Source organism: Vibrio mediterranei (assembly GCF_900088415.1).
Lineage (GTDB): Bacteria > Pseudomonadota > Gammaproteobacteria > Enterobacterales > Vibrionaceae > Vibrio > Vibrio mediterranei.
This window is the reverse complement of the sequence record NZ_FLLQ01000013.1, coordinates 1-115,343: the sequence shown is the minus strand read 5'-3', so window position 1 is coordinate 115,343 and position 115,343 is coordinate 1. Positions and strand designations below refer to the sequence as shown.

At 45.7% G+C, this 115,343-nt stretch carries 104 protein-coding genes, 7 tRNA genes, 1 rRNA gene and 1 riboswitch (1 of these 113 running past the window's edge); of the genes, 46 read left to right on the top strand and 66 right to left on the bottom strand.

Translation table 11 applies throughout. From position 1 onward, the window contains the following. On the bottom strand, positions 1-549 hold the 5' end (the start) of the coding sequence (locus VME0621_RS24365) for a TonB-dependent receptor domain-containing protein (protein ID WP_062463738.1). 1,302 nt of this gene lie to the left of the window's left edge; only the first 549 of its 1,851 coding nucleotides appear in the window; it begins with the start codon at positions 547-549; its stop codon lies beyond the left edge, outside the window. A gap of 55 nt (positions 550-604) precedes the next feature. After that, positions 605-814, bottom strand: a riboswitch (cobalamin riboswitch). Positions 815-968: 154 nt separating this feature from the next. Between VME0621_RS24365 and trmA the strand changes: the two genes are divergently transcribed. Next, positions 969-2,078 (top strand): tRNA (uridine(54)-C5)-methyltransferase TrmA, encoded by a 1,110-nt coding sequence (gene trmA / locus VME0621_RS24360; protein WP_031493059.1) that lies wholly within the window; start codon positions 969-971, stop codon positions 2,076-2,078. 71 nt (positions 2,079-2,149) lie between these two features. Here the strand turns inward: trmA and VME0621_RS24355 are convergent, their stop codons facing one another. Beyond that, positions 2,150-2,521 (bottom strand): YijD family membrane protein, encoded by a 372-nt coding sequence (locus VME0621_RS24355; RefSeq protein WP_006075523.1) that lies wholly within the window; start codon positions 2,519-2,521, stop codon positions 2,150-2,152. Beyond that, positions 2,521-3,162: an HTH-type transcriptional repressor FabR gene (fabR, locus tag VME0621_RS24350; protein WP_006075522.1), complete on the bottom strand. Its 642-nt coding sequence runs from the start codon at positions 3,160-3,162 to the stop codon at positions 2,521-2,523. Before fabR ends, VME0621_RS24355 begins: the two co-directional genes overlap by 1 nt. Positions 3,163-3,557: 395 nt before the next feature. On the opposite strand from fabR, the gene sthA reads away from it, so the two are divergent. Then, positions 3,558-4,958, top strand: coding sequence for a Si-specific NAD(P)(+) transhydrogenase (gene sthA / locus VME0621_RS24345; protein WP_038228742.1), 1,401 nt, complete (start codon positions 3,558-3,560; stop codon positions 4,956-4,958). A gap of 44 nt (positions 4,959-5,002) precedes the next feature. On the opposite strand, the gene dinF is transcribed toward sthA, so the two are convergent. The 3 genes from dinF to VME0621_RS24330 all read right to left on the bottom strand — a co-directional run bounded on the left by dinF (position 5,003) and on the right by VME0621_RS24330 (position 8,627). Beyond that, entirely contained in the window at positions 5,003-6,349 is a 1,347-nt protein-coding gene (gene dinF, locus VME0621_RS24340; RefSeq protein WP_062463740.1) for an MATE family efflux transporter DinF, read from the bottom strand. Between the two features lie 95 nt (positions 6,350-6,444). Continuing rightward, positions 6,445-7,257 carry a class I SAM-dependent methyltransferase gene (locus VME0621_RS24335; RefSeq protein ID WP_038228738.1) on the bottom strand — a complete coding sequence of 271 codons (813 nt, stop codon included), beginning with the start codon at positions 7,255-7,257 and terminating at the stop codon, positions 6,445-6,447. Between the two features lie 752 nt (positions 7,258-8,009). Next, complete coding sequence (locus tag VME0621_RS24330) at positions 8,010-8,627, bottom strand: c-type cytochrome (RefSeq protein ID WP_031493056.1); 618 nt, start codon at positions 8,625-8,627, stop codon at positions 8,010-8,012. 195 nt (positions 8,628-8,822) lie between these two features. Here VME0621_RS24330 and yihA point away from each other — a divergent pair, with 195 nt between their 5' ends. Further along, positions 8,823-9,482: a ribosome biogenesis GTP-binding protein YihA/YsxC gene (gene yihA / locus VME0621_RS24325; protein ID WP_031493055.1), complete on the top strand. Its 660-nt coding sequence runs from the start codon at positions 8,823-8,825 to the stop codon at positions 9,480-9,482. A gap of 401 nt (positions 9,483-9,883) precedes the next feature. Here the strand turns inward: yihA and spfP are convergent, their stop codons facing one another. From spfP to hemB, 4 genes are all read right to left on the bottom strand, one after another. Next, the gene (gene spfP / locus VME0621_RS27105) at positions 9,884-9,931 is read right to left on the bottom strand and encodes a small protein SpfP (RefSeq protein ID WP_438356636.1); all 48 of its coding nucleotides are present in this window, start codon (positions 9,929-9,931) and stop codon (positions 9,884-9,886) included. Positions 9,932-10,124: 193 nt separating this feature from the next. Then, positions 10,125-12,923, bottom strand: a complete 2,799-nt coding sequence (gene polA / locus VME0621_RS24320; protein WP_062463742.1) for a DNA polymerase I — start codon at positions 12,921-12,923, stop codon at positions 10,125-10,127. A gap of 651 nt (positions 12,924-13,574) precedes the next feature. Then, positions 13,575-14,003 (bottom strand): GNAT family N-acetyltransferase, encoded by a 429-nt coding sequence (locus VME0621_RS24315; protein WP_062463744.1) that lies wholly within the window; start codon positions 14,001-14,003, stop codon positions 13,575-13,577. 92 nt (positions 14,004-14,095) lie between these two features. After that, positions 14,096-15,133 (bottom strand): porphobilinogen synthase, encoded by a 1,038-nt coding sequence (hemB, locus tag VME0621_RS24310; protein ID WP_006072195.1) that lies wholly within the window; start codon positions 15,131-15,133, stop codon positions 14,096-14,098. A 142-nt stretch (positions 15,134-15,275) separates the two neighbouring features. Here hemB and VME0621_RS24305 point away from each other — a divergent pair, with 142 nt between their 5' ends. Further along, on the top strand, positions 15,276-16,037 hold the full coding sequence (locus VME0621_RS24305) for a TatD family hydrolase (protein WP_062463746.1): 762 nt from the start codon (positions 15,276-15,278) through the stop codon (positions 16,035-16,037). Between the two features lie 318 nt (positions 16,038-16,355). Here the strand turns inward: VME0621_RS24305 and tatC are convergent, their stop codons facing one another. The 15 genes from tatC to VME0621_RS24230 form a co-directional block, all read right to left on the bottom strand. After that, on the bottom strand, positions 16,356-17,111 hold the full coding sequence (gene tatC / locus VME0621_RS24300; protein ID WP_038228730.1) for a twin-arginine translocase subunit TatC: 756 nt from the start codon (positions 17,109-17,111) through the stop codon (positions 16,356-16,358). 82 nt (positions 17,112-17,193) lie between these two features. After that, entirely contained in the window at positions 17,194-17,595 is a 402-nt protein-coding gene (gene tatB, locus VME0621_RS24295) for a Sec-independent protein translocase protein TatB (RefSeq protein WP_062462574.1), read from the bottom strand. 3 nt (positions 17,596-17,598) lie between these two features. Continuing rightward, positions 17,599-17,853 (bottom strand): Sec-independent protein translocase subunit TatA, encoded by a 255-nt coding sequence (gene tatA / locus VME0621_RS24290; RefSeq protein WP_006072188.1) that lies wholly within the window; start codon positions 17,851-17,853, stop codon positions 17,599-17,601. A 54-nt stretch (positions 17,854-17,907) separates the two neighbouring features. Beyond that, positions 17,908-19,542 carry a ubiquinone biosynthesis regulatory protein kinase UbiB gene (gene ubiB / locus VME0621_RS24285; RefSeq protein WP_062462577.1) on the bottom strand — a complete coding sequence of 545 codons (1,635 nt, stop codon included), beginning with the start codon at positions 19,540-19,542 and terminating at the stop codon, positions 17,908-17,910. Beyond that, the gene (locus tag VME0621_RS24280; RefSeq protein WP_006072185.1) at positions 19,539-20,183 is read right to left on the bottom strand and encodes a ubiquinone biosynthesis accessory factor UbiJ; all 645 of its coding nucleotides are present in this window, start codon (positions 20,181-20,183) and stop codon (positions 19,539-19,541) included. Before VME0621_RS24280 ends, ubiB begins: the two co-directional genes overlap by 4 nt. 10 nt (positions 20,184-20,193) lie before the next feature. Beyond that, positions 20,194-20,976: a bifunctional demethylmenaquinone methyltransferase/2-methoxy-6-polyprenyl-1,4-benzoquinol methylase UbiE gene (ubiE, locus tag VME0621_RS24275; protein ID WP_062462580.1), complete on the bottom strand. Its 783-nt coding sequence runs from the start codon at positions 20,974-20,976 to the stop codon at positions 20,194-20,196. Between the two features lie 45 nt (positions 20,977-21,021). Beyond that, on the bottom strand, positions 21,022-22,431 hold the full coding sequence (gene rmuC, locus VME0621_RS24270; protein WP_006072182.1) for a DNA recombination protein RmuC: 1,410 nt from the start codon (positions 22,429-22,431) through the stop codon (positions 21,022-21,024). Between the two features lie 172 nt (positions 22,432-22,603). Next, positions 22,604-23,035: a flagellar export protein FliJ gene (fliJ, locus tag VME0621_RS24265; RefSeq protein WP_062462583.1), complete on the bottom strand. Its 432-nt coding sequence runs from the start codon at positions 23,033-23,035 to the stop codon at positions 22,604-22,606. A gap of 28 nt (positions 23,036-23,063) precedes the next feature. Next, positions 23,064-24,410 carry a flagellar protein export ATPase FliI gene (gene fliI, locus VME0621_RS24260; RefSeq protein WP_062462585.1) on the bottom strand — a complete coding sequence of 449 codons (1,347 nt, stop codon included), beginning with the start codon at positions 24,408-24,410 and terminating at the stop codon, positions 23,064-23,066. Next, entirely contained in the window at positions 24,403-25,152 is a 750-nt protein-coding gene (fliH, locus tag VME0621_RS24255) for a flagellar assembly protein FliH (protein WP_006072177.1), read from the bottom strand. Before fliH ends, fliI begins: the two co-directional genes overlap by 8 nt. 3 nt (positions 25,153-25,155) lie before the next feature. Continuing rightward, on the bottom strand, positions 25,156-26,172 hold the full coding sequence (locus VME0621_RS24250; RefSeq protein WP_006072174.1) for a flagellar motor switch protein FliG: 1,017 nt from the start codon (positions 26,170-26,172) through the stop codon (positions 25,156-25,158). Then, positions 26,138-27,886 carry a flagellar basal-body MS-ring/collar protein FliF gene (fliF, locus tag VME0621_RS24245; protein WP_062462589.1) on the bottom strand — a complete coding sequence of 583 codons (1,749 nt, stop codon included), beginning with the start codon at positions 27,884-27,886 and terminating at the stop codon, positions 26,138-26,140. The genes VME0621_RS24250 and fliF overlap by 35 nt, the downstream gene beginning before the upstream one ends. 3 nt (positions 27,887-27,889) lie before the next feature. After that, entirely contained in the window at positions 27,890-28,246 is a 357-nt protein-coding gene (gene fliE / locus VME0621_RS24240) for a flagellar hook-basal body complex protein FliE (RefSeq protein ID WP_006072170.1), read from the bottom strand. 12 nt (positions 28,247-28,258) lie between these two features. Further along, positions 28,259-29,587, bottom strand: coding sequence for a sigma-54 dependent transcriptional regulator (locus tag VME0621_RS24235; RefSeq protein WP_062462594.1), 1,329 nt, complete (start codon positions 29,585-29,587; stop codon positions 28,259-28,261). Further along, on the bottom strand, positions 29,588-30,457 hold the full coding sequence (locus tag VME0621_RS24230) for a MotY family protein (protein ID WP_157769586.1): 870 nt from the start codon (positions 30,455-30,457) through the stop codon (positions 29,588-29,590). Between the two features lie 519 nt (positions 30,458-30,976). On the opposite strand from VME0621_RS24230, the gene VME0621_RS24225 reads away from it, so the two are divergent. The 18 genes from VME0621_RS24225 to VME0621_RS24140 all read left to right on the top strand — a co-directional run bounded on the left by VME0621_RS24225 (position 30,977) and on the right by VME0621_RS24140 (position 46,217). Beyond that, entirely contained in the window at positions 30,977-31,795 is an 819-nt protein-coding gene (locus VME0621_RS24225) for a FliM/FliN family flagellar motor switch protein (protein WP_038228713.1), read from the top strand. After that, complete coding sequence (fliN, locus tag VME0621_RS24220; RefSeq protein WP_038228711.1) at positions 31,792-32,160, top strand: flagellar motor switch protein FliN; 369 nt, start codon at positions 31,792-31,794, stop codon at positions 32,158-32,160. Before VME0621_RS24225 ends, fliN begins: the two co-directional genes overlap by 4 nt. Before the next feature lie 75 nt (positions 32,161-32,235). After that, positions 32,236-32,949 (top strand): flagellar type III secretion system pore protein FliP, encoded by a 714-nt coding sequence (gene fliP / locus VME0621_RS24215; protein ID WP_050798619.1) that lies wholly within the window; start codon positions 32,236-32,238, stop codon positions 32,947-32,949. An 11-nt stretch (positions 32,950-32,960) separates the two neighbouring features. After that, positions 32,961-33,230: a flagellar biosynthesis protein FliQ gene (gene fliQ / locus VME0621_RS24210; RefSeq protein ID WP_006072158.1), complete on the top strand. Its 270-nt coding sequence runs from the start codon at positions 32,961-32,963 to the stop codon at positions 33,228-33,230. Beyond that, positions 33,230-34,006, top strand: coding sequence for a flagellar biosynthetic protein FliR (fliR, locus tag VME0621_RS24205; RefSeq protein WP_006072156.1), 777 nt, complete (start codon positions 33,230-33,232; stop codon positions 34,004-34,006). The genes fliQ and fliR overlap by 1 nt, the downstream gene beginning before the upstream one ends. Then, complete coding sequence (flhB, locus tag VME0621_RS24200) at positions 34,003-35,130, top strand: flagellar biosynthesis protein FlhB (protein WP_031493095.1); 1,128 nt, start codon at positions 34,003-34,005, stop codon at positions 35,128-35,130. The genes fliR and flhB overlap by 4 nt, the downstream gene beginning before the upstream one ends. Positions 35,131-35,163: 33 nt before the next feature. Then, positions 35,164-37,257, top strand: coding sequence for a flagellar biosynthesis protein FlhA (gene flhA / locus VME0621_RS24195; protein WP_006072152.1), 2,094 nt, complete (start codon positions 35,164-35,166; stop codon positions 37,255-37,257). Then, on the top strand, positions 37,250-38,062 hold the full coding sequence (locus VME0621_RS24190) for an EAL domain-containing protein (RefSeq protein ID WP_062462597.1): 813 nt from the start codon (positions 37,250-37,252) through the stop codon (positions 38,060-38,062). The genes flhA and VME0621_RS24190 overlap by 8 nt, the downstream gene beginning before the upstream one ends. A 238-nt stretch (positions 38,063-38,300) precedes the next feature. Next, on the top strand, positions 38,301-39,167 hold the full coding sequence (gene lafA, locus VME0621_RS24185; RefSeq protein ID WP_062462601.1) for a lateral flagellin LafA: 867 nt from the start codon (positions 38,301-38,303) through the stop codon (positions 39,165-39,167). A 457-nt stretch (positions 39,168-39,624) separates the two neighbouring features. Next, a complete protein-coding gene (gene fliD / locus VME0621_RS24180; protein WP_038228700.1) occupies positions 39,625-40,962 on the top strand; it encodes a flagellar filament capping protein FliD in 1,338 nt (445 codons plus the stop codon). Positions 40,963-40,980: 18 nt separating this feature from the next. Next, positions 40,981-41,367, top strand: coding sequence for a flagellar export chaperone FliS (gene fliS, locus VME0621_RS24175; RefSeq protein ID WP_006072145.1), 387 nt, complete (start codon positions 40,981-40,983; stop codon positions 41,365-41,367). After that, entirely contained in the window at positions 41,351-41,662 is a 312-nt protein-coding gene (locus VME0621_RS24170) for a hypothetical protein (protein ID WP_006072143.1), read from the top strand. Before fliS ends, VME0621_RS24170 begins: the two co-directional genes overlap by 17 nt. Before the next feature lie 4 nt (positions 41,663-41,666). After that, on the top strand, positions 41,667-42,716 hold the full coding sequence (locus VME0621_RS24165) for a flagellar hook-length control protein FliK (RefSeq protein WP_062462603.1): 1,050 nt from the start codon (positions 41,667-41,669) through the stop codon (positions 42,714-42,716). Between the two features lie 34 nt (positions 42,717-42,750). Beyond that, the gene (locus tag VME0621_RS24160) at positions 42,751-43,239 is read left to right on the top strand and encodes a flagellar basal body-associated FliL family protein (RefSeq protein WP_006072139.1); all 489 of its coding nucleotides are present in this window, start codon (positions 42,751-42,753) and stop codon (positions 43,237-43,239) included. Between the two features lie 9 nt (positions 43,240-43,248). Continuing rightward, positions 43,249-43,977, top strand: a complete 729-nt coding sequence (locus VME0621_RS24155; protein ID WP_006072137.1) for a FliA/WhiG family RNA polymerase sigma factor — start codon at positions 43,249-43,251, stop codon at positions 43,975-43,977. Positions 43,978-43,986: 9 nt separating this feature from the next. Continuing rightward, positions 43,987-44,844, top strand: a complete 858-nt coding sequence (gene motA / locus VME0621_RS24150) for a flagellar motor stator protein MotA (RefSeq protein ID WP_006072135.1) — start codon at positions 43,987-43,989, stop codon at positions 44,842-44,844. Further along, positions 44,844-45,833 carry a flagellar motor protein MotB gene (locus VME0621_RS24145; protein WP_006072134.1) on the top strand — a complete coding sequence of 330 codons (990 nt, stop codon included), beginning with the start codon at positions 44,844-44,846 and terminating at the stop codon, positions 45,831-45,833. The genes motA and VME0621_RS24145 overlap by 1 nt, the downstream gene beginning before the upstream one ends. 90 nt (positions 45,834-45,923) lie before the next feature. After that, the gene (locus VME0621_RS24140; protein ID WP_006072133.1) at positions 45,924-46,217 is read left to right on the top strand and encodes a hypothetical protein; all 294 of its coding nucleotides are present in this window, start codon (positions 45,924-45,926) and stop codon (positions 46,215-46,217) included. Between the two features lie 294 nt (positions 46,218-46,511). Here the strand turns inward: VME0621_RS24140 and VME0621_RS24135 are convergent, their stop codons facing one another. Genes VME0621_RS24135 through flgB form a run of 12 tightly spaced genes read right to left on the bottom strand, consistent with a single transcriptional unit; the run spans position 46,512 to position 56,548 of the window. Next, positions 46,512-47,549 (bottom strand): hypothetical protein, encoded by a 1,038-nt coding sequence (locus VME0621_RS24135; RefSeq protein ID WP_062462606.1) that lies wholly within the window; start codon positions 47,547-47,549, stop codon positions 46,512-46,514. A gap of 31 nt (positions 47,550-47,580) precedes the next feature. Next, complete coding sequence (gene flgL / locus VME0621_RS24130) at positions 47,581-48,480, bottom strand: flagellar hook-associated protein FlgL (protein WP_006072129.1); 900 nt, start codon at positions 48,478-48,480, stop codon at positions 47,581-47,583. A 9-nt stretch (positions 48,481-48,489) separates the two neighbouring features. Beyond that, positions 48,490-49,863 carry a flagellar hook-associated protein FlgK gene (gene flgK, locus VME0621_RS24125; RefSeq protein ID WP_006072127.1) on the bottom strand — a complete coding sequence of 458 codons (1,374 nt, stop codon included), beginning with the start codon at positions 49,861-49,863 and terminating at the stop codon, positions 48,490-48,492. 2 nt (positions 49,864-49,865) lie between these two features. After that, positions 49,866-50,420, bottom strand: coding sequence for a rod-binding protein (locus VME0621_RS24120; RefSeq protein WP_062462608.1), 555 nt, complete (start codon positions 50,418-50,420; stop codon positions 49,866-49,868). 9 nt (positions 50,421-50,429) lie between these two features. Continuing rightward, on the bottom strand, positions 50,430-51,551 hold the full coding sequence (locus VME0621_RS24115) for a flagellar basal body P-ring protein FlgI (protein WP_006072123.1): 1,122 nt from the start codon (positions 51,549-51,551) through the stop codon (positions 50,430-50,432). Next, complete coding sequence (flgH, locus tag VME0621_RS24110; RefSeq protein WP_006072121.1) at positions 51,551-52,225, bottom strand: flagellar basal body L-ring protein FlgH; 675 nt, start codon at positions 52,223-52,225, stop codon at positions 51,551-51,553. The genes VME0621_RS24115 and flgH overlap by 1 nt, the downstream gene beginning before the upstream one ends. A gap of 40 nt (positions 52,226-52,265) precedes the next feature. Then, complete coding sequence (gene flgG, locus VME0621_RS24105; RefSeq protein ID WP_006072118.1) at positions 52,266-53,051, bottom strand: flagellar basal-body rod protein FlgG; 786 nt, start codon at positions 53,049-53,051, stop codon at positions 52,266-52,268. Positions 53,052-53,074: 23 nt separating this feature from the next. Then, the gene (locus tag VME0621_RS24100; RefSeq protein ID WP_006072116.1) at positions 53,075-53,806 is read right to left on the bottom strand and encodes a flagellar basal body rod protein FlgF; all 732 of its coding nucleotides are present in this window, start codon (positions 53,804-53,806) and stop codon (positions 53,075-53,077) included. 10 nt (positions 53,807-53,816) lie between these two features. Then, complete coding sequence (gene flgE, locus VME0621_RS24095; protein ID WP_062462610.1) at positions 53,817-55,013, bottom strand: flagellar hook protein FlgE; 1,197 nt, start codon at positions 55,011-55,013, stop codon at positions 53,817-53,819. Between the two features lie 58 nt (positions 55,014-55,071). Further along, complete coding sequence (gene flgD / locus VME0621_RS24090) at positions 55,072-55,749, bottom strand: flagellar hook assembly protein FlgD (RefSeq protein ID WP_006072112.1); 678 nt, start codon at positions 55,747-55,749, stop codon at positions 55,072-55,074. Further along, positions 55,749-56,183: a flagellar basal body rod protein FlgC gene (gene flgC, locus VME0621_RS24085; RefSeq protein ID WP_006072110.1), complete on the bottom strand. Its 435-nt coding sequence runs from the start codon at positions 56,181-56,183 to the stop codon at positions 55,749-55,751. Before flgC ends, flgD begins: the two co-directional genes overlap by 1 nt. Positions 56,184-56,185: 2 nt before the next feature. Continuing rightward, the gene (gene flgB, locus VME0621_RS24080; RefSeq protein WP_006072109.1) at positions 56,186-56,548 is read right to left on the bottom strand and encodes a flagellar basal body rod protein FlgB; all 363 of its coding nucleotides are present in this window, start codon (positions 56,546-56,548) and stop codon (positions 56,186-56,188) included. Positions 56,549-56,624: 76 nt separating this feature from the next. Between flgB and flgA the strand changes: the two genes are divergently transcribed. The 7 genes from flgA to VME0621_RS24045 all read left to right on the top strand — a co-directional run bounded on the left by flgA (position 56,625) and on the right by VME0621_RS24045 (position 66,868). Further along, on the top strand, positions 56,625-57,404 hold the full coding sequence (gene flgA / locus VME0621_RS24075) for a flagellar basal body P-ring formation chaperone FlgA (protein WP_065311749.1): 780 nt from the start codon (positions 56,625-56,627) through the stop codon (positions 57,402-57,404). Between the two features lie 173 nt (positions 57,405-57,577). After that, positions 57,578-62,725: a polysaccharide lyase family 8 super-sandwich domain-containing protein gene (locus VME0621_RS24070; RefSeq protein WP_062462615.1), complete on the top strand. Its 5,148-nt coding sequence runs from the start codon at positions 57,578-57,580 to the stop codon at positions 62,723-62,725. Between the two features lie 92 nt (positions 62,726-62,817). Beyond that, complete coding sequence (gene flgM, locus VME0621_RS24065) at positions 62,818-63,102, top strand: flagellar biosynthesis anti-sigma factor FlgM (protein WP_062462618.1); 285 nt, start codon at positions 62,818-62,820, stop codon at positions 63,100-63,102. Positions 63,103-63,143: 41 nt separating this feature from the next. Next, positions 63,144-63,581, top strand: coding sequence for a flagellar export chaperone FlgN (gene flgN / locus VME0621_RS24060; protein ID WP_038228680.1), 438 nt, complete (start codon positions 63,144-63,146; stop codon positions 63,579-63,581). Further along, a complete protein-coding gene (locus VME0621_RS24055) occupies positions 63,571-64,293 on the top strand; it encodes a lytic transglycosylase domain-containing protein (protein ID WP_051868217.1) in 723 nt (240 codons plus the stop codon). The genes flgN and VME0621_RS24055 overlap by 11 nt, the downstream gene beginning before the upstream one ends. A gap of 91 nt (positions 64,294-64,384) precedes the next feature. Further along, positions 64,385-65,269 (top strand): DMT family transporter, encoded by an 885-nt coding sequence (locus tag VME0621_RS24050; RefSeq protein WP_006072101.1) that lies wholly within the window; start codon positions 64,385-64,387, stop codon positions 65,267-65,269. Positions 65,270-65,596: 327 nt separating this feature from the next. Further along, positions 65,597-66,868 (top strand): NRAMP family divalent metal transporter, encoded by a 1,272-nt coding sequence (locus VME0621_RS24045; RefSeq protein WP_038228678.1) that lies wholly within the window; start codon positions 65,597-65,599, stop codon positions 66,866-66,868. A 63-nt stretch (positions 66,869-66,931) separates the two neighbouring features. On the opposite strand, the gene VME0621_RS24040 is transcribed toward VME0621_RS24045, so the two are convergent. From VME0621_RS24040 to ftnA, 5 genes are all read right to left on the bottom strand, one after another. After that, positions 66,932-68,254 carry an SLC5/6 family protein gene (locus VME0621_RS24040; protein ID WP_062462621.1) on the bottom strand — a complete coding sequence of 441 codons (1,323 nt, stop codon included), beginning with the start codon at positions 68,252-68,254 and terminating at the stop codon, positions 66,932-66,934. A gap of 695 nt (positions 68,255-68,949) precedes the next feature. Beyond that, on the bottom strand, positions 68,950-70,236 hold the full coding sequence (locus VME0621_RS24035) for an L-cysteine desulfidase family protein (protein ID WP_006072096.1): 1,287 nt from the start codon (positions 70,234-70,236) through the stop codon (positions 68,950-68,952). Positions 70,237-70,563: 327 nt separating this feature from the next. Next, positions 70,564-71,751, bottom strand: coding sequence for a BaiN/RdsA family NAD(P)/FAD-dependent oxidoreductase (locus VME0621_RS24030; RefSeq protein ID WP_062462625.1), 1,188 nt, complete (start codon positions 71,749-71,751; stop codon positions 70,564-70,566). Positions 71,752-71,943: 192 nt separating this feature from the next. Next, a complete protein-coding gene (uspB, locus tag VME0621_RS24025; protein WP_006072092.1) occupies positions 71,944-72,267 on the bottom strand; it encodes a universal stress protein UspB in 324 nt (107 codons plus the stop codon). Between the two features lie 69 nt (positions 72,268-72,336). Then, a complete protein-coding gene (ftnA, locus tag VME0621_RS24020) occupies positions 72,337-72,864 on the bottom strand; it encodes a non-heme ferritin (protein WP_006072091.1) in 528 nt (175 codons plus the stop codon). A 365-nt stretch (positions 72,865-73,229) separates the two neighbouring features. Between ftnA and uspA the strand changes: the two genes are divergently transcribed. Next, complete coding sequence (gene uspA, locus VME0621_RS24015; protein WP_038228670.1) at positions 73,230-73,655, top strand: universal stress protein UspA; 426 nt, start codon at positions 73,230-73,232, stop codon at positions 73,653-73,655. Positions 73,656-73,760: 105 nt separating this feature from the next. Further along, complete coding sequence (locus VME0621_RS24010; RefSeq protein WP_038228668.1) at positions 73,761-74,639, top strand: carboxylate/amino acid/amine transporter; 879 nt, start codon at positions 73,761-73,763, stop codon at positions 74,637-74,639. A gap of 19 nt (positions 74,640-74,658) precedes the next feature. On the opposite strand, the gene VME0621_RS24005 is transcribed toward VME0621_RS24010, so the two are convergent. Further along, positions 74,659-75,174 carry a hypothetical protein gene (locus VME0621_RS24005; protein ID WP_062462628.1) on the bottom strand — a complete coding sequence of 172 codons (516 nt, stop codon included), beginning with the start codon at positions 75,172-75,174 and terminating at the stop codon, positions 74,659-74,661. Between the two features lie 131 nt (positions 75,175-75,305). Further along, the gene (locus tag VME0621_RS24000; protein ID WP_062462631.1) at positions 75,306-76,085 is read right to left on the bottom strand and encodes a class I SAM-dependent methyltransferase; all 780 of its coding nucleotides are present in this window, start codon (positions 76,083-76,085) and stop codon (positions 75,306-75,308) included. 148 nt (positions 76,086-76,233) lie between these two features. Here VME0621_RS24000 and asnC point away from each other — a divergent pair, with 148 nt between their 5' ends. Then, positions 76,234-76,695, top strand: a complete 462-nt coding sequence (gene asnC, locus VME0621_RS23995; RefSeq protein WP_006072083.1) for a transcriptional regulator AsnC — start codon at positions 76,234-76,236, stop codon at positions 76,693-76,695. Between the two features lie 172 nt (positions 76,696-76,867). Here the strand turns inward: asnC and VME0621_RS23990 are convergent, their stop codons facing one another. Both VME0621_RS23990 and prlC read right to left on the bottom strand, forming a co-directional pair. Next, positions 76,868-79,621 carry a cation-translocating P-type ATPase gene (locus tag VME0621_RS23990; RefSeq protein WP_062462634.1) on the bottom strand — a complete coding sequence of 918 codons (2,754 nt, stop codon included), beginning with the start codon at positions 79,619-79,621 and terminating at the stop codon, positions 76,868-76,870. A 549-nt stretch (positions 79,622-80,170) separates the two neighbouring features. Beyond that, a complete protein-coding gene (prlC, locus tag VME0621_RS23985) occupies positions 80,171-82,213 on the bottom strand; it encodes an oligopeptidase A (RefSeq protein ID WP_062462637.1) in 2,043 nt (680 codons plus the stop codon). A gap of 199 nt (positions 82,214-82,412) precedes the next feature. Here prlC and VME0621_RS23980 point away from each other — a divergent pair, with 199 nt between their 5' ends. From VME0621_RS23980 to VME0621_RS23960, 5 genes are all read left to right on the top strand, one after another. Continuing rightward, positions 82,413-83,252 carry a 23S rRNA (adenine(2030)-N(6))-methyltransferase RlmJ gene (locus VME0621_RS23980; protein WP_006072078.1) on the top strand — a complete coding sequence of 280 codons (840 nt, stop codon included), beginning with the start codon at positions 82,413-82,415 and terminating at the stop codon, positions 83,250-83,252. A 218-nt stretch (positions 83,253-83,470) separates the two neighbouring features. After that, on the top strand, positions 83,471-84,169 hold the full coding sequence (locus tag VME0621_RS23975; RefSeq protein ID WP_038228662.1) for a glutathione S-transferase family protein: 699 nt from the start codon (positions 83,471-83,473) through the stop codon (positions 84,167-84,169). A gap of 220 nt (positions 84,170-84,389) precedes the next feature. Then, entirely contained in the window at positions 84,390-85,745 is a 1,356-nt protein-coding gene (gene gorA, locus VME0621_RS23970; protein WP_006072074.1) for a glutathione-disulfide reductase, read from the top strand. 267 nt (positions 85,746-86,012) lie between these two features. Then, complete coding sequence (locus VME0621_RS23965; protein ID WP_062462640.1) at positions 86,013-87,512, top strand: chitinase; 1,500 nt, start codon at positions 86,013-86,015, stop codon at positions 87,510-87,512. A gap of 115 nt (positions 87,513-87,627) precedes the next feature. Next, positions 87,628-88,644, top strand: a complete 1,017-nt coding sequence (locus VME0621_RS23960) for an acyltransferase (RefSeq protein ID WP_062462643.1) — start codon at positions 87,628-87,630, stop codon at positions 88,642-88,644. A gap of 3 nt (positions 88,645-88,647) precedes the next feature. Here the strand turns inward: VME0621_RS23960 and VME0621_RS23955 are convergent, their stop codons facing one another. The 10 genes from VME0621_RS23955 to VME0621_RS23910 form a co-directional block, all read right to left on the bottom strand. Further along, positions 88,648-89,583: an SPOR domain-containing protein gene (locus VME0621_RS23955; RefSeq protein WP_065311748.1), complete on the bottom strand. Its 936-nt coding sequence runs from the start codon at positions 89,581-89,583 to the stop codon at positions 88,648-88,650. 115 nt (positions 89,584-89,698) lie between these two features. Next, entirely contained in the window at positions 89,699-90,643 is a 945-nt protein-coding gene (locus VME0621_RS23950) for an ABC transporter permease (RefSeq protein ID WP_038228653.1), read from the bottom strand. A gap of 2 nt (positions 90,644-90,645) precedes the next feature. Then, the gene (locus VME0621_RS23945) at positions 90,646-91,623 is read right to left on the bottom strand and encodes an ABC transporter permease (RefSeq protein WP_038228651.1); all 978 of its coding nucleotides are present in this window, start codon (positions 91,621-91,623) and stop codon (positions 90,646-90,648) included. Between the two features lie 144 nt (positions 91,624-91,767). Further along, complete coding sequence (locus VME0621_RS23940; protein ID WP_006072063.1) at positions 91,768-93,321, bottom strand: ABC transporter substrate-binding protein; 1,554 nt, start codon at positions 93,319-93,321, stop codon at positions 91,768-91,770. Positions 93,322-93,406: 85 nt separating this feature from the next. Then, positions 93,407-95,125 carry a dipeptide ABC transporter ATP-binding protein gene (locus tag VME0621_RS23935; RefSeq protein ID WP_038228647.1) on the bottom strand — a complete coding sequence of 573 codons (1,719 nt, stop codon included), beginning with the start codon at positions 95,123-95,125 and terminating at the stop codon, positions 93,407-93,409. A 662-nt stretch (positions 95,126-95,787) separates the two neighbouring features. After that, complete coding sequence (locus VME0621_RS23930; protein ID WP_062462648.1) at positions 95,788-96,306, bottom strand: hypothetical protein; 519 nt, start codon at positions 96,304-96,306, stop codon at positions 95,788-95,790. Between the two features lie 60 nt (positions 96,307-96,366). Continuing rightward, on the bottom strand, positions 96,367-97,392 hold the full coding sequence (locus VME0621_RS23925; protein ID WP_062462650.1) for a dimethylarginine dimethylaminohydrolase family protein: 1,026 nt from the start codon (positions 97,390-97,392) through the stop codon (positions 96,367-96,369). Positions 97,393-97,542: 150 nt separating this feature from the next. Next, positions 97,543-97,998 (bottom strand): hypothetical protein, encoded by a 456-nt coding sequence (locus VME0621_RS23920; protein WP_062462653.1) that lies wholly within the window; start codon positions 97,996-97,998, stop codon positions 97,543-97,545. Positions 97,999-98,015: 17 nt separating this feature from the next. Further along, positions 98,016-98,843: a LysR family transcriptional regulator gene (locus VME0621_RS23915; RefSeq protein WP_062462656.1), complete on the bottom strand. Its 828-nt coding sequence runs from the start codon at positions 98,841-98,843 to the stop codon at positions 98,016-98,018. Further along, a complete protein-coding gene (locus tag VME0621_RS23910) occupies positions 98,833-99,723 on the bottom strand; it encodes a LysR family transcriptional regulator (RefSeq protein WP_062462659.1) in 891 nt (296 codons plus the stop codon). The genes VME0621_RS23915 and VME0621_RS23910 overlap by 11 nt, the downstream gene beginning before the upstream one ends. Before the next feature lie 159 nt (positions 99,724-99,882). Here VME0621_RS23910 and VME0621_RS23905 point away from each other — a divergent pair, with 159 nt between their 5' ends. Together VME0621_RS23905 and VME0621_RS23900 are read left to right on the top strand one after the other, a co-directional pair. After that, complete coding sequence (locus VME0621_RS23905) at positions 99,883-100,737, top strand: LysR family transcriptional regulator (protein WP_051868215.1); 855 nt, start codon at positions 99,883-99,885, stop codon at positions 100,735-100,737. Positions 100,738-100,855: 118 nt separating this feature from the next. Next, entirely contained in the window at positions 100,856-101,419 is a 564-nt protein-coding gene (locus tag VME0621_RS23900; protein WP_006072048.1) for a porin family protein, read from the top strand. A 276-nt stretch (positions 101,420-101,695) separates the two neighbouring features. Here the strand turns inward: VME0621_RS23900 and VME0621_RS23895 are convergent. The 5 genes from VME0621_RS23895 to VME0621_RS23875 form a co-directional block, all read right to left on the bottom strand. Continuing rightward, a tRNA-Pro gene (locus tag VME0621_RS23895) sits at positions 101,696-101,772 on the bottom strand. A 55-nt stretch (positions 101,773-101,827) separates the two neighbouring features. Then, a tRNA-His gene (locus VME0621_RS23890) sits at positions 101,828-101,903 on the bottom strand. A 44-nt stretch (positions 101,904-101,947) separates the two neighbouring features. After that, positions 101,948-102,024, bottom strand: a tRNA-Pro gene (locus VME0621_RS23885). A 68-nt stretch (positions 102,025-102,092) separates the two neighbouring features. After that, positions 102,093-102,168, bottom strand: a tRNA-His gene (locus VME0621_RS23880). Between the two features lie 29 nt (positions 102,169-102,197). Further along, positions 102,198-102,274: transfer RNA gene (locus VME0621_RS23875), tRNA-Arg, on the bottom strand. A gap of 295 nt (positions 102,275-102,569) precedes the next feature. Between VME0621_RS23875 and VME0621_RS23870 the strand changes: the two genes are divergently transcribed. Then, a complete protein-coding gene (locus VME0621_RS23870; protein WP_031493886.1) occupies positions 102,570-102,983 on the top strand; it encodes a c-type cytochrome in 414 nt (137 codons plus the stop codon). 53 nt (positions 102,984-103,036) lie between these two features. Here the strand turns inward: VME0621_RS23870 and rep are convergent, their stop codons facing one another. Continuing rightward, positions 103,037-105,055, bottom strand: a complete 2,019-nt coding sequence (gene rep, locus VME0621_RS23865) for a DNA helicase Rep (protein WP_038228634.1) — start codon at positions 105,053-105,055, stop codon at positions 103,037-103,039. A gap of 177 nt (positions 105,056-105,232) precedes the next feature. Between rep and VME0621_RS23860 the strand changes: the two genes are divergently transcribed. From VME0621_RS23860 to ubiK, 4 genes are all read left to right on the top strand, one after another. Beyond that, the gene (locus VME0621_RS23860; RefSeq protein ID WP_198558546.1) at positions 105,233-105,814 is read left to right on the top strand and encodes a TetR/AcrR family transcriptional regulator; all 582 of its coding nucleotides are present in this window, start codon (positions 105,233-105,235) and stop codon (positions 105,812-105,814) included. Between the two features lie 18 nt (positions 105,815-105,832). Next, a complete protein-coding gene (locus VME0621_RS23855; protein ID WP_062462662.1) occupies positions 105,833-106,939 on the top strand; it encodes an efflux RND transporter periplasmic adaptor subunit in 1,107 nt (368 codons plus the stop codon). A gap of 11 nt (positions 106,940-106,950) precedes the next feature. Next, positions 106,951-110,067 (top strand): multidrug efflux RND transporter permease subunit, encoded by a 3,117-nt coding sequence (locus VME0621_RS23850; RefSeq protein WP_062462665.1) that lies wholly within the window; start codon positions 106,951-106,953, stop codon positions 110,065-110,067. Between the two features lie 113 nt (positions 110,068-110,180). After that, on the top strand, positions 110,181-110,432 hold the full coding sequence (gene ubiK, locus VME0621_RS23845; RefSeq protein ID WP_006075379.1) for a ubiquinone biosynthesis accessory factor UbiK: 252 nt from the start codon (positions 110,181-110,183) through the stop codon (positions 110,430-110,432). A gap of 123 nt (positions 110,433-110,555) precedes the next feature. On the opposite strand, the gene ilvC is transcribed toward ubiK, so the two are convergent. Next, complete coding sequence (gene ilvC / locus VME0621_RS23840) at positions 110,556-112,040, bottom strand: ketol-acid reductoisomerase (RefSeq protein WP_006075378.1); 1,485 nt, start codon at positions 112,038-112,040, stop codon at positions 110,556-110,558. A 144-nt stretch (positions 112,041-112,184) separates the two neighbouring features. Between ilvC and ilvY the strand changes: the two genes are divergently transcribed. Next, entirely contained in the window at positions 112,185-113,075 is an 891-nt protein-coding gene (gene ilvY, locus VME0621_RS23835; RefSeq protein ID WP_062462674.1) for an HTH-type transcriptional activator IlvY, read from the top strand. Positions 113,076-113,252: 177 nt separating this feature from the next. Continuing rightward, complete coding sequence (locus VME0621_RS23830; RefSeq protein WP_231893002.1) at positions 113,253-114,719, top strand: phospholipase D family protein; 1,467 nt, start codon at positions 113,253-113,255, stop codon at positions 114,717-114,719. A 185-nt stretch (positions 114,720-114,904) separates the two neighbouring features. Here the strand turns inward: VME0621_RS23830 and VME0621_RS23825 are convergent. The 3 genes from VME0621_RS23825 to rrf all read right to left on the bottom strand — a co-directional run bounded on the left by VME0621_RS23825 (position 114,905) and on the right by rrf (position 115,322). Continuing rightward, positions 114,905-114,981: transfer RNA gene (locus tag VME0621_RS23825), tRNA-Trp, on the bottom strand. 92 nt (positions 114,982-115,073) lie between these two features. Continuing rightward, a tRNA-Asp gene (locus VME0621_RS23820) sits at positions 115,074-115,150 on the bottom strand. Between the two features lie 56 nt (positions 115,151-115,206). Further along, positions 115,207-115,322: ribosomal RNA gene (gene rrf / locus VME0621_RS23815) — 5S ribosomal RNA — on the bottom strand. Positions 115,323-115,343: the final 21 nt, after the last annotated feature.

The following is a 115,343-nucleotide window of genomic DNA, read 5'->3' as shown; positions in this document are numbered from 1 at the left end:
AAGGTTGTAACTTCCAAAGCTTCCCGCTCCAGCTTTAACTCTACTTGGAGAGCCATTTTTATTAGTGGTGATAATATTAACCACACCACTTACCGCATCAGAACCATATACCGCAGCACGGGCACCACGGATAATTTCGATACGTTGCACACCATCAAGAGGAATGGCCGACAGATTCGCAGCACCTGTTGTTGCACTCCCAATTCGAACACCGTTGATTAATACCAAAGTGTTCTTACTAGAGCGACCTCGAATGTACAGTTCGGCATTTTGACCAATGCCACCTTGGTTTGCGATCTGTACGCCTGGTAAACGTCGTAATATCTCAGAAACTGATTTGGCTTGAATAGCGTCAATTTGCTCACGATCAACAACTTCAATTGGAGCAAGAACATCTTTAAGTTGCTGTTCAACACGGTTCGCTGTCACGACCATGGTTTCATTTGCGAGTTTGCTTTGTTCACTTGGGTTCGTTGCTTCTGCCAGTGAAAAAGAAGCATAAGAAGAGAGCGATGCAGCCACTGCTATCGCCAAAAATGATTTGTTCATTTGTTATGTTGTCCTAAATCGCGTAAGTCCTACCAAGCTAGCGTTGTTGTTGGTTAACGAAGCTTGGCTGCTGGCAGGTATTCGGACTCAAGAGCGTAAGGATCACAGTGAACCTAAACCTACTGCCTCGACTTCCCGCAACTCGTACAGTGTCATTTGAGGGGTCGTTCTCTTTTACCGCTGCGCGTCAGTTCTGGATTTACACCAGATTCCCTTTTCAGTGAGATTCCTTTGTCATTCTCACACCAGCTAGGCGGAATGGTATTAACAACATGGTAATTTGTCTATAACAGATTGAACTAAGCTATAGATATCCAGCCATATTGAGAGACAATTCCGGGAAAAACTGGACAACGACGGGAGATTGAATAAAATCTGCCCTCCTTTTAAAAACTCATTACCGACGATAGGCAACCACAATGGCAAATCTCGACTTCACACCAGAAGGCTACCAAATTCAGCTCGACGAAAAATCTCAACGATTGATCGATATGATGGCGCCTTATTCTGCTCCTGAACTCGAAGTATTTACTTCTCCAGAGAAGCACTATCGCATGCGTGCAGAATTCCGCGTTTGGCACGAAGGAGAGGACATGTATTACATCATGTTCAATCAAGAAACGCGTGAAAAGTACCGCGTGGACCAATTTCCAGCAGCAAGCCGCCTCATCAACGATTTGATGCCATTGCTTATGGATGCAATGAAAGGTAATGACGTTCTGCGTAAGAAGCTATTCCAAGTTGACTTTCTTTCTACACTCAGCGGTGAAATTTTGGTTTCGTTGCTGTATCACCGTCAATTAGATGATGCTTGGAAAGCAGAAGCAAAAGCCCTTAAGCAACGCCTTAATGATGAAGGGTTCAAACTCAACCTCATTGGCCGTGCTCGTAAAATGAAAATCGTCTTAGACCAAGACTATGTACTAGAAACCTTGCACGTAAATGGTCAGCCTTATCACTACCAACAAGTAGAGAATAGCTTCACCCAGCCAAATGGTCCCGTGGCTCAGAAAATGCTGGAATGGGCGGTGGACTGTACCCAAGAAAGCAAAGGTGACTTGCTGGAGCTTTACTGCGGTAATGGCAACTTTTCACTTGCATTGGCGCAAAACTTTGAACGCGTTCTCGCGACAGAGTTAGCCAAGCCTTCAGTTGACTCGGCACAATTCAATATCGCTGAAAACAAGATTGATAATGTACAAATTATTCGTATGTCTGCTGAAGAATTCACTGAAGCGATGGAAGGAAAGCGTGAATTTCGCCGTCTACAGCAACAGAATGTCGATTTGAAAAGCTATAACTGCAACACGATTTTTGTCGACCCACCGCGCGCAGGTATGGATATTGATACATGTAAAATGGTGCAAGGTTACCAACGTATTCTGTATATTTCGTGCAACCCAGAAACACTGAAAGACAATTTAGATGTATTGAGTGAAACTCACACTATTACTCGATTTGCGCTGTTCGACCAGTTCCCGTTTACTCATCACATCGAAGCCGGTGTGTTGTTAGAACGTAAAGCGTAATCCGCCACAGCGTAAACAAAAAAACGAGCCCAAGCGGCTCGTTTTTTATTCGCGGACATTAATAATGCCTATTAGGCTTCTTTCATAATGTAGCCAAGTTTCTTACCAATCCAAAACAGTAGAACCAATACAACGATGATCGCGAAGAAGTTGGAGCCGGCATCTGGATACTGGGCCTTAGTGAAAGCCGAATGACCAAATGCGCCAACAAAAAACGCAGCCAAACCTACCATCGGGAAGTCTTCTGGAATTGGGTTCTTTAGGTACTCTTGATATAGAGCTTGAACAGATAGAACAAGAGCTATCAGAGGAAAAATAGAGAATGCAACTTCGCTAACAGTTAGCCAAGACAACATTGCATTACCACACATACCAGCAATCAGCGCTAGCACTAGAGTTTTCTTACCGCTATTACGGCTTTCGGAGGATACTTCATTGGACATTAGTTCAACCCTTCTTTTTGACGGTTTCTTTCACGTTCTTTGCGATACCAGTGTGCGCCTTTGGCAACTATCCTAAGTTGGACAATTAACCTTTCTGCCAGTTCATATCTTTCTTTCTTATTAAGATCGAGTGCTTCAGCACCAGAACTGAATACCAAGATAACCGAAGCTTCAGCTTGAGCGATCGCTTCATCACGGTCCATGCCCGTGCTCACAAGGTATTCGGTTAATTCTGCTGAAAAATGCTGGATCTCACGAGCGACTGCGGCTCGAAAGTCAAATGATGTACCCGAACGCTCTCGCAACAATAAGCGAAAAACGTTAGGACTACTTTCAATGAACTCCATAAAGGTTTCAACCGAAGTACGAATCACACTGCCTTCTTTGACAATACGTTGGCGCGCTTGTCGCATCAATTGTCTCAGCAACAAGCCTCCTTCATCTACCATGGTGAGTCCCAATTCATCCATGTCTTTGAAGTGACGATAAAAGGACGTTGGTGCAATACCAGCCTCTCGTGCCACTTCGCGTAAACTCAAATTTGAAAAGCTGCGATCAGCACTTAACTGGCTAAAAGCAGCATCGATCAATGAACGACGCGTTTTCTCTTTTTGTTGTGCACGGATACCCATTGATTTCATGTTTTACCTAGGTTTACTTGTTGACTACCATTCATACGGTAATTGAGGGAGTGCTGGTAATATAGCGCGAATAGCCTGTTTGTATAAGCCTATGCAAAAGGATTTTTAATAAAACACTTTGTAAGTCTCACTTCACTTTGCAACTCAACATATTCTATAAAATTGGCGGCATACAAAGGCTAAACCACGTAAGGTATCGCAACTTAAGACAAATCTCGTGATCTTTCACACCCTATCACGGCAACTTGGTTTACCAAGGTTAATAATCCGTTAGAATCTCGCTAACAAGAATTTAAGCAATGTTAACGCCGCAATGCCTGCTGTTGTGCCTAAATAGGCAAGCCTAACTGGAGGTCTTTTGCGTGATGCAGTTAGGTACAACGAGGATATACACTATGAGTCGCTCCAAACATTTTGATGCCATCGTGATAGGAAGTGGACCCGGTGGTGAAGGTGCTGCTATGGGACTGACTAAAGCAGGGCTGAACGTTGCCATCATAGAAAAAGAAAGCAGCGTTGGTGGTGGATGTACTCACTGGGGTACTATCCCATCAAAGGCGCTCAGACATGCGGTCAGCCGTATTATCGAGTTCAACAGCAACCCACTGTTCTGTGGCAATAACACCAGCCTCCACTCTACCTTCTCTAATATTCTTGGTCATGCCAAAACCGTGATAGATAAGCAAACTCGACTGCGCCAAGGGTTCTATGACCGAAATGAGTGTACGTTACTGTTTGGCACGGCTCGCTTCGTCGATTCAAATACTCTGGAAGTCACGAAAACCGACGGCACCGTCGATACCTACACGGCCGATAAATTTGTTATCGCGACAGGCTCTAGACCTTATCGACCAGACGATGTTGACTTTACCCATCCTCGTATCTACGACAGCGACTCTATTTTGTCACTAGAACATGACCCAAGACACATCATTATTTACGGTGCGGGGGTTATTGGTTGCGAATACGCCTCGATCTTCCGTGGCTTAGATGTCAAAACAGACCTTATCAATACTCGCGAGCGTCTGCTGGCATTTTTAGATAATGAAATGTCTGACTCACTGTCGTACCACTTCTGGAACAGCGGCATGATGATTCGTAATGATGAAACCTACGCCAAAATAGAAGGGACCGAAGACGGCGTCATTATTCATCTGAACTCAGGGAAGAAAATGCGCGCTGACTGCCTACTGTATGCGAATGGCCGAACGGGTAATACTGACGCGTTGAACTTATCTGCAGTAGGCCTAAGTGCTGATTCTCGTGGGCAACTGAAAGTCGATAGTAACTATCAAACCGACGTTGACCACGTGTATGCCGTGGGTGATGTGATTGGTTACCCTAGCTTGGCAAGTGCAGCTTATGACCAAGGCCGTTTCGTCGCCCAAGCCATCACGCAAGGTGAAGCAGACGGTAAACTGATTGAAGACATTCCAACAGGTATCTACACCATTCCAGAAATCAGTTCAGTAGGTAAAACAGAGCAAGAACTTACCGAAGCAAAAGTCCCTTACGAAGTAGGGCGTTCATCGTTTAAACATCTTGCTCGAGCTCAGATTGCTGGCAAAGACGTAGGAAGCTTGAAGATTTTGTTCCATCGCGAAACCAAAGAAATCTTAGGTATCCACTGTTTCGGTGAGCGTGCTGCGGAAATCATCCACATCGGCCAAGCGATAATGGAGCAAAAAGGCGAAGCAAATACCATCGAGTACTTTGTTAACACTACCTTTAACTATCCAACCATGGCTGAAGCCTACCGCGTAGCGGCGCTTAATGGTTTGAATCGCTTATTCTAGTGTTTAACGAAAGTATAAAAAAGGCGGCTTGATAGCCGCCCTTTTTATGCTTCGAGGAAGGTTTTGCTGCGCCATTGATGCAAAAAGATCATAGCTAACCCAAAGCCCCTCATTCCCATAAAACTCAGCATGGCTAACCAAAGTGCATGGTTACCCATTCCACTTGTTATGTAGAAAATGGCAAAGAAGCTACAGGTCGCAACAAACATACTGTTTCTCATATCTCGACCTTTGGTGGCCCCAATAAAGATGCCATCAAACAAGAAACACCACATAGACACCAAAGGCATAGCAATCAACCAAGGTAAGAACAGCATCGCTTGTTGCTGGACATCGGGAATACTGGTAATTAAACCAATCAAACTACTGCCCCACACCATAAAGACCACTGTCAGACCACTACAAATAATCAAGCTCCAGAAGAAGGTAGCAAGCAGCGACTCGGTCAGTGCCGTTCGACTCTTTGCACCGATCGCCTTACCGACCATGGCTTCCATCGCATAAGCAAAACCATCCATGCCATAAGAGATGATCATTAAAAAGCTCATCAACACAGCGTTAGCAGCCACAATGTCATCACCAAAAGCCGCACCTTGGAAGGTCATAAAGCTAAACGTCGCTTGTAGGCAAAGAGAGCGTAAGAAAATATCTCGGTTCAGTTTTACAAAACGACCAATATCATTTGCGACACCGGACAGCAATGAGCGTATAGCAGGCAACTGACGATGACTCCAAGTGCGCCATACGCACCAAAGTCCGAAAGCACAACCCGAGTAATCGGCGATCACGGATGCTAACGCCGCCCCTTCGACTTTCCAGCCTAAGCCGATGACAAATAGAACATCAAGCACAATATTGACAACATTGGTGATGATTACCATCCACATCGGTGCTTTGGCATTTTGTGTGCCTAGTAACCAACCCAGTAGTACAAAGTTGAGTAGTGACGCAGGCGCACTCCAAGCACGAATCGAAAAATACTGGTGACCATAATATTTCACATCCTCACTAGCACTACTCAATGAGAAGACAAGGTCGGCGATGACGCTATGCAGCAATAAAAATACCAACGCAAAGCCCAACGCCATCAGTGTTCCCTGCAGAAATACTAAGGCGAGCTGCCGATTATCCTGAGCACCATAAGATTGAGCTGTCAGCCCAGTTGTCGACATTCGAAGAAAGCCGAGTAACCAAAAGGTCACACTGATCATCGTGCTACCGAGTGCCACGCCACCGAGATACCAAGAATGCTCTAAATGACCAATAACTGCGGCATCCACTAACCCCAGAAGCGGCACGGTAATATTCGAAATCACCATGGGAATGGCTAATAGCAAGACACGGCGATGAAGTTCAATATTAGACAGAATAGAGAAATATTGTCGAAACACACTGACCCCAAAAACAACACCACCATAGAAACTATGGTGGTGGTTAAAAAATAGTTGGGGCTATAGTAGCGTTAATTGACCCTAGGTTCCTACTCCTACCATTCAACATTGATCACGTTCGGTGTTAATCGATGCTTATAGAGTGGCAGCTTGGCGATAATACGTTGCCACTTAGACCAGCGCTGACAATGTTGGTCGATGGGTGAAAGGAGTGACACTTTATGAATCCACGGCAACCAATTCAGCAATTTCTGAGTTGGGCGGCGCAGACCATGTTGATAACGCTCGCCTCCCATTCTTTTCCCCAAACGAGAAGTCGTCAAATCACCAGCCAACACCACACACGCCTGAGCATGTTGAAAATAGCAACCGATCGATTGGATAAAGTGTGCAATGCGATTTTCTCTTCTTTCAAGTAGTGCTTGCTCACAAACCACCAGTACAGGTCTGTCATTTGGAACCGATAAAGATTGTAGCCAGCTCATATCATCAATAGATCCGCACCTTAATTGATAACGTTCACTCTTATGGAACAATCGTTGTCGCCAAACAAGATGTTCATTGGTATCCACTTCAACCCAATGACAACGGCCGTTATCAAGGCGATAGAATCGGGTATCGAGCCGAGCTCCAACGTTGATAACCCAGCCATCAGGGTTGGTTTCGAGAAAGCGTTTTACTTGAAGATCACAAATTTGTGTCAGAGTGGCATGGAGAAGCTGACTTTGATCTACATTACCGGTGAGACAATCGGGAGCGAGATGACAGCGACGGCAAGCATGAGCTGCAATAGGGTCATAAATAATGCCATCATCTAATAGGCTTTCGCGACTTCGAAACCAAAGAGGTCGAAGCAACTTAGTTGGCACATCAAAATGCTCTGACTCACGACTCGTTTGATTTTTCATTTCCCACCCTCCGAAAGAGTGCAAATGATAATCGATATCAATTGACTTCACAAGACAAATGATAACTAATGTCATTTATCTTGTGAGCAAACGTAAAAAAAGCGACAGGAAGACCTGTCGCTTTCTATCGCCATACGGCGAAACTGTTAGCATCTTTTGATGCTTCACAAATATCCGTTTGTTATTTGTGCTTCCACTGCTAATTCTTGTTTGTCATCATCCTGATGCGTTTTCGCGTTCCCTAGCAAAGCCATTTGCGCGAGTTCTTCCTAAACCCTGTCCGTTTAAGTTCTCATCCTGAGAAAAGTTGACCATCCTTATCCGCCTGTACTCCTAGTACAAGCCAATCCGTTGTGTTTCTTCTAACCTTCCTAGTTAGACATCCTTGAAAACCATCTTGGTCTGAAATCCCTGTGTCTACTTCCTGTCGACAAGGAACAATTTACCCGAGCGAGGATTGAAAACAACCTGCAGAGCTCTTTTTTCATGTTGCCTTTACAGAAGAATGAATAAAAAACATTAATTTCAAATACTTAAATGTAGTTATTGGCAATTTAGTGACAGCAAGTATGGCAAATATCTCACAACCTCATCAGCCAAGTAGAACAATGAGAGCAACACGCTTAACGAGCAATTAGTGAGATAAGTCACCAAAAACAACAATGCCCCTTCATTCGAAGGGGCATTGTTCGCTCGGTTTGGCGTAAAGAAACTATTGTTGGGCTGCTAAGTTGTTGCAACGTTGAATTGGATTAGTGAAGACCGCCTACATACTTAGATAGGGTGTCGATATCGTCATCATTCAGCTTCTTAGCGATATCACGCATCATAGCGTTCATATCGTTAGCACGGTCACCACTGCGGAATTTCTCTAACTGAGCTTTAACATATTCAGCGTGTTGACCAGAAATTTTAGGAAAACCAGAAAGTTCTGTACCGTTACCACGAGGGCCGTGACAAGCAATACAAGCTGTAATACCACGTTCTGCATCACCAGCCATGTAAAGTACTTTACCTTGGTCAACGACATTCTCAGGGGTACTGTTTGGTGCTAGAGGCATTGAAGAGTAATACGCAGCAAGATCCGCCATATCTTGCTCAGATAGCGGCATTGCCATACCACTCATCACAGGATCGTAACGACCTTGTTTACCACTACTCGTCATACCGAGTTTCAGATCTTTTAGTTGTTTTTCAATATATTTGGCGTGTTGACCAGCAATGCTAGGGTACATGGTTAACTGACTGTTACCATCAGCTCCGTGACACGCAACACAGGTTTGGGATTTTGCTTTACCAGCTTCAATATCGCCTTGGGCCCATACTGAGCAGCTGACTACAAGACTCAAGATTAGCGCTAATTTTTTCATGACATTCCATTATAATTATCAAGCTTCCAGTACCACTACACGCCTCGCGAAACCCAACAGAATGGTGCCAAAAGGACAAAGTGAGGTAACACGGGCAATTAATACCGTTCATGGTACAATGTGTGGCCATATGCCGAGCACGGTTATTTTACACAATTTCACAAAAAAGTAATCAATCGACTACACAAAGTCGAGATGGAGTTAACAGTGAGCGTAAAAATTCATTATCAAAACACGCATTTCATAACAAGTGCACCTGATATTCGTCACTTGCCAGAAGATGAAGGAATCGAAATCGCGTTTGCAGGACGCTCCAATGCAGGTAAATCGAGTTCACTAAACCGTCTAACGAACCAAAGAGCTCTGGCTAAAACCAGTAAAACTCCAGGCCGTACTCAACTTATTAACTTATTTAAGGTTGATGAAGGTTGTCATATCGTTGACTTACCAGGATACGGCTTTGCTCAAGTACCCCTAGAAATGAAAAAGAAATGGCAAAAGTCACTGGGAGAGTACTTACAGAAGCGCAAATGTTTAAAAGGTCTTGTGGTCCTAATGGACATCAGACACCCAATGAAAGATCTCGACCAACAGCTTATTCAATGGGCGGTAGAATCTCATATTCCAGTACAAGTGCTACTGACTAAAGCAGACAAACTAAAGAGTGGTGCTCGTAAAGCGCAAGTGCTTAAAATTCGTGAAGCTGCACTGGCCTTTGGTGGCGATGTTCAAGTAGATGCGTTCTCTTCTTTGAAAGGAATTGGTGTCGACCAACTGCGTAGCAAACTTGATACTTGGTTTGCTCCAGCATTTGAAATGTTAGAAGACGATATCAACGACGATATCGAAGAGTAAGCCTTCAGAAACAAAACGCCCCGCCATCCTGGCAGGGCAATGGGAGAGAGAAGATTTAGTTATTGTTTGCAAAAAGAATCTATCAAGTCCGTTGATAATTCAATTGCCTACCACGCAAAATGTGAGCTAGTCTTCTCTACCACTCCAAATCCCTCTCGTAACAAAACCCACCTTAATCTTTACCTTTCAGATAGTTACACCTGAATTATAAACATCTAAATATGGCTTAGTTCTATGTGTAAATTATCAATACTGTGAAGGTCGTTAAATTACAAACTGGATGGTAAATGGGCGTCAAAACAGAAGAAAAATGACAAGGTGTCTAAGAGATGATGCGGTAGGGGAATTTTCTTTGCCACAAGAAAAAACGCCCCAGTCAAATACTGACTGGGGCGGCTGAATCAGCCTAATCCAATAACGTGAAACAAAAGGTCTGAAAGATAGAACATCTTACCTCTGTACCCTACGCGTTCTAATGTACAACAACTGATCAGAAAATGAAACCGTTTTTGTAGTTTTTTTTCATGAAAGTTTTGTTAATAGACATAACTGTTTTAGATATAAAAACTTTTTTAATGACAAAAAAAAGCCAACGACTGTGCGCTGGCTCATGTTAATTTGCTCAAATTGCTCAAAAATTGTCTAGTGAGCCTGATCCCAGTTGTCACCGTGACCAGCTTCCGCAACCAATGGAACATCAAGCTCTGCTGCTGATTCCATCAATTTTTGTATTTTACTTTCAATTTCGCTCAAAGATGACGATTCCACTTCAAATACCAGTTCATCGTGTACTTGCATAAGAAGCTTAACCTTACCCTCGCCTTCCGCTTGCACCCACTCATCAACGAGTAACATCGCTTTCTTGATGATATCTGCAGCAGTACCTTGCATAGGCGCGTTGATCGCCGCTCGCTCCGCTGCTTTACGACGCATACCATTACGCGATTTGATTTCTGGTAGATGTAGGCGACGACCAAAGATGGTTTCCACGTAACCTTTTTCAGCCGCCAACGAGCGCGTGTCTTCCATGTACTGCATCACACCTGGATAACGCTCAAAATAGGTATCCATATATTGTTGCGCTTCACCACGAGAAATACCTAACTGCTTAGATAAGCCAAATGCACTCATGCCATAGATAAGACCAAAGTTAATCGCTTTTGCACGGCGACGTTGTTCACTGGTCACCTGCTCAATATCGACACCAATGATCTCTGCCGCCGTTGCCGCGTGGATATCTTTACCATTTTTGAACGCATCCAATAGCGCTTTGTCACCAGACAGATGGGCCATAATTCGCAGTTCAATTTGAGAATAGTCGACAGCAAGAATCTTCCATCCATGCGGCGCAATAAACGCTTGTCGAATACGGCGTCCTTCTTCATTACGAATTGGAATATTCTGCAAGTTTGGATCAGTCGACGACAAACGGCCAGTCGCCGTTACGGCTTGGTGGTATGACGTATGAACACGGCCTGTTTCTGGATTGATCATCTTAGGAAGCTTGTCAGTATAAGTCGACTTCAGTTTAGCCAAGCCACGATATTCCAAAATCAGCTTTGGTAATGGATAGTCTAGCGCTAGCTCTTGTAGCACTTCTTCATTAGTAGAAGGCGCACCGGATGGCGTCTTTTTGATTACAGGTAAGCCCATCTTCTCAAAGAAAATGGTTTGAAGCTGTTTTGGCGAGCTTAAGTTGAACTCTTGTCCGGCAATCTCAAACGCCTTTTGCTCCAGCTCATCCAGTCTTGCTGCAATTTCCTGAGACTGCGCGCCTAACAACATATCATCAATCAGTACCCCCGTACGTTCAATACGAGAAAGAACTGGCACCAGTGGTACTTCAATATCTTGGTAAATACGATTCAGCGCTTCATTTTTCTCAAGCTCTGCATTCAAACGCTGATGGAGTCGGAAGGTCACGTCAGCATCTTCTGCAGCATAAGGCGATGCTTGCTCAAGATCGATCTGGTTAAAAGTGAGCTGCGCTTTACCTTTACCTGCAATTTGTTCGAAAGAGATACAGCTATGTTGCAAGAAACGCAGAGCAAGGCTATCCATATCATGCTTGCCTCCAACACTGTTATAGACATAAGACGCTAGCATAGTGTCAAATTTGATGCCTTTAAGCTCAATATCGTAACGAGCTAATACGCTGGCATCGTATTTTAGGTTTTGCCCAACCTTAGCAATAGCATCATCTTCTAATAGCGGTTTCAACTGCTCTAAAACCCACTGACGATCAAGCTGCTCAGGCGCGCCAATATAGTCGTGAGCTACAGGGACATATGCCGCCACCCCTTCTTCAATCGCAAATGACAGACCAACAAGGTTCGCCACCATATAATCTAGGCTGTCGGTTTCAGTATCAAAAGCGATAACAGGAGCAGATTTCAGTTTCTCTAACCAGCTGTTAAAGCTCTCTTCAGTCAGGATGGTTTCATAGGCACTGCGATCAATGGTGACTTGTGACGTGTCCATCTCAGATTGTTCGTCACTTTGAGATGCACTGGTGGTTTTTCTTGCTGCGCTCTCCACTGCTTCAACTTGACCAGTACCACCTTCAAGTAGCTCATTTAACCATGACTTAAAGGTAAGCTGACCGTACAGTTTAGTCAGTTCATCCACGTTCGGTTGCTGCTTTAAAAGAGACTCTGGCGTGCAGTCTAATTCGACATCAAGCTTAATCGTCGCTAACTCATAAGACAAAACTGCATTATCTTTATGCTCTGTAAGTTTCTTAGCCATGGTTTTAGAACCACGGAAACCGAGCGGTGCGATATCATCTAAGCGTTCATAAAGATCTTTGATCCCACCAATGCCTTGAAGCAATGCCGTCGCGGTTTTATCGCCGACGCCAGGGACACCTGGAATGTTATCCACTTTATCGCCCATTAGAGCAAGATAATCGATGATAAGCTCTGGTGGAATACCAAACTTCTCTACCACACCTTCTCGATCCATCACTACGTTGGTCATGGTGTTGATCAGCGTAACATTATCATCCACAAGCTGAGCCATATCTTTATCGCCAGTACTAATAAGCACAGGCATACCTGCTTGTGATGCTTGATGTGCCAGCGTACCGATAACGTCATCCGCTTCCACGCCAGGTACACAGATCAATGGCAGACCCATTGCTTTAATCACATTATGCAGAGGCTCAATCTGACATCTCAAATCATCAGGCATTGGAGGACGGTTGGCCTTGTATTCCGGATACATATCATCACGGAAAGTTTTACCTTTCGCATCAAACACCACCGCAATTCGCTCAGAAGCAAATTGACGCATCATGCTTCTCAGCATGTTCACTACACCGTAAACCGCATTGGTTGGTATTTCACCATTGCTCATCGTTTCTGGGTAGGCGTGGAAAGCTCGGTAAAGATAGGAAGATCCATCAATGAGAATCAGTGGGTTGTCTGGTATATGAGCCATGTCTAATTATCCAAGATTGCAGGTTATAAGCTATAAGAATGCCACGTCTCATTACACTATGCCACGACCTTTCACTGGCTATATACACAGCTTAAGAATAATATTGGCGATTATGGCATCACTTTCTGTGGATAAGTCTGTTTATATAGTTGTTTTAAATCGAAGTGGATAACTAAAAAAGAACAAAAACTTTATAATAAGCCTTTGTTTTATATGTAAATATATTCAGATCTACATGTATAACTATGATCCTTTCAGGATCAAGCCATGTGGAAAACCTTCTTTTACAGAAAGCAATCGTTGCAGAATTATGTTCTATTTATAACCGCTCAAATAATGCTCAATCACTAGGCAGAAAAAAAGCGACATCAAGGATGTCGCCTAGCAAAAATAGGAGGAGGTTATCTCATTATCTGAGTACATCTAACCGACCAAAAAGCTATAAATACACTGGAAGCAATGTGAGCAATGTCGTGTCAAAAAGAACCAAGCTTGATTGAAATCTGGTCACTAGTGCGACTGAAGTAATCAGAACCTTTTTCCTTAGTACTAGTTAATAGTAATCATTCTCATTTAAATCGTCAACAACTAATTGAGAATTTTTCTCATTAAATTTTTATCACCATCAGCCATCTTCCATTTGTTTATATTTTACAGATACTTAATAAAGTTAATTCTGGTTTCAATCACTAACGGCTTCGGCTCACAGTCATAGATAAAGTATCCATTTTTTATCAGCAGCCTTAACATGGATGGAAACTGATTACGCGATTTAACCGTAATGTGTTGGTAACCTTGTTGCTTCGCCCAGCATTCTTGGTGCTCCATCAGAACTTGAGCAACACCCTGTTGTCTTGCCACAGGAGAGACTCCGCCGAACCAGCTGTAAAAATTAACCTCATCAATCTGATAGCCAATTTTAAAGCCCAGCAAAACTCCTGCTTTTTCTGCCACTAATATCAGGTGCTTGTGGCCATTCAAGCGTGCTTGCAGGCTTTCGATAGTTTCTTTGTGAGCAAATTCCTCGATAAGTTCAACGATACTCACCACCTCTTCAAGCGTTCCTTCACGAACCAACATATCATTCACTCCTAACTGTTATCGGCAAAACTAAAAAAGCCGGTTTATACAACCGGCTTTTCACACTCAAGAATATCGCTAATCTAAGCTAACTATTTCAAGAAGGTCTTTGCTTGACCATTTTCTTCAGCTAACCACTCCGCGACATCTTTAGCAAAGTAAGTAAGAATACCATCTGCGCCAGCACGCTTGAAGCAAAGCAAAGACTCTAAGACTGTCTCACGCTCTTTCAACCAGCCATTTTGAATCGCAGCTTTGTGCATCGCATATTCACCAGACACTTGATAAGCAAAAGTCGGCACTTGTAGCTCACTTCGTACGCGACGCACTACATCCAAATAAGGCATACCTGGCTTCACCATCACCATATCTGCGCCTTCATTGATGTCCATTGCTACTTCATGCAAGGCTTCATCACTGTTAGCTGGATCCATTTGGTAGTTTTTCTTATTACCGCCCTTCAAGTTCGATGCAGAACCAACCGCATCTCGGAATGGACCATAGTAATTTGACGCGTATTTTGCAGAGTAAGCCATGATTTGCGTGTGAATATAGCCAGCTTCTTCAAGCGCTTCACGAATTCGACCAATACGTCCATCCATCATGTCAGACGGAGCAACTACGTCCGCACCAGCCTCTGCATGAGATAGCGCCTGTTTGACTAGCACTTCTGTCGTCTCATCATTTTGCACGTAGCCGTCTTCATCGATGATGCCATCTTGACCATGCGTGGTAAACGGGTCGAGCGCCACATCGGTAATCACACCCATTTGGGGTACATTCTGTTTTAGTAGGCGCACTGCACGTTGCACCAAACCTTCTGGGTTGTGTGCTTCAGCTGCACAAAGACTTTTCGCGTCTTGAGTGACGACTGGGAAAAGAGCAATGGCAGGAACGCCAAGCTGAGCCAAATATTCCGCTTCTTCCAGCATCAAGTCTATAGATAGACGCTCAATACCCGGCATAGAATCTACCGTCTCTCTGCGGTTTTTCCCCATAAGAATAAACATTGGATAGATCAAATCATCCACCGACACTTTATTCTCCGCCATCAAACGTCGGCTGAAATCATGCTTGCGCATACGGCGCATACGTCGTGCTGGGAATTGACCTTGAATCGATACAGACACCTTTCTCTCCTTGTCTGGACAAATGCGAAAACCAAGCATATCACTCTTGTTTCATCATGCTAGTAGTAAAATTGGAAAATGCTAAATCAGAAACGATATACTCAACCTATTATTTGATCAGTGAAACTACAATGACGCGACTATGATAGATACACACGCTCACATCTACGCTACAGAATTTGATAACGATCGCGACGAGGTCGTACAACGAGCTCGCGCTGCAGGCATCGAACATATCCTGTTACCCAACATTGATTTAGAGTCTATTGAGCCCATGCTGGCCACCGAAGCCGCCTACCCAGAGGTGTGTCGCTCAATGATGGGACTTCACCCTTGCTACGTGGATGGCGACGTCGAGCAGACCTTAAAAACCATTTACTCTTGGTTTGATAAGCACAACTTTATCGCCGTTGGTGAAATAGGCATAGATCTATATTGGGACAAGACCTATAAAGCGGAACAAGAACGCGCTTTTATTACCCAGCTAAACTGGGCGAAAGAGCTCGACTTGCCAGTTGTTGTTCATACCCGAGATTCAATTGAAGAAACCCTAGCTCTGCTAAAAGGTGAGCAAGATGGCAACCTTTCTGGCGTATTCCATTGTTTTGGCGGTAACTTGGATGAAGCCAAAGCCATAAATGACCTCGGCTTTCATCTCGGTCTTGGCGGCGTATCAACGTTCAAAAACTCCGGTATGGACAAAGTGATTCCAGAATTAGACTTAGACTGGGTGATTCTTGAGACAGATTGTCCTTACCTAGCGCCCGTCCCACATCGTGGTAAACGAAATGAACCAGCTTACACTGAGTTAGTCTTAAAGCGTATCGCAGACGTTCGAACTATGAGCGAACAGCAGATCTTGGACATCACTACACAAAATGCTAAATCACTATTTAGATTGTAAGTTTTTGTTTATTCATATCAAACTGTGATATTCCTCCAATTTTGATATGGTGTAGTTGCATATCAAGGAGTAGAATACGTGACCGTACTATATGCCAATGATTTGATAATAAAAAAGGCATATTCCCTAATACCAAGAACCTGGGGAGGTCGCTTATGTGTAAACATGGAAATTTACTACAACGACAAAAACGTACGCTATGGCAAAAGCTTAGGGGCATAAAAGAGATCTACGTATGCTCAAGGTGTGGACATATCGTCACGGTGAAATAAAAAATAGCGGCCAAAGTAGCCGCTATTTTTTATTGTTTTTGAATGGTTATGCGTCTTCTGCTTCAGACTCTTCCTCGTCATCTTTGCGAGTATAAAATCTTGCAAAGAACAACCCGACTTCAAACAGCAAACACATAGGTATGGCGAGCAAGGTTTGAGAAATCATATCTGGTGGCGTCAGCATCATACCGACAACAAACGCACCAACAACAATGTATGGTCGCTTCTGTTTGAGACTCTCTACCGACGTCGCACCTGTCCAACACAATAAGATAATCGCGACAGGCACTTCAAACGCGATACCAAACGCCAAGAAGAGTGCAAGTACAAAGTCAAGATAGCTCGAAATGTCCGTCGCAAATTCCACCCCACCTAAGGAAATGGCAGTAAAGAAGCCAAACACTAGTGGGAATACGACAAAGTACGCAAATGCCACGCCACAGTAAAACAACAGCGAGCTTGAGAACATCAATGGCATCACCAGCCGTCTTTCATGCTTATACAAACCGGGGGCAACAAACGCCCAGACTTGATAAAGGATGAAAGGAACCGCAATAAAGATGGACGCAATGAGCGTCAATTTCAGTGGCGTAAAAAATGGCGAAGCAACGTCAGTTGCTATCATCGTTGCACCTTCAGGTAGTCGTTCTACCAAAGGCTTAGAAACGAAATCGTATATATCGCCGGAGAAATAAACCAAAGCCAGAAAAACCACTAACACAGCCGCAATCGCTCGCAGTAGTCGATTTCTTAGCTCAAGCAGGTGACTAATCAAAGGCTGTGTCTGTTCGACGCTAGACATGAAAACCTCGAATAAAATAAAAGTGCTAAGAGAAGGTTTATCTCATTGGCACTTTCGGAATGAAAACGATAAGGGCTGAAGCTCAGCCCTTATTAAGATTTTTTTCTGGAGACTCATTCTCAACAGGCTTTGCCACTTCAGCAGCAGGTGCTTCTGCACTGGCTTCCGATGTCGACGCTTTTGGTTTGTCACTCGCATAAGGACGAGTCACCTCTTGCGCGGCCTGTTTCAGTTCCTCCACCGAACTTTTCAGTTCAGGAGAGAGGTCTTCCATGCCCATTTTCTCAGCTTTTTTCAGGTTCTCTTGAAGCTCTTGCACCTTGAGTTCGTGTGAAAGCTCATCTTTGACATTATTTGCCATAGCCTTCGCAGAGCTGATAAAACGAGAAACACTTCGGATTGCAGTTGGCAGACGTTCTGGTCCTAGAACGACTAGACCAACTACTGAAATGAGTACCAGTTCCCAAAAACCGATATCAAACACGAATTATGCCTGCTCTTTATCTTTCTTCGCTTCTGTCGATGCGTCTGCTGTTTGCTTTTGCTCGATGTTCTTTGGCTCAAAATCAGCGTCTTTCGTGTCTGATTTCGCCGTTGTGTTGTCATCTTCACTCATGGCTTTCTTAAAGCCTTTTACCGCACCACCAAGATCGCCACCGATACCGCGTAATTTCTTAGTACCAAATAGCAAAACAACGATCACGGCAATAATAAGAAGTTGCCAAATACTAATACCACCCATTCTTTCTACCTCGGGTCTTGATTAACAAATAAAAAATTAATACGAGTTTATCGCTTAACGTCTGTAAGTACGCCAACTTAACAGCCAAAATGTGATACCAACAGCGCCTGACAATGCAGATAACTGCTGATATGGCCCTCCCAGTAATATGGCAGAGCATACGATTAAAGTTGCACCAACGCCAAACAAAAATTTACCTGTACCTTGTTGCCGTTTTGTTTCACGGTATCCTTGATACAGCATGTCCATGCGTTGATTCATAGCCTTACCTTGTTTAAGGCTATCGTACAGCAACTCTGGTAGTTCCGGTAACTTTTCTGCCCAAAACGGAGCGCGTTCTTTAATTCCGTTTATAACAGCTTGCGGCCCTACTTGGTTCGCCATCCATTTTTCTAAAAATGGTTTCGCCGTCTCCCATAAGTCTAGCTGCGGATAGAGCTGTCTGCCTAACCCCTCAACATAAAGCAAAGTCTTTTGCAGTAAGACAAGCTGGGGCTGTACTTCCATATTGAACCGGCGCGCGGTATTAAATAGATTCAGTAACACATGGCCGAAAGAGATTTCGCACAAAGGTTTGGCGAAAATTGGCTCACACACCATGCGAATAGCAAACTCAAATTCATCAACGTTAGTATCGGTTGGCACCCAACCGGAGTCGACATGCAACTCAGCTACCTTACGATAGTCACGGTTAAAGAAAGCAAGGAAGTTTTCCGCCAGATAACGTTTATCTTCGCTATTTAACGTGCCCACAATGCCGCAATCTAAACCAATCCAAAGTGGATTCTCTGGGTGCTCATAGCTAACAAACACATTGCCTGGATGCATATCGGCATGGAAAAAGCTGTCACGAAACACCTGAGTAAAGAATACACTCACACCACGTTCCGCTAACAGCTTCATATTGGTGCCATTCGCTTCAAGTGTCGGAATATCAGATACTTGAATACCGTAGATTCGCTCAGAAACCATTAAGCTTTCGCTACTAAAGTCCGGCATAACCTCAGGAACATAAAGCTCTTCACTGCCTTCGAAGTTGCGACGCAATTGAATTGCATTGGCCGCTTCACGTCTTAAATCAAGCTCATCCAATAAGGTCTTTTCGTATTCGCGCACCACTTCAACAGGTTTTAACCTGCGAGCGTCCGGTAGAGCTTTCGACACTATCCTAGCCATGCGATACATCAGCTTAAGATCTGCATCAATGACAGGGCGAATATCTGGACGAATCACCTTCAAGACAACTTCTTGCCCAGAGTCTTTCAGCTTAGCAGTGTGAACCTGAGCAATTGAGGCCGATGCCAAAGGCTCAATATCAAAATCATCAAACCATTGTTCAATAGGGCCACCGAGAGCCAGTTCCATTTGCGACTTAGCTAAGTGTCCATCAAATGGCGACACTTGGTCTTGAAGTAGCGCAAGTTGATCAGCAATATGCGGAGGGAATAGATCCCGACGCGTTGACATCATTTGACCAAACTTAATCCATACTGGACCCAACTCTTGCAGTGCCAACCTAAGCCTTTCACCAAGCGGCTTGTCTGGATGTTTATTCTTCATCCAGAACAAAGATTTGCGCGCTAGCAACGGTGCTTTGGTGAGCTGATGCGTGGGCATCAACTCATCTAAGCCGTACTCAAGCTGAACCTTTATGATTCGATAAAGACGTTTGATTTCACTTGGAGTCATGCGCGCTCCGCCGATGCATCATTAGAATCATCGCTTGATGTCGCTTCAATTAAACGCTCCAAACGCACACTCAATCTATCTGCTTGGCTACGCACTTCATCAACGTCGTCACAAAATGCTGCTACCGCTAACGGTGGCGGAGCAATTTTCCACTCTTCCGTTAATACTTGACCAAAGTGGTCTTGGTGCTTTGCAGCTTGTGATGCGAAGAAAGAAAAGAGCCCTTTCGCTCCTTGGACCGCAGTATGTGCCACCACATCACCAGTTACACGGGATAACCACTCTTCTAGATCTGGTTTGCAATCGGTTAGCAGAGCAGAAAACTTCTGAGCCAGCTGAATGTCGCCTTCCAATTGCAACTTATCCTGTTTGATAAGCTTGGTGATATTCGCCTGCTCTTTTAGTTCAGGAAGTACCGAAAGGTTTAAAGATAAATAACAGTCCGGCTCACCCTCATAATTGGAAAGAACATCCAACTGATGACTAAACACAAAAGTGAGTGACTTATTAAACTCACGCAAATGAACTTGAATAATCTGACCTTTAAGACGTGCAACGCGCTTAACCAACGCATCGTCATCTTTGATTAAGGTATTGAGCGTGGTTTCCACCACCGCGGTGACTAATGGGTCAAAGGGCATAGCTCAGTCCTTAGAATTTGTATCCACGGTGCAGCGCAACAATACCACCCGTTAGGTTGAAGTATTTGGTCTGCTCAAAGCCAGCGTCTTTCATCATGCCTTCCAGAGTCTCTTGATCTGGATGCATTCGAATAGATTCAGCAAGATAACGATAACTTTCTGCATCGTTCGCCACCAGTTCACCCATTTTCGGCAACAGATGGAAAGAATACGCATCGTAAACTTTAGAGAGAGGCTCAAGGATAGGTTTTGAAAACTCAAGTACCAGTAAGCGACCACCCGGCTTCAGTACGCGATACATAGAACGCAGCGCCTTGTCTTTATCGGTCACGTTACGTAGACAGAAACTGATAGTAATACAGTCAAAGTAATTATCTGGGAATGGCAGCTCTTCAGCGTTAGCCTGAACATAATGAACGTTACCGACAATACCAGTATCACGCAATTTGTCGCGACCCACATTCAACATGGAGTTGTTGATGTCAGCGAGAATCACATGACCTTTGTCACCAACGATACGAGAAAACTTAGCCGTCAGGTCACCAGTACCACCACCAAGGTCAAGGATACGTTGACCCGGTCTCGCACCACTGCAATCAATAGTAAAGCGCTTCCATAAGCGGTGAACACCACCAGACATCAAATCGTTCATGATGTCGTATTTTGCTGCTACCGAGTGAAATACCTCAGCAACTTTTGTCACTTTTTCTTCTTTCGCGACTGTTGTGAAACCAAAGTGTGTGGTTTCGTCTTGTTGATTAAACTGATTTGATTGCACGTTACTATCCGTCATTATTCTTCCTCTTAGGCGGCGCAACATCACCTACGCCGCAGACGGTCAGTTTACTTTATCCATGTCTGGTTGTCTTTCCACCAACGCATCATTTTGTGCAATTTCTGTCAGAGAAGGAGAAATGGAGCGTTTCACTTCCACACCAAGTTGCTTAAAACTCTCCGCTTGACGGATCGCATTGCCCCTTCCGGTGGCCAATTTGTTCATTGCACCTTGATAACTTTGGTTCGCTTTATCGAGTGCGCCGCCCAGCCCTTCCATATCATCAACAAACAAACGCAACTTGTCGTAAAGCTTGCTCGCCTTGTCAGCAATCACCTGTGCATTCTGATTCTGGCGGTCGTTGCGCCAAAGGTTATCAATAGTGCGCAGCGCCACCAGCAAGGTGGTTGGACTGACCAAAATGATGTTGCTCTCCATCGCCTCTTTCACCAAACTCGGATCGGCTTGAATCGCCACTTGGAATGCAGGCTCTACCGGGATAAACATCAAGACGTAATCAAGCGAACGGATACCTTTTAGTTGATGGTAATCTTTTTGCGACAATCCCCGAATATGATTACGTAGCGCAATCAGATGATCACTCAATGCACGATCGCGTTCGGCGTCTGTCTCAGCATTAAAGTAGCGCTCATAAGCCACCAGCACCATTTTCGAGTCGATAACCACTTGCTTCTCTTGGGGAAGATGAACAATCACATCCGGCTGATATCGTTTACCCGCTTCATTTTGCAGGCTGACTTGGGTTTGATACTCGTGACCTTCACGCAGTCCTGATTCAGCCAGCACGCGCGCCAGAACCACCTCACCCCAGTTGCCTTGCTGTTTATTATCACCTTTTAGCGCTTGGGTGAGGTTCATCGCCTCTTTGGTCATTTGATCGTTAAGACGTTGTAGGTTCTTTAGTTCATGAACCAAGGTATGGCGTTCTTTGGCTTCCTGGCTGAAACTATCATTAACTTGCTTTTTAAACCCTTCCAACTGCTCTTTGAGTGGCGACAGGATGCCCTCTAAACTTTGTCGGTTTTGTGCGTCAACCTTAGCCGTTTTGGCTTCAAACACTTGGTTAGCTAGACGCTCAAACTGCTCTTTTAAGCGCAATTCAGATTGCTGTAGAAGCTCAAGCTTTTCTTGGTCAGAGCGCTGTTGTTGCTGATAGGTCGCTAACTGTTCACGCAGCTCGGCTTCAGACTGAGCCCGCTGCTGCTTCACATATTCAAGGTCAGTCGCATACTGCTGACGTTCTTGCTTCACCGCTTCAAAGTATCGCAACTTTTCCATTGCGGCCATAACTTTGCCATGCGCTTGCTTAAGCTCAAACGCCGATTTATCTCGTTCGTCATCCAGTTCGTCAAGCTCTTGCTTTGCGTCTTGAAGGTCGTGGCGTAAGCGTTCAATTTCTTGCTCTAAAGCGGTCTTTTCTAACTGCGCTTTTTGCTCAAACATCTGCTCCATCTGACGTGACTTAAAGTGCAGAATTGCAGCGGCGGAAAATCCGAGACAAGTTGAAATAGAAGTGATTGAAAGTAGGAGGGTTTGGTTATCAATTATCCATTGCATTGTATACGTGCCATCAGCCTAGGTTCTATAGCTAATGGTAATTTATACTGGATAAATGTCCAGATATTTACAAGGCACGCCGCTTGATACGTGAGTTGATAATATCTTCGATAAGCTTCTGTTCACGCTTTGCTTTTTCGTAGTTTTGTTTTTTACTCCAACGATCCAGCACTTGCTCTAGTCCATGTACTCTGGCCGCTTTTTGTTGCAGCTGTTTCTGAACCGACTGACACTGTGCTTCCATCACTGCTTGCTCATGCTTTTGATGATTCAGCATTTTTTGCAGCATTTGGTCGACAAGGTTAAGGTTCATCAACCCCATGCTATTGGTTTGATTTGAGCCACTGTGATTTAATGTTTTCAGTTCAGACAATGCCAGTAGCTGCTTAGCCAAATGCTCATTTTGGTGGCGCATAGATTCCAAACGCGCACCAATCTGATCACGTCGTAATTCCTCTACTTGGGTTATTTTACCGACTGCACGAATTTTACTGTCCATAGTTTTTGGTTAGCGTTTGGCTTCCTGCTTAATTAGGGTTTTGAAATAGCTGCGCCAGCTCCGTTAACGATGTCTGAAAATCCACCGCCTCATTGGCCGCTTGCAATAGATAGTTTTTGAGTTGAGGGTGCATCGCCAACGATTGGTCGAGTTCAGGGTCTTGGCCTGGCTGATAACCGCCTAAAGGAAGCAGCTCTTTCACTTGCAAATAGTTGGAATAAAGCTGACGAAATTGATTGGCTAGCGTACTGTGCGCTTCAGGAGTACATCCTGACATACAACGGCTGATCGACGCATTAATATCAATCGCCGGATAGTGTCCTTGCTCCGCCAATGAGCGAGAGAGTACCACATGCCCATCTAGAATTGCGCGGGCAGAATCCACCACAGGATCTTGTTGGTCATCCCCTTCTGCTAAAACCGTGTAAATGGCAGTCAAACTGCCATCGGGATGCTCACTGTTACCGGCACGCTCCAACAGCTGAGGCAAAACACTGAATACCGAAGGTGGATATCCTCTTGATGCCGGAGGTTCACCTAATGCTAAGGCAATTTCGCGCTGCGCCATGGCATAGCGAGTTAAAGAATCCATCAGCAACAACACATCGTTGCCTTTATCCCGAAAATATTCGGCAACTCGATGACAAAGTAAAGTGGCCCGTAAGCGCATTAATGGTGACTCATCCGCAGGAGCCGCAATAATAATGGCTTTCTTACGCGCTTCTGGCGTCAAATTACGTTCGATAAACTCACGCACCTCACGGCCACGCTCACCAATCAAGCCAACCACAATGACATCAGCTTCGGTGTTTTGAGTAATCATCCCCATCAACACACTTTTACCCACACCGCTGCCTGCCATTAAACCAATGCGCTGACCCTTGCCGACAGTGAGTAAACCGTTGATCGCACGAACACCAACATCCAGTGGCGTATCAACGGGGCGGCGTTTTAATGGGTTTATTGGTTTCGGCTCTAAAGAGACACGATCGCCTCCTTTTAGCACTGCACCATCATCCAATGCTTCACCAAGTCCATTCACCACACGCCCTAACCAATGACTGCCCAAATTAACCGAGCTATCACCATCAAGCGGTATGACTTTGGCACCGGCAAATAATCCCCCCAACTGACGAACAGGCATGAGGTAGGCAATATTATGGTCAAAACCCACCACTTGCGCTTCAATCATATCGCCTTCATCTGTCTCAACCAGACAACGTTGCTCAAGCTTAAATCGACACCCAACCGCTTGCAGCATTAAACCGTTCACCTTTACTAATCGACCTGTGACTCGCGCAACAGGTACTAGGTTAAGCGACGCAATCGCATCGTTTAGGCGGTCATGAAGTAGAGGGGAGGAAGCACTAGTCATCGTTACTCGCTAAATCAATAGGTGTCACTTCATCCAATAAGTGCTCTTTCACTGCATCCATACACGACTCCAATCGAGAGTCGCAACTGGCGTCAGCTTCAGCATCTTCTGTCACCAAATGACAGCCACCAACGGGCAGTTCTGGTTTGGCAACTAACTTCCAACCGTCAGCTAGCTCGGGGTTAATCTGGGTAATACGCTCTAGGTCTTGTGGGTTTAGGTGTACGGTGACCTTTTCGGTTTTACCCGGCATGGCCTCCAGTGTCTCATCGACTAATGCCAGAATTTGCTGAGGCATCAGCGTCAACTCAGCACGAATGACTTGCTGCGCCACTTTTTGCACCAACTCACAGATGATATGGCGTTGTTGCTGTTCTTTTTCTTCCTGCCAGCGAGACAGTGACACATAGATATCATTAACAGGTTTAACGGCATCAAGGAACGCTTGCTTGCCCGACTGTTCACCCGAAACAAAACCTTTTTGAAAGCCCTCTTTTTGACCTTCCAATAAACCCTGTTGCTTACCTTGCTCAATTCCTTGGTTTAAGCCTTCTCGATGACCACGCTCTAGCCCTTGTTGAAAGCCTTCTTCAAGGCGTTCCTGCACGTCGATTTGTGTCGGAGCATCATCCCAACTGAGTTCAGCGGTAAACTCATCCACTGCTGAAGGTTGTGCCAATGGCGGGAAGCGGTGTTGTCTATAACCACTAGGTGGCAAGGTAAATATCGCTTTTTCCTTCATGGCTTACTCCACCGTCTGCTCTTGGTATAGCGACAACTCGATCTCGCCTGCTTCCGATAGCTCTTTGATGATCTGCATAATGTCATTGCGAGCACGCTCAACCGCACTAACAGGCACTGCGCCGCGCAATTGCATATCGTCTTCCAGTGCTTTAACCATACGCTGTGGCATCGAACGTTTGATCGCTTGCTGCAAGGTAATTTCCGCCCCTTTTAACGCCACCGCCCAAAGCTCAATTGGTACTTGCTGGACCAACGTATCCATGGTGTCTTCACGCTGCCTACCTAGCACCATAAAGTCGAACATGTTCTCTTCAATTTCACTGACGACGTCTTCATCATGCAGTTTGAGCATTTCCATCAACATTGCTCGGTCACCCGAGAAACGGTTGATGATGTCAGCCACTTGTTTAACGCCAGACATAGGTGCACTTTGACTTACTGAGACCTGCTCAATACAGCGTTCTATTAATTCGTTAAGATCCGCTGCCACTTGATGGTCAATATCTTGTAAGCGAGCAATGCGATACAGCAGCTCATCATGATAATCTGCAGGAAGGTAACTCAGTACCGCCGATGAGGTCTCTGGAGGTAAATACGCTAAGAATATAGCCTGCATCTGTGGGTGCTCTTTCGCTACAAATCTCGACAAGATCTCCGCATCAACCCATTGCAATCGCTGCATGTTATTGCGAATTTCATCACCATACAGGTTATTAAGTAATCCCTTAGCTAAATCATTCCCCAGAGCTTTACGCAATGTGTTCGACAGGTATTCTTTTGAGGCACCACGAATACCACTGTGCTGTCTAAAGTCTTCGAAGAAGTGTTGAATCACCCCTTTGGCATTATCACTTTTGATGCCACTTAGGCGTGCCATCGCTCGGGTGACACGCTGTGTTTCATCGCGAGAGAAATGACGCAGCACCTGAGCAGCGGCGTCCTCTCCCATACCTAAGAGCACAAGAGCGGTTTTCTCAACATGACTAAGCGTTGCTGGCGTTGACTGTGCTGTTTTCATTCACATTTACCCATTGTTTAAGTACTTCCGCTACGCGCTCAGGCTCTTCATTGGCAATAAGCTGTAGATGTTTAAGTTGAATTTCCAACGGCGACCCTGGAGGGGGCAGCATGTCACTGCTAGCATCAAGACCTGAAGAGGTGGATTCTATGCCTTTCTCAGACAATCGACGATTGAGCATCTCTTCACGTTCGCGCTCTTCGCGAGTCTGAATATTCTCTTGGTATTCCTCTTCTTGAGGCTCAGCGAATTCAAGTTCGTTACCACGCTTGTCCGCTCCTGTGAGGTGCATAATCAATGGGCGAAGTACAAAGAAGATCATCGCCATTCCGAGCATACCGCCAATGACATAACGCAGAGGCTGTTGCACTGTCGGGTCTTGCCACCACGGCATAGCCGGTGGCGCTTCGATTTCAATTGGGGTGAAGTTAAAGCTCATTAGGCTCAAGCTGTCTCCACGATCGGCGGAGATACCTACAGCATCGGTGATCATCGTTGATATTTGTGCGCGTTCGGCTGGTGTCCATGCCGTACCATTTGGTGCCGCACTTTCATTAAGCAGTACAGAGACACTTAGCTTAGCAATTTGACCTTGCTGATATTGAGTACGGCGCACGCTGCTGCCTACCGCGTACTGACGATTTAGCTCACTGCGTGCATTAGTATTTTGACTATCATTGGTTGGCACTTCCCCTGTAACTGGCGGTTGATTACTCAGAGAGCCCGGAATACCAAGTGCTATTTTATCAATGGTATTGTTCTGAATACTGTGCTCGTTTCGCACCACCGGATTGGTGTCGAGGATTTCTTGCGTTTCTTCCACTCGACTGAAGTCCATATCCGCCGCAACCTGAACACGATAGTTACTCGGACCTACAATCGGCGTAAGCATATCTGCCGCCCGTTGAATGATCTGCTTTTCAACGTTCTTTTGATATTCCAGATATTTCGCATTGACCTTACCTGCTTCTGCCGAGCCAACATCAGCGCTCAACAGACGGCCATATTGGTCAATAACCGAAACAAACTCTGGCTTCATTCCCGTTACACTACCCACCACCAAGTTGATGATGGCTTCGACTTGGTCAGGTTTCAGATCTTCACCCGGCTTAAGCTCAATCATCACCGACGCCGACGGCTCTTCACCTTGTTGGCGAACAAACAATGTCTGTCTTGGAATGGCTAAGTGAACACGGGCATTAGAGATAGCATTAAGAGAAATGATGGTGCGTACTAGTTCACCTTCGAGTCCATGACGGTAACGGGCATTTTCCATGAACTGGCTCGTTCCCAAAGAACTGTCTTCTTTAAGTGAGTCCAATCCGGTTGGCAGTTGAGCTTTAACGCCCTTCGCCGCCAATAACATACGGATTTTAGCCACTTGACCTTCTGCGACTAACACTTGGCCGTTCTGCTCTTGCAGTCGATAGGCAATACCTTCGGACTCTAATACCGAGACAATTTCACCAATATCAAAACGTTCTTGTTGGCTGTATAGCGGACGATAACTTTGCGAAGAACTCCACAGCGCCACCACAATAATGGCTGCAACAATAGCAGCCAGTACTGCTGACAATACCAAGTTACGCTGCGAACTTGACCACAGCTGCTTCACCTTGGCGTTGATATCGTTCATATTCGATGAGCTTGCTGTTTTGGGGGCAACATCGATTGGTCCCGCTGCCGCCACAGTTTGAGGTGCTAATTCTGACATGTTCTACACCGGCATCTTCATAATATCTTCAAAGGACGCAACTACCTTGTTGCGAACTTGCATTAGGGCAGAAAACGATAAGCTCGCTTTCTGGCTAGCAATCATGGCTCCAACAAGATCATCACTCTCCCCAGTCTCTACTGCTGTGATTTTCTGTGATGCCGTAGATTGATGTTGGTTCACCATATCAAGCACATTTTTCATTGCACCAGAAAATGCCATCGGTTCATTAACCTTGTTCACATCGATTGGGTTATTGGACACCACAAAATCAGGCTGCACGTGCTGCTGCATTACCTGCATTTTTGTCAGCATTAATTGCTCTGCGGATAACGCGTTATTTATAGGTTGCATCGCCATCAAATTTCTCCTTTACGCAGCCGAGCCAATGGCTGACTGTAGATCGATTCCTTGCTCTCGCATCGCAGCTAATTTGTAGCGCAGTGCTCGCGTAGAAACCCCTAGAGCGTCCGCCGTTTTAGTTCGGTTTCCGCCAAATTGACGTAGTTTTTCTAAGATAAATTGGAATTCTGCCTGCTTTTTGACTTCCACGTGTCCCATTAGGTTTTCATTGGACACCACAGGATTAAAAGCAGGGATCTCAATCGGCAACATCAAGTCGTGAGCCGTAATATAGTCGCCGTGGCGCATGACGAGCGCACGTTGGATCACATTCTCTAATTCACGAATATTGCCGGGCCAGTGGTATTGACTAAGCGCTTGCTGCGCATCTTCAGATAAGTAGCAATTGGCTTGCTCTTTGTATTTATTAATAAAGAATTGGCTAATAGGTAGGATGTCATCTTTACGATCACGAAGTGGCGGCCAATGCAGCGGCAATACGTCTAAGCGGTAATACAAGTCTTCTCTAAACGTCCCTTTTTGAACCTCTTCGCGAAGATCTTTATTAGTGGCCGCAATCACTCGAATATCTAAAGCAATCGACTTATGGCTACCCACGCGCTCCACTTCTCTCTCCTGAAGTACTCGCAGTAACTTAGCTTGAACGGCTGGTGACATTTCGCCAATTTCGTCTAGCAAGATTGTGCCACCGTTAGCTTCTTCAAACTTACCGGTTTGTGAACCCGTTGCGCCGGTAAATGCTCCTTTCACATGACCAAACAGTACGGCTTCTAGCATGGATTCAGGAATAGCGGCACAGTTAACGGCTACAAAAGGCTGCTGTGCGCGAGGCGATTGATCGTGGACGTAACGAGCGAGTACTTCTTTGCCGGTACCCGATTCCCCAGTAATCAACACACTAGCACTGGTGCACGCCGCACGGTGCGCCAATTGCAAAACTTGTTTGCTTCGCCAAGATTCCGCCACAATATTGGCCATTGGCTTCTCTAGCGCTTCAACGCGACGAATCAAGTTAACCAGTTGCGCTGCTTCAAATGGACGCAGCAAGTAATCTGTCGCCCCCGCCTTCATCGCTTCTGCGGCTAATATACCTTGGTCTTGTTCGACGATGGCAATGGCCACACCAGGGTTAGCTTTTCGCTGATGACAGGCAATCCACTCACGAATACTCATATCGGGCAGATTGGAGCTGACTAAACTGATGGAGCTTGAAGTGGCTAACAGTGCCGAACGACCAGTTCGAACATGATTTACGCTAAAGCCCTGCTCCGTTAATAGGTCGATAATAGGTTGAGCGTTTTGCTCACAAGGCTCAACGTAGAGAATATCCTTTTTCATTTACTGAACCTCCGTCTTCAGATCCGTTGAAGACGCTGTGTTGTTGGAGGGATGACGAACCACTCGAACCGTAACTCGGCGGTTCTTAGCTTGACCAAACTCAGTCTCATTGCTGCTCACTGGGTAACGGGCACCATGGGCTCGTACTTCGATCAGTTTGGCTGGCGTTCCTAACTCAGTGAGTACACTGGCGACGTCATCGGCGCGTACTCGTGACACCTGTAGGTTGCTCAATGACGAACCGACATTATCCGTGTGTCCATCCACCAGCACTTTTGATATGTGGCCATCTGCTTTGATATAGCTGGCTAATGATTGCAGTGTTTGACGCTGTTCACTGGTGACCACTCGTTGGCCAAAATCAAACTTCAGCACCACATCTCTCGCTTGGCTGTAGCTCATTTCAGGTAATTTGGAACGGCACTGATTGAAGCTAAAGTACGCCGATTCAATTCGAGTGGAAGGTAAAACAAAGGCATCACCTACTTGATTGGCAGCTTGCACAGAGCTCACTCTGATCCAAGCCCCACGAGTGGTGGCTGCTAATAAAACATCAATATCCACATCAAAGATGGCGTAGCCACGCGTTGTTTTTGCAGCATCATCGATCATGGTGTGTTGCACTGGGGTATGCCATGGTGCTGACAACTGAAATAGCTGTGCTTGTTTGATGTTATTGTTAGGTAAATGCAGAACTGCCGACAGTTGGTTATTAGGTTCCGCGTGGAAATAAAACTTCCCCCTATTATTTGGCAAGGTCTGAACAAGCTGGCACTCAAATTCTCCCTCTACAAATTGCCAATTAACCAAATCCATCGGAATATTTACTTCCGCTGCGTGTGAGATCTTAATCCCAAAAAACATCCCCATTAATAACACCAATGGGTACATCTTATTAACAGCGAAAGTGTGAATTTGTATTTTACATTCTCTTGACCGAGAAAAATCTCGACATAATGAGAAATAATATTTTTTAACTAAGCCATAGATCATATTGCTGTCCATCTATATCTCTTTCACATAATACATAGAAGCCTACTTTCATATGAGAGAGACGTTTTATAAAATTCCTTGATAGGCGTTATAAAACATAAATTTAGATAAAATACTCACTCTGATTGTTGCTATATAAGGGCTGTGCGCATTATTTAGTCGCTATTTTGCCCATGAAATATAATTATTATTTAATTAAGCTACCTGTATTTATTTTATATTTAAAGATGCTTTATATAGCGAAAACAAACATATGAACCAAGTTCACAAATTTACATTAGAGGGCTAAAAATAAATAAAAAAACCAGAGTAGACTGACGAAAAATGACGCTTTGTTATTAAATAGCAACACATAATTACAAATGAAACCCCACTCAGATTACGTTTGGTAAAGATATGGATATGCAAAAAACAGAGATGCCTGAACAGGTTCAAACTCTTAATGTGGAATTATTAGGTAAACCCATTCATATCATTCGCAATAAGCTCGAAGAGCTATTGATTAACTCATGCCAACAGCTAAGCCTTGAACTACAAGCTTGGTTGAAAACACAACAAGTGTTAGTCGAATTGGACCATGTTTCGCTTACGGAACTACCGCAAACCAACGTAGATGTCACCAGTGTTTCAGTGCTCAAACATAGCGACGACGGCATGCTCTATGTGTCGATGGAGTCCACCATGCTAATGCGCTTATCTGACCAATTTTATAGCACTAGCATGGAACGCAGCGGTGGGGAGCTCACCAATAGCGACTTGCGACTATTACAGCGCATTGCCAAGTGCACCTCGCAATGGATAGCGCCAGAAACCGCATGGAAACAACATGAATTTGAGGTTATTCCGGGTATTGGCATTACTGCCACGCTATCCATTCATGTGCGTAACCAACAAGCTCTATTAGCCATCACACTAGACAGTGCCCTGATTCAGACGCTAATCGACGAACTGGAATTAACACCCAATCCACATATGGCAAGTGACTTCAATCATGCCTTGCATAAAACCCCAGTCCGATTGAATGTTCAATTGAGTAAGACCGTGTTGCCTTTAACACAAGTACTCAAACTCAAAGCCGACGACATTCTCCCTATTGAACTGCTCAATAACGCTCCAGTGAACATTGGTAAAGAGACCCTATTCACAGGGCGCGTGGCAGAACAAGAAGGACAACTCGTTTTAATTTTAAATGATGATAAGGAAACCAACCGATGAGCGATTCGCCAGAACAAAGTGTCTTCGACGGTGACGAACTGCGCTTCGATGACTTTCAACTTGAGGACTTTGATACCGACGCCCCTATGGCCGCTCCAGTTCAATCTGAGCGAGATCTTAGCTTCTTCAAAAATATTCCCGTCACCGTGACGCTTGAAGTCGCCAGCAAAGAGGTTGCACTAGGCGATCTGATGTCTGCCGGTGAAGGCAGTATTATCGAACTTGATAAGCTAAATGGCGAACCGTTGGATGTGAAGGTTAATGGTTCTCTAATGGGGCATGCCGAAGTCGTCGTCGTCAACGAAAAGTACGGCCTGAGACTGATTGATGTCGTTGATTCTGCGCTCACTTCTATGGGTAAGTAGCTCGTGAAACTGCGTTTAGCTGGTATCGCTTATCCTTCGAACCTACGCCTGCTCCTCATAGGCCTGGTCATCGTCATGCTCGGTTTGTTTGCTCATCCCGCTTTAGCGGATAACGGGCTGACTTTTCTAACCGTTAACGATGGTCAATCAGAACAAGAATACAGCGTAAAGCTGCAAATCTTGCTCTTGATGACAGCTTTGAGCTTTTTACCTGCGTTCATTTTGATGGCCACCAGCTTCACTCGCATCATTGTCGTGTTAGCGATTTTGCGTCAGGCTTTGGGCTTACAACAAAGTCCCCCCAACCGAGTATTAATCGGTATTGCACTCAGTCTGAGCATCCTCATCATGCGGCCCGTTTGGAGCGATGTGTATGAGCACGCTTTCGTTCCTTATGACCAAGGCGAAATCACTTTGATGCAAGCTTTTGCTACAGCAGAAAAGCCGGTACGCAATTTTATGCTCGCACAAACTCAACGTAATTCACTCGAACAAATGCTGCGCATTGCCAACGAACCAGTGGATTCAAAGGTGGAGGATATTTCCTTTGCTATTGTTCTTCCGGCCTTTGTGATCAGTGAGCTAAAAACCGCGTTTCAGATCGGCTTCATGTTGTTTATTCCTTTTTTAATCATAGATTTGGTAGTCGCAAGTGTCTTGATGGCAATGGGTATGATGATGCTTTCGCCATTGATTGTCTCATTACCATTCAAATTGGTGGTATTCGTTTTGGTTGATGGTTGGGCGATGACAGTCGGAACCCTATCCGCCAGCTTTGGCAGTGGATGAGAGCGTGAATCATGACTCCAGAACTGACCGTTACTCTGTTTTCAAACGCCGTCTGGCTCATCATCAGCATCGTGATGGTACTGGTAGTGCCAGGACTGCTTGTGGGTTTGGTTATCGCGGTTTTTCAAGCTGCAACTCAAATCCAAGAACAAACACTCAGCTTTTTACCCAAATTATTGGCCACCCTGTTGATGGTCATTTTTGCCGGGCATTGGATGCTACGCAAAATCATGGAGCTGTTCGACTTCTTGTTCCATAACATTCCAGGGATGATTGGTTAATGCAAATTACGTTCGCCGAAATATCTCAATGGTTAGGTCAGTTATGGTGGCCCTTTTTCAGGATTGGGGCTGCCTTTCTGGCCATGCCATTTTTCGGTGATGCGTTAATTCCAGTATGGGTCAGAGCCCTACTTGCCTTATCGATTGTGGTGATCACGGCACCGCTTATGCCTGCAATGCCTGCCGTTGATTTGCTGTCGATGACCTCTTTGTTTTTGGCCTTTGAACAGGCTATGTGGGGACTTTTTTTCGGACTCATACTGCACCTTTTTTTCACCATTTTCACCATGCTAGGGCAAATCGTCTCGCTACAAATGGGGCTTGGTATGGCGATCATGAACGACCCGGTCAATGGACTCTCCGTTGCCATTTTGGGACGAATTTTCTTGCTGCTGTGTACGCTATTATTCCTTGCACTCGAAGGGCATCTTCTGGTCATTGATATTTTGGTGCAGAGCTTTGTGGTATGGCCGGTCGGCTCTGGCATCACCATCGCCTCTTTAGACAATATCGTTTCTTTGTTTGGTTGGATGTTTGCTTCAGCCTTAGCTTTGGCGTTGCCAGCAATCGTCTCAATGCTATTGGCGAACATCAGTTTTGGTGTCATGAACCGAGCGGCACCCAGCCTAAACGTTTACGCCCTTGGCTTCCCAATGACCATGTTGCTTGGTTTGTTTAGTATCTTGCTGACCGTTAGTGGCATTCCTAGCCGCTATACCGCGCTGGTACACGAAACATTGAGTCAACTTAACCTGTTTATGGTGGGGGGCGCATGAGCGAGCAGTCCAGCCAAGATAAAACCGAAAAGGCCTCGCCCCAGAAGATCAAAAAGGCGAGGCAGGAAGGTCAAATTCCTCGTGCCAAAGAGTTCACTACTGCAGTGCTGTTTCTAATTGTTGCCATCTATTTTTATAGCCAAATCGGTCGTATTTGGGAGCATATTTCTGGTGTATTTCGTTTCAATATGGCACTAACACGTCAGGACTTAGAAAACCCTAAACAAATGATTGAGCAACTGGGTCAAAGCCTTGGCATCATCATCGAATTACTACTACCCATGTTTATGGTTATCGTCATTGCCGCTATCGGCAGTAGCATGATACTTGGCGGTTGGATGTTTCGCCCAGCGAATATCCAACCCAAGTTGAGTAAGCTCAACCCCATTTCCGGTGTTGGACGTATGTTTTCAACACGTTCATTGGTTGAATTGCTGAAGTCCTCGCTCAAGGTCACGGTGATTTTTGCCTTGCTGTATACCTATTTGGATAGCAACTTTTCTCAGCTACTTGGCATGCAAAAGCTCACCCTATCGCAGGGCATCACTATGGTGATGACGATTTTATTTGAAGGTTTGTTACTGATGGGCGTGGCTCTGCTTATCTTTGGCGTGATTGATATTCCTTACCAACGTTGGGAGCACCTCAAGCAGCTCAAAATGACCAAGCAAGAGCTGAAAGAAGAGTACAAAAATAACGAAGGGCGTCCGGAAGTAAAACAGCGTATTCGTCAGATTCAACAGCAGTTTGCACGCCGAAAAATCGACAAAGCCGTCCCCAAGGCTGATGTAGTGATCACCAACCCAACGCACTACGCCGTGGCTCTAAAATACGACACCTCTTTATCAGATGCGCCATTTGTGGTGGCAAAAGGTATCGATGAAACAGCGATGCACATTCAACGTATTGCCCGCGAAAATCAGGTGGAAATATTACACTCGCCGCCATTAACGCGCTCTATCTACTACACCACCGCCATAGAGCAAGCGATCCCAAGCCAGCTCTACATCGCCGTGGCACATATTTTAACTTACGTGATGCAATTAAAGGCGTTTCGCCAAGGCTCGGGAGACAAACCGCTACCACTTCCCGTGTTCTCAATACCTAAACATTTGCAACACTAACGGATAACTAGAACAAGTAACAAAGGAACTCTCATGTTGAATCGTCTTAAACAATTTAGACGCTCAGGAAAAGGCTATATTGGCATCCCTATTGTGTTGCTGATGATTTTGGCGATGGTAATTTTACCATTGCCGCCTTTGCTACTCGATGCGTTGTTCACGTTCAATATTGTTCTGGCTATTTTGGTGTTACTGGTCAGTACCACCGCCAAAAGACCGCTCGACTTTTCCATCTTCCCAACCATTTTGCTTATCGCAACCCTAATGCGACTCACCTTGAACGTGGCCTCGACTCGTATTGTTCTACTCGAAGGTCATAATGGTGGAGACGCGGCTGGTAAAGTTATCCAAGCCTTCGGTGAAGTCGTGATTGGTGGTAACTACGTCGTAGGTATGGTGGTCTTCATCATCTTGATGATCATTAACTTTGTGGTGATCACCAAAGGTGGTGAACGTATTTCTGAAGTTTCGGCTCGATTTACCCTTGATGCGTTACCAGGCAAACAGATGGCGATCGATGCAGACTTAAATGCAGGACTGATTGACCAAGAAGCGGCAAGACAAAGACGTAAAGAAGTCGCCAACGAAGCTGATTTCCATGGCTCGATGGATGGTGCCTCTAAGTTTGTGCGTGGCGATGCTATCGCAGGCTTAATGATTCTGTTTATCAACATTATCGGCGGTATCAGTATCGGTGTGTTTGAACACGGCTTACCCGCTTCTGAAGCATTCAAGACTTATGCACTACTAACCATCGGTGATGGCTTGGTGGCACAGATTCCATCACTGTTACTGGCAACAGCAGCGGCCATCATTGTTACTCGCATCAATGACAGCGATAACGATATGACCGATACCATGCATAAGCAGTTATTGGCGACGCCAGCAACCTTATACACGGTTGCCGCCATTATGCTGATTATTGGCCTAGTGCCAGGTATGCCACATCTCGCCTTCTTCACGTTTTCTGGTGTATTGGCGTTTGCAGGCTGGCGTCAATCCAAAGCCCCTGTTAGCGATCCGCAGCTTGATGAAGTTGAAGCGATTTCTGCTGCCATGCAAGCAGACAATGAGCAACCGCTATCTTGGGATGATATCCCACATGTACACAGCTTATCGCTAGCCTTGGGTTATCGATTGGTTCACCTAGTGAATAAAGAGCAAGGTGCGCCGCTGACACAGCGTATTCGAGGGGTACGTAAAAATCTTTCCGAACAAGTGGGCTTCTTAGTTCCAGAGGTGAGTATTCGAGACAACCTGAGTCTTAAACCTAACCAGTACACCTTATCGCTTAACGGTGAAATCATCGAAGAAGGCTTTATCGAACCCGATCGTCTGATGGCTATCGCTGTTGGTGAAACTTATGGCGAAGTGGATGGTATCTTAGGCAGTGACCCTGCTTATCATTTGCCGGCGGTTTGGATCGAACATAAAGACAAAGCCAAAGCACTTAATATGGGCTATCAAGTCGTCGATGATGGCACCGTTATCGCCACACACATTAGTAAGGTGATGAAGTCGCATCTCGCGGAGTTGTTTACTCACGATGACGTGGATGCAATGAATCTGCGCTTAACCCAACAAGCGCCTAAACTCTCCGAAGCGCTCGGTGCAGCTTTAAACCCAGCACAACAGTTAAAGGTGTACAGGCAACTACTGCTCGATCAGGTCCCTCTTAAGGACATTCGCACCATTGCTAATACCATGCTGGAATCAGCAGAAAATACTAAGGATCCTATTCTTATTGCTGCCGACGTGCGTTGTGCACTGCGCCGCACCTTAGTTAATCTTGTGGCTGGACAACGTAAAGAACTAAGCGTGTACGCGCTTTCTGATGAGCTCGAACAGATGTTGATGACGTCACTACAACAAGCTCAAGCCAATGGCAGCGTCATGTTAGATAGCTTCCCAATTGAGCCAAATATCCTAAGTCAATTCCAGCAAAACTTACCGCTGATAAAACAGCAGCTTAAACAACAAGGGCTGGCACCTATCTTATTGGTCATGCCCCAGCTAAGACCTTTGATCGCTCGATATGCCCGCACCTTCTCGCAAGGATTGGCGGTACTGTCTTATAACGAAATCCCAGAAAACAAACAGATAAACGTGGTAGGAAACCTTGGATAACCTAACTTCAAACCAAGCGCTGTATCGCTACCTACATCAGCTAGTGGAGCAGCATGTCGTTACGGAAGACGACCAGATTATTTTTGACGCTTTTGAACAAAATGACATTCGCCATGCCTGTCAGGCCATTCGCGACACCAAAAACGGGGAAGTCGAGTTTCAGCATTTGACGCTGCGATTCGGTAGCCAAAGTGAGCAAAGCGTCTACCAGTTTGACCTTTCTGAAACGATGCGCTTTTGTCTCGATTTGTACAGTTTGTATCTCGCCTTGCGCCAAACCAAGTTCCAAATAGAGACCTTTCACCCAGATCTCACTAGTAATGTCGTCGTGCCTATTAGTAGTGATGCCCTGCTGTGGGAACCAGGTGAGCACTTTCTCAAACAAGTGATTCGATACCACGCAGGCGCGTTCTACCATATTATCCCTTCACTGCAACTGGGTGAGACCACCCCTTTGCATGAGCGGGTCCATGGATTAACCGAAACCCTCAAAGAGCAAGCTTTCGCATTATGGTTCGACGTTGACCCGAGCCAAGGTATGTTCGAACAGTTACTGCCCTTCGAGCCCGATGCGCTCAAAGTAGCAGCAACGTTAGAAAACAAACAAGACCGAACACGGTTATTACCTTTGGTGAAATTCTGTCGTAATCATAAGTTAGCTTGGGTCGCAGGACGAATCAGTAATCAAGATGAACTCACCCAATTTAAGCGCCTTGGGGCTAGTCATTACTTTGGCTACTTTAGTGATATTCCGACCTCAATGTCATTTAAGTCATTCGGTGATGCCGGTAATGATGAGTACTAACCAAGCGCTTATTTAAACCACATCGGCGCCTCTCCTTTCACTCTTTCTAGATAAAAAGAGAGGCCAACCTCCCTAACAAAATCGCTATTTTTCGGAATAAACCTCACACTTTCCCACCCAAAATCAGTAATTTCCAAGTTTTTTTCATTTTCTAATTAATCCTAGAAATTAACCGACCGCCTCTTGTTAGTGAGCGGGGCGAATGTCCCACATTGATATAGATTCAAGGAGAATGACAATGGCTTTATCGATGCACACTAACTACGCTTCGCTAGTTACACAAAACACACTGAACAACACAAACGGTCTGCTAAACACAGCAATGGAGCGTTTGAGCACAGGTTACCGCATTAACTCTGCAGCAGATGATGCAGCAGGTCTTCAAATCTCTACTCGTTTAGAATCTCAAACTCGCGGTATGAACGTTGCGATGCGTAATGCACAAGACGGTATCTCAATGATGCAAACTGCTGAAGGTGCGATGGACGAGATGACAAACATCGTTTACCGCATGAATGACCTAGCAACTCAGGCATCAAACGGTTCTGCTTCTACTGCTGACAAAACTGCACTGAACAAAGAATTCCAACAGCTTAACGAAGAGCTAGTGAACATCATGGATTCAACTAACTTCGGTGGCCAGAAGCTGTTTAACACTACAGGTTTTGCGGCGGGTGCAGTTAACCTACAAATCGGTACTAATGCTGGTGAGAAACTAGCAGTTGACGTATCTACAGACATCACAGCGCTAAACACAGCAATCGGTGCAGCTGGTGGCTTTGCTCTGGGTGATATCTCGACAGAGGCTGGTGCTCAGACTGCACTTACTACTCTAACAGGTGCAACAGGTGACGCAGGTCTTCTTGCTGATATCGGTACTACACGTTCAAGCTTTGGTGCGAACATCAACCGTCTAGAGCACACCATCGTTAACCTTGGCAACATGGTTGAGAACACATCGGCTGCGAAAGGTCGTATCACTGACGCTGACTTCGCTGTTGAGTCTTCAAACATGACGAAGAACCAAATGCTAATGCAAGCGGGTACAACAGTTCTATCGCAAACTAACCAGCTACCTGGTATGGCGATGTCACTACTTCGCTAATAAAGCAAGCATCCTTAATAATTGGTGCGGTGATCGCTACCAGCCAACCGCATCGGTTATTTTTGGATATGATGAATTTTCCTTCGTTAACTATTCATCCGTCCTTTTAGCCTCCTTCGGGAGGTTTTTTCATTACTAGGTCGTGCTTGATGGGATGTGAAGAGATGAGAACAGAACCAACTCTGAACCCAGATCTCATATTGCCACTTATCTTATCACCAACGATTAATACCTCTCACCATCAAGTCGCCTTAACCCTCTGAGTAATAGGCAGTTTACTGGTGGAAAAGCGGAACTAGCACAATGGAAACCCCGCTTCCGCCCACGAGACAAAATTAGCCTAACCAATTGAATTTTAATGTTTTAAATCATGGCATATATCTTGATTTAACCCACTAAGAATACTGTGCTGTCCATCCCTATTGCACGGCGAGCAGCAAAACTAAGGAGCACTCCAATGAGTTCGTTTGACCCAATCACTATGGCGACCAACCTTGCCACTTATGATGTGCAGCCATTTCAGCAGCGCTACCAAATGCAAGCGGATAAGTATCAGGCTCAAATTACTGCGCTAGGTAAAGTGGAATCGGCATTGCGTGAGTTCCGCACTGCCGTAACCAACATGAACAGCAGCAGCTCGAACATCATTAAGAATACAGCAACGGTTTCACAAGAGGGTTTCCTTTCTGCGACGGCCAATGCCAGTGCCATGGCGGGCAGCTATCAAGTGTTTGTGGAACAAGTTGCCACCGCACACCAACTCTCAACGGGTATGCCAGCCGACCTAGATGCCAACACTGAGATTCCAACAACAGGCACGCTTGATTTAACAGTTGACGGTAAAACCCTATCACTCGATCTATCAACAGTTGATACCGACGGCGATGGCAAAGCAACCATGGCCGATCTGGTTTCCGCTATTAATAATGACCCTGATAACCCAGGCGTCAATGCCACTCTGGTTCGTTCCAATGGTCAGACGCACTTTATGTTATCAAGTACTGAAACGGGTGTTGCCAATAGCGTAAACGTGTCAGCTTCAGGCACTGGGGCAACATGGTTTGAAGATGCCTTTACTAACACCAGCGACATCAGTACACCACAAGATGCCGTCATTTGGTTAGGTGCTGAAGGTAGCGGCCTAAAACTGACCAACAGTAGCAATACCTTTACTGGCGTTATTGATGGTGTTGACCTAACGGTTAGCAAGGCGCAGGTCTCGGGAGAGCAACCGCTAACGCTGACCATTGGTGCCGATGATGAAGCAACAAAAGAACAAGTTAACGCCTTCATTGACGCTTACAACACTCTGATGTCTACCATGGACGAATACACCGGTATCGGCGGGGAAGATAAAGCACGTGGCGTGTTAGCGAGTGACCCAACACTTCGCTCTATTGAAAGCCAACTCACCAGCATTATTCGTGGTGAATACAACGGAATGCGCCTAAGTGAAGTAGGTATTGAGATTGATCGCAGCGGCAAGATGACACTGGATGCTACCAAGTTCGAAGAGGCGCAGAAAAATAACAGTGCCGCGCTAGAAGCCATGTTTAACGGCGACGGTAATCTTCTGGATTCCATCGACACCATGGTTGACCCATTTTTAAAGTCGACCACCGGTCTTTTCAAAACCCGTAAAGACTCCTTACAACAGAACATTTCGCGCATTGACGACAAACAAGCAACGTTAGAGCGCAAGTACGACATGGCGTACAGCCGCTACCTCAAACAATTCACTCAAATGAACACCTTAATGACACAAATGAACCAAACCATGAGCATGTTTGGTTAGGGCTAGGAGTACAAAATTATGCTAATGGATTCAGGCTACGACTCATATCAGCAGGTCGATTTAGATGCCCAAGCAGCAGCCGCAAACCCACATCAACTAGTGGTGATGCTGATCGACGGTTTACTTAATGAAATTGAACGTGTGCGCGGTCATATAGGCGCAGGGCGCTTAGCCGAAAAGGGTGATGGTATCAGCAAGTGTATGAACATTCTTGTCGGCCTAGATAGCGCACTTGATGATGAAAATGGTGGCGAAATCGCCGAGAACTTGCACCAACTTTATGACTTCTGCCAAATCGAACTCTATCAAGCCAGTATTCACAATGACGTGGAAAAACTCGCCAGTGTAGAGCGTGTGATGGGCAATATCAGAGAAGGATGGTTGAATTTTGGCAATCAAGCATAAGGTGTCCCCTGAGCGATTCCGACACCTCAGTAAACTTATTGAAATCGCGACAAAAACGGAAGATTGGCACGCACTAAAACGCTACGACGTACAGCTTCGTGAGCTTTTGGACACCCATAGACCTTACTTAAAGGACCCTAGGTTAGCACCCGAAATTCGCCACGCTAGACAGACTCATTTAGCGGCATACGAAGCGTTGTCCGTTGCAACCAGTGAACTCAAAAAACGCCTCCACAGTGTGAGCGAGGAAAAAGAGCGAACAGTGGCTTATCAACTTGCGATGACATTGGAGTAACCCCATGCTAACCATGACCAATATTCAAAGTGGTGACAGTTCGGCGCGTGTTAGTGATGGTTCATCAAACCAGAGCATTAATGCAGCAAGTACCTCATCACCTAAGGACGCTGCTGTCCCTTTTGGCCAGCTCGTTAAAGCGCCAAAACAACACGATCAATCCGTGGTTGATGACCCTTTGTTAACCAACGGGGCAGATAATGCTGACGAAAATGCTGTGCACGCTACACTTGCGACACTGATTACCGAGCCAGAGTTGCCTCAAGGTTCTGCCGTTGCAACAAGCCAAACACCTGCAACCTCACTGCAGCAACAAGCTTCCGAGCTACTTAGTCAGTTTGTGGTCAACGCCAATACACGCCATTCCGCGGCACCTCAAGTTGAGGCACATGTCGCTCACCCATCAATAGCGATAGGTAAAGAAAGCTCAACACGTAACTCGGTCAACCCGGCTCTGCTGGTGACACAAGCAGCGCCAGACAACGCCGTCTCTCGCCCCATTAATGCAGAGATAGCTAACTCACTAACAAACTTAAGTAGCCAGGTAGTGCCAGCCCAACAAACTCAAGGTCACCAGACTACTCCTGCGCCAGTATCTACCACACCTTCCACAACAGAATGGGCACCGGTTCGAGTGGACACTCAAGCAGGTAAATGGGGGGAGCAAATGCTGCAGGTGCTCAACGACCGAGTCACTCTACAAGCTCAACAAAACTTGCAAGAGGCTCGGATCAGATTAGATCCGCCTGATCTTGGCAAATTGGATCTTATGGTTCGTGTTGAAGGCGATCGCTTAAGTGTGCAAATCAATGCCAATGCCGCTGCTACACGCGAGGCATTAATGCAGGTCTCAGAACGTCTTCGATTTGAACTGCAAAATCAGAACTTTATGCATGTTGACGTTCAGGTCGGTACTGGAGAAGGCCAACACGAATCACCGCAGCATAGTCAGGAGGAAGAGTCGACGGTTCTCGCCTCTCGTCGCTTTGATGATGACTCTTCATTTCAATCCACCTTTACCACTGCTGAACACTGGCTCAGTACGCAAGCCTAGTGCTATGCACTAAGTACCTCATAGGAAATAAATTATGACTAAACCGCAACTCTTCGCCATGTTCATCGCCATGATAGTGACCAGTGCCTTGGTCTCTGCTGCTACTGTGTTTGGTGCAGCCTGGTATTTAAAGCAAGCGGGCGATGACCGCAGCATGATTGAAGACACTCCACTGTCGTTTTTGACCCAAGACAACCAAAGTAGCCAAGGCCCAAGCTTTCAATCATTGGACAAGGTAGTACTGAGTGTCAGAGGCAAGAAGCAAACTCACTTTGTAATGATCGAGCTAGCGGTAGAGACTCGCCGCCCAGATCGACTGCAGAACATCAATGACTACATGCCCATTGTCCGCAATGCCATGCTCAACTTGTTCAGCCAAAAAACTTATGAAGACCTTCATGGCGAACAAGCCCTTGCATCGCTACAGGACGAAGTAAAAAACACTGTGATGATGGCGTTTGCTAAAACTGAGGTGATACGCGATATCGACGATGTACTGCTTACCAAGTACGTCGTGCAGTAGAGGCCGCCTATGTTGGATATGAATTACACGGACAGTTATGGTGTCGCCGACGAAGTGAATTCGCCAACGACACCCATTGATGAAAATCGTCTTCTGAGCCAACACCAGATTTTGGTGAAACGAGTGGTCAATCAACTGCGTAACCATGCTACGACCCATTGCAGCATCGAAGACATGCAGCAAATAGGATTAATAGGGTTACTGGAAGCAGGGCGTCGCTATGGCAATATCGATGACCCCAACTTCCCTGCATTTGCTGTGTGTCGTATTCGAGGCTCTATTTTGGATGAGCTACGCCGACTTGATTGGCGTTCACGTAAAACACGCCAGCAAGCGCATGAGCTCAACGATATCACCCGCGATCTCACCAAAGCACTGAAACGAATGCCGACGGAGCAAGAGATCATTAAAGCCCTCGGCACCGATCAAGCGGATTATCACACTCGGCTCAGCGCCTCAATGGCTGGCGAGATGCAAAGTCTCGATCAGTTGATAGAAAAAGGGCTGGAAGGCCAGGTAGATAGTGCCTATGAAGGCATGAGCCATGAGCATATTCGCCGCAGTCTAGAGGTCGCTCTCGCAAAATTGCCAAAACGAGAACAACTGCTGATGACACTGTTTTATCAGCACGAACTCAACCTACATGAAATTGCCTTGGTACTCGAACTGACACCACCACGGATCTGTCAGCTCCACAAACAAGCGCTAAAACAACTCAACCAATTACTATCTTCTTAGGAGTCACATATGCAAAAGTTTATGGGCGCGATCATTATTCTGATGTGTGTCTTCGGCGGTTACGTTTGGGCCGGGGGAAGCATGATGGCCATTTGGCAGCCAGCCGAATTTCTGATCATCATCGGTGCCACAGTCGGCTCATTGATCATAGGTAACCCTCCGCAAGTCTTGAAAGAAATGCGCAGCCAGCTTCGCTCTATTATGTCACCTCACAAGGACGAGCAAGCGTTCTACATGGAATTAATGGCATTACTACAAGTCTTGTTAGAAACCGTTCGCAGTGGTGGCTTCAAAGCACTCGATAAACACATCGAGAACCCGGAACAAAGCCCGATTTTCAACCGTTACCCACTGGTTAGCCGTGATTATCGTCTTGTTTCTTTCATTACCGACAATTTGCGTTTAATGGCAATGGGACAAATGTCGCCTCATGAATTAGAGGGATTACTAGAGCAAGAGATTGAAGCGATTGAATCAGACCTGCTGCTTCCATCTCGCTCAATGCAACGTACGGCAGAAGCTCTACCCGGTTTTGGGATATTGGCAGCCGTTGGCGGGATCATCATCACCATGCAAGCTATTGATGGTTCCATTGCCTTGATTGGCTATCACGTCGCCGCCGCTCTAGTAGGTACATTTTTAGGTATTTTTGGTTGTTACTGCTGTTTAGACCCAGCCAGTAATGCCATGGCTCAACGCGTTAAGCGTGATATGTCAGCCTTCGACTGCATCCGCGCGACACTGGTCGCCTATGTAGCGAAAAAGCCGACGTTGCTCGCGATTGATGCTGGCCGCAAACACATTCAGCTCGACATCAAACCAACCTTTAATCAAATGGAGAGGTGGCTAGCTGAACAGGAGGGATAATGCAAAAACAAGAGCAAGTCGTCTTTAAGCGTTCAGGGCGCCGCCATGACCATGAGTACCATGGCGGTGCTTGGAAAGTCGCCTTAGCCGACTTTATGATCGCGTTAATGGCTCTGTTCCTCGTGTTATGGGTAATGCAAGTGGTCGACAAAGAAGAGCGCAAAGCAATTGTCGCCCACCTACAAATGGCCAGTGTTTTTGATAAGAGCACTGGCAGCCTTTTCGATACTTCACAAAGTATCTCCCCTATTGATCTTGCCTCCGACTCATCGGTGACCAGCCGTCATGACTCAGTGCATACCGTGACCTCTTTTTTCCAGGGTGATCGCGATGGACCAGAGTCGGACTCGCTGATCAACGGCACCTTTGATACCCAAGAGCGCTTAGAAGCCTTGGCGAAAGTGGTCAATGAAATGATGCGCCAGATTAATGCTGATGGGAACGTTGACGTCACGGTCACCCCACAAGGCTTAAGAATCGTGCTGCAAGATGACTACAAACAAAACATGTTCCGACGAGGAGGTTCAACACTTACCCCTTTCTTTGAAGACCTGTTATTGGCATTAGCACCGGTATTCCAGCGTGTTGAAAACCCGATGATCATCAGCGGACACACCGACGCAACGCAATACCGCAAAGCGTTCAGTAGCTCCTCGAACTGGGAACTGTCCTCGTCTCGAGCCAATAGCGCCCGACAAACCTTGGTCGCTGGCGGAATGCCTGAGCAAAGAGTGCTACAAGTCACCGGAATGTCTGACCGAGCGCTGCTCAATCAACAGGATCCTAAATCGAGTGAGAACCGCCGTATTGAACTGTTTATCTTGACCACTCCAGCTGCCGAAGTGATCAGCACCTTATTTGGCGAACAGCCGACTAACGAGGTCGAAAAGGCACGTGAGAAGGCTCAGTTTAATCAACCTGTGTTCCGAACCGATACCATTCGCTTTGAGTCGGAAGGCACCTCTTCCGTCGAGCCACAAGCACTTTAGCTTGCGCGCTTAATCAGGTGTTCTATGCTTAGGTAGAACACCTAAATATGCTAATAATTTCTTATTGATTTCATTGAAGTAGAGCGTGTTATGCGTCAAACTCATCCTCACATTGCAGACAGCAAATCTGACCCGCTTCAAAAAGCATTTTTGTGGCTGATCATTATTGATTACGCGTTGCTTGCTCTGTTTTTAAGTCAGTTATCCACGCTGTCTTTAAAAGGAGGAACGGGGATCAGCTTGCTGCTCGTGGTCTATAACGGCCTACTGACTTTCCTCTGCTTCCGCCGAACCAATAAGCGCGACGCCTACATCATCTACCCCACTCTTTCAGCGACGCTGTTAGCGTTTATCTGCTTTTTGTATTTTTTCTTTTTGGTGTGACTTGAACCCTATTTAGTAAGTCATTTACTTCAGGTGTCATCCCCCCAAAAAAACGTTCATCATTCCCTTGAAAAAGGGAATCTCATACAGTACATATCAAAACCAAATAACATGACTTACTTTTAATTTTCAGTCATCTACGCGATTTATAAATTCTTCGTTGTCACGAAGATGACCATCTATTTGAGATTGCAGGAGAGAGGATGCCGCCGTGACGATTTTTCTTTTCACGGGCAGCTGAAAATCCTCACATCCGTGAGGAGAATGATTTGTTTCCGAGGTTTTTCGAAGGGATTATTTAAGCAATGCAACTACAGTATGACGACGAACATTCGCTTGTGCGTTGAGGGCTTTAAATGTAGTAGTGAAGTCTTGAGAGAGCTGAGTGAAGTCATTGAGCTTTTGGGCAACTTGTTCTGAAGATGGCACATTAGACTGGCTTTGAATGCGCGTCATTTGGGTATTCAATTGAGATTGAAATTGTCTGGCTTCGTTTAAGCTTACTTGTGCTTGCTGTAGATGTTGATTGACCTTAGCAATGGACTGTTTGATGCCATCTCGAGACGCTAAGTCGAATTTTAACTCCGCCATGCCATCAGGCTCAGCTTGAATATTGAATGCGTTCGCTTGTCCGGCAGGGAAACGGTGTCCTTGCCCAGTAACCAGCACTTGTTGCTGCATGGCCGCATAAGCAGATTCATGAACATCAAACAAAATGCTGCCATCCTGCGATAAAGAGGCACGCATACCCATGGGGATTAAGCTGCGATCGAGCTGTTTCACCGTTCGAACACCATCAGATTGGCCATCAAACTGCAATACAACCGAACCGCCACTTGGGAAATCCAGTCGAATTTGCTCAGCTCTTTCGCTCATACGATGGACATTGAGTCCTGGAATAGAAAAACGACGCACATCGGCGGTATCGAGTTTAAGATTAAGCTCATTATCCACCACTCGCTTGCCATCAAACCGCGCTTGATTCAATGTCGCTTCAATCGTGGCTTTAGAGCGTGCTAACGAATCAGGCATGTTACTGTTAACACCATGCGAAAGCGCTTGGGTCAGTTGGCGTTTAACTTGGGTAAGCTCTTTACCGACTCCTTGCAGCGCCTTAGTAGCAATCTGCACTGAAGTAGCGTGTTGCTGACCTTGTGTAAGCAACACGCCTGAAAGTGAATAAGCTGACGTAATGTCAGCTTGAGGTCTTAGCAGGCGCTTTGACAGTGAGGTACTGGTATCAGTGGACGCTTGTGAGGGCGCGATACTGGCCGCTTCTTGCCCTGTTAGCTTGATACTATGCGGTCTAACTTCAACCGTACTTACTGCCATAACACCTTTCCTTGTTAACTAATTCTTAGACCTAAATACGGTCGAAAAGCGAGAGATCGTTAATTTTTACATAGCTAGCTTGAGTTGCTTGTAATGCTGCCATGTAGTTGCTGAGACGAACGGATGCTTCACCATAATCCAACGCAGAAATATCACTGGTCACTTTATCAACGAATAGCTTGTTTTCACCGTGTGCGCCATCCATCAAATCAAGGTTATTGTGGCGACCACCGATCTCTGTCATCGCCCCAAGCACGTTACCCAAGGTATCATCTATGGCGTTCAGGCTAGCATCAACTTCAGCTTGGAAATTTGGACTCGGGTTCTTAAATTCGACAATCAACGCATCGATTTGATTAAGTACGTTGTTTCCTCCGCCAAGCTCAAGAATATCCTTGGCCGTCATGTTCGACTCCATGGTGACGCCTTTTGCAACCGTCACCACTCGCTTATCGCTGTTACCATCCACGACATAACCTGCCCCAGAGTTTGACAGTGCTGGCGTATCAGTTTTGGTGCCTGAGAACAAATAGTGGCCTTCTTCATCCTGAGCATTAAACGAAGACTCAATGGAATCACGTAGACTTTCCAGCTCGGTGATCATGCCGTCGCGGTCTTCGTCCGTTAGCGTGCCATTAGAACCCCACAGCACCAATTCACGCATACTTTTTAAACTCTCATTGACCGAATCAAGATAAACCTCTTGGCTTGATAGCGTGGTTTTCACATTAGCAATATTGCGTTGATATTGATTAATTGCGCTGCCTTCACGGTCGAGGTTCAACAACTGAATCGAGGCCATTGGGTCATCAGACAATTTAGTTAGCCGATCACCGGTCGCCATTTGTTGTAGCACTTTGCCAAGCCCGGCATTATTGGTCTGCAAGCTTTGCAGCATCATCTGGCTAAATTGAGTATCACTGATTCTCATACTAACTCCTTAAAATAACTGCAAAACGGAATCAAACAGCTGGTTAGCCGTACTGATCACCTTCATATTGGCATTGTGCGCATTGGCAAAGGTCATTAGGTTCGCCGCTTCTTCATCACTATTAACGGCACTGACGTTATCGCGCGCTGCCACCGACTGTTCAAACATTGACTGTTTCGCTTGGTAATCTGAATCCGCTTGGCGGGCTTTGATTGCCGTTTCTCCGACCATCGCAGTAAACGCGTCATTCAGCGACAGGGAACCAAAGCCAGTAATGGTCACTGGTTTGTTACTGATGGCAATCAAGTCCTTGAGGTTATCACTGTTACCTGGGTTACCATCGCTCGAAAATGCTAACTCATCCGACTTAATATCCGTGATAGTTAAGCTGGCAGCTGGGTTAGCTGGGTCATAGCTAAATAAGGCTTTACCCGCATTGCCATTAAGATCCTGACCTGCTGCCAAGACCGCATTCACTTCATCCGCCAAGCTACGCGCCATATCATCAATGGCGTCTTGATAGGGTTTGAGTACATCCACTTGATAGTCATGAAGTGAGCCCAACTTACCGCCAAGGTCACCTTTAGCCGCAAAGGTTTGATTGCCAAACTCAATATGGATGTCGGCAAGATATGGATCGCTTGGGTCAGGAATCGCTTTAATCACACTGGCATCGCTGCCCATAACTAAAGGCTGCCCTGAAGCCAATGAGACTTGAATACTGCCATCCGCTTGATCGGTGGTCTTCACTTCCATCACTTTGGAAAGTTCTCCCACAAGCGCATCACGCGTGTCCATCAACTGCGCAGGGTTACCACCCGTGCCTTGCATTTCAACAATTTGCTTATTCACTTCCGCGATATTGGACATCAAGCTATTTGCATGAGAAATGGCGGCGTTACGCTGGTCATGTACATCTTTATGTTGATTGTGCAGCGATTCGGTCAAAGTATTGAAGCGGCGAGCTAAGGCCTCCGACTCATTAATCACCTGTTGACGCAGTGGGGTTGATTCAGGCTTTGTCGTTGCATCGTTCAGTGCTGCAAATAGAGAATCTAAGCCCGCTGATAAGCTAAAGCCATCAGCCCCTAACATGTTTTCCAACTGACTCATGGCGCTGGTATAACCCGATGCGTAGTTAGCGGCACTGGCCGTTGACCACGTTTGCTTCACCAAATATTGATCGGTCACTCGGCGAATACTGGTCACTTCCACCCCCATTCCGGGGTTGGTTTTATCGTATTTCCCCCCAGCCAACGACGCCATCACCGCTTGCTGACGGCTGTATCCCGGCGTATTAATATTGGCGACGTTTTGAGCGGTCACATCCAATGCCACTCGGTTGGCATTCATGCCTGAAAGCGCAATATTGACGAGGTTCATAACTAGAGCTCCGTTGTTCTAATAAGAGGCTGAGAAAACGCCATGGTCGTGGCCGCCTCGCTTGGGGACTGAATAGTGAAGGCGACGGAATGATCGATGCCATTAATCACATCGTCACTGTGAAGCGAAGCTGTTGTGCTAACCTGTGAAGTTGCTTCCATATCGTTAGCCGACCCTAGGGTGCGTGTTAAGCTAGGGTCGAACTGCACCTCGAGGTTCGAGGCTGATGCTTGAGTAGGGCTTAGCTGTTTCACCAGCATATCGGCAATCCCAGAATTCTGCTTTTTGGCAAGTTCGATAGCCAATTGTCCATCATGCATATCTCGAAACACGCCATGTTGCTGCGACGAGAAAGGGCTGTCTTCATCGGCCAGTACGTCACTACTGCTGCGCATTTGGCGCAGTACCATTTGCAAGAACATGGCTTCGAACTGCCCTGCGACTTCTTTTAGTGCACCTTGCTCATCGGCACTGTGTTTAATGTTGGTCAGAGCGGCATTGTCGTGATAGAGCATGCTATTAATTCTCGTGCTGTCATTCATCGCGTCTATTTTCATCACACTCTCCTAGATCACTACCAACTCAGCATTGAGCGCACCCGCTTCATGCAAGGCCTGTAGAATGGACATCAAATCGGTTGGGGTTGCCCCTAAGCTGTTGACGGCATTCACAATGGTGTTGAGCTCTGTCCCTTCAGGCCAGATCACCATTTGCGCTTGGTCTTCACTGATATCAATTTTCGATTGATCGACCACAACCGTGTCACCGTCAGCGAAAGCATTCGGTTGGCTCACTTGTTGAGACTCAGTAATCGATACCGTTAGGTTGCCATGGCTTACCGCTGCTTCTGTCACTTTTACGTTTTGTCCTACGACAACCGTGCCGGTACGCGAGTTAAAGACGATTCGAGCAGGTTTGCGTCCCTCTACAACACTCATTTCTTCTAGCATCGACATCATGGTCACACGCTGCTGAGTATCTTTTGGCGCGCGCATATCGACACGCACTTTGTTGATGGCAATGGCCACATCTGGACCAAACGTACCATTGATTTCACGAGCGATATTTTTTGCCGTGGTGAAGCTGGCTTTACGCAGATTCAACGTGATTTGAGAACGAGAGTTAAAGTCCGACGGGATCTCACGTTCCAAGGTTGCGCCATTAGGCACTCGTCCCGCGGTGGGCGTATTTACTGCGATTTTAGAACCGCTGCGTCCTTCAGCAGACACTCCTCCAACCACCACATTACCCTGAGCGACTGCATAGACTTCACCATCCACACCTCGCAATGGCGTTAAGAGTAACGTGCCTCCACGTAAACTTTTGGCATCACCAATTGACGAGACCACTATATCCAACATTTGCCCTGGGCCTGCCATCGGGTCCACCGAAGCAGTGACACTCACCGAGGCGACGTTACGCAATTTTGGATTCGCATCATCACCGATTTGTACCCCAAATTGGCGCAGCATATTGGTGATAGACTGAGCGGTAAACTTCACTTGGTTTCGGTCACCTTGGCCGTCGAGACCCACAACCAAACCATAACCAACAAGCTGGTTAGTGCGCACACCCTGTACGTCCACCAGATCCATAATTGGGATTTCTACCTCGGCTCTGGCTGATGACATCATACCGAGAGCAAATGCCAGTAGAATTGAAGTAAAGAAATAGCGTTGTTGAGTCATTAGAACGGCATCCATGGGCTGGTAAAGAACTGAGTGAGCCAACCAGCAGAGTTGCTGTCAGCTAAAGCACCACGTCCAGAGTAGGTGATGCGCGCATCCCCTATGCGATGAGAAAACACTTGGTTGTAACGGTCTACATCGTCGGCACGAATAATGCCCGTGACGCGAATAAATTCATCGCCTTGGTTAAGACGAATCCATTTCTCACCGCTAATTTTGAGTACGCCATTGGGCATCACTTCATGTACCGTGACCGTAATAGCGCCTTCTAACTTATTACCTTGGGAGCTAGCGGCACTGCCATCAAAAGCTCGGCTGCCATTAAGACCCACCGCCGTCTCGTCAAAGGTGTTTCCACCAACGGTTGCCGCACCAAAATCCACTTTAGACGTCTTGCCGAATTTGGTATCCGCTTTCTTGCTCGATTGCGTTTCTTCCACCAGCAAAATCGTCAGTACATCACCCACTCGGTACGCTCGACGGTCTTGGAATAAGGTTAAGTTATATTGATGGCGATAGAGGCTTCCTCCCGTTGCTTGTGGCAGCGCGTAATTGAGCTCAGGCGGTGCATACTTTTGTTCATCCGGCTCTGGTGGTACAAACTCTGGTCGAGCTGCACAGCCAGTAAGCACGAGTAGCCCAATTACCACTCCCCAGCGAGAAAGCCATTTCATACCACTTATCCCTTTTCCGTTAATTCCCAACTTTACTAACCTACACCGCTTGTGCGACGAACTTCAGCATGTCATCGGCAGCCGAGACCACCTTGGCGTTCATTTCATAAGCGCGTTGGGTGGTGATCATATCGACCATCTCTTCCACTACTTGCACGTTTGAGCCTTCTAATGCGCCTTGCTTGATACTGCCCGCCCCTTCTTCACCGGCAATCAGCTCTTCTGCTTGCCCACTGGCTTCGGTCTCTTTAAACAAGTTGCCGCCAATGGCTTCTAGACCTGCTGGGTTAACAAATTTCGCTAGGGTGATTTGTCCTAGATCCTGTGGCGCAGGACCGTCTGCCGTGGTCGCAGTCACCGTGCCATCAACACCAACAGAGAGTGTCAAAGCGTTATCGGGAATCTGAATTTGAGGCTCCAATGGCAAACCTTGGCTGTTTACCATCAGACCTTCTGAATTGACATGGAACTGACCATTTCGGGTATACATGATCTGGCCATCAGAGTTTTCAATCTGGAAAAAGCCTTGTCCCATCACAGCTAGGTCTAGGTCTTGCCCTGTGTTTTGCGCGCTGCCTTGAGTAAAGACTTTTTGAGTGCCCACCACACGCACACCACTACCTAACTGAACCCCAGTCGGTAGTTGGTTCACTTGGTCGACTTGCGCGCCTGGCTGGCGCTGAATGCTATAAAATAAGTCTTCAAACACCACTCGATCGCGTTTGAAGCCTACGGTATTAACGTTGGCAAGGTTATTGGAAATCGCCGTCATTTTTGTATCTTGGGCGGCCATCCCTGTTTTACTGACCCATAATGCTGAATGCATGGTTTACTCCTTGGCGCGAGCGATTAGCTCGCACTCATTAATTTGTTGCCGGATTGCGCAAGGGTTTCCGCCGTTTTCATCATGCGGATTTGCATCTCAAAGTTTCTGGTAAGTGACATAACGCTAAGCAGCTCATCAATGGCTGACACGTTACTACCTTCGATATGTTCCGGGGCAAGGTTTACCGTTGGATCAGCGGCAAAAGGTTGGCCATCAAGGCTATGCAGCAAACTGTCGCTTTCCTTTTGCAGTTGATTCATATCCGGTTTGACCAACTTCAATGTGCCTACTTCCACTTCGGCACCACCGCCTGGAGGAATCACCGAAACACGACCACGTTCACTGATCTCTACCTTTTGGAACTCAGGCAGTACCATCGGGCCATTATCACCAACCACGGCAAAACCATTGATGCTCATCGCACCCAGTTCATCGACTTTGATGTTACCGGCACGAGTGTATGCCTCATTGCCGGTAGGGGTTTGTACACTGATGTAGCCTTCACCCATGATGGCAATGTCTAGCGCTCGGCCCGTTTTCACCACATCGCCAGCATCAAAGCGTGTCGCTGCCGAGTTGGTGACCACCATAGTGCGGCCATCAAAACCAGAACCTTGTAGGGGAATGCTTTTAACGCGTTCCATATCGGCGCGAAAACCTGCAGTGTCCGCGTTCGATAAGTTGTTGGAGCGAACGTGTTGCGCTTTGAGTACTCGGCTCGCCCCTGTGGTTGCTGTGAATAACAAGCTATCCATGCTCTACACCTTATACTGCGTTAAACAGAGCTTGAGTGAGCTTGTCAGACGTTGAGATGGTTTTGGCGTTAGCTTGATAGTTGCGCTGTGCTGTCATCAAGTTCACAAGCTCAGAGGTCAGGTCAACGTTCGAGCCTTCTAATGCACCCGGCGTTAGGTCACCTAACACACCAGAGCCCGGGGTACCCATGACTGGCGCCCCTGAGCCATAGCTTTGAGTCCATGCGGTACCATTGGTTTTCGCAAGCCCTTGAGGGTTGGCAAAGTTGGCTAACACCACTTGTCCTTGCAGTTGAGATTGACCGTTGGTGTAGGTCGCAAACACCATACCGTTATCTTCAACGCGCACGCCTGCTAATTCACCAGAGGTGTAACCGTTGGGATTGTTGGTACTCACACCAAATGCCGCGCCAAACTGAGTGCTGCCTTCAAGGCTAATATCGATGCTCATGGCATTCGCACCTGCCGCCGGAAACGCAACGTTAAAGCTGCCCGTTGGTGAGGCTAGTGTGCCATCCGGATTGAAGGTCACCGGAACCGTTTGTGCTGGCGTACTACCACCGTCAACCTGAACATTCACTTCCCAAGTATTGTCTGCAGTCTTAGTGAAGTACTGAGTCACCGTATGCGAGTTGCCTAAGGAGTCATAAACTTTGGAGGTATATGATGAGTTGAAAGAATCTGGGTCTGCTGGGTCAAAAGGATTCACCGTTTGATCGACCACTTTTGAGCTGGCGTCAAAGTTAGCCACAAAGTCCAACTTATCAGTCGCTTGTGCTGCTAGTGATGAAGTACTGATCTTCAGATCACCCACTGAACCCGTCAGTAGATTATTGTTGCTATCAACACCATAACCTTGCAGTTTCGCTCCCGTATTACCAACTACATAGTTGTCTTTATCGGTACCAAATACGCCCGCACGGGTATACAGCGTTTGCCCCATATGGTCTTTAGTGACGAAGAAGCCATTACCATTGATGGCCAAGTCCATAGCACGACCTGTTCCCGAAACCGAACCGTTCTTGTCAAAGTTTTGCGAGATGGATGCGACTTCTACCCCTCCGGCTTGCATACCGTTATACACCGCAGAGAATTCTGTGCGCGCTTCTTTAAAACCGTAAGTCGATGCGTTAGCGATATTGTGGCTGATGGTATTAAGCTGAGTGTTAGTAGCGTCCAAGCCACTTAATGCGATATCAAAGCTCATAATGTCCTCTAATTCTGATAATGTGTCTCAGCACGTTGTTGTGCGATGAGCGTAGGCGCTAGGCACCAAACTGACTGATTTGATAGAAAGGCACGTTGCCAACACCAGCGATATTCACCATGGCTGCGCCTCCGTTACTTGGAATTCGTACTTGCTTCACTTCACCGGCAAGTAATAAGTTAGGGTCTGCCTGACCTTCTTGAACCTCTACCGATAGCGAGTACTTACCGGGCTTAAGACCCAACTCTTCAGGGTTGATTGAAAAATCCACGTCTCCCGCAGGGTGTGCGCCAAGCGGTACTTTGGTTTTCTGACCGAACTCGTCTTCTACAACTAAGGTCACTTGATTGGATGAATGCGCCAGCTCAACGCGGCCGTTTTGTATCCCGTCCGATAACTCCACTTCATTACCACTGACATACACGGTTTGCCCCACTAGCCCTGCCGTTGAAAGCACCTGCATGTTATCCAGCAGTACCATACTGTTTTGCATCAGCATCGACATATTCTCGGTACTCTGTACCTGTGAGAACTGTGCTAATTGGCTGACATACTCAGTGCCGTCTAGTGGGTTCAGTGGGTCTTGGTTTTGAATCTGCGCCACCATCAAGGTGATAAACTCATTTTGCAGTGACGTTGCGCTGTTCATGTCTTGTGGGTTGGCCGCGATACCAGCATTACTTTGACTCGCAACCGGCGTGTCCGTATCCAGAGCGGTAAATTGCGCGATACTCATTAGCGTCCTTCTCCTAGTCTCAACAAACCTTGCTGCATGCTTTTCACATTAGCCAGCACTTCAACGTTGGTTTCAAAGCTGCGAGTTGCCGACATCATATCGGCCATTTCCGCCACCACATCAACACCTGGGTAGTACACATAGCCTTCTTCATTTGCCAGCGGGTTGTTGGGCTCAAAACGCTGATCGGCTTTGGCGTCACTTTGCACCACATCAACAATGCGCACTTCCGCATTCGGATACACATTTTGTCCTGCGGCAAGTTGAGTTTGACTGTATACCGTGGCAAATACTGGCTTTAACGCTTTGTAAGCATCATCTGGGTTAGCCGACACGGCATCAGCGTTTGCCAAGTTACTTGCCACCGTGTTCAATCGCACAGTTTGCGCCGTCATCGCAGAGCCTGCGATGGAATAGATATCAGTGAATGACATGATTAGCGTCCCTCTATCGCTTTAGCCAAACCACTGAATTTCATATTCATAAAGGTCAGACTGGTTTGGAAATCCATGTTGTTTTGGGTGAACTTGGCTTGCTCTACACCGAGCTCAACGGTATTGCCGTCTTTACTGTTTTGGTAAGGCACTGAGTATTGCGTCGCAATGTCCAATTTTGGTGTTGGCGTATGCACACCATTTGGATTGGCTTGCTTCATCACGGTGGTAAAACTCAAGTCTTTGGCTAGGTATCCAGGGGTATCGACATTTGCTAAGTTACTAGCAAGCACCTTGGTACGCTGAACCCGAAAGTTGAGTGCTTGTGGGTGAACCCCCAATGCACTATCAAAACTGATTGCCATGTCTCTTGTCCTTAAATGGGCGAAGTACCAAGGGAAATAACAAGATATGTGCCAATTTTTTTATAAAACAAAAACAATGACTTACATATTTATCAGGAAATGGAACTTCCGTTTTACGGAAGCAAGACGTGGGATGAGGAAGTGGCTAGGAAGTGCTTTTTTGCTGCTGCTAACTTTACCTTCACAGGCCGAAACTCAGCAAAAAATGACGCCACAAGACGTGGAAGTGGCAGTACAACAGTCTGTCTTGGCGGAGATCGAGCGCACCGCCCAGAGACAAAACTGGCAGCACTACGAGACCAATCTGGTGATGTTCGTTCCAGAGTCAGCAAAACATTTAGCGAAATGCCAAGCACCACTGATTATCACAAGCCGAGATAGTCAGGCACTGCCTGTAGGCAACTTAAGACGCAGTGTGCAATGCCAAGATGGTCACAACGATTGGCGCATCAACACCAGCGCCAAAGTGACCTTATCGCTGCCTGTCGCCGTCGCCAGTCAAACATTAAATCGAGATACTCAGATCACCGCAGCATCGGTACAACTGGAAACTCGCACTCTCAATCGCGCCGTTCATTTCGTTGCCGATTTATCACAAATCATTGGCAACCAAGTCTCTCGCCGTATGCGAACAGGGCAAATCATTGATGCCAGCTTCGTGGTCAAGCCTCCGCTCGTCGAGAAGGGCAATGAAGTCGTCATCATTGCAGCAAAAGGAAAATTCAATGCCAGCACGAAAGGCATTGCGTTGGAAACAGGTGGAGCAGGTGAGCAAATCGAGGTGCAAAATAGCCAATCAAAGAAAGTAATTAGAGCTGTTGTCTCTGGACTCAATCAAGTGCATACGCAATTTTAATCTTATCCAGGCCTAATGCTCACAACTCAACCCATAAGCTCCGTCAATATATACCGTCATTCATATTGTAAATTGCGATATTCGTTCAAAAATCCAACCACCCCCTTCTATTTAGGCGAGCTATCGTAAAAAGAAAAACAACAGAATTATCCATAAAACAAAAAGTGGTGGTTATGAAAAGATCAACCTTTTCTAGGTGCAATGCCATTGGGTTACTAACCCTACTTGCACCATTTTCGCATGCTGCAACTACGATTACCGTTGAGTTTGAAGACTATGACTCAGGGGGCCAGAATGTCAGCTATTTTGATAGCAGTGCAGGCAATTTGGGTGGTAAATACCGTCAAGATGACGTTGATATTAGAGGCAATGGCTCAGGCGGCTATGCTGTCGGCTGGAGCGACAATGGCGAGTACCTAAATTACTCGGTGAACATAGAACAGGCGGGAAAATATCGATTAGACGCTTTGGTCGCTGGTAATACGACAAACTCCATGACACTAAGTTTTCATCTGACCGATGGCAGCCACCTTGGCACTCTCACCTACACACCCAATGTCGCCGATGTGCGCAGCTTTCAAAACGAAACTCTCTCTGATATCTGGCTTCCACAAGGTGCTGTTACGATTCAGGCTCGCTTACATGATCGTGCCTTGTCATTAGATAATTTTATACTCACATTGGAGCAAGCTGCCTATCCCGCTGACACTCAATATGGTCCCGGCTCTAGCCTTGTCAATTATGCTAAATTACCAGGCCGCTTTTTCGCCGCGGATTATAGCGAGTACTTCGATACAACCGAGGGCAATTCAGGTGGTGGTTATCGCCAAGATGATGTTGATATTCGAGTCAGTGACCAACTCCCCTTGGTTGGTTGGACTCAACCTCAAGAATATCTAAAATTTGAAACGGCGGTCGCCAAAAGTGGAGCCTATGACGCGGTCTTTTACCTAGCATCTGACAGCAGTAAAGATAAAGCTCTCAATTTGAAAGATAACACGGGTAAAACGCTTGGCAGCCTAGCCTTTAACACCCAAGGTGCTGGTGCCTACAATTTTCAGCCGTTTATTATGAAAGGACTAACCTTACATGAGGGCCGTCAACAATTAGAAATACAGCTTGCTTCCAATGGTTTTCGAATTCGGGATATTGAAATTAACGTCTCCCCCGATCGGGATGGAGACTGGGTCGGCGATAATACAGATGCCTTCCCTGATGATCCTGCTGCCAGTATTGACAGCGATGGCGACGATTACCCAGATAACTGGAATGAAGGGAAAACCCAGCAAGACTCGACCACTTCGCTAACGCTAGATGCCTTTCCAAATGACGCCGATGAGCAGCTCGATTCAGATAGTGATGGGATGGGAGACAATGCCGACATTTATCCATTACTTGCCGATCTCTGGGTAGACCCAGTAATGCCAGTGCCAGGCAACATGCAAGCCGAGCATTTTCAATACGTTGAAAATGGCGAAGCGTACTTTGACTCAACCGTTGGAAATTCAAAAGGCCAGCATCGTTTGGATGTGGATGTCGACATTCAAAACAATAATCAAAGTGATGCCTTAGGGAACCCGACTTATGGAGTCGCTAACACCGCTGATGGTGAGTGGCTCATGTACGACCTTGACGTAAAAGAGAGTGGCTTGTATCAGCTCGAACTCATGGCTGGTAGTGGTCAAGACAGCAAACCTGTGGAACTATCAGTTCACATTAACAACAACATTTTTAACCTCAACTATACGGCTAATGTAGCCAACCCACGCCTATACCAAACCGTCATTCTGGACGCCGACATCCCGTTATCAGCTGGAAACCATCAATTATTGATGCGTTTTGATGACGCAAACGGTGCATCGCTCGATGCCTTCTCAATAACAAAGCTTGTCGATACGGATGCTGATGGAAGATCAGATGGTCGAGATGCTTTTCCAAACGATCCAACAGAATGGCTGGATAGCGATGGGGATGGTGTAGGTGACAACAAAGATGCCTTCCCAAATAACCATGCCGCCAGCGTAGATACAGATAGTGATGGTTACCCTGACAGTTGGAACGAGCAATGTAACGTCCAATGTCAGCTCAACTCAGGGTTAAGAATCGATGAGTTACCATTCGATTCTGGCAACTATCGTGACAGCGATGGCGATGGTATTGGTGATAATGATGACCAAGACGATCAGCGCTTCAAACATACTTCATTTGCCACTGAAACCTTGTTGTTTAATCGGTTTGAAATCCAGACCCAATCTAAAACTAACGCGCAAGTCATTGGCCGAATTCAGCCAGTAAGCAATCGCTTTGCTCCAGAGTCTGCGCCCGATGTTAATCTCGCCTTTGTACTGACCCGCGATAACAGCGATCTTTTTGAGCTCACTAATGTGAGAGACAGAGATGGACGATTATTTGGGGTTCTATCTTTGAGAAACGATGAAAGTGTAAATTGGGATAACAACCACCTGGTAGAGATTGAGTTACAGCAAGATGGTATCGCCATAGCCAGAGTAGAAACCCTTGTGGAAGTTCTCAACAAGACGGCTTGGCAGCAGTTTTTTGACCAGTTTTATATCTATGCAACAGACGAAGCGTATCGCTTGCACAGTGGTCGAGACTACACCTATGAACTGGTAAACCAACAAATAAACGAACTGAGTGCAAACAATTATCAAGTCCGTAGCGGCTTTAAAAACAGTGGTTCAGGATGGATAGAAGACACCAGTCTTGCCATTGATTTTTACGACTACCCAAATGAGGTCGATCTGGCCGATTACGGCAAGCAAGTCGTTACACCTTCAATCTTAGCGGATGAGCTTGAACAAAGTGCATTGCACCTAGCCGCCCTGTCTCGCGCTTACACGCACTTGTCTGAATATCAATTTGGTTCAGAGCGCTCTTCATTAAAGACGACGTTGCTGAAGGCATTGGAAGCCTGGTTAGATGCATTTCCAAGTTCCGACTTTGGTAATTTTACCGGAGTAGACTACAACGATACGACCCATGCTTGGCGCTTCACTGATCCAATTTCAGGTGTCCTTATCGCATTAGCGAAAGACATTCATAACGGCATTGGAGAAGAGCATAGCCTATCTTTAAGAGTCTTTGATAAAGCCAGTGAATTTCTATCTGAGGTTGCCTTCGACTTGCCTAATAATGAAGCCTCCATCGATTACTTCCGCTATTTTAATCCCGACGATTTAGCCGCGTCTTCTGGAGCTTGGTCAGATGCCAACCGAGCTCACCGCTTAAGAACCTGGGCTGCTATGATTGCTTTCTTTAAAGACTATAACCGCCCAATTACCTATAACGTATTGTGGTATCCAGATTATGAAGGCGACCAACCTGGTCTAGGATGGCAATCCGCTGGCACCACAATTTTACCCGGCTGGAGTCCTCGGGGCAGCTTTCAGGATTTCAAATTTTGGATTGATAGTAACGGTATTAGCGCGCAAAAATATGGGCAGTCAGGATTACTTCCTGATGGCACTATGAGTCATCATGTAGGGTTAAGACAGGATTTGGCCATGTATGCCTACGGCTATGAGTGGCTAACCGAAGAACCTATTGTGTTCGCGTCCTATTTAAAAGGGACGGCTTTTGAAGCATCCAAAACACCTTATGAGTTTTCGCTAAATGTCTTAAATTACACAATGCCATGGCTAATCTATGGTGAAGCCACTGATTTTCAAGCAACCGGAAGAAGTCACTACCAAGCTCATGTCAGTGATTTCGGTAGCTACATACTATCAAAAGATGCAGAGCTGCTGATCAGTTCTGCCCCAAGCTCAACAGATAGCAATATGATTACCACGCTTACACAAATGACTGAGAACATTTTAATGAACTCTCATCAACAATTAGGCGCTAATGCATTCTGGTCAAATGACTATCTGGTTCATCGCAAAAGTAAGTGGGATGCTACTGACTCACAAACTAAGGAGTGGTTCAGTTCAGTCAAACTTGAGTCGCAGCGAACTCGAGGGGCAGAGAGCTTCTCAGACAGTTCATTTGGATTCATGAATGGTCGCGGAGTGCTACAAATCAAAACCAGCGCTAAGGACTACAGTAATATCCGCTACGACTGGGATTGGCATCTCCTCCCCGGAGTAACCGAAGCTTGGAGGCAAGATAAATTGCCATTGCAATCCAGTGAACCTGCGGGCAATCCATCGGCTTTTTCATCCGTGTTAACAAACAGCTATCAAAACACTGATGAAGCCTATTCGATGGCGGCATTCAAGTATGCCAGTGATCACAGCTATACAAGCATCACGGCGAATAAGTCATATTTCTTCCTTGATGAGCTAGTCGTTGCCATGGGCAACCGTATTCATCGGGTACGCGATGACTTTTCCACTGCTGGGGCTAACTCGCCAATACTCACAGTTATTGACCAAGTCAATTGGCAGACACCTTTTGTCTACAACCCTGGTCAGGGAGAGAGTGTCGGCGTAAACGGTAGAAAGACTGCTCAAATACAAACCAATTGGTCATCCAATCCAGCCAGTGATCCTACTCTTAGTCTAAGTGACCAGGTAATGTGGTTCCATCAAGGAAGCAAAGGCTACATTGTCTTACCGCAAAACGGACAAAAAGTCAGAACTTACTTAAGGGGGGGTGACAGTATTCCGGATTCAGACCCGACTAAACATGGTGCAGAAACAGGTGAGCGCTTAACGCCACTGCTTATTGCAATAAACCATGGAACAGAGATTGAAGGGTCAGGAGAAAGAAGTCACTACACCTACCTTACGTTACCTTTTGTCACTGCAGATGAGATGCCACAACGCGTTGAGGAAATCCTTAATCAGTTAGAAGTCCATCAATCACCAGAGCAACAACGAGAAGCTATCTACTACCGGGCTAGCAGTTCTTCACACGAAGTTGCACAAATCGTCTTTAGGGCGGCGGGAACACAAGTGTTTAATAATGGGTTAAGTGTGACGAGCAATAAGGCAGCCTTAGTACAAATGGTCAAACTCGATGGCGGAGAATGGAGCGTGACCGTTACCGACCCCTTTGCGCATGATGATCCAAGTGTATCGGCTCCCACAAAACACTTTCAACATATCGCTTTGACAAGCCCTAATGAAATTGTTTTGAACGTAAATCTCAAGTTTTCACCAGGGACGTACTCATATCTGACTCAAGGTATCAAAAAGCAAGCGCTAGCCTCGCAACAGGTTTTGGTTTCAAGTATCAATGATGGCACGGAACTGACGTTCCAACTACCGGATGAGGGCGATAGTAGCGACTATCAAGGAAGGGAGAATCTCTATCTAGGTATGCCAGCAAGTATTCGCGTCAGCGAGATTAACTAAGACAACCTCATAATAGGCAAACAAATTGTTTAATACTTTTTGTTTGCCTGTCGCCCTATACTGTTAACGACAATGTAGACAGGAATTTTGTGATGAAAATCGATAAGGTGGCCGGTGGACACGTCCCTCAAACCAACTTTAATCAATCTAAAACACAGACCACTGAAGCTCCGACGCGCAAGACCATTTCTGAGTCGGCGTTTAATGCCAATACAGCAGCATTGGATAAAGCCCAAGCCGAACTTGCCGCAATGCCGAATGTCGATATGGCAAAGGTTGAGGCGGTTCGTAATGCACTGGCGAAAGGAGAGTTGGGACTAGACGTCAAAGCGTTATCACAAGCAGTAATGCGTTTTCATACAGGACATGAGTCTTAGCCGTTATAAAATGGGCTATGTCTCAGCAAGAGGACAACTAAATGGCAGCAACAAGGACAGAGCTAGTCCAGCAATTTGTGCTTTCAATCTCTGAAGACATCAAGCTTTATCGCAAGCTATTGGCGCTGCTACAGCATCAAAAAGCGCTGTACTTAAAGTTTGATGGTGAAGCATTGAGTAACAACATTCATAACCAACTGCCGGTTCTCAAGCAATTAGGGAGCAATGCCAGTAAACGCAGCCACACGTTGCAACAACTGCAACTGCCATGTTCTGAAAACGGAGCTAAAAAGCTCATTCGCGCTCTGCCAGCCAAACTGTCCGACACTATTGCCAAGCAATGGCAAATTCTAGAAGCGCTGATTAAAGAGTGCCAAAAGTACAATCATGACAATGGACAAAGTTCGGCCGCTTTCCATGAGTTGCTCGGGGAGTTAACAGGGCAAGAACAACACTGTTATGGGGAACATGTCAGGTAACCTGAACCGCAACATCTACTGTTACCACTTACTATTATGGGTGGGACTTATCTTTGCGTGTCTCTGGTTTCGTCCTAGCCATGCGAATAGTCGGCCGCCAGAGAGTGCAATCCAGCCCCATTTAGACACTCTAAAGCCTTACCAAAAACAGATCATGAAGAAGTTTGAAGAATTCAACCCTTTGGTCGATGAGATCTTCAAACAGCTCTCTAAGCGTTCTCTGCCAGACAGTTTAGTTTTAGTTCCCATGCTTGAGTCCTCCTATAACCCTAAAGCTATTTCGCCTGCAAAAGCAGCCGGGCTTTGGCAGCTAATGCCGGCGACTGCGAAACGTTTTGGGCTCACGGTGACTCAGCAGCACGACCAACGTTTTGAGATAGCGCCGAGCACACATGCGGCGATGCAATATCTCGACTTTCTATATAACAAGTTTGACGGTGATATTAACCTGACTCTCGCCGCCTACAACGCAGGCGAAGGGCGTGTACAGCGAGCTATCAAAAGAGCGGGTAGTCGGCAATTTTCAGATTTACGATTACCCACAGAGACCACGCACTACGTTCACCGGTTTTATGCTCTATTGGCATTAGTCGACGTGAATTCACTAAGACAAGATCGCGTGACGACAATGTGGCTGTTTGCCAGCGAAACCCATTGGCAACAAGCACCACTTATCGACTTAACACCACTGCCGCCCTTGATTTCGCTGTGACTAAGCTAACAATCTAAAAATTGCTTGTTCCCATCACCTTATTCACTGGTAAGATGCTGACATTCTAACCTATTCACCCAGACTCACTTTCATGCATAACGAACGCAAGGCAATCATCTTCGGATTGTCCGCTGTCCTCCTGTGGTCAACAGTTGCGACGGCATTTAAATTAACTTTAGCTGAATTCACACCAGCTCAAATGGTCGCAGCCGCCTCATTCGCCTCTACCCTCGCCTTAGTCGCAGTCTGCGCATTTCAAGGTACCTTGTCGCAAGTAAAGACCACCTTTGTCTCAAACCCATTTTATTATCTGCTACTTGGTTTGATTAACCCGCTAGCGTATTACCTAATTTTATTCAAAGCTTACGACTTGCTACCGGCTTCGCAGGCTCAGCCCATCAACTACAGTTGGGCCATTACCTTGACCTTAATGGCCGCGGTTTTTCTAAAGCAGAAAATTCGCCCTCAAGACTGGTTTGCATGTGCGTTGGGCTATTTAGGTGTTGTGGTTATCGCCACTAAAGGCGATGTACTGGGATTACAGTTCGATAGTCCTGCTGGCGTCGGTTTAGCCCTGCTTTCTACTCTACTTTGGGCGGGTTATTGGATCTTAAATACTCGCAATACCGCCGACCCTGTTGTTGGTGTGTTACTCGGTTTTTTAGTCGCACTACCGTTTGCCTTTGCCGTCGCACTTTATGAAGGCGCAGCGTGGTCAACCATCAGCATCAAAGGTTGGCTGGCAGTGTCTTATGTGGGTCTATTTGAGATGGGCATAACCTTTGTCTTATGGCTAAGTGCGCTGAAACTAACACAGAACACCGCTCGTATTAGTAACCTTATATTTGCATCACCGTTTATTTCTTTGATGTTGCTAGCATATGTTATCGGCGAAGAAATACATCCATCCACGTTAGTTGGCTTAGTACTGATTGTTATAGGACTAGTTGTTCAGCAAATCAAACGCAAAGCATAACTTCACTCCGCTTATCAACTGCAGTAAACCAAGCGTTTTAAACGTTTGGTTTACTGCATCATCAGCCGTTTTTTTCATACTTTTTTTACCTAGATCTCAAAAACGAACCTTTTCCGCCCTTCTCTTTATCAGCACAAAACTCCAAAAAAAACCACCAAAACAATCATTAACTCCAAATTGGAAAATGACATGGCCTTTTTGGCATTGCATCACTCTAAAAAACCTGTAGAAATGTAAGCGCACTAAATAAATTAATAATCAAAGTGTAAATATTTAGATACAGCCCAACACTCCCTCTACGGATAATAATGACAAAGGAAATGCTTTATGGATAACTCCATTCCTTCATCCAGTGCCGCTCGTCCCGGCATCTCTCAATTAATTCGTTCACTTGGCCCCGGCATTATGATGGCTGCCGCCGCCGTTGGCGGTTCACATCTCGTCGCTTCAACCAAAGCAGGTGCTATTTATGGTTGGCAATTAGCTGCACTCATTCTGCTCGTAAACCTATTTAAATACCCATTCTTCCGAGCAGGTGTTCAATATACCGTAGGTACTGGTGATAGCCTTATTCAAGGCTACGCGGGACTTGGTCGCGGCTACCTTTGGGTCTTCACGATTCTCAATGTTATTTCTGCAGTGGTAAACACCGCAGCGCTTCTACTATTCAGTGCCAGCCTACTTGGTTATTTCCTACCTTTTGAACTACCTTCGTTAGCTCTATGTGGCGTGGTCTTAGTGACTTGTGTAGCAATTTTGTTTGCAGGGCACTACAGGGCATTGGATGGGCTGTCAAAAGCCATCATGGCAACACTCACCGTTGCGACGGTTACAGCTGTCGTTATCGCCGCTTCTAACGGCAGTGTAGCTCCGGCAGATTATCAATCCCCTTCTCCTTGGACGATTGCCGCCATTGGCTTCATTGTGGTTACCATGGGTTGGATGCCTGCTCCAATTGAGATTTCTAGCATCACATCTATGTGGCTCAAGAGTCAGTGTAAGAAACAAAAAGTAACTGCTGAGTCTGCTCTGTTTGATTTCAACGTCGGTTATATTGGTACAGCAGTATTGGCGATTGTTTTTGTCGCCTTAGGTGCTTTGGTAATTCATGGTTCTGGTACAGAGCTTTCAGCATCAGGCGTAGGATTTTCCCATCAATTGGTGAGCATGTATGCTTCGACCATCGGTGAATGGTCTCGTTATCTAATTGCGGTCATCGCCTTCTTCTGTATCTTTGGTAGTACTATCACGGTGATCGACGGTTATTCACGCGCAATCGCGGAGTCACAACGTCTACTGCAAAATCAAACGGAAGAGAATCCGAAGACTTATCAAGCCTGGGTCATCGTGGTTTCTATTGTCGCGATCTCTATCATCGCCTTCTTTGCTCAAGCGCTAATGCCAATGCTCAACTTTGCGATGATCATGGCCTTTGTGACGACGCCTATTTTTGCTCTTTTGAACTACATTCTTGTCTCTAAAACGGAGCTACCGACAGCTCTCCAAATGGGCAGTAAGCTAAAAGCACTGTCCATTCTAGGCTTAATCTATTTGTTCGGTTTCCTCGCCTTATTCATTTGGTGGAAATGGATAATGTAAAAACAGCAACGCCGAGCTCAATGCTCGGCGTTTTTTTAGGCTAGCGTATAATTATGTATTTGATTACAAGAACGCTAAGAACGGAGAGATACAAAGCAGGATACCCGTTACGATAATCATATTGGTCGCCATGCCTTTATACTTCGCTAAGTGCGGGACTTGATACACCAAGTACGCTGGAATCAAACAGCCAACCAAACCAAACACAGGGCTACAAATCGAAGTAAATGATAGGATTGGAGCATTGATGGCGATAGCACCCCAAGCAAGTAAAATAATGAAAACAGTAACCAACTTGCTGATCAATTTAGCATCTACTTGAGACTCATCGTATTTACGTAGAATCACATTCATAGCCAAACCAGTACACGCTTCCTTGAATGCCAAGAATACGCCGAAGAAAGACGTCACAACAGCAAAGATATTGATTACGATACCAGCAATGGTCGCCCAGCTGCCTGGGAAGTATTTAGCAATAATCGCTAACGCAGAAATGTTTTGGTTCATTGCATCAGCCGCTTGGTCTTGGCTGATAGCAAACGTAAAGGAAACAGCAAAGAAGAATACGATAACAAAGAGAATCGCAAAGGCAATCTTCATCGCACGGGTCGCTTTATAACGCGCAACTTCGATAGACTTCTCGTGAGAGCGATAAGAAATCACCATCGGGCTAAGAGACTGGATGAATAAAATTGAGGTCAGCGTAAATGGTAGAGTAATAATGGCATTTTTAATCATAGGGCCTATATTGCCCACCGCTGGAATATTATTAAAATCCCATCTTGCAACCAAAAGCACACCCATTAGTGCAACCAGTGAGAGGACCGTTACTGCCATAAATCCAGACAGTTTAAACAACAGCTTTTCACCTTTAGAGCCGATAAAAGAAAGCACACAAATAAGTGCTAATCCATAAAAAACATTATCGCTTAACTTCGTTTCTGTCACTCCAAATGAATGCAGGTATGATGCACTGTCATTAGTCACTGCTAGGGAATAAACTAACACCCAGATAACTAGCATGATGAAATATAATGCACCTAAAGCCATACCCCAGTTCTTGCCTAAATAGCCAGTAATGACTCCCGGATAGTCAGTACATTCTTTTGATTCAGCCAATGTATTAATGAACAGCTTCTGGAATAAGTACATGGCAGGGTAACCAATAACCGAAGAGAGTAAGAAAACCCAAAGTCCCATTACCCCGACTTGAACCGGAAGAAATACGATACCAGCACCAATAGCCATACCGATACTCATCACAATCCAACCAATATCTACGCTATCGAATTTAATGGCTTTTTGCCATTCTTGCAGCGACATCCCTGCTTTTTCGTAAGGCGTTTCTTGCTCTCTTAGCTCGATGCCATCACTAATCTGTGTCATTGTACGTCTCCGTTTTGGAATTAATTATTGTTCTATTTTTTTGTTATTTTCTAAGTGGAACTCAGATGATTTTTAGAGAGTACATTAACAATATGAGAAATTTTTTTTCCTTTTCTTAAATTAAAATAGATAATTAGAATATAATTCTACTCATTGAGACACCGCACAAAAACAATTTCTCACTTTGATTACAATCAATAAAATCAAACTTTAATCAATGCATATTTGTGACATAGCACAATATTTAACAACAATAAAAACGTTAACTAATACATCCTTCAAGTTGAACAAGATCACACAATAAGAAATAAAATAACCAAGAATAAATAACCGAGCCAATTTTCTCTTATTTTATATCCGCACTAATAATAAATCACAATATATAAAAAGTCTTTTATTTCAAATAAGAATAATAAACCCTTTTATGAAATTTATTCTAAACGCTACTTATAGATATCTCTTTGCAATATAAATTCAACAATTACACAGAAAATAACGTTAATGACGAATATTACTAACATGCTATTACGCACGAATATACGTTCCATAAAGAGAGGAAAGAAGGTGGTTTTAGGTTGAAGAAAACAACCCTACAAGAAAAGCAAAAAGGCCAATGAAACATTGGCCTTTTATTGTATTCAATTTAGCTTATTTTTACGTATCAACGCATAGAGCAATTTGGGCACCAAAGAGCGTTATTTGTTCACCATGATCTCTAGAATTTGAACATCAGTCTGAGTCATCGCACCATTTGCAAGACTAGAAAGATTGCGAATAGACTCATCCACATTTTCTGAGACAATGCCTTCGTTTCCTGTTACGCGAATACCATCCAACGCCATCAATGTCGCCTTAAAAGCAGCACCAGCAGAGGATGAGACCTTCATAGCGCAACTGGTTTTCGCACCATCGCAAATCATGCCTGCCACGTCACCAATCATACTGCATATCGCATCGCTAATTTGCTTGAAGTTACCACCGAGAAGCCATGTCATTCCGGCCGCAGCTCCCATCGAAGCGGTTGTCGCTCCGCATAGTGCCGACAACTTATGTTGATAGCTCTTAATATAGACTGCCATTAGATGGGATAACATCAGCGCTCGAATCATGGTTTCTCGGTCAGCATGCACATGCTCAGCTACTACCACAACAGGCATTGTTGCGGAAATACCTTGATTTCCCGAACCCGAATTACTCATCGCTGGCTTCATCGCACCATCCATACGAGCATCCGACGCAGCCGAAGTTCGACAAAGTACGTCCGTCATCAAACTTTTAGCAAGCAAACCTTTGTCAACATTACGCTTAAATGTAGCGCCAACTTGCAAACCATAGTCTTGGCTTAACCCTTCATGGGATAGGTCATTGTTTAGCTGATAGGCTTGCTCAATAAAGCTGATGCTTTCTAACGGCGCATTCAGAGCAAAATCAAAAATGTCCTGTGCACAAGCATCTTTCATTGGACTTTCTGTTGGCTCAGAAGCTGTTTCTGCCTCTTGCTCTTGTGTATTGATGTAAGTGGTTAAACCATCCTCTTCAATAGACACTACATTAGTATGACTGTCTGCAATGGTCACAGCGACACGATGTTCACCATCACTGACCACTACTTTGGCATAAATAATGTTGAGCACGTCGGCCACTTCGACCGTCACTGCACTTTGCAATGATTTCGCTTGAGTCACATCTTCTGGCGTAATATTTTTGAGAACTTCAAGCCCAGCCTCTGGCTCACCAGCCACGGCACCGATAGCGGCCGCGATCGACAACCCAACCATTCCAGTACCTGGAACACCAACACCCATACCATTTTTCATTAAGTTAGGAGAAACATGGACCGAGATCATCTGGATATCTCCAGCAAGCTTTTGAGCGGCAATCGCACTCGCTAGTGCAACCGATACTGGCTCAGTACAACCCAATGCAGGTACGACTTCTTTTTTAATTAAGCGGGTAAAACCATCCCAAAGTTCAGTTCTCATAAATACACCTATACTCACCAAGCCTCAGAATTCCAAGACCGAAAATTATGAATCTCAACCCGTTCAACAAGCGTTTCAGGCTGATATGCTTTTAAGCGAATAGGTACACTATACGAGCTTTGTTAGAGATTTTTTTTACCTTATTTACTATCAAAAACCAAAATTGGAGAATTATTTTCTCCAATTACCTCTTTAAAAGTAAGGTCTTTTAAGTGCATCACATTTTTAGATAGGATAAAGAGAGTTGAAGATGAGAGTTAGTACACGATGGGCTTCTCCAAATGTGTAGAAGCCCAACGAGAGAGAATGCTGAATAAGGTTGGCTAATTAAACGTGCTGACCAGCAACAAAACCGGAAGACCAGCACCACTGGAAGTTGTAGCCTCCAAGCCAGCCTGTGACGTCCATGACTTCGCCAATAAAGAACAAGCCTTGGATCGATTTGCATTCCATCGTTTTAGAAGAAAGATGATCGGTATTCACACCGCCAAGCGTCACCTCAGCCGTTCGATACCCTTCAGTACCATTCGGTGCGATTTTCCAGTGCTCTAATGCTTCGCGAATTGCCACCAACTCTTTGGCGTGGTACTGCTTCAATGGTTTGTCTGCAAATACTTTGCGCTCAATAAGCACTTCCACTAAACGTTTAGGAAGCACACGTGCCAGAGTATTCTTCAAGCTTTGATTTGGATGCTTTTCCAACGAACGAGCAAGCAGTTCATCAATATCCGCTTCTGGAACTAGGTTAACCGACACACTTTGACCCGGCTTCCAGAAAGAAGAAATCTGTAGCACTGACGGTCCAGACAGACCACGGTGAGTAAACAGCAAGGCTTCTTTAAACAAAGTGCCGTCATTAGCGGTAATCTCCGCAGGTACCGCAATACCCGATAGCTCCGCAAAATCCTCTTTGTCTTCCTTGTGCAGAGTAAATGGCACTAAACCCGCAGTTGTAGGTTTTACTTCGAGACCAAACTGCTCAGCAATCTTATAACCAAACGGGGTTGCCCCCAGTTTAGGCATCGATAACCCACCAGTAGCGACAACCAATGATTCACATTCGATAACATCAGTATCAGCGTGCAAAGAGAAACCGGACTCCGTCTTCTCAATACTGTGTACGTCGGCTTGATAGCCGAAGCGAATATTCGGTGTTTCACATTCTGACAGCAGCATCTTGACGATATCTTTTGCCGACTCTAAACAGAACAGTTGGCCGTGATCGCGCTCTTCAAACTCAATGCCGTATTTGCTCACCATGGCAATAAAATCCCAGTTGGTATACTGAGACAGGGCCGATTTCACAAAGTGTGGATTGCTACACAGATAGTTACTGGCAGAAACGTCGTAGTTGGTGAAATTACATTTACCACCACCAGAGATAAGAATTTTTCGACCTGGTTTTTTGGCGTGATCAAGCACGAGCACACTACGCCCACGTTTTCCCGCTTCTGCTGCACACATTAAACCTGCAGCACCAGCACCAATAACAACCACATCTACTTTTTGACTCATCACGACGTTCCGACAAGAATTTCAATAAAAAAAGGATGTGCTGATTGCACATCCTTTCGACAATTTGGCGCTATTTTAGCGACTTCATTAAATAAAGCCAACTCCCCGGAGCCATTAGCCCGGTTTGCGACAATGCCTTGTCCTTGTGTTACCTCAACCACACCTTATAAAAGGTGCCGTAATGCTTTGTCGTTAAAGCAAAAATCCAGCAAACAAGGTGACACCAATAAGCGCACAGCAAAGTACAAACAGCTCACGCACTCTGTCGCACTTTCCGGTAAACACTGGATCGTGGTGGTGGAGGTATTCTTTAGTTTTGAGATAGTGATACAGTCTCACTTGCTTCGACATATTGCCGTGCGCCGTAAAGAAGCCTCGTCCATCCACTTGCTGATAGAGCAACGGATGCGCTTCACGCATGATGAATATAAGTGCGCGTAGTGCTGTCAGATACCTCGCCATATTGACTGAGGTAATGAGCATCAATGCTAATAGAATAGTGTCTCCACTGATCATCTTTTCCTCCCTACATCTTCCTAGACACCCAAGAGAAAAAGACGAACAGTCGACTTTTAGACGCTGAGATTACTCAGCTGGGGCGTCCATAATGGAAGAAGAACCCTCTTTTGCTAACACTGCTAAATCTTTGTCGATAAAGAATAGCGCCTGACCATTCTCACCTACGAGTTCTAGCTTATCTAAGATCCCTTTAAACAATTTTTCTTCTTCATGTTGCTCCGCAACATACCACTGAAGAAAGTTAAACGTTGAGTAGTCCTGAGCGGTGAACGCCACATGAGCAAGCTTGTTGATTCTTTCAGTAATCATCTGCTCATGCTTGTAAGTTTCACGGAACACATCGCCTAGACTTTCGAAATCATGTCTTGGAGCTTCAATGCTACCTAAAATCGGTAACGCACCAGTCTCACTCACATAAGTAAACAGTCTGTGCATGTGCTGCATTTCTTCGTCAGCGTGTTTACGAAGAAATAGCGCCGCGCCTTCAAAACCTTTGTCTTCACACCAAGCACTCATTTGTAAGTATAGATTGGATGAGAAGAATTCGAGGTTAATTTGCTCATTCAGATGCTGAACCATTGCTGGAGAAAGCATTCTAGACTCCTAATTTTATTTCAAAAGTTAACGCCACTATAACATAACTTATTGAGGAGTCTCTGATCTCAAACCCAAACTCACAACCTGCTGGATACTCAATCGCTACTTTTGATTCTAGAAAACTTTGGCGACTTTGCTCACAATTTATTGTCTTGTTGCTGAGAATTAACTTTATGGACTCCACTTTTCCATCGCTACATGGCGCAAAACAGGCTCTCTGTTCAAACGTGATATCTCTTCACAGGATCACGAATGACCGCCTGTAATTTGTACTTTGGATAACGATTTGAGATCACATCAACATAATTTTAAGGAGGAAAATGCTATGTTTTCCATAGTACTAACGTCAGGAGGAGTGCGTTATGAGTTATAAACATATTATGGTCGCATTAGATCTCTCAGAAGAAAGCAAAATGCTCATAGACAAGGCGGTCTCTCTCGCGAAGCCACTGGATGCAGAGGTTTCATTTATCCATATTGATGTCAATTATGCTGAGCTGTACACCGGGCTGATTGATTTAAACATGGCAGAGACGCAACATCAGGCGATGGAAGCCTCAATGACTCAATTAAGAGATTTTGCAGAATACGCAGGCTACCCAATTAAGCATTCATTAGTAGGTAGTGGTGATTTGAGTAATGAGCTGCGCGATACCATTAGTGAATACAATGTCGACCTTGTGGTATGTGGTCATCACCAAGATTTCTGGAGCAAAATCCTGTCTTCGACTCGCCAACTTATCAATACCTCACCTGTCGATATGTTAGTGGTTCCGATTAAGGACTAACTTGCAGTAAAAGGCTTCGAAAGGAGCCTTTTTTGATCCGATCTGTATTGATTCACAAAGATGTTACAATAGCTCCATCGTTCACATTAACAGCATGTTTAAGCAATGGGTTATCTTTATTCTGTCACTCTGCTTTGGGCTTTTTCCTTTAGCCTAATCGGGGTCTATCTAGCGGGTCAGGTGGATTCGTGGTTCTCAGTTCTAATGCGTGTGGTGTTAGCCGCATTAGTCTTTTTGCCTTTTACTAACTTTAGACAAGTGCCAGGTGCCTTAAAAGCCAAGCTGATGGCCATTGGTGGTATCCAACTAGGCTTGATGTATTGCTTCTACTATCAGTCCTTCTTATTGCTATCCGTACCTGAAGTGTTGCTGTTCACTGTTTTTACTCCCATTTACGTAACACTTTTCTATGACTTCCTAAAAGGACGCTTTTCTCCTTGGTATTTTATCACTGCCGCGATTGCGGTGGCTGGCGCTGCCTTTATCAAGTTTGCGGGTATCAATGACAACTTCATCACGGGCTTTCTCGTGGTACAGGGAGCCAACCTCTGTTTTGCTATTGGACAGGTTGGTTATAAATATGTGATGGAGCAAGCAGACGTTGAACTGCCACAGCATAGCGTGTTTGGTTACTTCTACTTTGGAGCAACCATCGTAGCAACGATCGCCTTTGCGCTGTTTGGCAGTTTTGACAAGATGCCGACCACCAGCCTGCAATGGGGCGTGCTAATTTACTTGGGTGTAATTGCATCGGGCTTGGGGTATTTCATTTGGAACAGAGGGGCGTGTCTGGTCAACGCAGGGGCGCTGGCTGTGATGAATAACTTATTGGTTCCTGCCGGGCTTATCGTCAATATTGTGATTTGGAATCGCGATGTGGATTTAGTAAAACTGTCGATTGGAGGCGGAATCATTCTGCTGTCGTTAGTGGTCAACGAACTGTGGGTGAAACCGAGAGCGGAAGCCCAGTTCAATAACGCTTAGGACTTCCACCTAGAGAAAACTAGTGCAGCTGTTCTGGCTGCACTTTAACAACCTGTTTCTCAACCAAATTGGCCGCGAGCTGATACTTCTGTTCCAACTTACTCTGTTTGCGAGCGAGCTTTTGGCTCTTCTTAAGTACTTTCAGCAATTTCTTCTGAGCTTTTTTCTGTGCCTTGAGCGCTTTCTTGGCGCGTTTTACCGCTTTTTTATCCACCACTTCCATCATCTCTGAATCAATCAAATTCGCCTCTAACACTGAGGTATTGCTGACTTTTTTCTCTGAGGTCTTCTCCAACTTAACAGGGCGAACTTGAGGTAAAGCTTCAGCAAGAACACCACATTGCTGTTGCTCGTGAACTGGCTTATTTTGACAAGAGGCAGGAGGAATCGCGGCAGGCTTGCACAGCGTTGATTTGTCCACAGAAGATCGGGAACAGGAGCGGCATAGGTATTTAGGCTCAGTGACTAATCGGTGTATTTCACCGAGGTTGTCGCTAATATCACGACGATTTAACTTACACAGACGCTTACTCATACCACTCTCCAACACCCAGACAACGAAAACAGGAATGATTCTTAGTTAGATATAACGTCTAATGCGGGCAGTTTCAAGTAACTTGCTCCAGTTACAACGAGCAAATTACTCAAATAAACAAATGAAGAGCGTTAACTCATTGATGCGTTGACATAAACATCAAAACGGTTTTTTTTGGTTTCAATCGCCATTGTCGGTTTTTTCTCATCCAGCCAATTGGCGTAATCAGGACGTTTCACCACAACCCGCTTAGTCGCAAGCTTCAGAGCTGGCTCCAGTAACCCATCGGCATCTGTATCAGCGCCGACCAAAGACTGGAAAACTCGCATCTCTTTTTTTACCAGAGCAGATTTTTTCTTGTTTTCTGGATGCGGGTACATCGGGTCAAGGTAAACGACATCGGGGCGTTCAAACTGGCTGTCATCGGCGAGGGAATCCAAAGCTTCCAAGCTTGATGCGTGCAACAGAGACATTCGCTCGCTGACCCACTCTCCGATTTCTTCGTCCTGCTTGGCACGTGAAAGACCGTCATCAAGTAAAGCGGCCACTACCGGGTGTCTTTCTACCATTTGTACTTTACAGCCCAGAGAAGCTAGTACAAAAGCATCGCGGCCCAGACCTGCTGTTCCATCAAGAACGGTGGGGGTCACACCTTTATTTAACCCTGCCGCTTTAGCAATAGCCTGTCCCTTGCCACCTCCAAACTTACGACGATGAGCCACCGCACCACCAGCAAGATCAACAAAGATAGCGCCTAGTTTAGGCTCATCCAACTTGCGTAGTTCTAGCCTTTCTTCAGTTAAAACCAGAGCGAACTCAGACGATTGGCACGCCGTTAAGCCCCAACGACTGGCAAGATCCAGTAGCTGTTGTTGGCGTGGCTCATGTTCGCAGATAAGTTGGATTTGCAAGATAGGCTCCGAATAAGGCTAAGGTATAGCGCGCAAGTTTACCTCAAGTCGCAACGGTGACCAATAACCGTGATCCGCACAAAGACGACCAGATGGAAATAGTGATAAGCTTTAGCCCCATCAATACGACCATAACCTAGGACTCGATATGCATGCCACTAATGGACTTGATGACCTCGACAAAGCGATCCTAAAAACACTGATGGAAGATGCCCGTCGCCCCTATGCAGAGATGGCGAAGCAATTCGATGTCAGCCCTGCCACTATCCATGTGCGCATTGAAAAGATGAAAGCCGCTGGAATTATCGAAGGTACCGAAGTGGTCGTGAATACCAAAAAACTCGGCTACGACGTGTGCTGTTTTATCGGTATTAACCTTTACGCTGCGCGTGACTACCATTCTGCACTAGAGAAACTAAATGCCTTGGATGAAGTGGTTGAAGCCTACTACACCACAGGGGCATATAACATCTTCGTGAAGCTGATGTGTCGCTCAATTGAGGAGTTGCAGCACGTGTTAATCGATAAACTGCAAGCGATTGAAGAAGTACAATCGACGGAGACGTTGATCTCGTTGCAGAACCCGATTAGTCGCAATGTGAATCCTTAAGGGTTGTGTGCGCCGTATTTAGATTCCTGCGAAGCTAGCGGAATGACGGAACATTTTGAGGAAATATACTTTTAAGTCCGTCCCCCTGCGCAGGCAGGGATCTACTCCAAAGCCCCACCAACCCAAAAAAAGGCGCTCTTTAGAGCGCCTTTTTACTATCCCAAGTGAAGGATTAAACCCACTTAGTCTTCGTTGCTTCTTTCACTGCAGACATAACCAGCGTCGGTAGTGATGCTGCCATAATGACACCGAATAAGTGACCTGCTGCTAGTGCTTCCGTGTTGAAGATTAGCTGACCTAGACCGGTATAGATAACCCCTAGCGATAGAATCGCTGACACCGCTACTGCACCTAGTAGGTACGGGTTGGTGAATGGGTTTCTGCGGTATAGCGACGTAAAGGTACGTGAGTCAAATAGGTGCCAAAGCTGAGCAAACACCAGCATCGCAAATGCCATTGTCTGTGCGTAGTTCGCTGAGAAACCGTTCGTCAGTGCCCAGTTAAACGCCATGTAGCTCATGCCACCTAATGCCAGACCACGAGTCAGGATACGAGTACCTAGGTGGTCACTGAAGAAGCTCTCGTTACGTTTGCGAGGCTTACGCTCCATCAGATCTTTCTCTTCTGGCTCAACACCTAGCGCTAGTGCTGGTAGACCGTCCGATACCAAGTTGATCCATAGAATCATCAGTGGTGTTAGCGGCAAAATAGCTTCTGGGCCCATCATTAAGAATGCGAACAGAATTACCGATACTTCACCAACGTTCGCTGTTAGAGCCTGACGGATGAACTTACGAAGGTTATCGAAGATTTGACGACCTTGGCGTACCGCTTTCACGATAGTGCTGAAGTTATCATCCAGTAAGATAAGGTCACCTGAGTCTTTTGCAACCGACGTACCAGTAATACCCATGGCAACGCCAATGTCTGCGCGGCGCAATGCTGGTGCATCATTCACACCATCACCTGTCATTGCAGCCACTTCGTTGTTGAACTGCTGAGCCTGAACGATACGCAGCTTATGCTCTGGCGTTACACGGGCAAATACCGCAACATCTGGACAGATTTGACGAAGCTTATCATCATCCATCTCATCGAGCTCTGCACCCGTCACAACCAAGTCTTTCTCACTACGGATGATACCGATATCACGAGCAATCGCCGCGGCAGTTAGCGCGTGGTCACCAGTGATCATTACCGTTCTTACCCCTGCTTGGTAGCAGCTTTCAATGGCATCGCGTACTTCAGGACGCGGTGGATCCATGATGCCGTATAGACCAAGCACAGTAATGCCTTTCTCAAGCTCGCTATGGTCACGCTCAAGGTCAGCTTCAGTTAACGCTTTATAGCCAACCGCTAGCGTACGTAGTGCATCTTGAGCAAAGTTCTCAATCGCCGCTTCATAGTTCGCCACAATCTCTTCGCTCGGGCTTGCCGCTAGCGCTAAGTTGCCGTCTGTCGCGGTTGGTGTGTGGTCTACTGGCATACCATCAACCATAAAGCCTGCAGCATTGCGAAGAATCACATCTGGTGCACCTTTAATCGCTAGGAAATGGTTACCCTCTGGATCTTTGACAATCACTGATGCCATCTTACGAGAAGAGTCGAATGGGAACTTCTCAACAATTGAATAGCCGCCTGAAGTCAGCATCTCAGATTGGTTAAGACCCGCCTTCGCCGCCGCCACAATCAGGGCGCCCTCTGTTGGATTACCACGAACCGTCGACTTGTCGCCATCCATGATGTATTCAGAGTCATTACATAATGTTGCAACCACTAGCCCTTTCATCATCTCTGGGCTTTGCTTTGCATCTGTGCTATGCGATAGCGGCTTAAATTGACCTTCAGGACTGAAGCCTTTACCACTTACTTCCCAGTAACGACCGCTCGCATCATACGCCTTCATTACCTGCATTTGGTTTTGAGTGAGCGTACCTGTTTTATCTGAACAGATAACTGTGGTAGAACCTAAAGTCTCTATCGCCGCCAACTGCTTAGCCAGAGCATTATTCTTCACCATACGAGTAGAACCCATGGTCAGAACAATAGTGATTACCGTAGGAAGGCCTTCAGGAATAGCGGCTACCGACAGTGAGATACCTGTATTTAAGATCTCTAGCCAAGGCATGCCATAATAAAGACCAATCGCACACACTACTGCTACTACGCCAAGCGCAACTAGCATCAAAGTCTTGGCGATGGTATCCATACGCTCTTGCATTGGTGTCTTAGTTTCTTCAGTGTTCGCCATCAGGTCGGCAATGTGACCTACTTCGGTCTGCATACCTGTCGCCACAACTAAACCTAGACCCGTGCCCGACGTAACCATGGTAGTCATAAAGCCCATGTTTAACTGGTCCCCAAGACCTACCGTTTCGTCGTCAATCACTTTAGCCGTTTTATCTACCGGCTCAGATTCACCAGTCAGCGCCGCTTCGTCGATAGATAGACGATTAGCTTCTAAGATACGAACGTCAGCCGCTAGGATGTCACCTGTGCTGATTTTTAAGATATCACCAGGTACGATGTCACTAGCTGGAATATCAATCCATTCGCCATCACGCTTCACTTGTGCAGACGGTGCGGCCATTTGGCGCAGCGCTTCCATCCCTTTCTGAGCTTTGAATTCTTGCCAGAATGCGATCAGCGCATTGATAAAGATGATCGCGGTAATCGCGATAGCATCCACTAAGTGTCCGGTGAAATAGGAAACAATGGCACCCACACCTAGAATGAAGATCAGTGGGTTTTTAAATTGATGAGCAAAGAGTTCAAGCGCAGATTTTCCTGCCTTTTCTTGAAGTTCGTTTTTACCGTACTGAGATTGACGCTCCGCCGCTTCTTGTGAAGACAAACCTTGCTCTGGCGCTACACCCATCATCTGCTGGGTATTCTCAACGGTTTCAGTGAACCACTTTTTAGTCATAGGGGATACTCCGAATAAATTCAGTCGACACCGGTAGAATGGCAAACCGATAAAAAGCAATCGCTGAATATAAATTTTTAAAATCCCAACGCTGTTTGCATGTTTATTAACAATTAATGCGTAAGCGATGAGTAAAAATAAATTACCCGAAACCAAATAGGCTTGTAATTAACTTTCGGTGCGCTTGCATGCACTCTAGGACGATTCTTTGACTTAAAACAAACTAGTTTTTTATTCAGAGCTTAGAACTAATTATTCATTGTAAGCAGATTTTAATAACACCTAATTTTCACTGAAATAACACTTCTGTTTTTTCGAATATTGAAACTTGTTTACACGACGGAGCTCGCTGAAGGTCGGAGGGTTTTGATAACGAATTATCGGTTATTAATCGCTATTCAATAGTTATTCAATTGGGGAGATATATCATCTTAACGGTTTTTTCTACCAACTTAACGATTGGCTCAGCCGGTAAAATTCGCTTTCTCAACATAATAAAAAAGCCCTCAATCAAAGATTAAGGGCTCCAAATATTACTTCAATTAGATACTACGCACTGATGCCAGAATGACGTAATAGAGCATCGATCTCCGGTTCACGACCACGGAAGCGCTTAAATAGCTCCATTGGTTCTTCACTGCCACCCATTTCAAGGATGTTATTCAAGAAGCTTTGTCCTGTTTCTTTATTGAAGATGCCTTCTTCCTCAAAACGTGAATAGGCATCGGAAGACAACACTTCTGCCCACAAGTAGCTGTAGTAACCCGCGCTATAACCTCCCGCAAAGATATGACCAAAGCTGTGTGAGAAACGGTTCCATTCAAGACTTGGAAGTACGGCCACTTTCGACTTCACTTCTGCCAAGGTCTCTAGCACGCGTGCACCGATGTCTGGATCGTATTCCGTGTGCAGCGTGAAATCGAACAAACCAAACTCAAGCTGACGTAAAATAAACATCGCAGATTGGAAGTTTTTCGCCGCTAGCATTTTGTCGAGCATCTCTTTAGGTAGCGGTTCACCTGTCTCATAGTGGCCTGAGATAAACGCAAGTGCCTCTTCTTCCCAGCACCAGTTCTCTAGGAACTGACTTGGCAGCTCAACTGCATCCCAAGGAACACCGTTAATGCCTGACACCGCCCCCGTATCAATCTTCGTCAACATATGATGAATACCATGACCTGTTTCGTGGAACAAAGTCACGACTTCATCATGAGTGAACATGGCAGGTTTACCGCCGACTGGCTTATTGAAGTTACACGTTAGATACGCCACTGGTGTTTGCAGTTCACCGTCAAGATCGGTGCGTCGTACACGACACTCATCCATCCACGCACCGCCACGTTTGTGCTCACGCGCATACAGATCAAGATAGAAGCTACCGCGCAGTGTGTCAGTGCTGTCAAAAATATCGAAGAAGCGGACTGACTCATGCCAAGCGTCTACCCCTTCACGCTCTTTAATCTGCATCCCGAAGACGCGGTTTAGCACTTCAAACAGCCCGCTGACCACTTTTGATTCTGGGAAGTAAGGACGCAGCTCCTCATTAGAGAATTGGAACAGGTGCTGTTTTTGCTTCTCACTGTAGTAAGCAATATCCCAAAGGTTTAGTTCAGTCACGCCGAACTCTTTTTCAGCAAACTGACGTAGCTCTTCTACTTCACGCTCACCTTGAGGTTTAGCTTTAGTCGCAAGATCATTGAGGAAACCAAGCACTTGGGCAGGGCTTTCTGCCATCTTGGTCGCCAGTGACTTTTCACTATAAGTACCAAAGCCAAGCAAGCGGGCAATTTCATGGCGCAGCTTAAGTTGCTCAGCAATAATCTCAGTGTTGTCCCATTTACCCGCATTTGGACCACGATCAGAGGCGCGCGTCACGTAGGCTTCGTACAGCTCTTTACGTAGCTCTTGGTTATCACAGTAGGTTAGAACTGGGAGGTAAGACGGAATATCTAATGTCAGTAGATAACCTTCTAACTCTTTCGCCTCAGCGGCTGCTTTTGCCGCCGCGAGTGCCGATTCTGGCATACCGGTTAGCTCTTTCTCATCAGTAATGTGCTTAGTCCAGCCCATGGTGGCATCTAGGACATTATTAGAGAACTGCGAACCTAGCTCGGACATACGTTTGCTGATTTCACCATAACGGTGCTGCTCATCGGATGGCAGACCAATGCCAGACAACTCAAAATCACGCAGTGAATCTTTGATGGTTTTCTGTTGCGCTTGGGAAAGCGTGTTAAACGCGTCACTGGCTTTGATCGCTTTGTACGCTTCATACAGCCCCTTGTGCTGTCCCACCCAAGTGCCGTATTCAGAAAGAATTGGTAGGCAGCTTTCATACGCTTCACGCAATTCATCACTGTTCATCACTGAGTTCATATGGCTCACAGGTGACCATAAGCGGCTAAGCTTGTCATCAATCTGCTCGATTGGCGCAACGACATTGTCCCAAGTTGGGTTGGTGTTACCTTCAAGCACTTCATCTATTTTTGCTCGGCATGCCTCAATCGCTTGTTCAACGGCTGGTTTCACATGCTCAGGCTTAATTTGAGAAAAAGGAGGTAAGTCGGTAAACGTCAGTAGTGGATTTGCCATGCAGCGTCCCTTTTTAGTTATTGGATTCCCTCACTTCATTGGAAGGCAAGTGAGCGTAATTAATAGATAAATGTAGTCTCGAAAGAGAAATTTCAATCCTTCGAGATTCAATTACGGTGATTCAAAACACCAACTCCTCTGCCGCTTCTCGTCAGAAGAGGTTATAATCCGTCCATTATTGTTAAACAGAGTCTTTATTTTGCTGAGCTATCGTCACAGTTTTCACGCGGGTAACCATGCCGATGTGGTTAAACACATAGTACAAAGTCTTATCCTTAATTCACTAAAAAACAAGGAAAAGCCATTCGTTTATCACGATACTCATTCGGGCGTAGGCCGTTATGACCTTACCCACGAATGGTCTGAGAAAACTGGTGAATATAAGCAAGGCATCGGTCGTATTTGGGGAAATGCCGACATTCCTGAAGATATCGCCAGCTACATTGAATCGATAGAGACACTGAACAACAGCGACACACTGCGTTATTACCCAGGTTCTCCTCGTGTGGCGCGTGCCCATTTGCGTCCTCAAGACCGTATGGTATTAACAGAATTACACCCAAGCGACTTTCCATTACTTGAGCAAGAATTCCATCGTGACCGTCAAGTCAAAATCTTTAAAGAAGACGGTTTTAAGCGCTTAAAAGGCAGCTTGCCACCAGCAGAACGCCGTGGTTTGGTCTTGATCGATCCACCTTATGAACTCGCTCGTGAATATCGTGATGTCGTGACGGCCATTGCCCAAAGTTATAAACGCTGGGCAACGGGTATTTATGCGATTTGGTACCCTGTGGTCAATCGCTATGATATCGACGATATGATTGAAGGCTTAGAAGGTCTTGGTATTCGCAAGATTTTGCAAATCGAACTTGGTGTCTCACCAGATACTAACGAACGCGGAATGACAGCTTCGGGCATGATTGTCATCAACCCACCGTGGAAGCTAGAGCAGCAAATGAATGCCATTTTGCCGTACCTTAAAGACAAGATCGCTCCAGCAACAGGCCACTTTAAAGTGGAGTGGATTGTCCCAGAATAATTTTTGGGAAACACTTCTAATCTCAAGAAAAGGCGTAATCAATTGTTTTAAAGCAATATTGCGCCTTTCTTAATTGCGCTTATTTTTAGCTCTCCAGAAAATATTTCGACTTTATTGAAATTATTTTCGTCTTTCTCTCACCTCCCCCGTCTTACTAGTGAAAGTACCGAAGCCATGTGCAATGAGTACACCCTAATAGCCTAGTGAGGAAAACCCAGATGATTAAGATTGTTAGCTTTAAGATTTGTCCTTTTGTCCAACGTGTCACTGCTGCACTGGAAGCAAAACGCATTCCCTATGAGATTGAATACATCAGCCTAAAAGACAAGCCACAATGGTTCCTAGATATCTCACCCAATGGTCAGGTGCCAGTGATGGTCACTGAATCAGGTACCGCTTTGTTTGAATCAGACGCTATCATTGAATACATCGAAGATGAATATGGTCCGATTGAGCAAGACGTGAGTAACGAGCAGCGCGCACTCGATCGTGCATGGAGCTATTTAGGCTCTAAACACTACCTTGCTCAATGCGGCACAATGAGTAGCAAAGATAAAGAGACCTTTGAAGAGCGTGCGGAAAAGCTGATTAAAGCATTCCAAAAGGCAGAGAACCAGCTATCTGGCAACACCAAGTTCTTCAAGTCGGACACCTTCAGCAATGTTGATATGGCGTGGTTACCACTCTTGCATCGCGCTGCGATTGTTAAAGCGCATTCAGGTTATGATTTTTTCTGCGGACTGCCAAAAATGCAAGCGTGGCAACGCAACATCATGGAATCAGGATTGGTCGAGAAGACCGTCTCTAGCGACTTTGAAACGCGGTTTGCTGATTTCTACCTAACTAATACTTACCTTGCTACTGGAAAAGACGTACAGGCTAAACAAGATTGCTCAACATCAAGCTGTTGTGGCTAAGCGACTTTTATAGAGGGCGTAATGCCCTCTTATCTCGTCATTAATCGTTATTACTCATAATTAACTCTGCTTTTTCCCATTGGAGAAAGTTGCTAGACTCGATTTATAGTATGGATAGCGATTCTTAACAAAACATTGCGATGATATTGAGTTCCCTACTCTTCACCCCAATGTATCTGTTACTAGCAATCATAAAATTAATAAGCTCTCGGAGAACGTAATGGCAACGCATTTTGACTATATCTGTATTGGTGGTGGCAGCGGCGGTATCGCATCTGCTAACCGTGCGGCAATGTACGGCGCGAAGGTCGCGCTGATTGAAGCTCAAGATCTTGGCGGTACCTGTGTAAACGTTGGCTGTGTGCCAAAGAAAGTCATGTGGCACGGTGCACAAGTTGCTGAAGCGATGAACCTGTACGCAGAAGACTATGGTTTTGATGTCGACGTTAAAGGCTTCGATTGGAGCAAACTGGTTGAGAGCCGCCAAGCATACATTGGCCGTATTCACCAATCTTACGATCGCGTGCTTGGCAACAACAAAGTTAATGTCATTCGTGGTTTTGCTAAGTTTGTTGATGCGAAAACTGTCGAAGTGAACGGCGAGCACTACACAGCTGATCACATCCTTATTGCCGTTGGTGGTCGTCCAACCATTCCAAATATTCCAGGCGCAGAATACGGCATCGATTCTAATGGTTTCTTTGAGCTAAGCGAGCAGCCAAAACGCGTTGCAGTTATCGGCGCAGGCTACATTGCAGTAGAAATCGCAGGTGTACTACACGCACTAGGTACAGAAACTCACCTATTCTGCCGTAAAGAATCACCTCTACGTAGCTTTGACCCAATGATCATCGAGACGTTGGTTGAAGTAATGAATACCGAAGGTCCAACGCTGCACACCCACTCCGTGCCTAAAGAAGTGGTTAAAGAGGCGGACGGTAGCCTAACGCTACATCTTGAAAACGGTGAGAGCCAAAATGTTGATACCTTGATTTGGGCAATCGGTCGTCACCCAGCGACAGATGCAATTAATCTTGGTGCTACAGGTGTGGCAACCAACGATCGTGGCTACATCAAAGTCGATGAGTACCAAACCACGAATGTAGATGGTATTTACTGTGTTGGTGACATCATGGAAGGCGGCATTGAGCTCACTCCAGTTGCCGTTAAAGCAGGTCGTCAGCTTTCTGAGCGCCTATTTAACAACAAACCAGATGCGAAGATGGACTACGACCTAGTACCAACTGTGGTATTCAGTCATCCACCTATCGGCACCATCGGCCTAACCACACAACAAGCGGAAGAGAAGTACGGCAAAGATAACATCAAAGTCTACACCTCTGGCTTCACTGCTATGTACACAGCAGTAACCAAGCATCGCCAGCCATGTAAGATGAAACTGGTTTGTGCTGGCCCAGAAGAGACGGTTGTTGGCTTGCACGGCATCGGCTTTACTGTTGATGAAATGATTCAAGGTTTTGGCGTTGCGATGAAGATGGGCGCGACCAAAGCAGACTTCGACTCTGTCGTGGCAATTCACCCAACGGGTTCCGAGGAATTCGTGACGATGCGCTAACGCATACACTCTATTTTCAAAGCCCAGCACCTCATGCTGGGCTTTTTTGTTTTAGAGTCATTGCACACTTCAACGAGAGTTTCACCTTAGCCACTCAAGTAAGGTTTGAAATGCCTCGCATAGAGAAAGCATCAAGCACGAAATTCATGGGTTTCACGATCACTCTTCCATGGCCTTTTCTATAGTTTGTTGCGCTAGAAAGTAACGCCTTCTCACTACAGGTGAATCTATCTAGCCTAGATAAATAATATTGAAAAGGAACGTCAGATGAAAACCTCTCGATGGCTTATGGCAGCAAGCACTACCTGCTTAAGCTTACCTACCCTTGCGGTAAACCCGCACCCTGATCCACAAAATCCAACCGGGTATATTATTGCCCGTAGCGACATACAAAATAGTGAAGCAAGCAAAACTAGCAACCCCATGTACAGAGTGTGGGCTGAGGCATTGCAGACAGCCTCAAACTCTGTCGTGGATTCGATTGATGCAGGCTTAGCAACCAACCCAAGTAACGTAAAACGGGCTGAGCGAGTCTTCCCACGTGATGAATGGGACTTTCTCACTCATATGGCTGCGCCAGAGTACACCTATCAGCGCTTTTTACAGGCTATTGGTAAATTTCCAGCGTTTTGTAGTGACTATAGCGACAATCGAGATGCCGATGCTATTTGTAAGCGTTCCATCGTGACCGCCTTCGCCCATTTTGCCCAAGAAACCGGAGGTCACATCGCCAAGGATAACTCTTGGGATAACCCTTTAGCTCTCGAAGAATGGCAGCAAGCACTGGTTCATGTGCGCGAAATGGGTTGGTCCGAAGGACAGCCAGGCTATACCACGGGGTGTGGTCAGAATGATTGGCAAAACAAACGTTGGCCTTGCGCCGCCAACCAAGGCTATTTTGGTCGTGGCGCTAAACAACTCTCTTACCACTTCAACTACGGTCCTTTTTCTGAAGTGATGTTTGATGGTGATGCAACGGTGTTACTCGATAACCCAGCGCTTGTGGCTGACTCGTGGTTAAACCTCGCCTCTGCTATCTGGTTTTTTTTAACGCCACAAGCACCAAAGCCCGCCATGTTGCATGTTATTGATAGAACTTGGGTCCCATCTCAGCGAGAAGTAGAGGCTGGTATTGGCTATGGGTTTGGTACCACCATCAACATCATCAATGGTGGTATTGAATGTGGGGAGCAGAATAAAAACAAAGGGCAGCCAGTTAACCGAATTCGTTACTGGGAAGGGCTCGCTGCACACTATCAGATTCCCATTGAAGCCGACGAGACCAATACGTGTTGGCAACAAACCCCTTATGGAAGCTTGAACTTAAACGGCGCAACAGATGTACTTTACACTAACTGGGAAGCCAGTTGGGCTTATCATGCTGACCGTCCTGAAGGCGTCTCTTTTGAATGTAACTTGGTCGGTTACCAAACTGCTTACTCTGCTCTCGTACCCGGTGACTATGAAAAATGCGTCACCAACTTTTATGGCTCCCACGCCAATTGGCCAGAAGTGCGGATTGTGGACACTCTTCCCTCAACAGATAACGGCAATGGAGGTACTGGCGACGGGAATAGTGGTGGAAGCACCACCACGCCACCTGAAATTAATCTAGTTACTTGGATTCCGGGTAGTACATCTGTCAGCAATGGCGATACCGTAAGCTACCAAGGAAAGTGTTTTATTGCTAAGAACAACCCTGGTGTTTGGGAGTCACCCACACAAACAAACTGGTTCTGGGGTGAAGTCGTTTGCCCTTCAGCGTGATCAAACCAGTAAAAGCTGCTCTGTATGGAGCAGTTTTTACACAACTTTTATCTAAGTACTCTTCCCGCACCTGATTATATTTCTTATAGTTTCTAAAGACTGTAAGGAGTTATTAATGGATAAAAAGCACATATTTTTCTTCGATGCCATGCGCTGTGTGGCGGCACTCGCGGTCATCATTATTCATGCGCTAGGCCCTTACCGTCATGAACTCGGACAGATCCCTATGGGCGAATGGGTTACCGCTATCACCTTTAATGGATTCAGTCGCTGGGCAGTCCCGGTGTTTATTTTGATAACCGGCGCTCTCATGCTCAACGACAAACGACCGTTTGATATGAAATATTATCTGTCTCGTCGTCTCGGCAAAGTGCTGATTCCATTTATCGCATGGTCACTTTTCTACGCTTACTTATCCGGATGGACCATTGAAGGCTTTAACGGCAATACGGTTAAAGAAGTCTTATCTGAGAGCTATCACCATCAGACCTATTACCATCTTGGATTCTTTTACTACTTTATTCCGCTGTATGTGGCGATCCCGTTCTTGCAGGTGTTCGTTCGCAAGTTTGATAACAGCGCACTTTACGCATTTACCGGCCTTTGGTTACTCACTACGCTGTTGTTCTTATTAAGAGTTGATGGACCTTGGAGCGAGCAATTCTGGCTTTATATGGGCTTATTGCCTCTGGGCTATATCCTGTATCAAAAACTGCCAGCAAGCCAAGGTGTGGTTGCTGTGTCCATTATTCTGGGTGTCGGCGCAATGGCGCTGAGCAGTTATATGGTAGTTCAAGGAAGTATTGAAGAAGGTCGTTATTATGTTGGGCGCTGGTTCTCTTACAAGACTCTAAACACCGTCCTAGCAGCCAGCATGATATTTATTGTCTGCAAAGCCTACGCCGACAAGCTTTGGCCAGGAGCCAAGAAAGTGGTGAGCTTTATTAGTAAATACAGCTTGGGTATTTATATTCTTCACCCGCTATTCCTGTGGCCGATGAACGAACTCGGCCTACATCAAGGTCACCCAATCTATATGATTCCATTTTGGGTTATTGTCAGCGGCAGTTTGGCATTAGCAACCAGTTGGTTGTTATCACTCAGCAGCAAGACTCGTTGGTTGTTGCCTTAAAGGTTATTTGCCCACGCACACTACATTGAGCAAAGTATTACCTTTTAGCGGTGATACTTTGCCATTAGTAAACAGCCCTTTCTGACCATCTCCCCAATATGGCATTTGCAGTGGCCAGTGGTTTTTCTGCATCACTTGTGATTTTACCAAGGCTTGCCAGTCTTCATTGCTTGCCAAATGCATATCAAGGTCACTGCATACCTTTATGGCAGACTGATAACTCAAGCGGTTCCACGCTTTATCATGTTCCATATAGAACTGATGACTGCTGTTAGCGATATAAGGCACGCTATAACGCTGTCCATTAACTTCAGCATTTAACCGAACACTCAATGAAGCCTTAGCGCTGGTCGCAAGAGGCGTTATCTTCTCAGCTTTCCTTACCGGCTTCTCAATCGCTTTTGCTACTGGCTTGGATGCCAGCGGCTTAGCCGTTTTTGCGGGAACTTGCTGCGTCACTTTGGCAGTACGTTGAGGTGTGTTGGCAGAAGCGTTGCGTTCCACTTGGCGGATAAAAGCATCACGATAACCAGATAAGGCTTTGACTTGAACAAGCTCTTGCTTGGCGATCTCAGCATCGCTGTATGGACCAATCAGACAACGATAGCTATTTTTCTGAGGCAGCATCCACACATCGGTGGTGATTTTGGCGTACAAGGTTTTCGCTTGAGCTAGCGCCATGGGGGCATCAAGAATGCCGCACTGAATCCAATAAAGCGATGTTGCGCTCACAGGAACGTCATTGCTCCAAATCCCATTTCCAATCGGACAGGATTTATCTAAAACCGGCAGTTCATTGGTGGAGGGCTGGGAAGCGTCACACAACGCATCCTCAGCATAAACTGGTAAAGGAACCACGCTACTGGTTAACAACAAGGTGCCCAATAAAGCACTAAACGAAAAACAACCTAATCCCTTTACACCATTTAAAGAGCTCATAAACATCCTCTGAACACTCTTGGCTATTGTTATCAGCGGCACAAATAAAAAGAGCCGCAATTATCTGCGACTCTTAGTGTAGTGACGATCGGGATTAAAAATCAATCACTCTGGATCACCCTTTGTAGATTTTCGGGTTGAATACATCACGTAGCCAGTCACCTAGTAGGTTAATAACCAACACTAAGGTAATCAGAACGATGCCTGGGAACACGGTAATCCACCACGAACCAGAGAAGATGTAGTTAAAGCCGATACTGATCAAGGAGCCCAATGATGGCTGGTCTACTGGCAGACCAAGACCTAAGAACGATAGCGCCGCTTCGGACATGATAGCGTTCGCAACCTGTACCGTTGAGATAACCAAAATTGGCGACAAACAGTTAGGCAGAATATGACGGAACATGATACGTGGTGCTCTAAAGCCCATCACTCGCGCTGCTTCTACATACTCTTTCTTTTTCTCTGCAAGAACCGAGGCACGAATAGTACGTGCATACTGCGGCCATTCAGCCACACCAATGATCACGACCAACATGGTCACGGCATATTGGCTATAGAACTCAGTGCCGAAGCTGGCCTTAAAGATAGCAGAGACAATGATCGCAACCATCATGGTTGAAAACGACAACTGAACATCAGCAAAACGCATCAAGAAGCTATCGATACGACCACCGAAGTAACCCGCCGATAGGCCAATCACAATACCTAGGAATAACTGTAAACCTACCGCTAGGAAACCAATGGTCAGAGACAGTCGAGAACCATAAAGAATGGTGGATAAAATATCACGACCTTGGTCATCGGTACCTAATACGAAGTTCTCGTCACCGTCTTCCATCCAAGATGGCGGCAGCTCCGAGTCCATAATATCGATAGACGATAAGTCATATGGGTCAGAAGGGGCGATGACGGGCGCAGCTAGTGCCAACACCAAGAACATCATAAAGACCGTAAAACTTGCCATAGCGACTTTGTCGCGCTTGAAGTAATACAAGAAGTCCGAGTTTTTAAAACGCTCCCACACTGAAGGAGCAGCGGCTACATTTGCTTGGCTCATGGTTATGCTCCTTTTCCAGTTAGGTTTACGGTTGGGTTAATCAAGCCGTACAACAAGTCAACGATAGTGTTCGTCACCACGAAGATAAGGCCAACGAAAATAACGTAAGCGGTAATCAATGGTGTATCTACACGGTTAATCGCTTCAAGGAAAAGGAAGCCTGTGCCAGGCCACTGGAAGACGGTTTCAGTCAGGATGGTATACGCCACCATAGTACCGATCTGAACACCACCAACGGTCAAAACAGGTAACATCGTGTTTTTAAGGGCATGTTGATAGTAGATTTTTTTAAGAGGTAGCCCTTTTGCTTTCGCAAACTTGATGTATTCCGAGCTCAGTACTTCTAACATTTCAGAACGAACCAAGCGAATGAAAAGCGGCAACATAATCGATGCCAATGCGACACATGGCAAGATAAGGTGCTTAATGCCATCGATTGTGAAGAATCCTGACTCCCAACCGAGCACGTTCGCAGTTTCACCACGCCCGAAAGACGGTAGCCAGCCTAACTCAATAGAGAAGACATACATCAGCATGATCGCCGTTAGGAAAACCGGAATCGAGATACCAATACTACTGCCAGCCATCACCAATTTGGTAAAAAAACTTTTTGGATGAATTGCCGAGTACACACCAAGTGGTATCGATAAACAAATAATAATAAGCGTCGCGCCGAATACCAGCTCTAGTGTTGCCACCAGCTTATCGAGAATAACCTCAACGGCAGGACGTTTGAAAAAGTATGAAGTGCCAAGATCGCCTTGCAGCGCTGCACCAATAAAACGAGTGTATTTTGTTACGAAAGGATCGTTGAGGCCCAACTCATCACGCAGTGCTTGACGCTCTGCTTCCGAAACCGACTGACCTACAAGCTCACGCAGCGGGTCACCCAGGTTATCCTGAATGGCAAACGCCACCAAACTGATCACAAACATCACTATCAGTGCCTGAAACAGGCGCTTGACCAGAAACGAAAACATTCCTTGCCCCTTAACTATCCATAGATCTCATTGAGAGAGAAACATTCAGTCTTAAAAACCGCTCAATCCGACTGAAATAAACTGAGCTGAGTAGAGAGAATTGAGGAGGGGAACACTCCCCTCCTACATCACAATCACTTGTGATTATTCAACCACTAGGTCGCCAAAGTAAGGCATTACCATTGGGTTAACAATTGCTGCTGCTTTCACGTTAGACTTCGCGCCCCACGCTTCACTTTGCCAGTGTAGCGGTACGAATGCTGCGTCGTTGTATAGTGTCGCCTCAACGCCTTTCAGCATTTCAGCACGCTTAGCAGGATCCGTTTCTACGTTTGCTGCTTCAACAATCGCATCCATTTCTGGGTTTGAGTAGTGACCACAGTTGTACTGACCACGACCCGTTTCTTCGTTACGAGTCATTGTTAGGAACTCGTTGAAGTTCGCTGAATCTTCAGTATCTGAGTGCCAACCAATCATCATCATGTCTGCTGCACACACATCAAACTCTGGCCAGTATTGCGCTTTAGGCATTGTCTTAAGATCTACTTTGATGCCGATCTTAGACAGCATCGCTGCCGCTGCTTGCGCTACTTTCGCGTCGTTCACATAACGGTTGTTAGGTGCCATCATCGTTAGCGTGAAGCCATTTTCATAACCAGCTTCTTTCATCAACTCTTTCGCTTTTTTCACGTCGTAACGTGGAACAAGCGCATCGTTGTGACCAACGTAGCCTGCTGGGCTTTGCTGGCCAGCAGCTGTTGCGAAGCCTTTCATGATTTTCTTCACGATACCTTCGTTGTTGATTGCGTGAACAATCGCCTGACGAACGCGAACATCTTTCAGTGCTTCGTTGCTTTCTTGGTTCATTTGGAACGTGATGATACGCGTACCAGGTAGCGTCACTAGATCAACACCTTCAGCGCTAGCTACACGTTTGTGGTCGTTTGGTGCAACTGGGTGAATCATGTCAACACCGCCAGAAAGAAGTGCTGCTACACGCGTTGCATCTTCTTTGATTGGTACTAGTGTTAGCTTGTCTACGTTACCTTTAGATTCTTTGTCCCAGTAATCAGCGAAACGCTCAAATTCAACTTTAACACCTTGCTCACGAGCCGTTACGATGAATGGACCAGTACCAGAAACATGCGTCGATGCAAAAGAGTTACCGTGCTTAACTAGCTCAGATTTGTCTTTGCCATCTGCCGTTTTACCTGAGTAAAACTTGCTATCCATAGGGAAGATGTACGTCGCTGTTTGCAGTACAAGTGGGTAAGGACCTTTAGTCACTAGGTCAAACGTGTAGTCATCAACCTTAACGATTTTCTCATACGGGTCGAAGATAGCTTTAAAGTCAGGAGAGCTTTGAAGACGGTTAAATGTCCAAACAACATCGTCTGCTGTTAGGTCATTACCAGAGTGGAACTTAACGCCTTCACGTAGCTTAAAACGAACCGTCGTGTCATTCACACGTTCCCAGCTTTCAGCTAGACGAGGTTCGAAGTCCATTTCTTGGGTGAAACGAACGAGTGGGTCAAATACCATGTGTGACATTTGCAATGTGCCACCAGACAACTGCTCATGCGGGTCTAGAGATACTGGGTCAGCTGCATAGCCAACTTTGATATCTGCTGCCAGAGTATTAAAACTTAGGCCCGCTGCCATTAGCGCCACTGCTAATTTGCTTTTCATGGTTCTCATTTGCATAACTCCTTCATGCGGGGATCCGGATCCCTTGTTGTTGTGTTTGCTTCTGTTATCGAGTCCCAATAGGGAATTGTATGGCTTACGCCGTTTTTGCTACATCATCTCTTAAGCCTTTGAATTCAGGCATTAAGGAAATTAGGTGCTGACTGTATTCATGCTGCGGATCAGTAAACAACTGCTCCGTCGGTGCCACTTCCAATAGAGTACCCATTTGCATCACACCCACTCGGTCACACATTTGACGAATTACCGGCAAGTCATGACTGATGAACAGCATGGTCAGATTAAGTTCTTGTTGTAGATCTTTGAGTAGGTTAAGTATTTGAGCCTGAACCGATACATCAAGTGCCGACGTTGGTTCATCACAAATCAACAAACGAGGACGCGTTGCTAGTGCACGTGCGATAGAAATACGCTGACGCTGACCACCTGAGAATTCATGTGGGTACTTCACTCCCGCCATTTTTCCTAGGCCTACGTGCTCAAGCAGGTCTTCGACGATTTGCTTAGTTTCGCTTTCGTTTGCCGTCAGTTTATGGAATCGAATCGGCTCTGCAATGATGTCGTAGATTTTCATACGAGGGTTCATCGACGTATACGGGTTCTGGAACACCATCTGCATCTGGCGACGCATCGGGCGACGCTCTTTCTCAGACTTCAGCGACGTAAGGTCAATACCTTCAAACGTGACTTTGCCAGAGTTAGGGGCATAGAGACCTGCAATCACACGTGCAATGGTCGATTTACCCGATCCCGATTCACCCACTAATCCAAACGTTTCACCTTCATGTACTTCAAAGCTAACGTTGTTTGATGCTTGAACATACTCACGTCGGCTTTCAAATAGCGAATCTTTAGTAACGAAGCGTAGGTTGACGTTTTCTACGTTAAGAAGCGGACCAGTATAATCACGGTGATCTTGGCTTTGACCCAACCAGTGGTTCTTAACATCCAACGGTTCCATCTCATGTGCTTCTTCGATGTAGCTCACAAGAGGGAAACGATCGAGTTTCATGTCTGAACGCGGTACTGCAGAAATCAGGCTACGTGTGTATGGGTGATCAGGTTCACCCAGTACTTTTGCCGTTGGCCCAAACTCTACCAAGTCACCACGGTACATTACCGCTACGCGATCCGTTACGTTAGAAACCACACCCATATCGTGCGTCACCAACATACAACCAACATTGTTCTTGATGCACAGGTCGCGAATCAAACCTAAAATTTGATCCTGAATCGATACATCAAGTGCTGTCGTAGGTTCATCCGCAATGATCAGGTCCGGTTCGCCGGCAAGCGCGATAGCGATCACCACACGCTGACGCATACCACCAGAGAATTGGTGAGGATATTGCTTCAAGCGGTTTTCTGGTTGTGGGATACCCACTTGATTCATAAGATTGAGCGCGCGTTGATACGCTTCATCATCCGATACCTTCATATTGGCATGGATGGTTTCTTTTAATTGTTGCTCAACAGTGAATAGTGGGTTGAGAGAGGTCATTGGGTCTTGGAATATAAACCCGATTTTTGAGCCACGAACTTTGCGCATCGCTTCTGGTGTTAGACCAGAGACTTTTTCTCCATCTAGGAAAACCTCACCACTAGCAATAACGCCAGGAGGTGAAAGCAAATCGATAACAGCGTTACCTACCGTTGATTTGCCCGCGCCGGACTCCCCAACCACACCAACTATTTCGCCGCGTTCAATATTGAACGACAAAGATTTAACCGCGGCATGTACCCCATGGCGTGATGGGTATTCGATACGAAGATCTTTTACTTCTAATAGTGACATTACCAGACCTCTACTGCTTTGGCAGCTTTCTGCCCCTGTCTGAAAAATTGAATCCATTCTTAGGCAGCATTTTCTGCTGACTATTTATAAGGGCATCAATTTGGCAAATCTTTCACAGAAAAGCAACAAAAATAGGATAAAAATTCGAAATTGAGCAAATATAAAGCAGTATAAATAAATATATATGCAGTTTAAGTACATATAGTAGTGATACAAGTGGCATGAAAAGTTGATGTACACTCAGAAATTCGTGCTAGACAACGAATATAAAACGCCGAACTTCACGTTATCGGCAATATTTATGACTAATGCCACCCGCATATTTATTCTGATGTAGTTTTAACACTATAGAAACATAAATTTTGTAACATGACAGAGTGCAGCACCAAACTCTAGATCTTCATCACATTTAATACACTGATCACTTTGATAATTCGATTACACAGTATTTTCCGCTATTGTGATTTACAACAAGTCACAACCCTGCATACTGAACAAAATACTGGCCATCGTTCGAACGGTAGAATTTAGCTCCAATTCTTACTCATGAAGAATGGGGGAAATGTTATTCAATGGAAGTTTTCATAGACGAACCACTGAAGATTTAGCCGTAGCAATGGCACTTAACAGTCAAATCACCCATCAAGCGCCATAATTACGTTTTAGTGAGGTGTAGTTGTCGGTTCAAAACGGAAAATAGCTTCTATTTTCCTCCACAATTGTTCGCCCGCGATAAATATCGCCGCTACAAAGGTGATATCGCAAGCCAGTGCTATTACCTTTCGATACTCTATCCAGCCCACTCCAAAGGTTGGAAAGTAAAACAGCACAATATTCATAACAGGGCCTGCCACTACCATCAGTAGTAATCCCATATAGTAGCTAAGCCTTGTCGAGTGCCGGCTAGGTTTGAGCTTCAGTAAATGTCTGACAAACCAACTTCTGATTTGCTGCAGGCGATCCTTGCCTAACAAGCACAGAGCGACAATAGTCGCCACTTCAGGTACACCAAAAATCATTGCACCGCTAAGTAGCGCTTTTTTACTGCTGCAAATCTCCATTGAACTAATCAAGGGAATTAGTAACGGACTTGATAAAGCGAGCAACAGTGCCACCATGCCCAAGCTAACTCGCAAATAAGCTAATACTGAGCGGAACAAAACGCCAAAATCTAATTTCATTTATCGAACACCCTGTTACCCCTCATATAAGAATAAGGGGAGGATAGAAGGGGAAAGCGACTAGTGTATGTCCCTGCGGAGCACTGAGGTCTTACAGCGTATTCCACCACAAAGCTTCGCGTGATGAGCAAATGGAACGGTCACAACCGTTAGCCCTTTTGCTTCCAGTTTTCGATTGAGGGCTGGGGTCTCTTCTGGCATTAAGATGTGGTTTTCATCAAGCATCACTGCACAAGGCCCGGTTGCCAGCGCCTCTTCTCTGTTTGCCCATACCACATCAAAGTCATCCATAAATTCAGGTAAGCCCTTTGGAAAGGCATCTCGATAGGCGATAACAAGTTTAGGGCCGGCTACACACATCACGGCGAACAAATGATGGATTCCTGTATCCTCCACTTCTGTTATGCATACTTGGTAACCATCGTGTTCTAGCATGCGCTTAACCCATTCAGCGCCACGAGCGTTAGTTGATGAAGGGCCCGTTGCCACCAGTACTCTTCCATCGCCTAAGTTGAGCACGTCTCCCCCCTCATAAATATAATCTCGACTTAGCGTCGGCCTTGGTGCCGTGTAGTGTAAAATGTGGTTATCACCATCAATAAATGGTTGATGAAGCTCTCGCACTGGCGCAATAGAAGCCCAGCTCATATCGCTTGCCCAAACATTCTCCAAAACATTTCGACCTACCACCCAAATAGGTTCTGCAGCGAAGATTTGGGTAAAGACATTCGTTCTTTGGCACGCGGCTATCTCTCCTTCAGGCACTTCCCTAGCCTGATGCACCTTTACACCAAAGCCCTGAAACGCCTTGATCAACGCATCATTCTCACGCTCTAGGGCCGCAGAAAATGACGGAGAAGCATGAGAAAGTAACTGTCCTCCCGCTCTTTCACAGAGATCATATAAGTCGGACTGAAGTACACTCTGATATGTTGCTTTTACCTCTTCTGTCAGTACTGGCAGGCGGAAGTTCTGGCTATAACCCACAATCACCTCTTGAAGCTTTCCATAAAGGTTGAACTCTCCATAACTGTGTTTGGTTGCAGCTGGTACATAGACTTGGTTTTGTGTTGAGATTTTCGACATAGGATTACTCCTCAAATGGGTTAGAAAAAGAGAGTCCTTTCTCCGATGAACAATTTGAGGTTAACCCAGTCGGTTAAAGTGCAAAAAACACTCTGCGCAGTGAAAGGCTTTCACTTTGGGAGGATACAAGAAGACAATTGGAACAGGAGGCTAACGCGCCGCCCTGACCACCACTCGATAGGAAACCAAACCCTCAACTTCAACACCCGCTTCACTACCAACGTAAGTCGACATGCTAGGCAATTGCTGTTGATTCGAATTTAACGGCTCACTATTACTTTGCTCGATAATGGTGTAATGCAAGTCGGCAATATTGTTTGCCACTGACGACTCGCTGACCAGCAACACGCGAGTATGCTTGTCTTTCTTAATCAACTTGCTTTCTCGCAACCCAATGATGACATCACCACTAAACACATTCACAACATTGAGTTGCAATTCAGCGACATAGTCTGCTGCACGTAAGGAGGGAGCGGCGATTAACACCAAAATGAAGGATAGCTTTCGTAAACAATCCATTTCTAACACCTTTACACGTTTTCTTCGGAACAGCAGCGTAGTCGAGTTAAGTTCAGCAAGAAACTTAAACTCTGAACGTAAATCCATACAGCACAGGTTACCAACTAGCTTCTGTTCAGCTGACTATGACGAGCTAGGCGATTAACCAACTTAGCTTCTGCCTTTAATTGTTGCTGCCAGACCAAGCTAAAGCGCCGTTGATAGCTTGGTTTTTCCGTCAGTTCTACCTTGCCTTCGCTCAAAGCCATAATTACCTCACCTTTTGGTAGCCAGCCTTTGCCATAAAAATTTATCAAGGCTTCAAGCATATCGGCCGGTCGGTTAAATGAAATAAGGTCTTTGTATTGTTGTGTACCGTTAGCCCACAACGACTGTCCGCTTTCATTGTGAACAGACATCATCCTATGCTGTTTGCCTGCCTGTAATGGTGCTTGTACCTCGACAAACTCGCGCTCTCCTAAGTGTTGAGCTTCAAGAAAGGGAGGTAAATGCGATAACGGTTGAGTCAACGCTAAGTCACATTGCTGTTTTATCAGTAACTGATGAATGGTTGCTGTATCAGTGCGAAACAAATCTATGCTTCGAAGCGAATTGTCAGCGATGATGAGCTGAGAGAGCTGATTCACTTCATCCAGAGCGATGCCGTAATCAAAACAAACCCGCAGACTTTTGACATTCTCTTTGCTAGAGAAGGTGTGAGTCAGGGTCAGCACATCATCAAACTCCATTGCTCGCGGTAAAAACCTCAGACCAAAAGAAGAGAGTTTGAGTGGCCGAGTACCTTTAATAAACAGCTCGCAACCAAGAGAAGCTTCCAAGCGACTCACTGTTGCCGTAAGCGCTGGCTGACTTTTGCCAAGTGCTCGTGCCGCTTTTCTCACGCTGCCATGATGAGCAATAGCAACAAAAGTTTTGATTTGGTCAAGAGTCATCCTGTTGTCTACCTCTCATTGACTTACTCATCGCCCAGTCTGTCAAACATTGCAACACTTGACTCCCTGTTAAATGCTCTCCCCAGAAAACCGACACTCCCCAAGTCGCTTTAAGGTGCGGTTCTGTTACGATTTTCATAGTGTCTGTTAGATCAATATTGTTGTATACCGCAGACGTATGACTCGGTAACTCCGAAAGAATGGCAGCTATTTGTTGATGATCGGTGACTCGAATTTGCCAAGGACAAGGGAAATCGAAGCGCTTGTATATTGGAGCAGAAGTTCGCTTAGCATGAGAAAGAGAGAGTTGAGGCAGTGTCAGAAGGTGGCCACTGTCGAAAACGATTGGCGACTGGTTGCTGGATTCTAACAACTCTTCACTACTGGTTATCAAGTAACTATCCACAGTACCAAGTGAAAAAAAGTTTGGTGTTTCGGGCCAAGGTAAATCAACCAGTGTCACTATCCAATCTAGGCGCTGGGCATTAAAGGCGGCAATCAATTCATCACTAGGCAAGCAATTGACACTAATACTGATATCCAAATCGATGATAGAAGCCAAGATTTCTTGTTGCCAGACTCGGGGTAAAGCGATATCAACACCGAGTGTAATCTGTGTTGGTGACTCAACGGCCACTGCGTTTCTTAGCTCGTAGTAACTAGCAATCACAGCCTCTGCCCAAGGAAGTATCGCCTCCCCTTTTTCCGACAACTGTTTCTTGCCCGTGCCAACCACAAACAACTCACCCCAGCGGCTTTCCAAATTCTGTATCGCCAGACTTACCGGGCCGTGAGTCTTGCCAAGCTTTTCAGCCGCCGCTACCACCGATCCTGTTTTCGCAACAGCGACAAAGCTCTCTAACTGCTCAATTGATGCCAAGTGATAACCTTTTTAAACCATTAGATCTAGATATTAGTTTATCAAAGATATTTAACATGGCCTCACGTTTTAGGGAAAGCACTGATTTGGGCTTGCAACATCATGTAGGGAATGCGGGATAAGACAAGCACATTCACCCAATGTCTATATGAGGTTCTTATGAATATCAATGCCATCAAAGCGTTTGTTATTACTACCGAGCTCGGCTCCATTTCCGCTGCTGCAAAAGCGATGAACAAAGGTCGGGTCCAAGTAAGTCAATGGATCGCCAATCTTGAGTTGGATTGGGGGATCGAGCTGTTTGATCGTGCTGGGCACAAACCCGTGTTAACAGAACAAGGTCAAGCGCTCTTGGATAAAGCATCATCCATTCTACTGCTGTCTGAAAAGTTAGCGTCTCACGTCGAGAAAATAAACGGTTCAGGCGCAGGCTGCATCCGACTTGGGATCACGACATTTATCGACCCGAAAATTGTTTCTCATCTTATCCACCAGCTGCGCGACATTGATGCTGAAATGGATCTACAGATTGAATTTTCGCCTTGTGATGACCTCATCGCGTCATCTGATTACGACTTTATTATTAGTCACTATCCCTATAGCGGGATTGGTCACTGGGAGTTTATGAATGTCACACAGCGCCAATTCGTTTCAGTCTGCGCGCCTCAACATTCTATCGCCCAACTCGATGAAGTCTCTACAGAACAGCTCAGTCAGCATTTGGCTATAGCTATTACGCAGCAAAATGAATCTTTATGGGGTAGCTACAAGTTCGACACCATGTCGGTCAACAACGTGGCAACCGCAAGACAACTCGCCAAAGATGGCATTGGATGGATCTGTATCGATCAAGACTCGATTAAACATGAGTTGAACAACAATGAGCTCGTCATCATCAATCACCGCGAAGCCATTCAGCGAAGTAAGTTTGGCCTTGGCTACCGCGATTCACACTGTGCTAATGGAATACGAGAAGTGCTCTATAACGTTCTTCGTCAGCACGTCTCGCACTAGCGTCGCCTCTGTCATAAACATCGACAGAGTCTGATTTTTACAAAAACGCGCTCCTGATTACTATGCGCTTCGAAACACACAATAAGGTCAAAAGACCAAACTTTAAAACGAGGAAAATATGAAAAAAGCAACTTTGAAAACCGCTACTTTGCTAGCTTTAATGGGCGCAGTTTCAGCTCCAGCTTTAGCCACAAGCGATTCTGGTTTTTATCTGGGGACCTATCTAGGTGCGATGTCAGCTAAGAACACTGACAATGTAGTAAATTCAAAGACTGAAACATCAGTAAAAAGTAACTTTCGCTCTCTAGGTCTTAAAGCGGGTTACGACTTTAACTCGATGTTTGGGGCGGAAATGCGTCACAGTCGCGACAGTGGCAAGATAGAAAAGAATAGTCAAGGTTTGGCCGTTGACCATCAAACGGCTCTTTACGGCAAAGTTAAGTTCAACGTCTCAGATAGCATTGAGCTATACGGTTTGGCCGGTGTAAATAATATCCGCCTAAAACAAGCTGGTTATAAAGGAAATGACAACAAAAAGACCATCAATTCCTTCTCATACGGTGTTGGAGCTCAATACAACTTTACCAACTCACTAGGCGCAAACTTAGAGCTAATGAAACTGTCTAACCACAAACAGTTTGATGCGCACTCTATCAACCTAGGTCTAGCTTACAAATTCTAATTCTCTCTACAACTTAACCAAGTTTGCAAGGATGCAACTTGCCCACTCCAACTTAGCATCAAACTTTCTCTTTGCTGCCTTTACCTTTCACTCTATTTATCTCCATCCCAAAATGCAAAAAGCGTCATCACATGACAAGACTTACTTGAGCTAGATATTTAACAAACAAAGCTACTAAAGACGAAAGCTTATTGCGCATTGTCATCCAACTTTCGGTTCAATAAACCAGATTTCAGACGAAAAAAAGCCTCGTCTTTCGACGAGGCTTTTAAATGGTGGTCGGTGAAGAGGGATTCGAACCCCCGACCCTCTGGTCCCAAACCAGATGCGCTACCAAGCTGCGCTATTCACCGACGATGTTTTATTACGAGTTAACTCGTAAAGGGGAGCAAATGCTACCAAAATAAATGGGGTGGCTAACGAGATTCGAACTCGCGACCACCGGAATCACAATCCAGGGCTCTACCAACTGAGCTATAGCCACCACAAATTTTGTTTTGTTACCGTTTATAACGATAACTGAAATAGTGGTCGGTGAAGAGGGATTCGAACCCCCGACCCTCTGGTCCCAAACCAGATGCGCTACCAAGCTGCGCTATTCACCGACAATGTTCTTTTCAGAACGTTTTCGTTTCGATTAAATCAAAACTGGAAACCGAAGTCACCAAAATAATGGGGTGGCTAACGAGATTCGAACTCGCGACCACCGGAATCACAATCCAGGGCTCTACCAACTGAGCTATAGCCACCATTATGTTTTGCCAATATTTTATCCGGATGGCGCGCCCGAAAGGATTCGAACCTTCGACCTTTGGCTCCGGAGGCCAACGCTCTATCCAGCTGAGCTACGGGCGCATGCCCTATCGGCGGATGGGAATAATACGTATATCACACTATGTCGTAAAGTACTTTTTCAACTTTTTTTCTCGTTTGTTGTCTTTTTCAGCACTTTGAAGCAATAAATAGTGGCTTTACGATGTGATTCACCCCGTGAAGCTGAAAAGTTGTGGTTTATTGCAACAAGTTAACAGGATATAATCACCCAATGTTTACATTGATTTAACAGTCGTTAAGTCAGCAAGCAGAATAAATCGTATAAATGAATAGCAAGCACCGACTTGCTACCTTGTTGGATAGTAAAGTGAGTTTAATGGATATGTCTCGTCGAATCTTAACAGTGTTGTTCGCTGCACTAACTTTTTCTACTGCCTCTTTCGCAGCGGATGTGAGCCAAGAAGAATATGACGCTATCGCAGAGCGTATTAAACCAGTGGGTGATGTTTACTTAGCAGGTAGTGAGCCTGTGGTTGCTGAACCTACCGGTCCACGTGATGGCGCTACCGTTTACAACACCTTCTGTACTGCCTGTCACTCCATTGGCGTTAGTGGCGCACCTAAAACGGGTGACGCTGCTGATTGGGGACCTCGAATTGCTCAAGGTAAAGACGTTCTTAAAGACCATGCAATTAATGGCTTCAACGCGATGCCAGCAAAAGGCTCTTGTATGGACTGTTCTGACCAAGAAATCGTTGATGCTATCGAGCATATGATTGCCGGACTATAGTGTCACGAACTCAATGATCGACAAGGGGGCTGATTCAGCCCCCTTGTTTATTTTTACTTCTTATTAAACATTGCCCGAATATTAGCAATGTGTGCCTGACCTTTTTGCATTCGTTCTTCTGCAGACACCGCTTTTTTTGCTTGTTCCCATTCGACATCATCAAACGGCAATTCATCTAAGAATCGACTATGTTCTGGCTTAATCAGCTCGCCATACTGTCTTCGCTCTTTACATATAGTAAAGGTGAGTTCTTTTTGGGCACGAGTAATGCCTACATACATTAGTCGCCTTTCTTCTTCTACGTTATCTTCATCTATGCTGGTTTGATGTGGCAGGATACCTTCCTCAGAACCAATAAGATAAACATAAGGGAACTCAAGACCTTTCGAGGCATGCAGTGTCATTAGCTGAACTGCATCACTGTCGTCCTCATCTTCTCCGCGCTCCATCATATCTCGAAGCGTGAGCCGTTGAACGACCTCTTTTAATGACTTCTCTTCCTTATCATAATTATCGCCCTCTAAATCTGCGACAATCCATGAGTAGAGATCAGAAACGTTCTTCATGCGCATTTCTGCGGCTTTAGCACTGGAAGAGGTCTCATAGAGCCAATCTTCATAGTTGATGTCGCGAACTAATGAACGCACAGCTTCAACTGTATTACCGCGCTCTGCGTTATCAGCTATAGTCACAACCCACTGCGTGAATCGTCGCAAGTTCTCTAAGCCACGCCCCGATAAGTGTTGCTCCAAACCTAACTCAAAGCTAGCTTCGAACAAGCTTTTGCCACGCATATTGGCGTAGCTACCTAGTTTTTCCAACGTAGCAGGACCAATCTCACGACGAGGCGTATTAACGATACGTAAGAAAGCATTATCATCATCAGGATTTACCAAAACTCTCAGGTAGGCCATGATGTCTTTGATTTCAGCACGACCAAAAAATGAAGTACCGCCGGAAATTTTGTAAGGCACACGGTTTTGCATCAAGACTTTTTCGATAAGTCGTGATTGGTGGTTGCCTCTATATAAGATAGCGTAATCGCGATATTCAGTTCGATTCACGAATCGATGCGCAATTAATTCACCCGTCACGCGCTCCGCTTCATGATCTTCATTTTTGGCTTTGAGTACTTTGAGCTTTTCACCGTCAGGGATCTCTGAGAATAACGACTTCTCAAACACGTGCGGGTTGTTAGCAATCAAGATGTTGGCCGCACGCAAGATACGACTGGTTGAACGATAGTTCTGTTCAAGCATCACAACTTTGAGGCTTGGGAAGTCTTTGTTCAGGAGAATCAGGTTTTGAGGCTTTGCGCCGCGCCACGAGTAGATTGATTGATCATCATCACCTACGACAGTAAAACGTGCACGCTCTCCCACCAGCAACTTAACCAATTCGTATTGGCTAGTGTTGGTATCTTGGTACTCATCGACCAGCAGGTACTGAATTCGCTTTTGCCAACGAGTACGCACTTCTTCATTGGTTTTTAGCAAAATAACAGGCAGAGCAATTAAGTCATCAAAGTCGAGCGCGTTATACGCTTTCATTTGTACTTGATACATTTCATAGCAGTGCGCAAATAACTGTTCTTGCTCTGAACGAGCAGAGCCTTTTACCTGCTCTGGAGTCAGCATGTCGTTCTTCCAGTTAGAAATAGCGCCAAGCAATGAACGCAGCAGGTCTTTATCACCATCGAGTTGTTGTTCGGTCAACTCTTTGAGTAGCGCCATTTGGTCCTGATCATCAAACAGGGAGAAACCAGCTTTGAGCCCAAGCGCCTTATACTCGCGACGTATTATATTGAGTCCCATGGTATGAAAGGTGGAAACCATAAGACCTTTGGATTCATTTTTACCTAAGGTTTGTCCTACACGCTCTTTCATTTCACGTGCAGCTTTGTTGGTAAACGTTACGGCAGCAATATTTCTCGCTTTATAACCACAGCTTTGTACTAGATACGCTATCTTATTAGTTATCACGCGGGTTTTGCCCGACCCGGCACCGGCAAGAACCAGACATGGACCAGAGACGTATTTTACCGCCATATCTTGCTGCGGATTTAGCTTCATTGGTGTGCTCACTACTCACGAATTGTAACGCGCACATAATAGACTGCTAATGCTGACAATGCCACGCTCCGTAGGATTTTTTAACTTTTATAGAATAGTGATTAAAAATAAGTTGCGTAAATATACCTCAATTGTTTTATAATGAATGAACGTTCATTCACTATCTATCGGATGGCTATGACGACTATGAATACCAGTGATAAACGACTACAAATCCTCGAAGCGGCACAAAAAATGGTGGCTGAAAAAGGGATTCAAGGCGTATCAATGCAGAAACTGGCCAATGAGGCCGGTGTTGCAGCTGGCACAATATATCGATATTTCGATGACAAAGACCATCTGTTAGAAGAATTGAGGCTTTACGTGGTATCACGCATGGCCAAAGCCGTTCAAGCAGGTGTAGGAGCCGACCAACCATTGAAAGAGCAGTATCGTAAGATGTGGCTCAATATCTGGCACGTCGCAGCTTCAAACATCGATTCGTTGAAAACTCGTGCTCAATATGACTCTATTCCTTCGAAAAATTGTTATACAACTAGGGAACAAGAACGAAAAATGTTTGCCCAAGTTGACAACCTATTCACAGAAGGAAAGAAACAAGGGGTTTTTAAAAACCTCGATAATGAAATCCTATCTGGACTAAGCTTAGAAGCAAGTGTATCGCTTGCACGTAAGCATGCTCTGGGTCTATATCAACTGGATGACGATGCGCTAGATGCAGCTATCGAAGCCAGTTGGGATGCAATAATAAAACACTAATGTGGAGTTCTCGTTAGAATGAAAAAGTGGACATTTTTCATGCTACTTATCGCCGTTCTGCTATTTGGCAGCGTGATAGGTTTCAATCTGTTTAAGCAACAGAAAATCGCTGAATATTTAGCAAACCGCCCGGAGCCTGAGTTTCCAGTCACCGTAACAACCGTGAAACCTGTTGATTGGGTGCCGGTTATCGAAGCTATTGGTTTTGTGGAACCAAACCAAGGTGTGACGTTAACTTCTGAAACCAGTGGCGTTATCAGCAATATCTCATTCGCGTCAGGTTCTCAAGTAGAAAAAGGTCAACTCCTTGTTTCTCTTGATTCTGATGTAGAGAAAGCCAACCTTAAAAGCTCAGAAGCTCGCCTTCCTGCAGCAAAAGCAAAGTACAAGCGCTACCAAGGTCTTTATAAGAAAGGTTCAATTTCAAAAGAATCTTATGATGAAGCAGAAGCTAGTTATTTCTCTCTATCTGCGGATATCGAAAGCTTGAAAGCTCAAATTGATCGTCGTGAAATCAAAGCACCGTTTGGTGGTGTTGTTGGTATTCGTAACGTGTTCTTGGGTCAATACCTTCAACCAAGCGATCATATCGTACGCTTAGAAGATACTAGCCTGATGAAACTGCGCTTTACGGTTCCACAAACTGACTTCTCTCGTATTTCTATTGGTCAAGATGTAGACATCTTCGTTGATGCGTATCCAAATCAAGCATTTAAAGGCTCTATCAGTGCGATTGAACCTGCTGTGAGCATCCAAAGTGGTCTGATTCAAGTTCAAGCAGACATTCCAAACAACGACGGTAAGCTGCGTAGTGGTATGTTTGCACGTGCAAATATCATCCTACCTAAACTTGAGAATCAAGTAACACTTCCACAAACAGCGATTACATTCACCCTATATGGCGACAATGTTTATATCGTTGAAGATGTTGATGGTGTGAAACGTGTTAAGCAGCAAGTAGTTAAAGTGGGTGAACGCACAGGCGATATCGCTCATATTCTAGAGGGCGTGAAAGCAGATGATGTTATCGTAACATCTGGTCAAGTTCGCCTAAGTAACGACGTTAAGGTCAAAGTGGTAGAAAGCGATGCGACAGTACCACCGGCTGAGACACCGATGCTGTAATTGGAGGCAAAATGCGTTTTACTGATGTTTTCATAAAACGTCCTGTTCTTGCGGTATCGATCAGCTTTTTGATAGCACTGCTTGGTCTGCAAGCTGTGTTCAAAATGCAGGTACGTGAATACCCAGAAATGACGAATACCGTGGTTACCGTAACCACGAGTTATTACGGCGCGAGTGCTGACCTAATCCAGGGCTTTATTACCCAGCCATTGGAGCAGGCCGTTGCTCAGGCCGATAATATCGACTACATGACGTCACAGTCAGTCCTTGGTCAGTCGACCATCACTGTGAACATGAAGCTAAATACCGACCCTAATGCGGCGCTTTCAGACATATTGGCTAAAACCAACTCTGTTCGTTCTCAGCTTCCTAAAGAAGCAGAAGACCCAACGGTGACTATGTCTACTGGCTCAACAACGGCGGTACTTTATATCGGCTTTACCAGTGACGAGCTAGCTTCGAGCCAGATTACCGACTATTTAGAGCGTGTAATTAACCCGCAGCTGTTCACCGTAAACGGTGTATCTAAGGTCGACATGTATGGTGGCATGAAATACGCGCTTCGCGTATGGCTAGATCCACTAAAAATGGCCGCGCTTAAAATGACAGCCTCTGACATCATGAATGTCCTCAATGCCAACAACTACCAGTCAGCAACTGGTCAGGCTACGGGTGAGTTCGTGCTGTACAACGGCAGTGCCGATACTCAGGTCTCAAACACTGAAGAGCTGAAACACCTTGTAGTGAGCTCTAAAGATGGACAAGTGATTCGCTTAGGTGATATCGCTAAAGTAACGTTAGAGAAGAGCCATGACGTTTACCGTGCAAGTGCTAATGGTCAAGAAGCCGTAGTAGCTGCGATCAATGCGGCCCCTAGTGCTAACCCGATCAACATTGCTGCAGATGTACTTCAGCTTCTTCCACAACTTGAGAAGAACCTGCCTAGCAACATCAAAATGAATGTGATGTATGACTCTACAGTTGCGATCAACGAGTCGATTCAAGAGGTTATTAAGACCATTCTTGAAGCGGCACTGATCGTACTTGTGGTTATCACTCTGTTCTTAGGTTCTTTCCGTGCGGTATTGATCCCTATCGTGACCATTCCACTATCGTTGATCGGTGTGGCAATGGTGATGCAGGCGATTGGTTTTTCTTGGAACCTAATGACGCTACTGGCTATGGTACTGGCTATCGGTCTGGTGGTAGATGATGCAATCGTTGTTCTTGAGAACGTTGACCGTCATATCAAGCTTGGTGAATCTCCATTCCGTGCTGCCATTATTGGTACACGTGAAATTGCGGTACCAGTTATTGCGATGACGCTGACGCTTGGTGCGGTATATGCGCCAATCGCGTTAATGGGCGGTATCACTGGTTCGTTGTTTAAGGAGTTCGCATTAACGCTGGCGGGGTCGGTATTTGTATCAGGCATTATCGCATTAACGCTATCACCGATGATGTGTTCGAAGCTGCTTAAAGCCAACGAGACACCAAACCGCTTTGAGGAAAAAGTACATCACGTACTAGACGGCATGACATCACGTTATGAAAAAATGCTTGGCGCGGTAATGCAACACCGTCCTGTGATCATTGCGTTTGCTGTTATCGTGTTTGCTTCTCTACCTATGCTGTTTAAGTTCATTCCAAGTGAACTGGCACCATCGGAAGATAAAGGCGTGGTGATGTTAATGGGTACAGGACCGTCTAACGCAAACTTAGACTACCTGCAAAACACCATGAACGACGTAAACAAAATCCTAACTGATCAGCCAGAAGTGGCGTTCGCTCAGGTGTTCACTGGTGTGCCTAACTCAAACCAAGCATTTGGTATTGCTTCTATGGTTCCTTGGAGCCAGCGTGAAGCGAGCCAAGCAGAAGTTGCTAACCGCGTAGGTGGGCTTGTGGCTGATGTACCGGGTATGGCTGTAACAGCATTCCAGATGCCAGAGCTACCAGGCGCAGGTTCAGGTCTTCCTATTCAGTTTGTTATTACCACACCTAACAGCTTCGAAAGCTTGTTTACAATTGCGACTGATATCTGGACTGACGTACAAAAGAATGCTCAGTTTGTTTATTCAACACTGGATCTGAACTACGATTCAGCGACGATGAAAATCAATATCGACAAAGATATGGCAGGCGCTTATGGCGTGACCATGCAAGATATTGGTATCACGCTGAGTGCGATGATGGCAGATGGTTATGTTAACCGTATCGACCTCAATGGTCGTTCTTATGAGGTTATCCCTCAGGTTGAGCGTAAATATCGTCTAAACCCAGAATCGATGAACATGTACTTTGTTCGTTCTGATGATGGCCAAGCTATCCCGCTAGGCAGCTTAATCTCTATTGATGTTGTGGCAGAGCCTCGCTCTCTACCTCACTTCAACCAGCTAAACTCGGCAACGGTTGGTGCTGTTCCAGCTCCAGGTGTAGCCATGGGTGATGCGATTGCTTGGTTTGAATCAACAGCAGAGAACAAGCTACCAAGTGGCTACAACCATGATTATATGGGTGAAGCCCGTCAATACGTGACTGAAGGTAGCGCACTTTACGCAACGTTTGGTCTAGCATTGGCCATTATCTTCTTAGTGTTGGCCATCCAGTTCGAGTCTATCAAAGACCCGTTCGTTATCATGGTATCGGTACCACTGGCGATATGTGGTGCACTGATTGCTCTGGCATGGGGCGCAGCCACCATGAATATCTACTCGCAGGTAGGTCTGATTACCTTGGTCGGCCTTATCACCAAACACGGTATCCTTATCTGTGAAGTAGCAAAAGAAGAGCAGCTAAACCACAAGAAGAGCCGAATGGAAGCAGTTATGGAAGCGGCGAAAGTTCGTCTTCGCCCTATCTTGATGACAACCGCGGCGATGATTGCAGGTCTAATCCCACTGATGTACGCCACAGGTGCTGGTGCAGCTCAGCGCTTTAGTATCGGTATCGTAATCGTAGCGGGTCTTGCTATTGGTACTCTGTTTACTCTGTTTGTTCTTCCGGTAATTTATACTTACCTAGCAGAGAAGCACAAACCTCTACCAGTCTTTGTTGAAGACAAAGACCTAGAGAAGATAGCTCGAGTTGACGAAGCTTCAGCAGCTTGTCGAGAAAATCGCTCTTAAGGTGATGACTAATTAGAAAAAGGCCACAATGTGGCCTTTTTTATTAGCTCAAATAACGACTTTCTTTATCGGATTACATAGAATAAGAAGTATCACTTAAGGAGTTACCAGACATGTTTGATCCAAAGAAACTTGAACAGATTGCTAAGCAAATTCACGACTCAATGCCTCAACCAGTGAAAGAACTTGGTGCGGATGTTGATCAGAAAGTACGCCAAGTCATTCAAGGCCAATTGAATAAGCTTGACGTCGTTAGCCGTGAAGAATTTGATGTGCAAACTCAAGTGCTACTGCGCACTCGTCAAAAGCTGACAGAAATGGAACAAAAACTAGCAGATCTAGAGCAAAAGCTAGCGGATAAGTAATCGCTTCTTTCGCGGTCTTCGCAAATTGCCAAGTTGCATAGACAAAAAAGGGGGGCTTACCAATTGGTAGCCCCCCTTTGCTATGTTGTGTTTACTTTATTATCTGATTTTTATTTGGTCGGCTTAGCCGCCTACAGCGATGCGCTTCATGTCTGTCATGTAACCACGTAGCTCTTCACCGATGTACTCAACAGGGTGGTTGCGGATAACGTCGTTTACTTCGATTAGCTTGCCGTTATCTACTTGGTTAGATGTCTCACCTAGACCTTTACCGATTACGTCAGTACCTACTGATGGCATGAACTTCTCACGAAGTAGTGGAGTTGCTACGTTCGCGAATAGGTAGTTACCGTATTCTGCTGTGTCAGAGATGACTACGTTCATTTCGTATAGACGCTTACGTGCAATCGTGTTTGCAATCAGTGGTAGCTCGTGTAGCGACTCGTAGTATGCAGACTCATCGATGATGCCTGATGCCGTCATTGCTTCGAATGCTAGCTCAACGCCCGCACGAACCATAGCGACCATTAGGATACCGTTGTCGAAGTACTCTTGCTCAGAGATTTCTACATCTGATGCTGGGTAGTTTTCGAATGCTGTTTCAGCCGTCTCTGCACGCCAGCCTAGAAGGTTTACGTCATCATTTGCCCAGTCAGCCATCATAGTGCTTGAGAACTCACCTTGGATGATGTCATCCATGTGCTTATTGTAAAGAGGACGCATTAGGTCTTTTAGCTCTTCAGACAGGTCAAACGCTTTCACTTTCGCTGGGTTAGATAGACGGTCCATCATGTGTGTGATGCCACCGAATTTCAGTGCTTCAGTGATAGTTTCCCAACCGAACTGAAGTAGTTTACCTGCGTAGCTTGGGTCGATGCCGTCAGCAATCATTTTCTCGTAACATACGATTGAACCAGCTTGTAGCATGCCGCAAAGAATAGTTTGCTCACCCATTAGGTCGGACTTAACTTCAGCAACGAATGAAGACTCTAGAACACCAGCACGGTGGCCGCCTGTTGCTGCTGCCCATGCTTTAGCAATTTCAAGACCATCACCTTGAGGATCGTTCTCTGGATGAACTGCGATAAGAGTCGGAACACCAAAGCCACGCTTGTATTCTTCACGAACCTCAGTACCTGGACACTTAGGTGCAACCATGACAACCGTTAGGTCTTTACGGATTTGCATACCTTCTTCAACGATGTTGAAGCCGTGAGAATAGCCTAGAGATGCGCCTTCTTTCATTAGCGGCATTACCGTCTCAACCACGTTAGTGTGCTGCTTGTCTGGAGTTAGGTTAACAACTAGGTCAGCTTGAGGGATTAGGTCTTCGTAGCTACCCACAACGAAGCCGTTGTCTTTCGCGTTTTTGAACGATTGACGCTGCTCATCGATCGCTGCCTGACGAAGTGCGTACGACACGTCTAGGCCAGAATCACGCATGTTCAAGCCTTGGTTTAGGCCTTGAGCACCACAACCAACAATGACTACTTTCTTACCTTTTAGGTAATCCGCTTCTGAAGCAAATTCAGAACGATCCATAAAACGACAACGACCTAGTTGGTCCAATTGCTCACGCAAGTTAAGAGTATTGAAATAGTTAGCCATAGTGGGCTCTCCTGTTGAATTCTGTCCGTAGTGTCGATGGTTATCATCGAATGAGTTCATACTAATGCAGAGTCGAAATTGCTTAAAGTGATATATTCACAATTTGTCATTGCAAATAATGCAACAACAGATATCTTTAGTACTATGAATATTAAAAGTCTCCAAGCTTTTATCCATTTATGTGAGAGTAAAAGCTTTAATAAAACCGCAACAGCAATGCATATCAGTGCATCGGCACTCAGTAGACAGATCCAAAAGCTTGAACAAGATACTCATCAAAACTTGTTCTTGCGCGACAACCGCTCTGTCGAACTCACGCCAGCAGGAAAAAAACTGCTCCCTATTGCTGTAAATATCGTTAGTGAATGGCAACAGTTCCAATCAGAAAGCCAACATGGTGAGAATGAGCTGAGAGGTAAGCTTCGACTGTTTTGTTCGGTGACCGCCAGTTATAGTCATTTACCTGAACTGCTCGCTGAGTTCAGGCTGCTCTATCCGTACATCGAATTCGAATTATCAACCGGTGACCCAGCCCAAGCGATAGAAAAGGTCATGAATGATGAAACGGATATCGCTATCTCTGCACTTCCCGAGCTGCTCCCCGCACGCTTGGAGTTTGAGACAATTAGTGAAATTCCTTTGTCTGTCATTGCGCCTGCCGGTGTAAGCAGTTTTGGCTCTGAACTCGCCGATGGTATGCCTGACTGGAACAAGATCCCGTTTATCGTCCCAGAAGCGGGCACTGCACGTGAAAGAGCTAACCTCTGGTTTAAAAAGATGCGTATTAAGCCCAACATCTATGCACAAGTATCGGGTCATGAAGCCATTGTTAGTATGGTGGCATTGGGATGCGGCGTGGGCATTGCACCGGAAGTTGTAATCGTAAACAGTCCGGTTAGAGACAAGATACAACGCCTCAAGTTAGAGCCCATCAAGCCGTTTAAATTGGGGGTTGTGTGTAAGCGTTCTAACCTGGATAACCAACTACTCTCGGCGTTTTGGAAAGTGGCGGAAAAGGTTTATATCCAACCATAACTTGGCTCGCTGACTGCTATGATAGAACTGCTGTGACAGAGAGGCGATACTTTATTATCCTAGTTATCGATATCATATTACCGACTCTCTGCCCAAAAGGCTTTTACTATTATGCTCGCATTCAAAAAAACGCTCCTTGTATCAGCTTCAATTGTCTTATTCGGCTGCTCAACCACTATGGATAGCGTACCAGTCTCTGACAAAGACTATTGCGCTGAACTAGTCGATACGGAGCGCTTACCATTGTCTCACTATACTCAACCTTTTGAGACTAAAATGAAAAGCGGCACTGGCGTCTATGTTTTAGAGCAAGGGGCTGAAGCAATGATGTCCCGTGCTTGGTTAACAGAGCGCGCTGAAGCCTCTATCGATGTACAGTACTTTATCTTCTCGGTTGACAACGTAGGTTTGATTGCTACTGACTACCTAGTGAGAGCGGCAGAGCGAGGTATTAAGGTAAGAGTTCTCGTCGATGACATTATGCTTGATGCTAAAGGGGATGAACTTCTTATGCTAGCAGCGCATGATAACTTCGAGATCAAGATATATAACCCCAACGTCAATATTGGTAAGAACATCGTTCAAAAGATGACAACGGCCATTACCGACTTTCATGGCATCAACCAACGTATGCATAATAAGGTATTTATAGTCGACGATCAGGTTGCGATTACTGGAGGAAGGAATATTGCTGACGAATACTTCGGATTTGATCATGAGTACAACTTCAGAGATCGAGATGTATTCCTAGCTGGTAAAGCAGTCAAAGCGATCAATATGTCTTTTGAGCAATATTGGAACAATGAGCTCAGTGTCCCAGTAGAAGATTTATTCAAGTCCAATCCATATAGCGCCAACCCTGACTTTTCACGATTACATTCCTATGCGTGTAATCCTGAACACTTTCATCCTGAAATCAGATCGGAGATAGATAAGGTACCTGAAACCTTTCAGACGCTATCCAAAGAAGGGAAGTTCCTATTTGTTGACAAGGTAGAGTACGTAGCGGATGTGCCGGGTAAAAACGAGCAACAGACCTTCTTGGGCGGTGGTAGCGTTACCCGCGATAAACTGATTGAGCTGGCTGAGAGTGCGCAAGCATCGATCATGATCCAAACACCTTATCTGGTCACGACCAAAAAGGATCGTGAATTTCTCAGCGGTTTAGTTGATAAAGGCATTTCAATAAAGATCCTGACCAATAGCCTCGCTTCCAACGATAATCTCGCCGCTTTTAGTGGCTACCAGAGAAATAGGAAGCAGCTTTTGGCCACTGGTGTAGAGATTTATGAGTTTAAGCCCGATGCCAAGGTTAGACAGCGAGTAATGACCGAGCATATGTACAAGAAACTGCCAACCACACCTATCTTTGGTCTGCACGCAAAAACTATGACGATCGACGACACGATTACCGTCGTTGGCACCTACAATCTTGACCCACGTAGCGCTCATTTGAACACCGAGAGCTTTGCTATTATCCACTCACCACAGATCACCAAACATGTCTCAAAGGCAATGAAGGTAGAAATGGCGCCGGAAAATGCATGGCGTATAACGCAAGACTTTAATCCTGATAATGAAGTCAGCGTAACCAAAAGAGTTGGCGTAAAGCTGCATCGCATCGTACCTAAGAATATTCTTTAGCTTTAGTATCACTTGATGGGCTATGACGACATAAGGATAAAACAAAAAGGCCCCGAACTAAGTCAGAGTCTTTGAATATGGCAGGGGTGGAGAGGTTTGACCGGGCTGGCGACCCAGCTCCCAACACATCGCTTTGAAAAAGCGAAAACAAAAAAGGCTCCGACCTAAGTCAGAGCCTTTGAATATGGCAGGGGTGGAGAGATTCGAACTCCCAACACGCGGATTTGGAATCCGCTGCTCTGCCAATTGGAGCTACACCCCTAAAGTGTTATCTAATCTATGCTATTTAATCGCTTAAATCAACATGTTAGATTCAAAAAAGCCTCGTCGTTAGACGAGGCTTCTTGATATAAGTGGCGGAGTGGACGGGACTCGAACCCGCGACCCCCGGCGTGACAGGCCGGTATTCTAACCAACTGAACTACCACTCCGCAGTGGTCTATTTAAAGTCTTATCTTAATCGTGCTTTAAACAGATAATGTTCAAAGCCTGGCGATGTCCTACTCTCACATGGGGAAGCCCCACACTACCATCGGCGCTATTGCGTTTCACTTCTGAGTTCGGCATGGAATCAGGTGGGTCCACAACGCTATGGTCGCCAAGCAAATTCTTAATTCGGAAAGC

Bases quoted from the DNA above. Each gene is read 5' to 3' on its own strand.
- tatC (WP_038228730.1), bottom strand. From the start codon at position 17,111: ATGTCTAGCGTCGAACAGACACAGCCTTTGATTAGTCACCTGCTTGAG.
- VME0621_RS23920 (WP_062462653.1), bottom strand. From the start codon at position 97,998: ATGGATTTACGTTCAGAGTTTAAGTTTCTTGCTGAACTTAACTCGACT.
- flgA (WP_065311749.1), top strand. From the start codon at position 56,625: ATGACTTACATATTTATCAGGAAATGGAACTTCCGTTTTACGGAAGCA.
- ubiK (WP_006075379.1), top strand. From the start codon at position 110,181: ATGTTTGATCCAAAGAAACTTGAACAGATTGCTAAGCAAATTCACGAC.
- VME0621_RS23860 (WP_198558546.1), top strand. From the start codon at position 105,233: ATGACGACTATGAATACCAGTGATAAACGACTACAAATCCTCGAAGCG.
- fabR (WP_006075522.1), bottom strand. From the start codon at position 3,162: ATGAAATCAATGGGTATCCGTGCACAACAAAAAGAGAAAACGCGTCGT.
- VME0621_RS23855 (WP_062462662.1), top strand. From the start codon at position 105,833: ATGAAAAAGTGGACATTTTTCATGCTACTTATCGCCGTTCTGCTATTT.
- flgE (WP_062462610.1), bottom strand. From the start codon at position 55,013: ATGAGCTTTGATATCGCATTAAGTGGCTTGGACGCTACTAACACTCAG.
- trmA (WP_031493059.1), top strand. From the start codon at position 969: ATGGCAAATCTCGACTTCACACCAGAAGGCTACCAAATTCAGCTCGAC.
- ilvY (WP_062462674.1), top strand. From the start codon at position 112,185: ATGAATATTAAAAGTCTCCAAGCTTTTATCCATTTATGTGAGAGTAAA.
- fliP (WP_050798619.1), top strand. From the start codon at position 32,236: ATGCTCGGTTTGTTTGCTCATCCCGCTTTAGCGGATAACGGGCTGACT.
- fliE (WP_006072170.1), bottom strand. From the start codon at position 28,246: ATGGCGATGCAACCTATAAATAACGCGTTATCCGCAGAGCAATTAATG.
- flhB (WP_031493095.1), top strand. From the start codon at position 34,003: ATGAGCGAGCAGTCCAGCCAAGATAAAACCGAAAAGGCCTCGCCCCAG.
- VME0621_RS23945 (WP_038228651.1), bottom strand. From the start codon at position 91,623: ATGTTTTCGTTTCTGGTCAAGCGCCTGTTTCAGGCACTGATAGTGATG.
- VME0621_RS24055 (WP_051868217.1), top strand. From the start codon at position 63,571: ATGTCAGGTAACCTGAACCGCAACATCTACTGTTACCACTTACTATTA.
- VME0621_RS23950 (WP_038228653.1), bottom strand. From the start codon at position 90,643: ATGAGCCAAGCAAATGTAGCCGCTGCTCCTTCAGTGTGGGAGCGTTTT.
- VME0621_RS23990 (WP_062462634.1), bottom strand. From the start codon at position 79,621: ATGACTAAAAAGTGGTTCACTGAAACCGTTGAGAATACCCAGCAGATG.
- rep (WP_038228634.1), bottom strand. From the start codon at position 105,055: ATGAAGCTAAATCCGCAGCAAGATATGGCGGTAAAATACGTCTCTGGT.
- VME0621_RS23900 (WP_006072048.1), top strand. From the start codon at position 100,856: ATGAAAAAAGCAACTTTGAAAACCGCTACTTTGCTAGCTTTAATGGGC.
- fliD (WP_038228700.1), top strand. From the start codon at position 39,625: ATGAGTTCGTTTGACCCAATCACTATGGCGACCAACCTTGCCACTTAT.
- VME0621_RS23870 (WP_031493886.1), top strand. From the start codon at position 102,570: ATGGATATGTCTCGTCGAATCTTAACAGTGTTGTTCGCTGCACTAACT.
- fliF (WP_062462589.1), bottom strand. From the start codon at position 27,886: ATGTCAGAATTAGCACCTCAAACTGTGGCGGCAGCGGGACCAATCGAT.
- uspB (WP_006072092.1), bottom strand. From the start codon at position 72,267: ATGATCAGTGGAGACACTATTCTATTAGCATTGATGCTCATTACCTCA.
- VME0621_RS24010 (WP_038228668.1), top strand. From the start codon at position 73,761: ATGGGTTATCTTTATTCTGTCACTCTGCTTTGGGCTTTTTCCTTTAGC.
- VME0621_RS24145 (WP_006072134.1), top strand. From the start codon at position 44,844: ATGCAAAAACAAGAGCAAGTCGTCTTTAAGCGTTCAGGGCGCCGCCAT.
- sthA (WP_038228742.1), top strand. From the start codon at position 3,558: ATGAGTCGCTCCAAACATTTTGATGCCATCGTGATAGGAAGTGGACCC.
- VME0621_RS24315 (WP_062463744.1), bottom strand. From the start codon at position 14,003: ATGTTGGTTCGTGAAGGAACGCTTGAAGAGGTGGTGAGTATCGTTGAA.
- VME0621_RS24070 (WP_062462615.1), top strand. From the start codon at position 57,578: ATGAAAAGATCAACCTTTTCTAGGTGCAATGCCATTGGGTTACTAACC.
- uspA (WP_038228670.1), top strand. From the start codon at position 73,230: ATGAGTTATAAACATATTATGGTCGCATTAGATCTCTCAGAAGAAAGC.
- fliS (WP_006072145.1), top strand. From the start codon at position 40,981: ATGCTAATGGATTCAGGCTACGACTCATATCAGCAGGTCGATTTAGAT.
- VME0621_RS24140 (WP_006072133.1), top strand. From the start codon at position 45,924: ATGCGTCAAACTCATCCTCACATTGCAGACAGCAAATCTGACCCGCTT.
- VME0621_RS24100 (WP_006072116.1), bottom strand. From the start codon at position 53,806: ATGGATAGCTTGTTATTCACAGCAACCACAGGGGCGAGCCGAGTACTC.
- VME0621_RS23905 (WP_051868215.1), top strand. From the start codon at position 99,883: ATGAATATCAATGCCATCAAAGCGTTTGTTATTACTACCGAGCTCGGC.
- VME0621_RS24335 (WP_038228738.1), bottom strand. From the start codon at position 7,257: ATGAAAAATCAAACGAGTCGTGAGTCAGAGCATTTTGATGTGCCAACT.
- VME0621_RS24330 (WP_031493056.1), bottom strand. From the start codon at position 8,627: ATGAAAAAATTAGCGCTAATCTTGAGTCTTGTAGTCAGCTGCTCAGTA.
- VME0621_RS24120 (WP_062462608.1), bottom strand. From the start codon at position 50,420: ATGAAAATAGACGCGATGAATGACAGCACGAGAATTAATAGCATGCTC.
- VME0621_RS24045 (WP_038228678.1), top strand. From the start codon at position 65,597: ATGGATAACTCCATTCCTTCATCCAGTGCCGCTCGTCCCGGCATCTCT.
- VME0621_RS24235 (WP_062462594.1), bottom strand. From the start codon at position 29,587: ATGAAAAAGGATATTCTCTACGTTGAGCCTTGTGAGCAAAACGCTCAA.
- VME0621_RS24030 (WP_062462625.1), bottom strand. From the start codon at position 71,751: ATGAGTCAAAAAGTAGATGTGGTTGTTATTGGTGCTGGTGCTGCAGGT.
- VME0621_RS24035 (WP_006072096.1), bottom strand. From the start codon at position 70,236: ATGAGAACTGAACTTTGGGATGGTTTTACCCGCTTAATTAAAAAAGAA.
- ftnA (WP_006072091.1), bottom strand. From the start codon at position 72,864: ATGCTTTCTCCAGCAATGGTTCAGCATCTGAATGAGCAAATTAACCTC.
- ubiE (WP_062462580.1), bottom strand. From the start codon at position 20,976: ATGACGGATAGTAACGTGCAATCAAATCAGTTTAATCAACAAGACGAA.
- VME0621_RS23915 (WP_062462656.1), bottom strand. From the start codon at position 98,843: ATGACTCTTGACCAAATCAAAACTTTTGTTGCTATTGCTCATCATGGC.
- fliQ (WP_006072158.1), top strand. From the start codon at position 32,961: ATGACTCCAGAACTGACCGTTACTCTGTTTTCAAACGCCGTCTGGCTC.
- fliJ (WP_062462583.1), bottom strand. From the start codon at position 23,035: ATGGACAGTAAAATTCGTGCAGTCGGTAAAATAACCCAAGTAGAGGAA.
- VME0621_RS23955 (WP_065311748.1), bottom strand. From the start codon at position 89,583: ATGAGCTCTTTAAATGGTGTAAAGGGATTAGGTTGTTTTTCGTTTAGT.
- VME0621_RS24050 (WP_006072101.1), top strand. From the start codon at position 64,385: ATGCATAACGAACGCAAGGCAATCATCTTCGGATTGTCCGCTGTCCTC.
- prlC (WP_062462637.1), bottom strand. From the start codon at position 82,213: ATGGCAAATCCACTACTGACGTTTACCGACTTACCTCCTTTTTCTCAA.
- VME0621_RS23925 (WP_062462650.1), bottom strand. From the start codon at position 97,392: ATGTCGAAAATCTCAACACAAAACCAAGTCTATGTACCAGCTGCAACC.
- VME0621_RS24250 (WP_006072174.1), bottom strand. From the start codon at position 26,172: ATGAAAACAGCACAGTCAACGCCAGCAACGCTTAGTCATGTTGAGAAA.
- VME0621_RS24005 (WP_062462628.1), bottom strand. From the start codon at position 75,174: ATGAGTAAGCGTCTGTGTAAGTTAAATCGTCGTGATATTAGCGACAAC.
- gorA (WP_006072074.1), top strand. From the start codon at position 84,390: ATGGCAACGCATTTTGACTATATCTGTATTGGTGGTGGCAGCGGCGGT.
- asnC (WP_006072083.1), top strand. From the start codon at position 76,234: ATGCATGCCACTAATGGACTTGATGACCTCGACAAAGCGATCCTAAAA.
- ubiB (WP_062462577.1), bottom strand. From the start codon at position 19,542: ATGACTCCAAGTGAAATCAAACGTCTTTATCGAATCATAAAGGTTCAG.
- flgD (WP_006072112.1), bottom strand. From the start codon at position 55,749: ATGAGTATCGCGCAATTTACCGCTCTGGATACGGACACGCCGGTTGCG.
- VME0621_RS24305 (WP_062463746.1), top strand. From the start codon at position 15,276: ATGATAGATACACACGCTCACATCTACGCTACAGAATTTGATAACGAT.
- flgG (WP_006072118.1), bottom strand. From the start codon at position 53,051: ATGCATTCAGCATTATGGGTCAGTAAAACAGGGATGGCCGCCCAAGAT.
- flgM (WP_062462618.1), top strand. From the start codon at position 62,818: ATGAAAATCGATAAGGTGGCCGGTGGACACGTCCCTCAAACCAACTTT.
- VME0621_RS24230 (WP_157769586.1), bottom strand. From the start codon at position 30,457: ATGGGGATGTTTTTTGGGATTAAGATCTCACACGCAGCGGAAGTAAAT.
- VME0621_RS23960 (WP_062462643.1), top strand. From the start codon at position 87,628: ATGGATAAAAAGCACATATTTTTCTTCGATGCCATGCGCTGTGTGGCG.
- VME0621_RS24115 (WP_006072123.1), bottom strand. From the start codon at position 51,551: ATGACTCAACAACGCTATTTCTTTACTTCAATTCTACTGGCATTTGCT.
- VME0621_RS23850 (WP_062462665.1), top strand. From the start codon at position 106,951: ATGCGTTTTACTGATGTTTTCATAAAACGTCCTGTTCTTGCGGTATCG.
- VME0621_RS24280 (WP_006072185.1), bottom strand. From the start codon at position 20,183: ATGCCCTTTGACCCATTAGTCACCGCGGTGGTGGAAACCACGCTCAAT.
- flgB (WP_006072109.1), bottom strand. From the start codon at position 56,548: ATGGCAATCAGTTTTGATAGTGCATTGGGGGTTCACCCACAAGCACTC.
- lafA (WP_062462601.1), top strand. From the start codon at position 38,301: ATGGCTTTATCGATGCACACTAACTACGCTTCGCTAGTTACACAAAAC.
- VME0621_RS23930 (WP_062462648.1), bottom strand. From the start codon at position 96,306: ATGAAATTAGATTTTGGCGTTTTGTTCCGCTCAGTATTAGCTTATTTG.
- VME0621_RS23935 (WP_038228647.1), bottom strand. From the start codon at position 95,125: ATGTCACTATTAGAAGTAAAAGATCTTCGTATCGAATACCCATCACGC.
- VME0621_RS23975 (WP_038228662.1), top strand. From the start codon at position 83,471: ATGATTAAGATTGTTAGCTTTAAGATTTGTCCTTTTGTCCAACGTGTC.
- VME0621_RS24160 (WP_006072139.1), top strand. From the start codon at position 42,751: ATGACTAAACCGCAACTCTTCGCCATGTTCATCGCCATGATAGTGACC.
- fliR (WP_006072156.1), top strand. From the start codon at position 33,230: ATGCAAATTACGTTCGCCGAAATATCTCAATGGTTAGGTCAGTTATGG.
- motA (WP_006072135.1), top strand. From the start codon at position 43,987: ATGCAAAAGTTTATGGGCGCGATCATTATTCTGATGTGTGTCTTCGGC.
- VME0621_RS23830 (WP_231893002.1), top strand. From the start codon at position 113,253: ATGGATAGCGTACCAGTCTCTGACAAAGACTATTGCGCTGAACTAGTC.
- VME0621_RS24135 (WP_062462606.1), bottom strand. From the start codon at position 47,549: ATGGCAGTAAGTACGGTTGAAGTTAGACCGCATAGTATCAAGCTAACA.
- tatA (WP_006072188.1), bottom strand. From the start codon at position 17,853: ATGGGTGGTATTAGTATTTGGCAACTTCTTATTATTGCCGTGATCGTT.
- flgL (WP_006072129.1), bottom strand. From the start codon at position 48,480: ATGAGAATCAGTGATACTCAATTTAGCCAGATGATGCTGCAAAGCTTG.
- fliN (WP_038228711.1), top strand. From the start codon at position 31,792: ATGAGCGATTCGCCAGAACAAAGTGTCTTCGACGGTGACGAACTGCGC.
- fliH (WP_006072177.1), bottom strand. From the start codon at position 25,152: ATGAAGGAAAAAGCGATATTTACCTTGCCACCTAGTGGTTATAGACAA.
- VME0621_RS23940 (WP_006072063.1), bottom strand. From the start codon at position 93,321: ATGAGAACCATGAAAAGCAAATTAGCAGTGGCGCTAATGGCAGCGGGC.
- yihA (WP_031493055.1), top strand. From the start codon at position 8,823: ATGGAGTTAACAGTGAGCGTAAAAATTCATTATCAAAACACGCATTTC.
- flgK (WP_006072127.1), bottom strand. From the start codon at position 49,863: ATGAACCTCGTCAATATTGCGCTTTCAGGCATGAATGCCAACCGAGTG.
- VME0621_RS24165 (WP_062462603.1), top strand. From the start codon at position 41,667: ATGCTAACCATGACCAATATTCAAAGTGGTGACAGTTCGGCGCGTGTT.
- flgC (WP_006072110.1), bottom strand. From the start codon at position 56,183: ATGTCATTCACTGATATCTATTCCATCGCAGGCTCTGCGATGACGGCG.
- flhA (WP_006072152.1), top strand. From the start codon at position 35,164: ATGTTGAATCGTCTTAAACAATTTAGACGCTCAGGAAAAGGCTATATT.
- ilvC (WP_006075378.1), bottom strand. From the start codon at position 112,040: ATGGCTAACTATTTCAATACTCTTAACTTGCGTGAGCAATTGGACCAA.
- VME0621_RS24225 (WP_038228713.1), top strand. From the start codon at position 30,977: ATGGATATGCAAAAAACAGAGATGCCTGAACAGGTTCAAACTCTTAAT.
- VME0621_RS24355 (WP_006075523.1), bottom strand. From the start codon at position 2,521: ATGTCCAATGAAGTATCCTCCGAAAGCCGTAATAGCGGTAAGAAAACT.
- VME0621_RS23965 (WP_062462640.1), top strand. From the start codon at position 86,013: ATGAAAACCTCTCGATGGCTTATGGCAGCAAGCACTACCTGCTTAAGC.
- flgN (WP_038228680.1), top strand. From the start codon at position 63,144: ATGGCAGCAACAAGGACAGAGCTAGTCCAGCAATTTGTGCTTTCAATC.
- VME0621_RS24155 (WP_006072137.1), top strand. From the start codon at position 43,249: ATGTTGGATATGAATTACACGGACAGTTATGGTGTCGCCGACGAAGTG.
- rmuC (WP_006072182.1), bottom strand. From the start codon at position 22,431: ATGGAGCAGATGTTTGAGCAAAAAGCGCAGTTAGAAAAGACCGCTTTA.
- polA (WP_062463742.1), bottom strand. From the start codon at position 12,923: ATGGCTCATATACCAGACAACCCACTGATTCTCATTGATGGATCTTCC.
- VME0621_RS24040 (WP_062462621.1), bottom strand. From the start codon at position 68,254: ATGACACAGATTAGTGATGGCATCGAGCTAAGAGAGCAAGAAACGCCT.
- fliI (WP_062462585.1), bottom strand. From the start codon at position 24,410: ATGACTAGTGCTTCCTCCCCTCTACTTCATGACCGCCTAAACGATGCG.
- flgH (WP_006072121.1), bottom strand. From the start codon at position 52,225: ATGAAATGGCTTTCTCGCTGGGGAGTGGTAATTGGGCTACTCGTGCTT.